Below are 112,542 nucleotides of genomic sequence, written 5' to 3'. Positions count from 1 at the left end.
CCAGTACGGGCCGATCAAGGTTCCCGAGGGCCCGCCGGACGACCGCTTCGTCTACCTCTCCGACGTGCTGCCCACCGCCTGGCAGGCCGTCGCCTACGCGGACATCCCCGAGGGCGGCAGCGTCGCCGTGCTCGGCCTCGGCCCCATCGGTGACATGGCCTGCCGGGTCGCGCAGGTACGCGGCGCCGGGCGGGTCTTCGGCGTGGACCTGGTGACCGAACGGCTGCGGCGGGCACGCTTGCGGGGCGTTGAGACGTACGACCTCAGGAGCTTCGACAGCGAGAAGGAACTGGTCCAGGCGATCCGCGACGAGACCGACGGACGCGGCCCGGACGCCGTCATCGACGCCGTCGGCACCGAAGCCCACGGCAGCGCGGCCGCCCGGCTCGCCCAGAACGCCTCGGCCCTGCTGCCCAGGAAGCTCAGCGGACCGTTCGCCGAGCGCTTCAGCATCGACCGGCTCGCCGCCCTGCACACCGCCATCGAACTGGTGCGCCGCGGCGGCACACTCTCCCTGACCGGCGTCTACGGCGGCATGGCCGACCCGCTGCCCATGCTCACGATGTTCGACAAGCAGATCCAGATCCGGATGGGCCAGGCCAACGTGCGGCGCTGGAGCGACGAGATCATCCCGTATCTGACGGACGAGGACCCGCTCGGCGTCGACGACTTCGCGACCCATCATGTGCCGCTGTCGGACGCCCCGCACGCGTACGAGATGTTCCAGAAGAAGCAGGAGGGCGCGGTCAAGGTGCTGATGCGGCCCTGACCTGGCGCGTCAACCTCCCAGGATCTCGTCCAGGTCGTACCGCACCGGCTCCTCCAGCTGCTCGTACGTGCAGCTCTCGGCCGTCCGGTCGGGCCGCCAGCGGCGGAAGCGGGCGGTGTGGCGGAACCGTACGCCGTTCTCCATGTGGTCGTACGCCACCTCCGCCACCCGCTCCGGCCGGAGCGGCACCCAGGACAGGTCCTTCTTGCCCGACCAGCGGCTCGGCGCCCCGGGCAGCCGGGCGCTCTCGTGGGCGGCCTCCTCGGCCCAGGCCGCCCAGGGGTGCCCGGAGGCGTCCTCCATCCGCAGCGGCTCCAGTTCCTCGATCAGCTCGGCGCGCCGCTTCATGGGGAAGGCCGCGGACACGCCGACGTGCTGGAGGGCGCCCCGGTCGTCGTGGAGCCCCAGCAGCAGGGAGCCCACGACAGGGCCGCTCTTGTGCAGCCGGTAGCCCGCCACCACCACGTCCGCCGTGCGCTCGTGCTTGATCTTGAACATGGCCCGCTCGTCCTGGAGATAGCGCAGGGTGAGCGGCTTGGCGATGACACCGTCCAGGCCCGCGCCCTCGTACTGCTCGAACCAATGGCGGGCCACGTCGATGTCCGTGGTCGCCGGTGCCACGTGCACCGGGGCCGTGACGCCGGACAGAGCCGTCGTGAGCAACTCCCTGCGGTCGGTCAGCGGGACGTTCAGCAGTGATTCGTCCTGGAGGGCCAGCAGGTCGAAGGCGACGAAGGAGGCCGGCGTCCGCTCGGCGAGCGTCCGCACCCGCGAGGCCGCCGGATGGATGCGCTCGGTCAGTGCGTCGAAGTCAAGCCGGCCCTCCCGCGCGATCACGATCTCGCCGTCCATCACGCACCGCTCGGGCAGCCGCGCCGCGAGTGCCTCCACCAGCTCGGGAAAGTACCTGGTCAGCGGCTTGCCGGTACGGCTGCCCAGCTCGACCTCGGCCCCGTCCTTGAAGACGATGGCGCGGAACCCGTCCCACTTCGCCTCGTAGTGCATGTCCGGCGGGATCTTCGCCACGGACTTGGCGAGCATGGGCTTCACTGGGGGCATCACCGGCAGATCCATGGTCCGATTCTGCACGCGCACGCCCCGAAATGCCTGATATGCCGGGCTCGCTTACCGTGGCACGCATGGGTGACGCGGTGGAACTGGAGGCGGGCGGCCGGACCGTACGGCTGTCCAGCCCGGACAAGATCTTCTTCCCGGAGCGCGGCTTCACCAAGCTGGACCTCGCCCGCTACTACCAGGCCGTCGCCCCCGGCATCCTGCGCGCCCTGCGCGACCGCCCCACCACCCTGGAGCGCTACCCGGACGGTGTGACCGGCGAGAACTTCTTCCAGAAGCGGGCGCCCAAGAACATGCCCGACTGGATCCCGACCGCCCACATCACCTTCCCCAGCGGCCGCAGCGCCGACGAGATGTGCCCGACCGAGGAGGCCGCCGTCCTGTGGGCCGCCCAGTACGGCACCCTGACCTTCCACCCCTGGCCGGTCCGCCGGGACGACGTCGACCGCCCTGACGAACTGCGCATCGACCTCGACCCGCAGCCCGGCACGGACTACGACGACGCCGTGCGCGCGGCGCATGAACTGCGGTCGGTGCTCGAGGAGTTCGGCGGTCTGCGCGGTTGGCCCAAGACCTCCGGCGGACGCGGCCTGCATGTCTTCGTGCCGATCGAACCGCGCTGGACCTTCACCCAGGTGCGGCGGGCCGCGATCGCGGTCGGGCGCGAGATGGAACGCCGGATGCCGGAGCACGTCACCATCAAGTGGTGGAAGGAGGAGCGGGGGAAGCGCATCTTCATCGACTACAACCAGACGGCCCGCGACCGCACGATCGCCTCCGCCTACTCGGTACGGCCCCGCCCGCACGCCCCCGTCTCCGCACCCCTGCGCTGGGAGGAGGTCGGCCAGGCGCACCCCATGGACTTCGACATCGCGACCATGCCCGCGCGCTTCGCCGAACTCGGCGATGTGCACGCGGACATGGACGATCACGCCTTCTCGCTGGACGCCCTCCTGGACCTGGCCCGCCGTGACGAGCACGACCACGGGCTCGGTGATCTGCCGTACCCGCCCGAGTATCCGAAGATGCCGGGGGAGCCCAAGCGGGTACAGCCGAGCCGGGACACGTCGAGAAAGGCGCCTCCTACAGCTCCTTGATCCTGATGTCCCGGTACGAGACAACGTCCGTCGTGCTGTGCACCTGGAGCCCGATGTAGCCGGAGTCGAACCGCCGCCCGTCCGTGCCCGGGTCGTCCGAGCGGGCCGGGTAGAAGTCCTGACCGCCGATGTTGTCGAACTCGTTGATCAGCACGCCGTTGCGGTAGACCGAGTAGTGCTGGTCGACCACCCGGATCTCGTAGTCGTTCCAGGTGCCCTTCTGGGTGACGCCGGCACCGGCCAGCCCCACCCGGTCGAAGCCGTAGATGGAACCGGTCTTGTACATGTCGCCGTCCGGCCGGTCGAGCACCTGCACCTCATGGCCGTACTTGATGGCGGCCCACTCCGGCCGCGGCTCCTCCGGATTGTCGTGGACCCACGGGAACCGCACGAACACACCGGAGTTGGCGTTCCCGGTGCCCGGGGCGTCGTCCCGCCACTGGAGCTTGAGCGAGAAGTCGCCGTACTTGCGCTCCGGGAACCAGAGCATGCCGAGGCCGTCCTTCGTGGTGCCGGACGTGATCGACCCGTCGCCGTTGGGTGCGAACGAACCGCCGCCCACCTGCTGCCACTTGGCGAAGGACGCCGCGCTGCCGTCGAGGATCGTGCGGTAGCCCTCGGTCTGCCCCGGCTTGCCGATGCCGGACTCACGGGCCGCCGCGTCGATGGCGTCGTACTCGCGCTCGTCGACGACCCCGTCCCTGAAGAGCTTGTCCAGGACGGTCTTCACGTGCTTGAGGAACAGCGCGTGGGACGTCCACTCCTTCTCGTCCTCGATCAACTCGTTGATGCGGCACCGGCTGTTGGTGATGCGGTTCGGTACCCCGCTGTCGACCGTGCCGACGATCACCGTCAACCGCTCGTCGAGCTCCGCGCAGTTGGGCGCCGGGACCTGACTGGAGACCACCGTGAAGGTCACCGTGCGTGCGGCCGAGGTGTTGCCCGCCTTGTCCGTCGCCCGGTACGCCAGGGTGTGGGTGCCCGCCCGGTCGACGACCACGGGAGCGGTGTACGCCAGGTACGGTCCCGCGTCGATCGAGTACTCGACGCCCCCGACACCCGAACCGCCCTCGTCCGTGGCGCTCACGGTCACCTTGGCGTTGCCCACGTACGCCCCGTCGGAGTTCCGCGTGCCGTCCACGGTCACACCGGTCACCGGCGGGGTGGTGTCCTGCGGGGGCGTCGCGACCACCGTGAACCGGACGCTCTTCTCGGCGGCCACGTTGCCCGCCTTGTCGGTCGCCCGGTAGCGCACGGTGTGGGAGCCGACCTGGTGCACCATCACAGGCATGGTGTACGGCTGCCAACTCCCGTCGTTCACCGCGTACTCGATGGTGTTGACCCCGGATCCGGTGTCGGAGGCCGACACGGTCACGGTCGCCATGTCGAGGTAGGTGCCGTCGGGGTTCTGCTCGCCGCTCACCGTTGCCGAGGTGTCCGGCGGGGCGGTGTCGTCGGAGGGCGGGGCGACGACCGTGAAGCCGACGCTCTTCTCCGCGGAGACGTTGCCCGCCTTGTCGACGGCCCGGTACCGCACTGTGTGGTCGCCGACCTGGTCGAAGACGACCGGGGCGGTGTACGGCTGCCAGGCACCCGCGTCCCCGGTCGCGTACTCGATCCGGTCGACGCCGGAGCCGCCGGCCTCGTCGGTCGCCGTGAGGGCCACGCTCGCCGAACCGACGTACTGGCCCTGCGCGTTCTGCGTGCCGGTCACCTGGGCCTGGGGTGTCGGGGCGGTGGTGTCCGAGCCGCTGCCCTCGGTCACCACGAGGATGCCCTGCATCTGCCCGTGGCCCGGGATCGTGCAGTGGTAGAAGTAGCGGCCCGGGGTGAGCGTGACCTCGGCGGTGTGGCGGCCGCCCATGTCGTCGTTCGGGTTGGCGAGGATGTTGAGTTCGACGTCGTTGTTGAACTCGGGGTCGCTGGTCACGAAGGTCAACGTGTGCGGCATACCGGTGGTGTTGCCGGTCGCCGTGCTGTTCTCGAAGACGATCGTGGCCGAGCCCGCGACGGCCGTCGTCGGGACGGAGGTGTACTTGGTGATGTCGTCGCCGGCGGTCCAGGTGAGTGTCTGGGCCGCCGCCGGGACCGTGTCGGGCCGTGCCTGGGACGTCGACTGGAGGCCGAGCACCATCAACAGGGCGGCCAGCAGGACGGTCAGTGCTCTTCGGGGGCGCATCACTGCCCTCCTCTCGCCAGCTGTCCGGCAGCCGGAGTCGGTCCGCCGCCCGTGTAAGTGACGCGCCACAGTGCCGACTTGGCGTCCGAGGTGAAGAAGCCGCGCCCGTAGTCGAGGACGTACAGCGCGCCGTCCGGACCGAACTTCCAGTCCATGAGGTTCTTGATGCCGTCGTTGCCGATCGGCACGATCTTCTTGAGCGACTCCGAGTGGACGGGCAGTCCGCCGTCCCCGTGGTTCTTCGGATCGGTGATGACGGCGTTGCGCGGCTGGTCGGCGTCGTAGAAGTCGCCGACGAACCACTTGCCGTCCCAGTAGGCGGGCCACTTGACGGTGCTGGTGGCCGAGGCGGTGTCGTAGCGGTAGACCGGCCCGTTCATCGCGGCCTGGCCGCCGCCCTTCAGCCACGGCAGCAGGTACTTGGCGTCCTCCTGCTTGTAGGAGGGGATGCCGTTCGCGTCGCGCGGGTAGTCCGGGGCGCCGCCCTGGGGCGAGTACCAGATGTTGTTGCCGGTGACGGGCGGGAGGTTGACCAGACCGTCGTTGTTGGGCGACTCGTTCTTCGGGTGGTCGCAGTCGTACCAGCCCAGCGGCTGGTTGGGGTCCGGCAGGTTGCGGTCCCGGTAGGGCTGCTTGTTGCCCATACAGTACGGCCAGCCCCGGTTGCTCGCCTTGGTGATGACGGCGAAGGTGTCGTACTTGGCCGGGCCCCAGGTCGTCGAGGGCTCGCCCGCGTCCGGGCCGACCCATCCCGCGTACAGGATGTCGGTCTTCTTGTCGACGAAGATGCGGGCCGGGTTCCTGACGCCCATGACGTAGATCTCGCCGCGGGTCTTGCCGCCGCCCTCGTCGGTCTCCTTGCCCGTGAAGAGGTTCCCCTCGGGCAGTGTGTACGTCCCGTCGGGCTCCGGGTGGATGCGCAGGATCTTGCCGTTGAGGTTGTTGGTGTTGCCGGCGGTGCGGCGCGCGTCCGCGAAGGAGACGCCCTTGTAGTTCGGCTGTGGGTTGTTGCCGGAGTAACCGCCGCTGAAGCCACTGGAGTTGTTGTCGCCGGTCGCGATGTACAGGTTGCCCTTGGAGTCCCAGGACATCCCGCCGCCCGCGTGGCAGCAACTGTGCACCTGGACCGGCCACTTGAGCAGGACCTTCTCGCTGCTCAGGTCCAGCTTGTTCGTGGCGAGGTCGAGCGTGAAGCGGGAGACCCGACGCTCGGCGATCCGGGTGTCGCGGTTGAGCTGTGCGTGCGGGGTGTAGTGCAGATACACCCAGCCGTTCTGCTCGAAGCGCGGGTCGAGCTCTATCCCGAGCAGCCCTTCCTCGACCTTCACCAGCTCGTCGCCGCCGCCCTTGTTGCCGAAGACGGTCAACTCGCCCGCCAGGGTGACCTTCTTGGTCGCCGGGTCGTAGACGTGGATCTGGCCCTTGCCCTTGCCGACGTCCGGGTTGTTCCAGTCGGTGATCACCGGCTGGGAGGAGTCGGCGCCGCCGCGGCCGATGTACAGGACGCGCCCGTCGGGGGCGGTGACGAGGCCGTGCGGCTCGCCGATCTGGTCGTTCTGCCCCGCCTGGTTGGGCTGGGTGAGGCGTTCGGCCTTGTAGTTGCCGTTGATGGTCGCCTTGCAGTCGGCCTGCACGAGCCGCGAGGTCCACAGCAGCGCACCGCGCAGATGGGCCCGGAAGTCGGTCTCGTCGTAAGACGCCACCGTGCCTCCCATGCCGGTGTAGAACGACCGGCCGCCGTCGTAGTCGCGGCACCAACTCACCGGATGGTCCCAGCCGTTGGCGCTCGCGCCGGGCTGGTAGGTCGACTCGCGCACCCGGGCCACGGTGTGCACGTCACCGGACGGGTTCTTGGTCCAGTTGAACCACTGGTCGGGACGCTTCCACTGCACCGGCAGATCCTTCGTCGCCGGATGCTGCCGGTCGCCGACCTCAACGGTGGCTCGCTGCACGGCCGTTGGGCTGGACGCGGCCGGACGGGCGCCCACGAGACCCGTGAACCAGTCGGAGTACGGCTCGGCGCGGGCCGCGTCATGGACGCCGACGAAACCGCCGCCCGCCTCCATGTAGGCCTCCAGGCCGGCCTCCTGCTCGGGATCGAGGACGTCCCCGCCGCCGGTCAGGAAGACGATCGCGTTGTAACTCCCCAGCGCCTTCTCGTCGGTGAAGACCCTGGCGTCGTCCGTGGCCTCGGTCTCGAACCGCTGGTTCACGGGACCGGACAGCCCGATCTTCTCGACGGCGGCGATCCCGGCGTTGACGACCGGTGACTCGTCCCCGGCGGCCGCGGACCCGTAGAAGACCAGCACCCGTACATCGGCGCCGCCCGGTGGCGACTTGACGGACATCGTTGTCGCGGATGGATCGGGAGCCGGCAGCGCCCCCGCCGCCGGTCCGGACATCAGCCCGGCGGCGACGACCCCCGCGGTCACGGTGGCCGTCCAGACCCGTCTTCTCGTGCTTCCTCCGCTTCTCGCGCTCAACCCTCGTAAGTGCATGGGCACCTCCTCGGTCACAGCAACAGCGCCATGGAAGCTAGACCCCTTTGCGTCACTCGCCAATACCTATGACCGGGATCGCACGAACTTTGTCCTGAGTGTGGATAAACGGCTCGGCGGCCGGTACCGTCTCACAGGTTCATCACAGGTACGTCTCCGCAAAATCCGTATCACGGTGGGGAGTTCTGCGTGGGTGCACTGGACAGACGTGGCTTCAACCGGCGGGTGCTGCTCGGCGGTGCGGCCGTCGCGACATCGTTGTCCCTGGCGCCGGAGGCCCGGGGCGACACCGGTCCGGCGACGGCCGCCCCGGGCGGCGGCGAGGTCAAGCGCATCAAGCTGTACGCCGAGAAGCTCGCCGACGGGCAGATGGGCTACGGCCTCGAGAAAGGCAAGGCGACCATCCCCGGTCCGCTCATCGAGCTCAACGAGGGCGACACCCTGCACATCGAGTTCGAGAACACCATGGACGTCAGGGCGAGCCTGCACGTCCACGGCCTGGACTACGAGATCTCCAGCGACGGCACCAAGTTGAACAACAGCGACGTCGAGCCGGGCGGCACCCGCACCTACACCTGGCGCACCCATCTGCCGGGCCGCCGGAGCGACGGCACCTGGCGGGCGGGCAGCGCGGGCTACTGGCACTACCACGACCACGTGGTCGGCACGGAACACGGAACCGGCGGTATCCGCAAGGGGCTCTACGGACCCGTGATCGTCCGCCGCAAGGGCGATGTCCTCCCGGACGCGACCCACACGATCGTCTTCAACGACATGCTCATCAACAACAAGCCGGCGCACTCCGGGCCCAACTTCGAGGCCACGGTGGGCGATCGGGTCGAGTTCGTGATGATCACGCACGGCGAGTACTACCACACCTTCCACCTGCACGGTCACCGCTGGGCGGACAACCGCACGGGCATGCTTACCGGCCCCGACGACCCGAGCCAGGTCATCGACAACAAGATCGTGGGCCCGGCGGACTCCTTCGGCTTCCAGGTGATCGCGGGGGAGGGGGTCGGGGCGGGCGCGTGGATGTACCACTGCCATGTGCAGAGCCACTCCGACATGGGCATGGTGGGCCTGTTCCTGGTGAAGAAGACGGACGGCACGATCCCCGGGTACGAGCCCCACGAGCACACGGAGCAGCAGGCCGGGCACGCGCACTGACGGATCATGGACGGGTGACTCTTCTTCTCACACGCGGTGATCTGGAGGCGGTGCTGGATCCGGAGGCTTGCATCGACGCCCTGCGGGAGGGCTTCCGGCAGGGGGTGCCGATCGCGGGACAACGGGTGCGCACGGACCTCCCGTTCCCCGGCACGGCCACCGCGCTGATCCCCGGCCTGCTCCCCGGCGTTCCGGCCTACACGGTGAAGGTCAACGCCAAGTTCCCCGCCGCCCGGCCCGCCCTGCGCGGGGTGATCTGCCTGCACAGCGGCGCCGACGGCGAGTTGCTGGCGCTGCTGGACTCGGCGACGGTCACGGCCTGGCGCACCGGCCTCGCGGCCGCCCTGGGAACCCATGTGCTCGCCGGCCGGGGAGATGTCGTCGGAGTGATCGGGGCGGGCGCGCAGGCCGAGTTGATGGTGCGGGGCCTTGCGGTGCTACGACCTCGCAGCGCCCTCGTCGTCCAGGACACGTCCGCCGACCGCGCCGCGGAGTTCGCCGCGCGGCACGGTGGGCGTGTGGTGTCCTCCGCCACGGAGCTCGCCGCGGCCGCCGACATCGTCCTGTCGGCGACCTGGTCGAGGGAACCACTGCTGCACCTGCGGGACACCAGGCCGGGCCAGCACTTCACGAGCCTGGGTGCGGACGAGCCCGGCAAGGCGGAACTGGCCGCCGATCTGCTGGAGGCGGCACTCCTGGTGGTCGACGATCGTGCACTCACGGCCCGCGTGGGAATGCTGAGGGCCGCCGACGCGACCCTCGGCGAGGTCACGCGGTCCGAGCACCCCGGCCGGACGACCGACACGGACCTCACCGTCTACGCCCCCGTGGGCATGCCCTGGCAGGACCTCGCCCTGGCCTGGACGGCGTACGGGCGAGCCGAGCGGGAGGGGATCGGGCAGCGGGTGGACCTGCTGGCCTGAGTCCCGTCGCGAGATGGCCGGCACCGACCAGTCCAGGGAACCCCGTTGCACAAGCCTCTTCACCCATCCCGAGAGCGCTCTCACCCGTGTCCTCCTCCGGGGCTATCCTGATCCGCACCCGCCGACGAGGAGCCCCGAAGTGACCGACACAGTGCCGCGCCCCACACTGGAGGCTGTGGCGGCCCGGGCCGGGGTGTCGCGGGCCACCGTGTCCCGGGTGGTGAACGGCGGGGACGGGGTCAGGGAGCCGCTCGTCGAGCGGGTGCGCAGGGCCGTCGAGGAGCTCGGTTACGTCCCCAACCAGGCCGCCCGGAGTCTCGTCACCCGGCGCCACGACGCCGTCGCCGTGGTCGTGGCAGAACCGGAGACCAGGGTCTTCGCGGACCCCTTCTTCGCGCTGCAACTCCGGGGCATCAGCAAGGAGTTGACCGCCCACGACAATCAACTCGTCCTGCTGCTCACCGAGGGCCGCGACGACCACGCCCGCGTCGGACGCTACCTCGCCGGAGGCCACGTCGACGGCGCGCTCGTCTTCTCGCTGCACCTCGACGACCCGCTGCCGGAACTGATCCAACGGGCCGGTGTCCCCACGGTCTTCGGCGGCCGGCCCGGGTGGAGCGACGGGACGACGGATGCCGTGTACGTCGACAGCGACAACCGAGGCGGTGCCCGCGAGGCCGTGCGGCACCTCGTCGGACTCGGGCGCACCCGTGTCGCCCACATCACCGGCGCCCTCGACCAGACCTCCGCCGCGGACCGGCTCGACGGCTACAAGGACGTCATGGGCGACGCCGACCCGGAGCTTGTCGTGCGGGGCGACTTCACCCCGGCCGGCGGGGAGCGGGCGATGCGCGAACTCCTCGACCGGTGCCCGGACGTGGACGCCGTGTTCGCCGCCAACGACCTCACCGCGTCCGGCGCCCTGCGCGTGCTGCGCGAGCGAGGGCGCCGCGTGCCCGAGGACGTGGCGGTGATCGGCTTCGACGACATGCTGCCGGTCGCCGAACAGACCGATCCACCGCTGACGACGGTCCGTCAGGACATAGAGAAGATGGGTCGGTTGATGGCCCGCCTGCTGCTGCGAGACCTCGACCGCAGGAGCGGGGGAGCCACACCGGCCGGTGTCGTCCTGCCGACCACGCTGATCCGCCGCGCCTCGGCGTGACCCCCCGCCCCGGTCACGTCTGCTGCGGGGCGGACTTGATGACCGCGAAGCGGGCGCCGTACGGGTCGGCCAGCTTGGCGACCCGGCCCACACCCGGCACGTCCGTGGCGGGCAGCCGGATGCTGCCGCCCAGCTCCTGTGCCTTCGCCACCGTCTCGTCCGTGTCCGTGACCTCGAAGTACGGCATCCAGTACCCCCCGGCCTGCGCCTCCAGCGGATCGTCGGCGAACGGGACGATGCCGCCGAACATGGCGTCCTCGTCCTGCCCGTCCGGCAGCACCGTCGTGTACGTGCCGCCGGGGAAGTCGACCCCGTAGGTCTCCAGGCCGAGAGCCGCGCGGTAGAAGTAGGCGGCCATCGGCAGGTCGGCCGTGTACAGCTCGACCCAGCACAGCGAGCCCGGCTCCTGGGTGACCTGGAGCCCCTTGTTCTGTTTGGGCTGCCAGACGCCGAACCGCACGCCCGCCTTGTCGGCGAGGATCGCCATGCCGCCCTGGCCCATCACGTCCATGGGCTGCATCAGCACCGAGCCGTGCGCCTGCTCGGCCGCCTTCGCGGTGGCGTCCGCGTCGGGGGTCTGGAAGTACACGGTCCAGGAGGGCGGGCCCTGCTCCGGTGTGGTCTGCATGCCGCCCGCGGCGGTTTTGCCGGCGAGCTGGAAGAAGCCGTAACCGCCGGCTTCGGGCGGGCCCGGCTGGAACTCCCAGCCGAACAGGCCGCCGTAGAAGGTGGTGGCGCCGTCGATGTCCGGGGTGCCGAGGTCGAGCCAGTTCGGAGCGCCGGTGACATAACGGGTCGTGAGCATCTCTGCCCTCCTCTGAGGGGTCCCGTTGCCTGCACTGCCGAGTCTTGCACCGTCCACTGACAATCGCCGCCGGTACGCCGACGCGGACCGTGGATGAACCGTTTCCGCGCGCCGCCGTGCACCCCCGTACCGGGCGGAGGACCATCAAGGCGACCGGAGGTCATGAACGGGGCCGTTGATCGCGCGTTGATCGAACGTTTTTCGCTGCCCGGCACGATCTCGGCCATGCACATCGACACCATCACCCCGACCGACCCCGCCTGGCAGGCGCAGGCGTTGTGCGCGCAGACCGGGGCGGACTTCTTCTTTCCCGAGCCGGGCAGCTCGGTACGAGAGGCGAAGCGCATCTGCGGCATGTGCGAGATGCGCTCGGCGTGTCTCGAGTACGCGCTGGCCAACGACGAACGCTTCGGCGTCTGGGGCGGCCTCTCCGAGAAGGAACGGCTGGCGATCAGACGAGTGGACAACCGATGAGCCGACGGGCCCGGGAGTGCGGCTGGGATCCCGGAGCGCACCCGGGCGTAGCGCAGAGGCCGGCGTTACGCCGTTGACCGGGGCTTTCTCTCCTCAGGTAGGTGCTCTGTCCGGCCACGAGACGGAGTGTGGGGCGCTGCCCCGACCCGCGTCCGACACCGCTTCCGGAGCGGCCGGTTTGCGGAGCAGGAGCAGTGCCGCGTCGTCGTGCAGCCGGCCGCCCACATGCGCCAGCAGTTCGTCATGGAGCGCGGTGAGGGTGCCGGCCGGCTCGTCGGACACGTGGCGGGCCAGCCCCTCGGCGAGCGGGTAGAACTCCCGGCCGTGGTTGCGGGCCTCGGTGACCCCATCGGTGTAGAGCAGCAGTTGATCACCGTCGTCGAAAGGCAGCACCTGGAGGCTGGGAGTCTCGTCCGTGAGGGCGCGCAGCCCGAGGGGCGGGGCCGGATGGGCGGGCTCCACCGGCACGACGGTGCCGGATTCGCGCACCAGCAGCGGAGGTGCGTGGCCACAGTTGACCACCTCCAGATGGCCTGCCTGCGGGTACCCGGCGACCACGGCGGTGACGAAGTCGTCAGCACCGAGGTTGCGCGCCAGGCTCCGCTCGATCCTGCCGACGACAGCGAGGAGATCGGGCTCGTCGTAGGCGGCCTCACGGAAGACACCGACGACGAGTGCGGCGGTCCCCACGGCCGGCAGCCCCTTGCCGCGCACATCGCCGACGATCAGCCTGACCCCGTACGGCGTGGGCACCAGCGCGTAGAGATCCCCGCCGATACGGGCCTCCGCCGCCGCGGCGCTGTAGCGGACGGCCACCTGGAACGGGCCCACAGTCGCCGGTACGGGCTTGAGGAGCGCATGCTGGGCGGCCTCCGCGACCGAGCGGACGGCCGCGAGCACCCGTTCACGACGCCCGCGCAACGCGCTGGCGTGGCCACTCGCCAGCGTGACGGCCGCCAGGGCGGACAGTACGGCCGTCAGCTCATGTCCCGGAACGCCGTCCCGGGTTCCGAGCGTCGCGCCCAGCACCGCGGCGAGAAGGCCGACACAGAGGACTCCGCGCGGCCCGCCGGTGGTGGCGGCCAGCGCGGGCCCGGCCGCGAGCAGTGGCAGCCAGAGGGTTCCTGCTCCGCACGCGACGTCGACGAGCACGACGACGGAGACGATCAGCACGGGCAGTGCGGGAGTAACGGCGGCCACCAACTGTGCGACGGCACGTTTCCGGTCTCGAACCTGACTCATGCTTCGTCCGTAGTCCTCACCTTGTGCGGGGTCGCTGGAATGTCTCTTTCATCCAGGAAAGGGGTATGGCTCGGGCGTCACAAGGTGGGGAGTTTCAGATAGTGAGCGAGAGACCCCTGGTCACACGACTCGCGGCCGGGATCAGCCGCGCCAGGATCTCCTCGAGTCGGGAGAGCCGGTCCGCCCGCAGGGAGACGCCGAGCGAGCCGAGGGTGTCCCCGTTGTAGACGGGCACGGCGACACAGACGGTACCGAGGGCGTACTCCTCCAGGTCCGTGACGGCCGGGGCCACGGGCGAGGAGTCGAGTCGCCGGAGCAGTTCCGGAGGGCTGGTGATGGTGCGTGGTGTGAGGTCGGCGAGGGGGTGCCGGGAGAGGTAGTCCTTGCGGGAGGCGTCATCCAGTTCTCGCAGCACGGACTTGCCCAGCGCGGTGGCGTGCCCCGCGTCCTCGAATCCCACCCAGAGGTCGACACGGGGCGCCCGGGGGCCGTCGACGATCTCGGCGACTCGGATCTCGCCGTCCTCGTAGAAGGTGAGGTAGGCGGCGGTCGCGAGATCGTCCCGCAGAGCGGCGAGCGTGGGACGGATGCGGCTGAGCGACACCTGCCCGCGGCCCGTGGTGTGCAGCGTCTGCAGCTTGTCGCCCAGGACGAACCCGCCGTCGTCCAGCTTCCGTACATATCCGTCGTGGACCAGCGTCCGCAGCAGGTGATAAGCGGTGGCCAGGGGCAGTCCCGTCTCACGTGCCAGCTTCTTCGCCGGCGCACCGTTCTCGTGCGCGCTCACCGCCTCCAGCAGTCGGAGGGCCCGCTGCACGGAAGTGATGAGCGTAGGGCCGCCGTCGTGAGCACCCATACGACCAGCGTGCGCCGAGCGCACCACGCAGGCAAGGCGCGCGTCCTTTCTCGGCTTGCCGCCGCATCGACTTCAGGGCGGCGTATGCGGCCCGGCGTTCGTTCGCGCGCGTGGGCGGCGCGCGAATCCGCCGCCGTACCCGCGCGGCGGCGTCGGCGTCGATCAGGCCCGGCAGGAAGCCGACGGCCCGCACCGGATATGCGGCGGGGCGGCCGGCCCGGCGTCATGCCCCCGCGCGAGCCGCCATCCGCGCCTTGCGCGCCGCCAGCTTCTCGTCGAACTTCGACGCCTCCGCGTCCAGGCCGCTCATGTACAGGCCGAGTTCCTCCTGGGCCTTGAGGCCCTCGGGGCCGAGGCCGTCGATCTCGAGGACCTTGAGGAAGCGCAGGACGGGCTGGATGACGTCGTCGTGGTGGATGCGCATGTTGTAGATCTCGCCGATCGCCATCTGCGCGGCGGCCCGCTCGAAGCCGGGCATGCCGTGGCCGGGCATCCGGAAGTTCACGATGACGTCGCGCACCGCCATCATCGTGAGGTCGGGCGCCAGCTCGAAGGCCGCCTTCAGCAGGTTCCGGTAGAACACCATGTGCAGGTTCTCGTCGGTGGCGATGCGCGCCAGCATGCGGTCGCAGACCGGGTCCCCGGACTGGTGGCCGGTGTTGCGGTGCGAGACGCGGGTCGCGAGCTCCTGGAAGGAGACGTAGGCCACCGAGTGCAGCATAGAGTGGCGGTTGTCCGACTCGAAGCCCTCGCTCATGTGGGCCATCCGGAACTGCTCCAGCTGGTCCGGGTCCACCGCGCGCGAGGCGAGCAGGTAGTCGCGCATCACGATGCCGTGCCGGCCCTCCTCGGCGGTCCAGCGGTGCACCCAGGTGCCCCAGGCGCCGTCGCGGCCGAAGAGCGAGGCGATCTCGTGGTGGTAGCTGGGGAGGTTGTCCTCCGTGAGGAGGTTCACGACGAGGGCGATCCGGCCGATCTCGGTGACCTTGGACTGGCCCTTCTGCCAGGCCTCGCCGTCCTCGAAGAAACCGGGGAAGTTGCGGGCGTCGCTCCACGGGACGTACTCATGCGGCATCCAGTCCTTGGTGACCTTCAGATGCCGGTTGAGTTCCGTCTCGACCACTTCCTCCAGCGCGTACAGCAGTCGCGCGTCGGTCCAGGCGGAGGACGGGCTGCCGAGGTGAGGGGAAGTGATCGTCACAGGTACTCCAGGGGGACGCGGCGAACAATTGAGGGGGATCGGCGAGCGGCGCCGGGAACCTACGGAATCGTAGGCTACGAAACCGTAGGTTACGAGACCGTAGGTTAAGCGCGCCGTAAAGACCCCTGATCAGCGGTGTTCCCCGGGCATGACAAGCGGCCCCGGGAACCGCAGGTCCGGGGCCGTTGGAATGTCGCGCACGCTCGATCAGGCATACAGGTCCCGCAGTCGAACTGAGAGACAGGTCACACAGCCTTCGAGCTTCTCGAACTCGCTGATGTCCACCACCACCGGTTCGAAACCGAGGTCGGTGAGCAGCTCCGCCGTCTTCGGCGCGCTGGCCGCCATGAGCAGCATGGGGCCGCCGAGCAGGACGACATGGGCGCCGGCCTCCTCGGGCACGGACAGGAAGCGCGGAAAGAGCGCGGGCCGGTCCACCTTGGGGATGTGCCCGATGACGGTTCCGTCGGGCAGCGCGGTGACCGCCGACTTCAGGTGCAGCACCTTGTTCACCGGTACGGCGACGACCTGGGCCCCGAGCGGCTCGAAGGCGGCCCGCAGCTGCTGGACGCCGGCCGCGTTGGTACGCCCGCCCCGGCCGACGTAGATCGTGTCGCCGACCTTCAGCACATCACCGCCGTCCAGGGTGCCCGGCTCCCAGATCCAGTTCACCGAGCAGCCCAGGCGCGCCACGGCCTCCTCGACGCCGATGGTCTCCTCGCGCCGGGACTCCGCGCCGGAGCGGGCGATCAGCGCGACGTTCTTGTACATGACCACGGTGTCCTCGACGAACACCGAGTCCGGGCAGTCGTCCTCCGGGTCCACCTCCACGGTCTCCCAGCCGTGCGCGCGCAGGGCCTCGACATACGTCTCCCACTGTTCGAGCGCGAGGTCGACGTCGACCTTCTCCCGCTCGACGTGCGTCACCAGACCTTCGGCGAGGCGCGGGCTGGGGCGGCGGACGAGGGCCTTCTTGCTGGGCACGAGGGAACTCCGTATCGGCGGGACAGGGGCGGCATCCGTGACGGGCGCCGGTCAGCCATCATGCAGCGCCGGTCCGTGTCGACAAAACCCCCGTAGTCAGGCTGTGGCCCTCCTGAGACGCTCCACGGCCCACCAGCGCCGCCGCGCCGCACACGCGCGTGCCGCCTCGCGGGCCTCACACAGGAGTCGTACGACGGTGCCGGTCGTCCGCTCGCCGGGATGCACGAGGCAGATCCAGCCGAGGGGCCCGTGGACCGGGTGCGGCAGCACCACGTCGGCCGCCGCGAGGTCGTACCGCCCCGAGGAGTGCTGGAAGCGCCGTCCGGCCGACATGGACGTCGACCCGCCGGCGGCCCGGGGGGTCGAGGTCGGACGCGCTGTCATCGGGGTGGTTCTTGGTGACGATCGTGCCGTAGGGCGGTGTGGCCGGGGCATCCGGCCGCCCTGCGCGCGGGCGGTGACGGCATCCCGGCCGTGCGCGAGGTCATGGGCTCCCCGGAGGGCGTCGACGGACTGGCGGACGCCCGGCGCATCCTGCGGGGACGGCTCGACCAGCTCACCCGCCCGGAGCGTGGCGCTGCTCCGGGCGGGCGCGGATCCGGCGGCCGTCGTCACCGCCGTGGACGCTACGCGGGGAACTCCAGGGCCTCCGGAGTGACCTCCCGCAGCTCACCGTCCAGCATCAGCCAGCGCGTGATGCCGATCGACTCCAGGAACGGCAGGTCGTGACTTGCCACGACCAGCGCGCCCTCGTACGACTCCAGGGCTGACGTCAGTTGTCGCACGCTCGCCATGTCGAGGTTGTTCGTCGGCTCGTCGAGCATGAGCAGCTGGGGTGCGGGCTCCGCCAGCATCAGCGCGGCCAGGGCCGCCCGGAAGCGTTCGCCACCGGACAGCGTCGACGCCTGCTGGTCGGCCCGGGCGCCCCGGAACAGGAAGCGGGCGAGACGGGCCCGCACCCGGTTGTTGGTGGCGCCCGGCGCGAACCGGGCCACGTTCTCGGCGACCGACAGCTCGCCGTCGAGGACGTCCAGGCGCTGGGGCAGGAAGCGGAGCGGGACATGGGCCGTCGCCTCGCCCGACACCGGCTCCAGTTCCCCGGCGATCGTGCGCAGCAGCGTCGTCTTGCCCGCGCCGTTGCGTCCGATCAGCGCGACCCGCTCGGGACCCCGCAGGTCCAGGCCGCCCTTCACCCGTGCGCCGTAGGCGAGTTCCAGGTCCAGGAGGGTCAGCACCGTGCGGCCCGGTGGCACGGCGGTGTACGGCAGGTCGACGCGGATCTCGTCGTCGTCCCGTACGGCCTCCACCGCCTCGTCGAGCCGGTCCTTCGCCTCGGCGAGTTTCTCCTCGTGCATGATGCGGTGCTTGCCCGCGGACTCCTGTGCCGACCGCTTGCGCGCCCCCATGACGATCTTCGGCTCGCGCTTCTGCTCGAACATCTTCTGGCCGTACCGCTTGCGGCGGGCCAACTTCACCTGGGCGTCGACCAGTTCGCGTTTCTGCTTGCGGAAGTCGGACTCGGCGACCCGCACCATCCGCTCCGCCGCGTCCTGTTCGACGGCCAGGGCCTCCTCGTAGGCGGAGAAGTTGCCGCCGTACCAGGTCACCTCCCCGGAGCGCAGATCGGCGATCTGGTCGACCAGGTCGAGGAGTTCCCGGTCGTGGCTGACCACGACCATGACCCCGGGCCAGGAGGCGACGGCCGTGTACAGACGCCTGCGGGCGTACAGGTCGAGGTTGTTGGTGGGCTCGTCGAGAAGCAGGACGTCCGGGCGGCGCAGCAGCAGTGCCGCCAGTCGCAGCAGCACCGACTCGCCGCCCGAGACCTCGCCGATCCCGCGGTCCAACTCGATGTGGCCCAGCCCGAGTTCGCCGAGGGTGGCCAGGGCCCGCTCCTCCACGTCCCAGTCGTCGCCGACCGTCTCGAAGTGCTCCTCGGCCACGTCACCCGCCTCGATGGCGTGCAGGGCGGCGCGCTGCCCGTCGATGCCGAGCGCCTCGTCGACCCTCAGGCCGGTGTCGAGCGTGACGTTCTGCGGGAGGTAACCGACCTCGCCCGCGACGCGCACGGCGCCGTCGGCCGGGGTGAGTTCACCGGCGATGAGCTTCAACAGGGTTGATTTTCCTGACCCGTTGACGCCGACGAGACCGGTCCGGCCGGGTCCGAAGGCGATGTCGAGGCCCTCGAAGACCGGGGTGCCGTCGGGCCAGGAGAAAGCGAGCGAGGTGCAGGTGATGGAAGTAGACATACGAGTCTCCGCGGTTGCTCGAAGCGAGAAGGGGCAAACGCGTATCGAGACACCCGCGGCGACGGGGGACGAGAGGAAACCGGAGGGCACGGACAGGGCCCGGCTCGTCGGAACGGCTCGTGTGCCGAGGTCGCACGCAGCGCACACACCTCAGGTGTGTGACACGGTGTCTCAGGACCTCAGACGAGCAACGTCCTTCTCCGATCGACGACAACAGAACCGTTCTACAACGTACGAGGCGGCCGCAGGGCTGTCAACGAGTTAATGCTCCCTAGGAGGCCCCGTGCCCGTCGGCCCGCTCTCTCTGCCGGCCCACCTCTACCTGCTGGCCTGGGACACCTCGAAGTCCGAGACCCCCGGTGGCACCCAGATCCCCCAGCTGGTCCGGGCCGGTGCGCTCACCGAGCTGGCCCAGCGCGGGCTGCTCCTCGACGACGACGGCATCGCGACCCCGGTCGACATGGACGCGTCCACCGGTGACGCCGTCCTGGACGGGTTTCTCGAACTGGTTCGCGAATCCCGGCCGCACCGGTGGCGGTCCTGGGTGACGCTGCACACCCGGATCACGCTGGACGCCGTACGGGAACAACTCGCCGCCGGGGGATGGCTGCGGGCGCGGAAGAGGCGGGCCCTCGGACTTTTCCCCACGGTCGAGTACGACCTGGCGCGCCCGGCCGCGGTGGAGGCGCTCCAGGAGGAGGCACGGCAGATCCTGCGTGGGCCGGTCCCGGCCGTGGACACCTCCGACCGGGACGCGGCCGTCGTCGCGCTCGCGGCCGCCGCCGGGCTGCGGACCCTGCTGCCCCGCAAGGAGGCCCACGACACCCGGGTCGAGGAGCTGATCGAACGCAGCGGACAGGCGGCCCCGGCGCTGCGGAAGGTCGTCCATGAGCTGCGCGGGGCGGTGGCGGCGGCCTCGGCCGGAGCCTGAACGCCGGCGTGGCGGCGCCGCCGTGGCCACCACGATCGCCGGGCTCTCCTTGGCCGGGAGCGGGCCCTGGGTGCCGTGAGACGGATCGCCGCCGTGGTCGGTGTGCCGTCACCGTGGACATCGAGAGCGGCTGCGCGCGGGACCCGGCGGGCGACGCCGACCCGCGCGGGCCGTGCTCGCGGCGGGCGCGGTCGGGGTGAGGATCGAGGACGCCTTGTACGGGGGCGAGCCGCTACGGGTGATCGGCGAGCAGGCCGAGCGTGTCGCCGCAGCCCGCGAGGCCGCCGACGCCGTGGGCGTGCCGTTGTTCGTGAACGCCCGGATCGACATGTTCCTGCGCCGCGCGGCGCTGGGAGGGGAGCGGTCCGCCGCCCACCTCGCCGTGAGTGCCGAGAGGATCTCGGTCCCCGGGGCCGTCGACCCGGGGACCGTCAGACTCCTCGTCGACCAGGCGTGGACGGACTGCTCACCGTCATGGCCGGATCCGGCGCCCTCCCGCCGCCGAGCCGGCCGCACACGCCCTGGTCCGCCGCGCCGCGCGGGAGCTGCTGGACGCGGGGACGTACGACGCGTCGGTCGACGGGCTCGACCACCGCGAGCTCATCGCCCACTCGGGTGGCTCGCGTCAGTGGGCGTCCCGCATCAGCTCCGCCAGGTCGTGGTCGAGGTCGAGCTGGAGGTGCTCCAGGCCGGTCGGCACCAGGTCGTTCGTCGCCTCCAGGAACCGGCGCAGCTCACCCGTGCGCACATGCACGACGGCGGTGCCCTCGGGGGCGTGGAACTCGAGAACGGTGCGGTCGTAGCCGTACGGCCGCACCCGGACGTCGCCGTGGCCGTCGGGCTCGTGCAGGCCGGTGCTGAGCAGGTCGCGGCTGAAGGTCCAGCAGACCTCGACCCCCTCCAGGGTGGCCGGGGCGGGGAAGGTCATACGGACCGCGAACGGATCGCAGCGGTCGTAGTGCAGTGTGGCGGGAATGCTCGGCATCCGCGGTGCCGCGGCGACGAGACGGGCCTCGACGGGCTGCTCGATGACGGTGGACAACGCCTTGCTCCCTTGTGACGGCGGGTGGGGCTTCGGAGTGAGGACGGGCACTGGAAGAGACGACGGAATGAGCCAATCCGTGTACACGAAAGTCGAGTGACCTCTGTCACCGTCTTCATGCACAGGTGTGATTCAGTCCTCTTCCCGTGCCGCGAGGGGCACTTGTGGCGACCCCCGCACCACCGGGCGGACGGCCGAGGGCATCTGGACGGCGCCGGGAGCGTGGACTAGCTTCGCCCGCCATGAGGCGCTTGGGGAACACGCGAGGCAAGAGACGTACGGGTCTGACGGGCCGGACCATCGCCGTGGGGGTGGCGTGTGCGGCGGCGCTGGCCGTCCTGACCGCCGTACCGGCCGAGGCGCACGATCCCGACGGCCGCACTCCGCACTGGGAGCTCAAGGACAGCGGCACCCCCGAGGTGCGGTTCCGCGGGCTGTCGGCCGTCAGCCGGGACACCGCCTGGCTGGCCGGTACCCAGGGCACCGTGCTGCGCACCACGGACGGCGGGGCGAGCTGGCGAAACGTCTCGCCGCCCGGCGCCGCCGAACTCCAGTTCCGCGACATCGAGTCCTTCGACGCGCGCCGGGCCGTGGTCCTGGCCATCGGAGAGGGCGAGGCGTCCCGCGTGTACCGCACCGACGACGGCGGCGCGACCTGGACCGAGTCCTTCCGCAACACCGACGCCAAGGCCTTCTACGACTGCCTCACCTTCTTCGACCACCGCCACGGTCTCGCCATGAGCGACCCGGTGGACGGGAAGTTCCGCATCCTGTCGACCTCCGACGGCGGCCGCTCCTGGAAGGTGCTGCCGAACACCGGGATGCCGGCCGCGCTCGACGGCGAGGCCGGCTTCGCGGCGAGCGGTCAGTGCCTGGTCAGTTCGGGGCCGCGGGACGTCTGGCTGGCCACCGGCGGGGCGGCACGCGCGCGTGTACTGCACTCCGCCGACCGGGGGCTGACCTGGACGGCCTCCGACACGCCGATCCCGGCGGGCGACCCGGCCAAGGGCGTCTTCGCGCTCGCCTTCCGCGACCGCGCGCACGGACTCGCGGTCGGCGGCGACTACCGCCCCGACCAGAGCTCGCCGCAGGCCGCCGCGCGGACCGGCGACGGGGGCGCCGCCTGGCGGCCCGCCGCGGCCCCGGTGAACGGCTACCGCTCCGGAGTGGCCTGGCTCCCGCACAGCCGCACCGCCGCCCTCGCGGTCGGCCCCACCGGCACCGACCTCACCCGGGACGCCGGCCGGACCTGGCGGACCGTCGACACCGGCTCGTACGACACCGTGGACTGCACGGTCGACGGCGGCTGCTGGGCCGCCGGGGAGAAGGGGCGGGTGGCACGGCTGGAGGGCTGAGTGGCGGAATGTGGGTACCCGGTCGCCGACGGCGAAAGGAGTGATCCCACATGCCAGCCGGTTCGAGCTCCAAGCGCGAGCGTCAGTACGAGCACATCAAGGAGAGCGCCCAGGACCGGGGCGAGAGCACCGGACGGGCCAAGGAGATCGCGGCGCGGACGGTCAACAAGGAACGCGCCCGGTCCGGCGAGTCCAAGACCGCCAGCCGTACCTCGACCCAGGACATGTCCTCGGGCAAGCGGGGCGGCCAGCGGTCCGGCAAGGGCTCCCAGGGCCCGACCTACGACCAGCTCTACGAGGAAGCCAAACGGAAGGGCGTCAAGGGCCGTTCGGACATGAACAAGAGCGAGCTCCAGCGTGCCCTGGGCGGCAAGAGCTGACCGTCAGTCCAGGGTCTCGCGGTACTCCTCCAGCGCGGGGGCCGTCTTCGTCGCGGCGAACTCGGTGACGCGGTACGCGCACACCCCGGCCGCGACGAAGGGGTCACCCGCGACGGTCTCCTCGATCCGCGCGCGGTCCTCCGCGACGGCGATGATCACTCCGCCGTCGCGGGGGTTCTTGCGCCCGGACGCCAGGAACACACCTCGCTCGTACTGCTCGTCCAGCCAGGCGACATGCGCCGGCAGCACGGCGTCCACGGCATCGAGCGGGGCGGTGTAGGTCAGCTCCAGTACGAACATGATCGCGAGGGTACGCCGTCTCGCCGTACCCTCGTCCCCACCATGAGAGCCGTAGACATTCCCGCGGGCTGGCCCGCGACCGAGGAGCAGGCCCGCGCGCTCCAGGACGAGTTGAGGACGAGGACCGTCCTCGACGAGGCCGGCCCGCCGCCCGGCACCGGTCACGTCACCGGGGTCGACGTGGCCTACGACGACGCACGGGACGTCGTCGCGGCGGCGGCCGTGGTGCTGGACGCGGCGACCCTGGACGTCGTCGCCGAGGCCACGGCCGTCGGGCGGATCTCCTTCCCGTACGTCCCCGGCCTGCTCGCCTTCCGCGAGATCCCCACGGTCCTCGCCGCCCTCGGCGCCCTGCCGTCTCCGCCCGGCCTGGTCGTCTGCGACGGCTACGGCCTCGCCCATCCCCGCCGCTTCGGCCTCGCGAGCCACCTGGGCGTGCTCACCGGTCTGCCCACGATCGGCGTCGCCAAGAACCCGTTCGCCTTCACCTACGGCGATCCCGGCGCCCGGCGTGGCGCGTGGGCACCGCTGCTGGCGGACGCGCAGGAGGTGGGCCGGGCCCTGCGGACCCGCGAGGCCGTGAAGCCGGTCTTCGTCTCGGTCGGCCACCGCGTGAGCCTCGACAACGCCTGCGCCCACACCCTCGCCCTCACACCGGCGTACCGGCTCCCGGAGACGACCCGCAGGGCGGACGCGCTGTGCCGCAAGGCGCTGCGGGAGGCGACCGCCTGACCGCGTTCCAGGAGGCGGAGTGAGGCGGGGGACTGAGTACGTCGTCTGAGTATCTGTACGGATGTGCGCACCCGCGTGTGATCGGCAGGCTGTCCCGCATGACGACGCACCGCATGACCCACCGTTCCCCCAAGCCCCTCGCCGACCCGAACCGGCCCGTCGAGCGCGCGGTGACCGCCGCGCTGGTCCTCGGTGTGCTCGCGGGGCTCGGCTGGATAGCGGGGATGATCTACACGGTGGCGGGCTGGTCCTTCTGACGCGGGGGCTCACCGGCTCGACGCCACCCGGAACGTGATTCCGGCCCGTTGCAGCCGTTCGATCAGCGCGTCCCCCATCGCCACCGCCGTCGTGACCTGACCGGCGGTCTCCGGCAGGTCGTCGAAGGCCAGGGACAGCGCCGACTCGGCGAACATCTTCGCCGTCTCGTCGTATCCCGGGTCGCCGCCCGCGACCTCCGTGAACACCCGGCGCCCACCGCCCTCGCCGACGAAGCGCACGGTGAACCAGCTCTTGGCCCGTTTCTCCGGACCCGGCCCGTCACCCGGCTTGACCCGGTCGGACAACCAGCGCCGGGCGGGTGGCAGTTGCGCCGCCGCGAACAGCGCGCCCACGGCCGCGACCCCGCCCACCGCCATGGGCAGCCGCCGTACCGCCGCGTAGTGGCGGTAGCGGAAGTCGGGACCGTAGCGCTCCAGGGCCTTCGCGGAGCGGCGCACGATCTGCGCGTCGATGGTCGGCAGGGGCAGGGCCCAGGCGCCGATCTCCTGGGCGTACCGCGGGGTTCCGGTCGGCGCGGTGGCCCGTCGGCCCACCAGGCGCGGCTCGTGCCGTCCGCGGTCCCGGGCAGCGGCGATCATCTGTCGGCCCCGCGCGAACTGGTTCAACGCCGAGGCGAACGTTCCTCCGGAGAAGGTGGCGTCGGCGGTCACGAACCCGTCGACGGTCAGTGGTACGCCCTCCGGCAGCTGCCGGACCGTGAAGTACGCCCCCAAGTCGTGCGGGATCGAGTCGAACCCGCACGCGTGCACCAGCCGTGCACCCGTCTCACGCGCGCGTGCGTCGTGCCGGACGTACATCAGGTCAACGAACTCCGGCTCGCCCGAGAGGTCGAGATAGTCCGTACCCGCGTCCGCGCAGGCGGCGACGAGCCCCTCGCCGTACGTCAGATAGGGCCCGACCGTCGTGGCGACCACGCGCGCGTGCCCGGCGAGGGCGCGCAGCGACTCCGGGTCCGAGACGTCGGCCGTCAGCACCTCGACGTCCGTGCCCCCCGGCAGCTTCTCGCGCAGCGCCCGGAGCTTGTCCTCGCTGCGGCCGGCGATCGCCCAGCGCAGACCGTCCGGTCCGTGCGCGGCGAGGTACTCCGCGGTGAGCGCTCCCGCGAAGCTGGTCGCTCCGAAGAGCACGATGTCGTAGGGACGGTCCGCCTTTTTCAGCCTGCTCATGACACTCCTGGGTCCCGCCGCGCGCCGTTGTCGGTGGCCGAGGCTAGCGTGAAGCGTGTGGAGCCCGACGACGAGGCCGGAGGTGGGACGGTGGCCGTGCCCAGGAATCCCCTGAAGCCCAGGAAGACGAAGACCTTCTCGTTGAAGGCCGGCTGGGTGCGCGTCCCGCTCGCGGAGCAGGGCTCCCCGGCGGCGGACCTGCTGTGCGACCGGGTCGAGGAGAGCTGTCGCGCGATCGCGCCGAAACGGCTGATAGCAGAGCTCGACGCCCGGTGACCGGGCCCATAATTGGCTAAGCGCTTGCTCGCTCAGGTCTTGTGTCCACGGGAACGCGTTCATAGCATCACTGGTGTTACATCAGTTGTGTCACGCCGATGGGGGCTGGATGACAACGGCAAAGACGCCCGGGCCCGGCCCGCTCGCCGGTGTGCGCGTGGTCGAGCTGGCCGGTATCGGGCCCGGCCCGTTCGCCGCCATGCTCCTCGCCGACCTCGGGGCCGACGTCGTCCACGTGTCCCGCCCGGGCGGCGTCTCCCTGTCGATCAACCCCGCCTACGACCTCACCAACCGCAACAAGCGCTCGGTGGTCGTCGACCTCAAGGCCCCCGACGGCCCCGCGCGCGTGCTCGACCTCGCCGCCCGCGCCGACATCCTGATCGAGGGCAACCGCCCCGGAGTCGCCGAGCGCCTCGGGGTCGGCCCCGAGGACTGCCACGCGCGCAACCCCGCCCTGGTCTACGGCCGGATGACCGGCTGGGGCCAGGAAGGACCGCTCGCCCAGCGCGCCGGGCACGACATCGCGTACATCGCGCTCACCGGCACCCTCGGCATGATCGGCGAACCGGGCCGGCCCCCCGCCGTCCCCGCCAACCTCCTCGGCGACTACGCGGGCGGCTCCCTGTACCTCGTCGTCGGCGTCCTCGCCGCCCTGCACCACGCGCGCGCGACCGGCACCGGCCAGGTCGTCGACGCCGCCATCGTCGACGGGACCTCCCACCTCGCCGCGATGATCCACGCCATGACCGCCGCCGGCGGCTGGCAGGACCGGCGCGGCGCCAACCTCCTGGACGGCGGCTGCCCGTACTACGGCACCTACGAGACCGCCGACGGCAGGTACATGGCGGTGGGCGCGCTGGAGCCGCAGTTCTACGACCTGTTCCTGGACCTGCTCGGCCTGCCGGACTTCGAGGACGCCCGCAAGGACTGGACCCGCTGGGGCGAACTGCGCGAGGCGGTCACCGCCCGCTTCAAGTCCCGTACGCGAGACGAGTGGACGGCCGTCTTCGAGGGCACCGACGCGTGCGTGGCGCCCGTCCTGTCGCTGCGCGAGGCCCCGCACCACCCGCACCTCGCCGCCCGCGGCACCTTCACCGACCACGGCGGCATCACCCAGCCCGCCCCCGCGCCCCGCTTCTCGGCGACCCCCACGGCCGTCCGCACGGGGCCCGCCACGGCCGGCGCCGACATCGCGGACGTGGCACGCGACTGGGACGTACCGGATCTTTTGAAAGGCGCACTTGAAAGGCGCGATGAAAGGCCCCGAATGAAAGGCCCCGAATGAAGCGGCAGCTCTTCGCCCCCGAGCACGACGCGTTCCGCGAGACCGTGCGCGCCTTCCTGGCCAGGGAGGTGCTGCCGCACTACGAGCAGTGGGAGAAGGACGGCATCGTCTCGCGCGAGGCCTGGCGGGCGGCCGGCAAGCAGGGCCTGCTCGGGCTCGCCGTGCCCGAGGAGTTCGGGGGCGGCGGCACGACCGACTTCCGCTACGCGACCGTCCTGGCCGAGGAGTTCACGCGCGCGGGTACTCCCGGACTCGCCCTGGGACTGCACAACGACGTCATCGGCCCGTACCTCACCGGCCTCGCCACCGAGGAGCAGAAGCGCCGCTGGCTGCCCGGCTTCTGTGACGGCTCGCTCGTCACCGCCATCGCCATGACCGAGCCCGGCGCGGGCTCCGACCTCCAGGGCATCCGCACCCACGCGGAGGACCGGGGCGACCACTGGCTGCTGAACGGCTCCAAGACGTTCATCTCCAACGGGATCATCGCCGACCTGGTGATCGTGGTCGCCAGGACGACGCCCGAGGGCGGTGCCCGCGGACTGTCGTTGCTGGTCGTCGAGCGCGGCATGGAGGGGTTCGAGCGCGGCCGCAACCTCGACAAGATCGGCCAGAAGGCCCAGGACACGGCCGAGCTGTTCTTCCACGAGGTGCGCGTGCCCAAGGAGAACCTCCTCGGCGACCGTGACGGCGCCTTCGGGCACCTGATGACCAACCTCGCGCAGGAGCGCCTGAGCATCGCCGTCTCCGCGATCGCCGCCGCCGAACACCTCCTGGAGATCACCACCGAGTACGTCAAGGAGCGCGAGGCCTTCGGCCGGCCGCTCGCCACCAAGCAGCACATCCGGTTCGAGATAGCCGAGATGGCCACGGAGTGCGCGGTCACGCGGACGTTCGTCGACCGCTGCGTCGAGGACCACTCCGACGGGGCACTGGACGCCGTCCACGCCTCCATGGCCAAGTGGTGGGCGACCGAGCTCCAGAAGCGGGTCGCCGACCGCTGTCTCCAACTGCACGGCGGCTACGGCTACATGAGCGAGTACCCGGTCGCCAAGGCCTTCACCGACGGCCGTATCCAGACCATCTACGGCGGCACGACCGAGATCATGAAAGAGATCATCGGCCGTTCCCTGCTGGGCTAACCCTCATTGAAAGGCTTCCTCGTGAGCACCGAAGCGTACGTGTACGACGCGATCCGCACCCCGCGCGGCCGCGGCAAGGCGAACGGCGCCCTGCACGGCACCAAGCCCATCGACCTGGTCGTCGGACTCATCCACGAGATCCGCGCCCGCTTCCCGGACCTGGACCCGGCCGCGGTCGACGACATCGTGCTCGGCGTCGTCGGCCCGGTCGGCGACCAGGGCTCCGACATCGCCCGGATCGCCGCCGTCGCCGCCGGACTGCCGGACACGGTCGCGGGCGTCCAGGAGAACCGCTTCTGTGCCTCGGGCCTGGAGGCCGTCAACATGGCGGCCGCCAAGGTGCGTTCGGGCTGGGAGGACCTGGTCCTCGCGGGCGGTGTCGAGTCGATGTCCCGGGTGCCGATGGCCTCCGACGGCGGCGCCTGGTTCAACGACCCGATGACCAACCTGGCCGTCAACTTCGTGCCGCAGGGCATCGGCGCCGACCTGATCGCCACGATCGAGGGTTTCTCCCGCCGTGACGTCGACGAGTACGCGGCCCTCTCGCAGGAGCGCGCGGCCACGGCCTGGAAAGAGGGCCGCTTCGACCGGTCCGTCGTCCCGGTGAAGGACCGCGCGGGTCTGACCGTCCTCGACCACGACGAGCACCTGCGACCGGGCACGACCGCCGACTCCCTCGCGGGGCTCAAGCCGTCCTTCGCGGACATCGGCGACCTCGGCGGCTTCGACGCGGTGGCCCTGCAGAAGTACCACTGGGTCGAGAAGATCGACCACGTCCACCACGCGGGCAACTCCTCCGGCATCGTGGACGGCGCCTCGCTGGTCGCGATCGGCTCGAAGGAGGTCGGCGAGCGCTACGGCCTCACCCCGCGCGCGCGGATCGTGTCCGCGGCCGTCTCCGGTTCCGAACCCACCATCATGCTCACCGGCCCCGCGCCCGCCACCCGCAAGGCACTCGCCAAGGCCGGGCTGACCATCGACGACATCGACCTCGTCGAGATCAACGAGGCCTTCGCGGCGGTCGTCCTGCGCTTCGTGCGGGACATGGGCCTGTCCCTGGACAAGGTCAACGTCAACGGCGGCGCGATCGCGCTCGGCCACCCCCTCGGTGCCACCGGCGCCATGATCCTGGGCAGCCTGATCGACGAACTCGAACGCCAGGACAAGCGGTACGGCCTCGCGACGCTCTGTGTGGGCGGCGGCATGGGCATCGCCACCATCGTCGAGCGCATCTGACCCCCTCCCACGGACACGACGGATCACACGGAGCACTTCCCCATGAGCACTCAGTCCACGACCATCCGCTGGGAACAGGACCGCACCGGCGTCGTCACCCTCGTACTCGACGACCCCGACCAGTCCGCGAACACGATGAACCAGGCGTTCCGCGACTCCCTCGCGGTGATCACCGACCGCCTGGAGGCAGAGAAGGACACCATCCGCGGTGTCATCATCACCTCCGCCAAGAAGACCTTCTTCGCCGGCGGCGACCTGCGCGACCTGATCCGGGTCACCCCCGAGACCGCGCAGGAACTCTTCGACGGCGGCCTCGCGATCAAGCGCGACCTGCGCCGCATCGAGACCCTGGGCAAGCCGGTCGTCGCCGCGATCAACGGGGCGGCGCTGGGCGGCGGTTACGAGATCGCCCTCGCCTGCCACCACCGCATCGCCCTCGACGCACCCGGCTCCAAGATCGGCTGCCCCGAGGTCACCCTCGGCCTGCTCCCCGGAGGCGGCGGAGTCGTCCGTACGGTCCGTCTCCTGGGCATCGCCGACGCCCTCCTGAAGGTCCTGCTCCAGGGCACCCAGTACGCCCCGCAGCGCGCCCTGCAGAACGGCCTGGTCGACGACGTGGCCACCACCCAGGATGAGCTCCTGGCCAAGGCCCGCGCCTTCATCGACGCCAACCCCGAGTCCCAGCAGCCCTGGGACAAGCCGGGCTACCGCATCCCCGGCGGCACACCCGCCAATCCGAAGTTCGCGGCGAACCTCCCCGCCTTCCCGGCGACCCTCCGCAAGCAGACCAACGGCGCGCCCTACCCGGCCCCGCGCAACATCCTCGCGGCAGCGGTGGAAGGCGCCCAGGTCGACTTCGAGACGGCACAGGTCATCGAGGCGCGCTACTTCGTCGAGCTGGCCGCAGGCCAGACCTCGAAGAACATGATCCAGGCGTTCTTCTTCGACCTCCAGGCGGTGAACTCCGGCGCGAACCGCCCCAAGGGCGTGGCTCCCCGCCAGGTCCGCAAGGTGGCCGTGCTCGGCGCCGGGATGATGGGCGCGGGCATCGCGTACTCGTGCGCCCGCGCGGGCATCGACGTGGTCCTGAAGGACGTGTCCCCGCAGGCGGCGGCCAAGGGCAAGGCCTACTCGGAGAAGCTCTGCGCGAAGGCGGTCTCCCGCGGCCGGACGACTCAGGAGAAGGCGGACGCGCTCCTGGCCCGCATCACACCGACGGCGGACCCCCAGGACCTGGCCGGCTGCGACGCGGTCATCGAGGCCGTCTTCGAGGACTCGGCGCTGAAGCACAAGGTCTTCCAGGAGATCCAGCACATCGTCGAGCCGGACGCGCTGCTCTGCTCCAACACCTCGACCCTGCCGATCACCGCGCTGGCCGAGGGGGTGGAGCGCCAGACGGACTTCATCGGCCTGCACTTCTTCTCCCCGGTCGACAAGATGCCGCTGGTCGAGATCATCAAGGGGGAGAGGACGGGCGAGGAGGCGCTGGCTCGTGCCTTCGACCTGGTCCGGCAGATCAAGAAGACGCCGATCGTCGTGAACGACTCCCGCGGCTTCTTCACCTCCCGCGTCATCGGCCACTTCCTCAACGAGGGGGTGGCCATGGTCGGCGAGGGCATCGAGCCCGCGTCGATCGAGCAGGCGGCCGCGCAGGCGGGCTACCCGGCGAAGGTCCTGTCGCTGATGGACGAGCTGACGCTCACGCTCCCGCGCAAGATCCGCAAGGAGACGAAGCAGGCGGTGGAGGAGTCGGGCGGCACCTGGACACCCCACCCCGCCGACGCGGTCATCGACCGTATGGTCGACGAGTTCGGCCGCACCGGCCGCAGCGGGGGCGGCGGCTTCTACGACTACGGCGACGACGGCAGGCGCACGTCCCTGTGGCCGGGCCTGCGCGAACACTTCACGCGCGCGGGTTCGCAGACCCCCTCCGAGACGGTGCCTTTCAAGGACATGCAGGAACGCATGCTCTTCTCCGAGGCCCTGGACACGGTCAAACTCCTGGAGGAGGGAGTGCTGACCTCGGTCGCCGACGCCAACATCGGCTCCATCTTCGGCATCGGCTTCCCCGGCTGGACGGGCGGAGTCCTGCAGTACATCAACGGCTACGAGGGCGGCCTCCCGGGCTTCGTGGCCCGCGCACGCGAACTGGCGGAGCGGTACGGAGAGCGGTTCACGCCGCCGGCGTTGCTGGTGGAGAAGGCGGCGAACGGGGAGCGCTTCGGGGACCAGTGACGCGGATGCCATGAACGCCGGGCGGGCGAGCGCGGCTCGCCCGGCGTCAGGGAGCAGGCAACTCAGGTCCTTCGGGCCGACGGGAGCCGTACGGCTGGCCGATCCGCCCCCTTGCCGCGCACCCCCGGGCTCCCCGACGCTGGCTTGCGAGCCGGTCGCACCTCAACTCCCGCCACGAGGAGCCCCCATGGGTCACCGCCCCGCCCTCGCCGTCCTGGACATCCTCCGCGACGAGGGCGTGGACCGCGTCTTCGGCAACCCGGGCACCACCGAACTCCCCTTCCTGGCCGCACTCGCACAGACAGAGGACGCCCCCGAGTACGTCCTCGGCGTCCACGAGGGCTCGGTCGTGGCGATGGCGGACGGCTATGCCAGAGCCACCGGCCGCCCCGCCTTCGTGAGCCTCCACATCGCGGCCGGCCTCGCCAACGGTCTCATCGGCCTGCTCAACGCCCGCCGCTCCCGCACCCCCCTAGTCGTCACAGCGGGCCAACAGGACCGCCGCCACCTCCAGCAGGACCCCATGCTCTCCGGCGACCTGATCGGCCTCGCGACCCCCGCCGTGAAGGCGACGTACGACATCCAGCACGCCCGGGACCTCCCCCTGGCCCTGCGCCGGGCCTTCGCCCTCGCCCAACGGCCGCCCGCGGGACCGGTGTTCCTCTCCGTCCCCATGGACCTCCTCCAGGAGGACGTGGAACTGGAGATCCCGCCTCGCACCCCCACACCCCCGCTCGGCCCGGCCCCCGGCATCGAACGAGCCGCGGTGCTCCTGGGATCGGCCGCCCGCCCGGCGATCGTCGCCGGCGACGCGGTGGCCCGCGAGGACGCCCTCGGCGCACTCGTCCGCACGGCGGAGGCCTGCGGAGCCGTGGTCCATCACCAGCCCATGGCGGACGCCCTCGACTTCCCCACCACCCACCCCCTGTACGCGGGCATGCTCCCGCCCCGCCACGACGCGGTCCGCGCGGCCCTCGCCCCCTACGACACCGTCCTGATCGCCGGCGCCCACGCCTTCACCCCCCACCACTACACGCCGGGCCCCGCCCTGCCCCCCGGCGTCACCGTCCTCCAACTCGACTCCGACCCGGACGAGATCGGCCGCAACTTCCCCGCCGACACAGGCCTCGTCGGCGCCCTCGCCCCCTCCCTGCACCGCCTGGCGGACCTGCTCCGCGACCGGGTACCCGAACACACCGCGAAGGCCCGCATCCTCCGCGCCGGCGAGCACCACGCCACCGAACGCGACCGCGCCGAGTCCGCGGCCCGCGCCGCCTACTCCCCGGCCCCGCTGGCTCCCTGGGCCGCGGCCCACGCCGTGGCGAGCGGTCTGCCGGCGGACGCCGTGGTCGTCGAGGAGGCCATCACCGTCGGCCTCCTGCTCCGCAGGCACGTACGTCTGGAAAGCCCCGGCAGCTACACCCACACCGTCGGTGGCGGCCTCGGCTGGGGCATCGGCGCCGCCGTGGGCCGCTCCCTCGCCGAACCGAACCGTCCCGTCGTCGCCGTCCTGGGCGACGGCGGCACCCTCTTCGGCCTCCAGGGCCTGTGGAGCGCGGCCCGCCAGAACACGCCCGTCCTGTTCGTCGTCATGAACAACGGCGTCTACCGCACGCTCCAGGACACCTACAAGGCGATGGGAGTCGAAGGCACCTGCCCCGGCACCGAACTGGGCCCCCTGGACTTCACCCAGGCCGCCCGCTTCTTCGGCGTCGACGCGGTCCGGGCCGACAGCGCCGACCACGTGAAAGAGCTGGTGGCCGGAGCGGGCGACCTCACCGGGCCGCTGCTCGTCGACGTACCACTGCGGCCGTAGCCGAAGTCCGTGCGACCGCGATGTTTCAGGAGGTTCCGCCCACCTCCGACGTCCACTCCCGCAGCTCCTCCTTGAGGGACCGCTGAAAGGTCGTCAACAGGGCCTGCACGACCAGGGGTTCCATGTGCGCGGACAGCGACTTCACGTCCTGCGCGGCGCGTTGGGCCACCTCGCCCCGGAACAGCTGCGACAACTCGTGGGCGGCGGCCCGGGAGTGCTCGATGAGCACCTTGCGCGAGGCCAGGATCGCCTCCAGCGACAGCGGGACGTCGAGCAGTCCGACACCGAGCCGGAGCAGGCCGAGGTCGACGCGGTAGCCGTCGCCGTCCGGCCGTACGACGTCCATCGCGGCGAGCCGTTCCAGGTCGTCGTCGCTCAGCGCCCGTCCCGCCCGCCGCTGGAGCTCCTCGCGCGTCACCGGCTCCACGACGTCCGGGGCCCAGGAGGCCACCACGGCCCGGTGGATCGCCAGATCATGGGGGCTCAGATCGGACGGCAGCTGCTGCAGGTAGCGTTCGATCGCCGCCAGGGTCATGCCCTGGTGCTGGAGCTCCTCGATCAGCGCGAGGCGGGCGAGGTGCTCGCGGCCGTAGTGACCGACCCGGCGCGGACCGATCACCGGCGGCGGCAGCAGCCCTCGCGTGCCGTAGAAACGGACCGTGCGGACCGTGAGCCCCGCCCGCGCGGCCAGCTCGTCGACGGTAAAGGTCGGCTCCCCGGTCGGCTCCTCGGCGTCGGTTGAGGTGTCGGTCGTCATGTGGAGCAGTATCGCTGTCTCACCATTGCTGTGACACCTCTTGCTGTGACACCTGCCCCCGCAACCTTCGAGACGTCTGCCTCTGTGACGTCCGCCACCGTGTGTGGGGCGCCTTCCCGGGAAGGCGAGCCCTCGGCCTGTGCCCTTGACCTAAGGGGCACGGGCCGACGCATGTCCGGAGACCCGAGCGTGACCCGCCGGGGCGCACCAGAGAGTGGAACCACCTGTGAGCAAGGACGCCCTGCACTCGGCACAGGCCGCCGCCCGCACCGACGTGGCCCGGGTGCCCGCCGACGCGGGCGACGCCGGCTACAGCAAGGACCTCAAGGCCCGACACGTCAACATGATCGCCATCGGCGGCGCGATCGGCACCGGCCTCTTCCTGGGCGCCGGAGGACGCCTCCACACCGCGGGCCCGGCGCTGGCGCTGGCCTACCTGGTCTGCGGCGTCTTCGCCTTCTTCGTCGTCCGCGCCCTGGGCGAGCTGGTCCTCTACCGGCCCTCCTCGGGCTCCTTCGTGTCGTACGCGCGGGAGTTCCTCGGCGAGAAGGGGGCCTACGTCGCGGGCTGGATGTACTTCCTGAACTGGTCGACGACCGGCATCGCCGACATCACGGCGATCGCGCTCTACACGCACTACTGGAGCCTGTTCACCGACATCCCCCAGTGGACGCTGGCCCTGATCGCGCTGGCCGTGGTCCTCGCCGTGAACCTGATCTCGGTGAAGATCTTCGGCGAGATGGAGTTCTGGTTCGCGATCATCAAGGTCGCCACGCTCGTCGGCTTCATGCTGATCGGCATCTTCCTGCTGGCCACCCGGCACGAGGTGGACGGCGGGACACCTGGCCCGAGTGTGATCACCGACAACGGCGGCGTCCTCCCGCACGGCGCGATGCCGGTCGTCCTCGTCATGCAGGGCGTGATCTTCGCGTACGCCGCACTCGAGCTGGTCGGGGTCGCGGCGGGGGAGACGGCGGAACCGGAGAAGGTCGTCCCGCGCGCGGTGAACTCGATCATGTGGCGGGTAGGCCTGTTCTACGTCGGCTCGGTCGTCCTCCTGGCCCTGCTCCTGCCGGGTTCGGTCTACTCGGCCGACGAGAGCCCCTTCGTCACGGTCCTGTCGAAGATCGGACTCCCGGCGGCCGGTGACGTGATGAACCTGGTGGTCCTGACCGCGGCGATGTCCTCGCTGAACTCGGGCCTGTACTCCACCGGCCGCATCCTGCGCTCCATGGCGACGGCGGGCTCGGCCCCGAAGTTCACGGCCCGCATGAACCGCAGCCAAGTCCCCTACGGCGGCATCCTGCTCACCTGCGCGGTCTGCGTCCTCGGCGTCGGCCTGAACTACCTCATGCCGAGCCAGGCCTTCGAGATCGTGCTGAACGTCGCCTCCCTCGGCGTCATCAGCACCTGGGTGATCATCATGATCTGCCACCTGGTCTTCGTCCGCCGCGCCCGGTCGGGCCTGGTCCTCCGCCCCTCCTTCCGCCTGCCCTTCAGCCCCGCCACGGAGATCACCACGATCGCCTTCCTCCTGGCCTGCCTGGGCATGATGTGGAACGACCCCGAGGTGGGCCGCAGGACGCTCCTGCTGATCCCGGTGATCGCGGCACTCCTGGTGGGCGGCTGGTTCGGCATCCGCCACAGGGTCGAACGCACGACAGACCACGAACTGACCGACCTCACGGACTGACGCGTCCCCCTTGTGGGCGACGCACCGTGTCGTGCCCCGAAGGGGCGCGGGGAACTGCGCGCCCAGCCACAACTGGCCCGCAGCCGCCCCCTGCCCGGGCGGCACCGTGCTGTCGACGGAGACGGACGCGATCACCAGGGACGCACTCCTCGCCCGCGTGGCCGGTTTCTTGAATCAGGAGGAATCGGGTACCCGGACCGCGTGAGAAGAGCGCTCCGGATCGGCACGCTGATACTCCTGGTCCTGTTCGGACCGGCCCTCGCGGGCTGCGGAAGCGTCGGAGAACGCCGTTCGGACGCCGAGAGCGCGGCCGCCGGTTTCGAGCGGTTCCTGCGCGCCGACGACCCGAGCGGCCTCTGCACGGCTCTCGCACCGGAAACCCGCAGCGAACTGGAGGAGTCCGAGAAAGGGAACTGCGAGAAGGCGATCGCCTCCCAGGAGATACCCCCCGGAGGCACGACCCACCGGGTGGATGTCTACGGCAGACAGGCCCGCGTCGTCCTGGACGCGGACACCCTCTTCCTCTCCCTCTTCCCCGACGGCTGGAAAGTCGTCGCCGCAGGCTGCACACCCCGCCCGGGCCGGCCGTACCAGTGCACGCTCCAGGGAGGCTGACGGCGTATGCGGACCATGTTCACGCTCTGTCTGGTCGTCGTCCTCAGCGGCCTCGTCTACTTCACCGCCATGGGGCTGATGCACCGATGACCACACGCACCCGCGGCTTCCTGCGCGACAACGGCCTCGGCCTGGCCTTCGGCATCGGATTCCTGCTGGCCCTCGCCGGACAGGCGATCGCGGGCTACGCGGAGTTCAACAACCAGCTCACCACAGAAGGACTCGCCCAGGTCGGCTTCGGTGAATACCTCATGTCCTCCGACTTCGCCGTCGACGTGACGGAGAACTGGCAGTCGGAGTATCTCCAGTTCTTCCTCTACATCACCGCGACCGTCTGGCTTCTTCAAAGGGGCTCACCCGAGTCGAAGGAGATGCACAAAGCGGGAAAGGAGTCGGACCAGGATCAGCACGTCGGACAGTTCGCCCACCGGAACTCCCCCGGATGGGCCGGTGCCGGCGGACTGCGCCAGGCGCTCTACTCCCGCTCCCTCGGACTGGTCATGGGCACCATCTTCGTCCTGTCCTGGCTGGCCCAGTCGGTCAGCGGCGTCGCCGCCTACAACGAGGAACAGCTCCGCCAACTCCAGGCCCCCATGAGCTGGGGCAGCTACATAGGGTCCGCGGACTTCTGGAGCCGCACCCTGCAGAACTGGCAGTCCGAGCTCCTCGCGGTGGCCTCCATGGCCATCCTGTCCGTCTACCTCAGACAACGCGGCTCGCCGGAGTCCAAGCCGGTCGGGGCGGCCCACACCTCGACGGGCGTCGAGGGATAGGCCGCCCTCAAAACCCCTAGTCGGCGTGCACGTCGTTCGTCGCCGCGATCTTCTTCCACGACTTCGGCTGTACGGAGGCGCCCGCGGCCTCCCCGGCCTTGGCGATCGACGCGCCCCGCGCCGCCGGCGCCCCCGGCTTCGACGGCTGGAACAGCCACGTGTCGAACAGTGCCGCCAGCGGCCGCCCGGACACCTCCTCGGCGTACCGCTGGAAGTCGTCGACGGACGCGTTGCCGTACGCGAACTTCTGCGGCCAGCCCTTCAGTACGGCGAAGAAGGCCTCGTCGCCGATCTCGTTCCGCAGCGCCTGCAGGGCCAGCGCACCCCGGTCGTAGACGGCGATGTCGAACTGGTTCTCCGGCCCGGGATCACCCGGCTTCACCGTCCAGAACGCGTCGTCGGCCGGATGCGAGGCGTACACGTAGTCGGCGAGTTCCTGCGCCGTTCCCTCGCCCTCGTGCTCGGACCACAGCCACTGCGCGTACCGCGCGAAGCCCTCGTTGACCCAGATGTCCTTCCAGCCGCGCACGGACACGAGGTCGCCGTACCACTGGTGGGCCAGCTCGTGCACGACGACGGAGGTGTTGGACCCGTTCGCGAACTGCCGCGGGCTGTAGAACGGCCGGGTCTGCGTCTCCAGCGCGTACCCGGTGGTGGTGTTCGGCACATAGCCGCCGAGCGCGTCGAAGGGATACGGCCCGAAGTATTCGCTCAGCCAGTCGGCGATCTCCCCGGTCCGCTCGACACTGGCCCGGGCCGCGCCGTAGTTGGCCCCGAGGTCCTTGCTGTAGGCGTTGACGACCGGAATCCCGCCGTCGGTCGTCCCGGTCGTGATGTCGAACTTCCCGACGGCCAGAGTCGCGAGATACGTGGCCTGCGGCTTGTCGGAGCGCCAGTTCCAGCGGGTCCAGCCGAGGCGTGAACTCGTCGACTGGAGTGTCCCGTTGGAGATGGCCTGGCTGCCGTCCGGCACCTGGACCGACACGTCGTAGGTGGCCTTGTCGAGCGGGTGGTCGTTGCTCGGGAACCACCACCAGGCCGCCTCGGGCTCGTTCGCCCCGACCCCGCCGTCGGGAGTGCGGTGCCAGCTGGTGAAGCCGTACGCCTGCTTCGACGACGGCACCCCGCGGTAACGGACCACTACGGTCACGGAAGTGCCCTTGGCCAGGGGCGACTTGGGCGTGATCTCCAGCTCGTGCTCGCCGGAGGTCGTGAACGACGCCTTGGAGCCGTTGATCCGCACCTCGCTCACGTCGAGCAGAAAGTCCAGATCGAAGCGGGACAGATCCTGCGTGGTGCGCGCGAGAAGAGTCGCCGTACCCTCCAACTCGTCCGTCTGCGGCTGGTACTTCAGCCGCAGGTCGTAGTGGGAGACGTCGTATCCGCCGTTGCCGTAGGCCGGGTAGTAGGGGTCGCCGATACCCGGTGCGCCGGGGGAGAAGCCCGCTGCCGAGGCCGGGATCGCCAGCATCAGGGAGGCCGTCGCGAGTGCGCCCGGTGCGATGAGTCTGCGGTGCACGAAAGCTCCAAGTCGTGGGGGACCAAGACTGTTCGCAGCCTATTCATCACCTGTGAGCTGGATGTGTCCATGGCCACCCGTGTCACACGATCGCCATTCGGCCGTCATGGTCTCAAGGGGCCCTCTTTTGCACGGCAGTTGACCGCTGTACCGTCCGCGCATGTCGATACGCACGCGCTTCATGATCTGGAGACCGCTCGCGACAGCCGCCGCGGCCACCGCCGCCCTGCTGGCGACCTTCCTCGCGCCCGCGACCGCACAGGCGCAGGAGCGGACGGCCCCGCGAGAGAGCCAACCGGTCTACTCGTACGGCAACGCCGTCCGCGAGGCCGTCTGGGTGGACACCCGGCTCGACGGCGACGGTGACGGAAAGACCGACCGCGTCGCCGTCGACATCGTCCGGCCCCGCGAACCCGCCCAGCAGGGCCGCAAAGTCCCGGTCATCATGGACGCCAGCCCCTATTACTCCTGCTGCGGACGCGGCAACGAGAGCCAGCTGAAGACGTACGACGCCCAGGGCAACGTCGTGCAGATGCCGCTGTTCTACGACAACTACTTCGTGCCCCGCGGCTACGCCGTCGTCGGTGTCGACCTCGCCGGCACCAACCGCTCCGACGGCTGTGTGGACGTCGGCGGCCGCTCCGACGTCCAGTCCGCCAAGGCGGTGGTCGACTGGCTCAACGGCCGCGCCACCGCCTACACCAGCCGCACCGGCACAGCGAAGGCCAAGGCCACCTGGACCAACGGCAGGACCGGCATGATCGGCAAGAGCTGGGACGGCACCATCGCCAACGGCGTGGCCGCCACCGGGGTCGAGGGGCTGAAGACCATCGTCCCGATCAGCGCCATCTCCACCTGGTACGACTACTACTTCTCCCAGGGCGCCCCGCTCTACGACTCCGGCCCCGACTGGCTCTCCGACTACGTCGACAGCCCCGACGCCCGCGCCAAGTGCGCCGCCGTCCAGCAGAAACTCGTCGACCAGGCGCCCCGCACCGGCGACTGGACCCCGCTGTGGACGGAGCGCGACTATGTGAAGGACGCCCGCAAGGTCAAGGCCAGTGTCTTCGCGATCCACGGCATGCAGGACCTCAACGTCCGCCTCCAGCACCTCGGTCCGTGGTGGGACGCCCTCGCGAAGAACGGCGTCGAGCGCAAGATCTGGCTCTCCCAGACCGGCCACGTCGACCCCTTCGACTTCCGTCGCGCGCAATGGGTCGACACCCTGCACCGCTGGTTCGACCACGAACTCCTCGGCTACGACAACGGCATCGACCGCGAACCCATGGCCGACATCGAACGCCACCCCGACCAGTGGGTCACCTCGAAGACCTGGCCCCCGAGCGGCACTTCGGCCGCCACTCTGCGCCCCGCCCACGGCGCTCAGCCAGGCGTCGGCACCCTCGGCCTGACCAAGGCCAAGGGCACCGAGACCTTCACCGACGACCCCGCGCTGAGCGAGACCGACTGGGCCGCCCGGATCGACACGTCGACCCCCGACAAGGCGGGCTTCACCACCGGAACCCTCACCAGGGACCTCCGCCTGTCCGGCTCCTCCAAGGTCACCGTGACGGCGAGCCCGACCACCACCACGGCCCACCTCTCCGCCGTACTGGTGGACCTCGGCCCCGACACCATCCGCGACTACGCGGCCGGCGGCGAGGGCATCACCACTCTCACCGACCGCACCTGCTGGGGTGCGAGCACGACCGGGGACAGCGCCTGCTTCAAGCAGACGCAGGCGAAGACGACCGCCGTCGACTACACGGTCGTCAGCCGCGGCTGGGCCGACCTGGGCAACTACGCCGACCCCGGAAAGGGCGTCCCGCTCACCCCGGGCAGGGCGTACACCATCACCCTGGACCTCGGCGCCACGGACCACGTCGTCCCGGCGGGCCATCGCCTCGCCCTGATCGTCGCGGGCACCGACAAGGACCTCATCGACCCGCCGTCCACCAGGCCCATCCTCACGATCGACCTGTCCCGCACCACGGCCCGCGTCCCGCTGGTCGGCGGCGCCGCCGCCTTCGCCCATGCCACGAAGGGCGCCGAGACCGCCGTACCGGAGGCGTCAGGAGCCCTTGACGGAGTCCGGGCCCCGCGCACCGCCCACCGCGTCCCGGAGGGACGATGACGATCCGAACCGTCACCGTGAGCACCGCGGCCCTGGTGGCCTCCCTGGTCGCGATTCCGGCCGAAGCCACCGAAGCCCCGCCCCGCACCGGCTTCGAACAGTCGAACGGCGCCCGCTGGACGACCGAGTCCGAGGAGCGGGACTTCCTCACCCAGGTCGACCGAGCGAGCAGCCGGGTCTCGCTCAGCCGCATCGGTACGACGAGACAGGGCCGCCCCCTCCACCTCGTCCAGGTCGGCGCCCGCCACGCCGCGAACAAGGTCCTCCTCGTGTGCAGCCAGCACGGCGACGAGCCCTCCGGGCGCGAGGGCTGTCTCACCACGGTCCGTGACCTGGCGTACGCGAAGGACGCCGGCACCCGGCGCTTCCTCGACCGCACCACCGTGCTGGTCGTGCCCACCGCCAACCCGGACGGCCGGGCCGCCGACACCCGTGGCAACAGCGACGGCGTCGACATCAACCGCGACCACCTCGCCCTCGCCACCGCCGAGGCCCGCGCCATGGCGAAGGTCGTCCGCGACCGGCAACCGGACGTGATCTACGACCTGCACGAGTACTCCGCCACACCCCGGTACTACGACAAGGACCTCTTCGACCTCTGGCCCCGCAACCTCAACACCGACCAGGCCGTCCACGACGAGGCCGAGACCCTGTCCCAGGCGTACGTACGCCCCGCCGCCCAGCGCGCCGGCTACACGACCGGCACGTACGGCATCTGGACCGACCCGGTCACCGGCGACCCGGTCAAGCAGGTCGCCGGTGACGGCCAGGAGCGCATCCTGCGCAACATGTCGGGTGTCAAGCACGCGATCGGCCTGCTGATCGAGAGCAGAGTCGAACCACTGGGGGGCACGGACGAGGCGGGCAACAACCGACGCCGGGTGAACTCCCAACTGTCCGCTCTGAAAGGCCTGTTCGGCTTCGCCGACGATCGTCGCGGCCAGGTCGAGAAGGCCACCGCCAAGGCCCGCAACAAGCCCTCCACCGGCCCCGTCTACCTCGGCGGTGCCGACAACGACCCACCCGAACCGGCCGAGGTGATCCAGGACCCGCCCTGCGGCTACCGGCTCACCGACGCCCAGTACCTGGAGTGGAAGGACGAACTCGCCCTGCACGGAGTGCGGACGAAGGGCACCTACGTCCCGCTCCGCCAACCCCTGCGCGCCCTCGTCCCGCTGCTCCTCGACGAACGCGCCCCGTATCACCTCACGGCCGGGGAGCCCGACACCGGCTGCTGAACCGGTCGAGATCTGCGGCACCTGTGGTAGGTCCTGGGGAACTGTGTGAAAACCGGCGTATCCACCGCTCCAGGGGAAGGTGCCGCAGATGACTGAAGACCTGAAGAAGAGAGGGGGCCGGGAAGACCCCGCGGGGACTCTCGGCCACCAGACCGACCGGGTGGTGTTCGGAGTCACCGCCGCCATCACCCTGGCCTTCGTGATCTGGGGCTGGGCGGCGACGGACTCCCTGGAGGACGTCTCCACCTCCATGCTCAACGGGCTGATCCACAACGGCGGCTGGGCCTTCATGCTGGCCGCCTCGTGTTTCGTGGTGTTCGCCCTGTGGCTCGCGATGAGCCGCTACGGCCGTATCCACCTGGGCGCCGAGGGCGAGGAGCCCGAGTTCAAGACGGTGTCCTGGGTCGCGATGATGTTCAGCGCCGGCATGGGCATCGGCCTGATGTTCTACGGCGTCAGCGAGCCGCTCTCGCACTACACGACCCCGCCGCCCGGCACGAATCCCGCCAACTCCGGTGAACGCATGGAGACGGCGATGGCCACCACCCTCTTCCACTGGACCCTGCACCCCTGGGCGATCTACGCGGTGGTCGGCCTCGGCATCGCCTACAGCACCTTCCGCAAGCGCAGGCGCCAGACCATCAGCGCCGTCTTCACCCCGCTCATCGGGGAGCGGCACGCCAACGGCGGCGCGGGTCGGGTGATCGACATCCTCGCGATCATCGCCACCGTCTTCGGCTCCGCGGCCTCGCTCGGTCTCGGCGCCCTCCAGATCGGCTCCGGCTTCCAGGAGCTGGACTGGATGGACGACGTCAGCACCGGTCTGCTCGTCACGATCATCGCCGTGCTGACCCTGGCCTTCGTGCTCTCGGCCGTCTCCGGCATCGAGCGGGGCATCCAGTGGCTGTCCAACACCAACATGGTGCTCGCCCTGATCCTCGCCGTGTTCGTGTTCATCGCCGGCCCCACGATCATCGTGCTCGACCTGCTCCCCACCTCGGTCTTCTCCTACCTCGGCGACCTGCCCCAGCTCGCCGGACGTACCGAGGCCAGTGGCGGCAAGGGCGTCGCGGACTGGCTCGGCAGCTGGACCGTCTTCTACTGGGCCTGGTGGATCTCCTGGACGCCCTTCGTCGGCATGTTCATCGCCCGCATCAGCCGCGGCCGCACCATCCGGCAGTTCGTCGGCGGTGTCATCCTCGTGCCCAGCACGGTCAGCCTGGTCTGGTTCGCGGTCTTCGGCGGAACGGCCATGAAGCTGAAGGAGGGCGGCGCGCTCGGCGGCGAGTCGACTCCGGAGGGCCAACTCTTCGGCGTGCTCCAGGAGTTCCCCATCGCCACCGCCACCAGCCTGCTGGTGATGATTCTGGTGGGCATCTTCTTCGTCTCGGGAGCCGACGCCGCGTCCATCGTGATGGGCACGCTCTCCCAGCGGGGCGCCCTCGAACCCGGCCGATTCGTCGTCGTGTTCTGGGGTGTGGTCACCGGAGCGGTCGCCGCCATCATGCTGCTCGTCGGCAGCGGTCAGGGCGACGCGCTCACCGGCCTGCAGAACCTCACGATCCTCGCCGCCGCGCCCTTCGTGCTCGTGATGATCGGCATGTGCGTCGCCCTCATGCGCGACCTGCGCCGGGACCCGTTGATCGTGCGCGGCGAGATGGGCTCCGAGGCCGTCGAACTCGCCGTGATCGAGGGCCACAGGAAGTACGACGGCGACTTCGGGATCCAGATCGGCCCGGGCCCCGGCACCGGGACGGAGGGCGACCCGCTGGGCCACGACCACAGCTGAGTACGGCGCACGTCGGGAGGAGGCGAGCCAGGCCACCGCCTCCTCCGCGCCGCCCGGCGTGAGCGGAATGACACATGCCGTGCTCGGACCGGCCCAAATCCGGGAATACTCACACCATGTCTGCCGCATACGCGACCTTCGGCCTGGCACCGGCGATGCGTGCCGGTGGAGTCCTCGCCAACGGTGACTTCCAGATACACCGGGACTTCGTGGACTTCATCGTCGACGGGCGCCCACTCCTCTTCCAGCTCTCCGACCTCGACGCCGTCTCCCCCCTCGCCTCCGACGTCCCACCCGCGATCTTCACCGCCCAGGTCCGCAGCTTCCTGGGCGAGACGGACGCCCCGCTTCCGAGCGGTCGTCACGTCATCTACGGCTGCCCCGAGTGCGAGGACCTCGCCTGCGGAGCCGTCACCGCGGTCATCGAGCGGGACGGCGACGACTTCATCTGGCGGGACTTCGCCTGGCAGACCGAGGAGGCCGTGGACCTCCAGCTCAACGGCTACCACGGCATCGGGCCGTTCCGCTTCCAGGGCGCCGAGTACCGTGCGGCCCTCGACTCCCTGCTCCACGGCACCGACCCGGAGGGCGCCCGCCGCCGCGTCCTGCTCGTCGGTGCCCGCGTCGCCGTCCTCGCCAAGCTGGCCGCCGCCCTGCGCACCATCGGCATCGGCGCCGACATCACCCGTGACGTGGGCGCCGTCCACGCCGACGAACTGCGCGGCTACGGCGCGGTCGCCTTCGGCCGCGCGGTCACCGAGGAGGAACGTGCCGCCGTACGCCACTCCTTCGAACGTGCGGGCGTCGACGTGACCTACGTCGACGGCCTCGCCCCGATCATTCCGCTGCTCGTGGCCCAGATCGAGCACGCCCTGGACCGCAGCCCCGCCGAACGGCGCCGGCTGACCCGGCTGGTCGCCGCCGACGGCGAGGCGGCCGTCGAGGTCACCTCACCGTGCCGGGTGCGCCTGACGGCGTACCGCCTCGACCGGCTGTACCGCACCCACGCCCACGAGGTCTTCGACGGCGTCCTGGAAGCGGGCCGGCACCGTATCGCCCTGGACGCCAAGGCGGTGAAGGGAGAATCGTTCGTGGTGGCGCGGACGTCGGGAAGTGTCCTGGTGGAGGCGATGGCCCGCTGAGAACCGGGGCACCGGGCAACGGCCACCGCCGTTAGGATCGACGGTCTGATGACTGCCACTCTCGTCGCCAAGAACCTCGCCGCCGGCCACGGCGACCGTTCCCTGTTCAGCGGGCTCGACCTCGTCGTCGCGCCCGGAGATGTGATCGGCCTGGTCGGGGCCAACGGCGCGGGCAAGTCCACGCTGCTCAGGATGCTCGCGGGCCTGGTCACGCCGGAGGAGGGGGAGCTCAGGCTCTCCCCGCCGACTGCGTCCGTGGGGCACCTCCCGCAGGAGCCGGAGCGGCGCCCGGGCGAGACCGTGCGGGAGTTCCTCGCCCGCCGTACCGGAGTCGCCGAGGCCCAGCGGGTGATGGACGAGGCCACCCAGGCCCTGGTCGACGGGGCGCCGGGAGCGGACGACGCGTACGCCACCAGCCTGGAGCGCTGGCTGGACCTCGGTGGCGCCGACCTCGACGAACGCGCCGAGGAGGTCGCCGACTCCCTGGGACTCGCGGTCGACCTGGACCTGCCGATGACCTCCCTGTCGGGCGGCCAGGCGGCCCGCGCGGGCCTCGCCTCCCTCCTGCTCTCCCGCTACGACGTCTTCCTCCTCGACGAGCCGACCAACGACCTCGACCTGGACGGCCTGGAGCGCCTCGAGCGGTTCGTGAAGGGCCTGCGCGCCGGCACGGTGGTGGTCAGCCACGACCGCGAGTTCCTCACCCGCACCGTCACCAAGGTCCTCGAACTCGACCTGGCCCAGCAGCGGATCACCCTCTACGGCGGCGGCTACGAGGCCTACCTGGAGGAGCGTGAGGTGGCCCGCCGGCACGCCCGGGACGACTACGAGGAGTACGCCGACAAGCGGACCGCCCTCCAGGACCGGGCGCAGATGCAGCGCTCGTGGATGGACAAGGGCGTGAAGAACGCCCGCCGCAAGGCGAACAACGACAACGACAAGATCGGCCGCAAGTTCCGCAGCGAGGCCAGCGAGAAGCAGGCCGCGAAGGCCCGCCAGACGCAGCGGATGATCGAACGCCTCGACGTCGTCGACGAGCCCCGCAAGGAATGGGACCTGCGGATGGAGATCGCGTCGGCCCCGCGCTCGGGCGCGGTCGTCGCGACGCTACGGGACGCCGAGGTCCGCCACGGCGACTTCGTCCTCGGCCCGGTGTCCCTCCAGATCGACTGGGCGGACCGGGTGGCGGTCACCGGCGCGAACGGCGCCGGCAAGTCGACGCTGCTCGGCGCCCTGCTGGGCCGGGTGCCGCTGACCGCCGGCCAGTCCTCCCTGGGCTCCGGCGTCCTGATCGGCGAGGTCGACCAGGCCCGCGAGCTCTTCCACGGCGAGGAGTCCCTGCTGGACGCATTCTGCGCGGCGGTCCCGGACACGGAACCGGCGGAGGTCCGCACCCTCCTGGCCAAGTTCGGCCTGAAGTCGGACCACGTCCTGCGCTCGGCGGCGACGCTGTCGCCCGGCGAACGCACGAGGGCGGCCCTGGCGTTGCTCCAGGGCAGGGGCGTCAACCTCCTGGTCCTGGACGAGCCGACGAACCACCTGGACCTGCCGGCCATCGAACAGCTGGAGTCGGCGCTGGACGCCTACGAGGGCACCCTGCTCCTGGTCACCCACGACCGCAGAATGCTGGACGCGGTGAGGGTGACCCGCCGCCTGGAGCTCTCATCAGGCAAGGTGACTGAAGCGCCCTGAAGGGGCGCGGGGAACTGCGCGACCAGCCCCCACCGGCCCGCAGTTCCCCACAACCGTTACCGCCCCTTTTTCTTGGATTCGAGCAGCCCCGCCTTGCGCAAGGCGTCAGCCATCGCACTGTTGCCAGGAGCAGGCGCCTGCTGACGCGGTTGCTGCCGCTGCTGAGGCGGCCGCCCACCCCGCTGCTGCTGTCGCCGCTCCCCACCGGAGGGCTTCGCCGCGGCCTCGTCATCCAGCCGCAGCGTCAACGAGATCCGCTTCCGCGGAATATCAACCTCCAGCACCTTCACCTTGACGATGTCACCGGGCTTGACCACATCCCGAGGATCCTTGACGAACGTCTTCGACAGCGCGGAGACATGCGCCAGACCGTCCTGGTGGACACCGACGTCGATGAACGCCCCGAACGCCGCCACGTTCGTCACGACCCCCTCCAGCACCATCCCGGAGGACAGGTCGGAGATCTTCTCGACGCCCTCCTTGAAGGTCGCCGTCTTGAAGGCGGGCCGAGGGTCGCGCCCCGGCTTCTCCAGCTCCTTGAGGATGTCGGTCACGGTGGGCAGACCGAACGTCTCGTCCACGAAGTCCTGCGGCCTCAATGACCGCAGCACACCCGTGTTGCCGACGAGGGAAGCGACGTCCTGCCCAACGGTCTTCACCATGCGCCGCACGACCGGGTACGCCTCGGGGTGCACGCTGGAGGAGTCCAGCGGGTCGTCGCCGCCTCGGATCCGCAGGAAGCCCGCGCACTGCTCGTACGCCTTGGGACCCAGCCGGGCCACCTTCTTCAGCTCGGTGCGCGCCTTGAAGGGACCGTTGGCGTCCCGGTGCGACACGATGTTCTCGGCGAGCCCGGAGGTGATCCCGGAGACCCGGGCGAGCAGCGGGGCGGACGCGGTGTTCACGTCGACCCCCACGCCGTTCACACAGTCCTCCACCACCGCGTCCAGCGAACGCGACAGCTTCACCTCGGACAGGTCGTGCTGGTACTGGCCGACGCCGATCGACTTCGGGTCGATCTTCACCAGCTCGGCCAGCGGGTCCTGGAGCCGGCGCGCGATGGAGACCGCGCCGCGCAGCGACACGTCCATGTCCGGCAGCTCCTGCGAGGCGAACGCGGACGCCGAGTACACGGAGGCGCCCGCCTCGGACACCATCACCTTGGTGAGCTTCAGCTCCGGATGCCTGGTGATCAGTTCACCGGCGAGCTTGTCGGTCTCGCGGGACGCCGTGCCGTTGCCGATCGCGATCAGCTCGACCGCGTGCTCCTTGGCCAGCCGGGCCAGCTTGGCGATCGCCTCGTCCCACCGGTTGGCCGGGACGTGCGGGTGGATGACGTCGGTGGCGACCACCTTGCCGGTCGCGTCGACCACGGCGACCTTCACACCCGTACGGAATCCGGGGTCCAGGCCCAGCGTCGCGCGCGTGCCGGCCGGGGCGGCGAGCAGCAGGTCGCGGAGGTTGGCCGCGAACACGTTGACCGCCTCGTCCTCGGCGGCCGTACGCAGCCGCAGCCTGAGGTCGATGCCGAGGTGCACGAGGATGCGGGTCCGCCAGGCCCAGCGGACCGTGTCCGTCAGCCACTTGTCGCCGGGACGGCCGCGGTCGGCGATCCCGAACCTGTGGGCCACCATGCCCTCGTAGGACGAAGGCCCCTCCGTGGCCTCCTCCGGCTCCAGGACGAGGTCGAGGACCTCCTCCTTCTCGCCGCGCAGCATCGCCAGGATCCGGTGCGAGGGCAGCTCGGTGAAGGGCTGGGCGAAATCGAAGTAGTCGGCGAACTTGGCGCCCGCCTCCTCCTTGCCCTCGCGCACCTTGGCCGCCAGACGGCCACGCACCCACATGCGCTCGCGGAGCTCGCCGATCAGGTCGGCGTCCTCCGAGAAACGCTCGGTCAGGATCGCCCGGGCGCCGTCGAGCGCGGCCTGCGCGTCGGGCACGCCCTTGTCGGCGTCCACGAACGCGGCGGCCGCGGCGAGCGGTGCGACACCCGGGTCCCCGAGCAGGCCCTCGGCGAGCGGCTCGAGGCCGGCCTCGCGGGCGATCTGCGCCTTGGTGCGGCGCTTCGGCTTGAACGGCAGATAGATGTCCTCGAGGCGCGCCTTGGTCTCCGCGCCCCGGATCCGCGCCTCCAGCTCCTCGGTGAGCTTGCCCTGCTCGCGCACCGAGTCGAGGATCGCCGTCCGCCGCTCCTCCAGCTCCCGCAGATACCGCAACCGCTCCTCGAGCGTGCGCAGCTGCGCGTCGTCGAGCATCTCGGTCGCTTCCTTGCGGTAGCGGGCGATGAAGGGAACCGTGGAACCGCCGTCGAGCAGTTCCACGGCAGCCTTGACCTGCCGCTCCCGTACGCCGAGTTCCTCGGCGATCCTGCTTTCGATCGACCCTGCGTTGGTGGACCCGCTGGACCCGGGTGTCGTCACGATCCCGTACCGCCTTCTCACTGAGGTTGCGCGGCAATTGTGGCAGGCGGCACCGACAGTCGGGGATCAGGGCGCGGTCATCCGGCCGTGGTCATCAGGCCCTGCGGCTCCTCGTGGAGCTGGACGCACCGCCGAAGAGCCGGGCGAGCGCCCGGAACGGCAGCGTCACCACGGTGGCGATGGCGCCACCGATCTGGCGCAGGACGTCTGCGATCGCGCGGAACATGTGCATCCCCTTTCCTCTCCCGGCCACCACGACCGGGAGAAGAACGGGTACCTCCGTGACGGCCCGGCAATCTTCGGGACCCGGAAGTTCAGCGCTTGCCGATCAGGTCCGCGGGATAGGCCCCCGCGGCCGCCGCGGTACGCGCGAACCCGGTCGCGAGCTCCGTCAGCCGCCGCACATCCTCGGCCCCGAGGTGCTCGTACGGGGCCCGGTCCAGGCGGTCGGTCTCCGCCTCGATCCCGTCCCGCAGGGCGGTACCCCGCTCGGTCAGCTCACCGTCGGCGTCCAGCACCCCGCGCTCCCGGAGCCGTCCGACGGCCGCGTCCCACTCCTGCCGGGTCCATCCGCGCGTGGTGAACACCCAGGACGGCGTCATGCCGCGGCCCGTCGCGGTGTGGGTCACCAGGGCTTCCAGGCCGTCGAGCTCCGCGGACATCAGGGCGGCGAGATGCCCGTCGCCCCGGTGCTCGCGCAGCAGTGTCGCGGCGTGCCAGAACGCCAGGTGGGGCTCCTGGGGCACCGGCAGGTCGGCGTGCGCGGAGTACAGCGGGCGCGCGGCACGCGAGCAGGCCTCGGTGGCGCGGAGGGCGAGCCGCGCGGCCTCCGCCATCTCCTCCGATGCCACGGTCTCGTCGCCGAGCAGGCGGCGCAGGGTCGCGTCGACGGCACGCACGCGTGCCGCCAGAACCTGCTCGGGCGTGGCGGTCCGCCACACCGCGGGCACGTGCTCGGCCACCAGCTCGTGCTTGTAGTTGTAGAACGCGGCCGTCACCGCCCCCGGTCCGACCGGCCCCAGCGCGGCGGACCGCACCGCGAAGTTGACGGCCCTCGGGTGCGTGACGCCGATCGCGGCCAGCTCCCTGCCCAGGTCCGGAGAGAAGTAGTGCGCGGCGTGCAGGGAGTTGAGCGGGTTGTGACAGCGGCGGCCGGCGCGCGGTTCCAGGACGGCAGTAGTCATGGCGTGCAGGTTACCGACCGCTTGGTATCCCCTCTACAGGGGAGCTCCTCATGGCAGGAAAGGTGGGGAACTCGTCATTGCGGCCATCGCCGGCGCCCCCAAGAATCGAGGACATGGCCCAGCGAACCGTTCTCTTCGTCCTCTTCGACGGCGTGCAGAGCCTCGACGTCACCGGCCCCCTGGAGGTCTTCGCCGGGGCCGAGCAGCACACCCCGGGCACCTACCGCATCCGTACGGCCTCGCTGGACGGCGCTCCCGTACGCACCTCCAGCGGCCTGACCGTCGTACCGGACGAAACCCTCGCGCGGACCGATGCCCCGCACACCCTCCTTGTGCCCGGCGGCCAGGGCACCCGGCGCCCCGACGCCCGCCTCACCGACTGGCTGCGCGAGCACGGACCGCGGGCCGAGCGTCTGGTCTCGGTGTGCACCGGAGCCATCCGGCTCGCCGAGGCAGGGCTCCTGGACGGGCGCCGGGTCACGACGCACTGGGCGTACAGCGACAAGCTCGCCCGCGACCACCCGGCCGTGGAGGTGGACCCCGACCCGATCTACGTACGCGACGGACAGGTGTCGACGTCCGCCGGCGTCACCTCGGGCATCGACCTCGCGCTCGCCCTGGTCGAGGAGGACCTGGGCCGGGACGCCGCCCTCACCATCGCCCGCCACCTCGTCGTCTTCCTGCGGAGGCCCGGGAACCAGGCCCAATTCAGCGCCCAGCTCGCCGCCCAGACCGCCCGGCGCGAACCGCTGCGCGAAGTCCAGCTGTGGATCACCGAGCATCCCGCCGACGACCTGAGCGTCGAGACCCTCGCCGCCCGGGCCCGGCTCTCGCCCCGCCACTTCGCCCGCGCCTTCCAGACCGAGACCGGCATGACGCCGGGCCGGTACGTCGACCGGGTCCGCCTGGAACACGCCCGCCGCCTCCTGGAGGACACCTCGGACGGCATCGAGGAGACATCCCGCGCCAGCGGCTACGGCACGCCCGAGGGGATGCGCCGCGCCTTCGTCAAAGCCCTCGGCACGGCCCCGTCCGAATACCGCCGCCGCTTCCACCCGACCCCGGCCCACTGAAAGGGACTCCCGTGCAGATCGCCATCGTCCTCTACGACCGGTTCACCGCTCTGGACGCCGTAGGGCCGTACGAGACCCTCGGTCGTCTCCCCGACTCCGAGGTCGTCTTCGTCGCCGAGGAGACCGGCCCCGTCCGCGCCGACAGCGGCAACCTCGCGCTGATCGCCGACAGGACCCTGGCCGAGGTACCGAACCCCGATGTGGTGGTCGTCCCGGGCGGCCCGGGCCAGACCCCGCAGATGACGAACGAGACCCTCCTCGACTGGATCCGCGTCGCCGACACCACCAGCACCTGGACGACGTCCGTGTGCACCGGCTCCCTGCTGCTCGCCGCCGCGGGCCGCCTCGAAGGGCGCCGCGCCACCTCGCACTGGCTGGCGCTCGACGAACTTGGGAAGTTCGGGGTAGAGGCGACGGGGGAGCGGGTCGTCACGGACGGCAAGTACGTCACCGCGGCCGGGGTCTCCTCCGGCATCGACATGGGGCTGGCGCTGATCGGCCGCATCGCGGGCGAGTTCGTCGCCCAGGCCGTACAACTGGGCATCGAGTACGACCCGCAACCGCCCTACGACGCCGGAGCCCCGCACAAGGCGCCCGCGGACGTCGTCGAGCTGATCCGGTCGAGGAGCCGGTTCATCCTCGGCCAGGAACCGACCAGGTGAACCGCGGCTGACGGCGCTCCAGGAACGCGGCGACCCCCTCCGCGGTGTCGCCGCTGCCCCGCGCCTGCCCGGCCCAGTACGCGTCCCGGTCCGTGCGCCCGTTCGCGAACTCCTTCGCCGCGGCCTGCGTCAGCTGCGAGCGGGACACCAGGACCCGGGTGAACTCCCCGACCCGCTTGGCGAGTTCACCCTCGGGCAGCACCTCGTCGACCAGGCCCGTGCGCAGCGCACGCTCCGCGTCGATCAACTCGCCGGAGAACAGCAGGTACTTGGCGGCGGCCGGACCGACCAGCGACACCAACCGCCGGGTCGAGGACGCCGGATACACGATCCCGAGCTTCGCCGGGGTCACCCCGAACAGCGAGCCCTCCTCGGCGAACCGCAGATCGCAGGCCGCCGCGAGCTGCGACCCGCCGCCCACACAGTGCCCCCGGATCGCCGCCAGCGTCGGCTTCGGGAACGCCGCGAGGGCCTCCTCGGCGCGCACCGCGAGCCCCTGCGCCTCCTCGGGCGACCGGCGCAGCGTGGAGATGTCGGCGCCCGCGCAGAACGTCCCGCCCTCCCCGGTCAGCACGAGCGCCCGTACGCCCGGATCGGCGGCCAGCGTGTCGAGCAGCGGCGGCAGCGCCCGCCACATCGCGGCCGTCATGGCATTGCGCTTGGCCGGATGGTGGACTACGACGGTAGCGACCGAGTCGGTGACGGTGTGCAGCAGCTGCGGCTCCGAGAGCTCCATAGCGTCGGATGCTAGTCGTATGCCTCGACCGTACGATCAAGAAGGGGGCCGCGGCGCGAGGAGGCCCGCATGGCGGTGAACAGGGCGGAGAACCCCGAGACGGCCAGGCTGAGCCGCGATTTCGGCTGGCTCGCGGCGCTCGGTGTGATCCTGGTGCTCGCCGGACTCGTCGGGCTGATCTACACCGGTGTGGCCACCCTCACGTCGATGATCCTGTTCGGCTGGCTGCTGCTAATCGGAGGCGTCGTCGGACTGCTGCACGCGGTCCAGGCCCGGGGCTCCAACTTCTTCTGGCTCGGTGTCGTGGTCGCCGCCCTGAACATCGCGGCCGGCGTCGTCGTCATCGTGCGCCCGGAGGCGGCGGCCGCGGCCCTGACCATGTTCGCCGCGCTGCTCTTCCTGACCGGCGGGGTGTTCCGGCTGGCCGGCAGCCTGGTGGTGCGCGGACCGCAGTTCGGCTGGACCCTCGTGCAGGGCGCCTTCGGTCTGCTGCTCGGCATCCTGGTACTGGCCTCCTGGCCGAGCAGCAGCAAGTACGTGATCGGCTGCTTCTTCTCGCTGGGCCTGCTCTTCGACGGCTTGGGACTCATGGCCACCGGCTTCGGTGGCCGCAAGATCGTCGGAATGGTCACCGAGCAGCACGAAGCCGCCGTCAAACCGACAGACCCCGAATAGTTCCGCGCGGAATCGGTCAGGGGCACTCGATATCCGCTGACTTCTGTTCAGACATCCGGGGTGGAGTGACGCGCTGCCAACACTCGACATGTGGTGACAATCGAGCGCAAGGGTGGCGACCGAAGAATGGACGACCATGGGCGCGGGTCCGGCCCTCGCCCACCGGACAGCGGAGAAGACCCCCTCGACCCGGGCACACCGGATCCGCTGCCGTACGAGGGTGTGTGGCGGTTCACCGCGCCCGCTGTCGACGCGTCGGTGCCGCAGGCGCGACACGCCGTGCGGGACCTGCTGTACCGCCAGGGAGTGCCCGTCTCGGACGACCTCGTCCACGGCCTCCTGCTGATCGTGTCCGAGCTCGTCACGAACGCCGTCCGGCACGCGGCCCTGCTCTCGCCGTTGCTCGCCGTGGAGGTGGCCGTGGGCGCGGAGTGGGTGCGGGTGTCCGTGGAGGACAACCACCCCTACCGGCCGACCGCTCTGGAGGCCGCCCACAGCGAGACCGGGGGCCGGGGGCTGCTGCTGGTCCGTGAGGTCACCCGGGAGGCGGGCGGGGTCTGCGACGTCGAGCACACGTCCAGCGGCGGCAAGGTGATCTGGGCCGCCCTGCCGCTCAAGTCCGTGCGCGTGTCCTGAGGGTGGTCACCAGCCGGCGGAGGCGCCCGTCAGCTCCCTGACCGCGGGGCGGGCCGCGTCCAGCACCGTCATGAACCAGGACGAGAAGGCGTCCTTCGCGTGCCGCTCCGCCAGCTCGTCCGGCGTCACGAACGCCGTCGCGCCGACCTCCTCCGGGTCCGGGGCGAGCGGCGACTGCACCATGCCGACGAAGAGGTGGTTGTACTCCTGCTCGACCAGACCCGAGTCGGGGTCCGGGTGGTTGTAGCGGACCGTGCCCGCCTCGGCGAGCAGCGACGGGGAGACGCCCAGCTCCTCGTACGTCCGCCGGGCCGCCGCCGCGAAGGGCGCCTCGCCCGGGTAGGGGTGGCCGCAGCAGGTGTTGGACCACACGCCGGGGGAGTGGTACTTGCCCAGGGCGCGCTGCTGGAGGAGCAGCCGGCCCCGCTCGTCGAAGAGGAACACCGAGAAGGCGCGGTGCAGCTGCCCCGGCGGCTGGTGGGCGGCGAGCTTCTCCGCGGTGCCGATCGTCACACCGTGCTCGTCGACCAGTTCCAGCAGGATCGCGTTCGCGGCGCCGTTCGACGGAGTGTGCGTCGTGGTGGCAGGTGTGGTCGGCATACCCATCCTTCACATCGGTCTTCGCGCCCCAAGTGTGCCGCACTGATCCGGCACCCCCGGCAGTTGATCGTGCCCGGCGCGGCGGGCGGGGAACCGCTCGGGGCGGTGCTGTGGGGTGGAGGACGCAAAGGTGCGCCGGATCGGTGCATTCCGTCAGAACGGGCGTTTCATGCACCGTACACGCGTGTCAGTGGCACAGCCGTGCCTCGTGCGCCGCGTGCCCGCTCGGCTCCAGCTGGAAGGTGCAGTGCTCCACGTCGAAGTGGTCGCCGAGGCAGTTCTGGAGTTCGTGCAGCATCTTCTCGTGGCCGATCGCGCTGAGGACGTCGGAGCGCACGACGACGTGCGCGGACAGCACCGGCATGCCCGAGGTGATCGTCCAGGCGTGCAGGTCGTGGACGTCCTCCACGCCGTCCAGGGCCAGGACGTGCGTCCGCACCTCCGTCATGTCGACGTCCTTCGGTGCCGACTCCAGCAGGACGTCGAGGGTTTCGCGCAGCAGCTTGACGGTGCGCGGCACGATCATCACGCCGATGACGAGGGACGCGATCGGGTCGGCGGCCTGCCAGCCCGTGGTGAGGATCACCACGGCCGAGATCAGCACCGCGACCGAGCCGAGCGCGTCCGCCGCGACCTCCAGGAACGCCCCCCGGACGTTCAGGCTCTCCTTCTGGCCGCGCATCAGCAGGGTCAGGGAGATCATGTTCGCGACCAGACCGATGGCGCCGAACACGATGGTCAGCCCGCCCTCGGTGCCGGCCGGCGTGACGAACCGCTGGATCGCCTCGTACAGGACGTAGCCGCCGACGCCGAGCAGCAGCAGACAGTTCGCGAGGGCGGCGAGGATCTCGGCGCGGGCGTACCCGAAGGTGCGGTTGCCGGTCGCCGGGCGGTTCGCGAAGTGGATCGCGAGGAGGGCCATGCCGAGGCCCAGCGCGTCCGTCGCCATGTGCGCCGCGTCGGCGACCAGGGCGAGGGAGTCCGCGAGGATGCCGCCGACGATCTCGACGACCATGACGGTGAGCGTGATCGACAGCGCCACCCGCAGCGTGCCGGCGTACGCCGCGGTCGCCGTACCGCCGGCCGGCGCATGCGAGTGCCCGTGATCGTGCCCTGCCCCCATGGAACCCGCCTCCTGCGCGTGTGTCCCGGAACGGCCCGTCCGGGATCACAGTGAACTACGGGCAGGGGGTATCGGGCAACGCGGCACTGAACACCGTTGTCGTATGCCCTGACCTGCGGAAACGAAGCGCAGGTCAGGGCACCCTCAGTGGTGGTGAAGGAGCCAGCCCCGCCAGGCGGAGTCGATCATCTCGCGCACCCCTCGCCGCGCGCTCCAGCCGAGCGTGTCGGCGGCCCGGGCGGCCGAGGCCACCGACACGGGCGCGTCTCCCGGACGCCGGGGCTCCACGACGGCCGGCCGTCGGTCTCCGGTCACTTCACCGATCACCGTGACCATCTCGCGTACGGACACGCCCTCGCCGCGACCGATGTTGACCGTCAGGTCACCGCGCTGTCCGCTCAGGTGCCTGGCCGCCGCGAGATGGGCCTCGGCCAGGTCGGACACATGGATGTAGTCACGGACGCAGGTGCCGTCCGGCGTCGGGTAGTCGTCACCGAAGATGCGCGGGGCCTCGCCGCGGGTGAGCCGGTCGAAGACCATGGGCACGATGTTGAAGACCCCGGTGTCCGCGAGTTCCGGCGTCGCGGCGCCGGCGACGTTGAAGTAGCGCAGACAGACGGTGGAGATCCCGTGTGCCTGCCCGGCCGCCCGCACCAGCCACTCCCCGGCGAGCTTCGTCTCGCCGTACGGGTTCACGGGGGCGCACGGCGTCTCCTCCGTGATCAGTTCCACATCGGGGTTGCCGTAGACGGCCGCCGACGAGGAGAACAGGAAGCGCTCGACACCGGCTTCGGCGACCGCCTCCAGGAGGGTCGCGAGGCCGCCGAGGTTCTCCTGGTAGTAGCGGGTCGGCTGTGCCACCGACTCCGCGACCTGCTTGCGCGCCGCGAGATGCACCACACCCGTCACCGCGTGGTCGGCCAGCACCCGCTTGAGCAGGCCGCCGTCGAGGGAGGAGCCCCGCACCAGCGGCACGTCGGCGGGGAGCCGCGTGGGCACGCCCGCGGAGAGGTCGTCCAGGACGAGCACCCGCTCCCCGGCCCCCGTCATGGCCCGCGCCACATGCGCCCCTATGTACCCGGCACCGCCGGTGATCAGCCACGTCATGGTCGCCCACCCTATGCCGCCGCTCCGGGCTCCCAGCGATGTCCCGGATGTCCGCTCTGTGGGGCGCGGTTTGTGAGCGGGGGCCCGCATCACCGATGATGATCGCGGCAAAGGCCGGGGGAGGCGGCGTTGATCGGCCCGTTAACGGGCGGTGAACGCAGTCTTCTTGGCATCCGATAGCCTCTGCCGACATGCCGCCCGCCTGGTGCAGCCAAGGGGCGCCCCCATCGTGCACATGACCGGCGCCCGCGCGTCGGCACCCAGGGAGTGAGTTCGGTTGTCGACCGCCATCCTCACCGGTCAGCCGGTCCCCGGATCGTCGATCGAGGGTGATCTGCGGTCCCTCGGCTTCGACGTGCGGGTCGCCGCGGACGCCGCCGACGCCGAACGGCTGGTCGCCGAGGCGCCCGGCGACCAGCGCGTCGCCCTCGTCGACGCCCGCTTCGTCGGTCATGTACACGCGCTGCGCCTGGGCCTCACCGACCCCCGCTTCCCGCTCGCCGCCGTGCCCGGTGCCGTCACCGCACAGCCCGAAGGGCGCGTGACGCTCACCCGGGCGCTGGCCCGCGAGAACTCCGCGGGCGGCGGCACGGCGGTCGCAGTGGACAGCCTCCCCGACCGCATCGTCACCGCGCTGGCCGACGACGGCGCCGAGGTGTACCGCCCCGAGCTCGGCAGCCTGGTCGCCGCCGTCCCCGCCGACCCGCAGGCCCGCAACGAGGCACGGCAGGCCGTCGCGGACGTCGACGACGAGGCCGTACGCCTGAAGTCGGCCGTGAAGTCCCGGGACGGCTTCTTCACCACCCACTTCATCAGCCCCTACTCCCGCTACCTCGCGCGCTGGTGCGCCCGCCGCGGCCTGACCCCGAACCAGGTCACCACCGCCTCCCTGATCACCGCGCTCATAGCGGCGGCCTGCGCGGCCACCGGTACCCGCGGCGGATTCATCGCCGCGGGCGTCCTGCTCATCGCGTCCTTCGTCCTGGACTGCACCGACGGCCAGCTCGCCCGCTACTCCCTCCAGTACTCCACGCTCGGCGCCTGGCTCGACGCCACCTTCGACCGGGCCAAGGAGTACGCCTACTACGCGGGCCTCGCCCTCGGAGCGGCCCGCGGTGGCGATGACGTCTGGGCGCTGGCGCTGGGCGCGATGATCCTGCAGACCTGCCGGCACGTCGTCGACTTCTCGTTCAACGAGGCCAACCACGACGCCACGGCCAACACCAGCCCCACGGCAGCCCTTTCGGACAAACTCGACAGCGTCGGCTGGACGGTGTGGGTCCGGCGGATGATCGTCCTGCCGATCGGTGAGCGCTGGGCGATGATCGCGGTCCTGACGGCGGCCACCACGCCTCGTGTCACCTTCTACGCCCTTCTCGTCGGGTGCGCCTTCGCGGCGACCTACACGACGGCGGGCCGGGTGCTGCGGTCGCTGACCCGCAAGGCGCAGCGCACGGACCGGGCGGCGCAGGCGCTGGCGGACCTCGCTGACAACGGGCCGTTGGCCGGCCTGTTGGCGCGTGTCTCGCGGGCCCCTCTCCCAGGCCCCCTGGCAGTGGCGCTGGCCGGCACGGTGATCCTGACCGTCACCCTCCTCTCCGGGGACACCTGGGCGCCCGTCGGCGGTGCCTTGGTCTATGCGATCGCCGCCGGTCAGGCCCTGTACCGCCCCCTCAAGGGCGCCCTCGACTGGCTCGTCCCCCCGCTCTTCCGGGCCGCCGAATACGGGACCGTCCTGGTCCTCGCGGCGAAAGCGGACGTGAACGGAGCCCTTCCCGCGGCTTTCGGCCTGGTGGCCGCCGTCGCCTACCATCACTACGACACGGTGTACCGCATTCGCGGCAACGCCGGAGCGCCCCCGGCCTGGCTGGTGCGCGCCATCGGGGGGCACGAGGGACGGACGCTGCTCGTCACCGTCCTGGCCGCGCTGCTCACCGCTTCGCAGTTCACGGTCGCGCTCACGGTCCTGGCCGTGGCGGTGGCCCTGCTGGTGCTCGTCGAGAGCATCCGCTTCTGGGTGTCCGCAGGGGCGCCCGCCGTACACGATGAAGGAGAACCCGCATGATCGGCCTTGTGCTGGCGGCCGGCGCCGGACGCCGTCTGCGCCCCTACACCGACAGCCTTCCCAAGGCTCTGGTGCCGGTGGGCCCCGCGGGCATAGAGGGCGAACCCACGGTCTTGGACCTCACCCTCGGCAACTTCGCCGAGATCGGTCTGACCGAGGTCGCGGTCATCGTCGGCTACCGCAAGGAGGCCGTGTACGAGCGCAAGGCGGCGCTGGAGGCGAAGTACGGCCTCCAGCTCACCCTCATCGACAACGACAAGGCCGAGGAGTGGAACAACGCCTACTCCCTGTGGTGCGGCCGTGACGCCCTCAAGGACGGCGTGATCCTCGCCAACGGCGACACCGTGCACCCGGTCTCCGTCGAGAAGACGCTGCTCGCCGCCCGCGGCGAGGGCAAGCGGATCATCCTCGCCCTGGACACCGTGAAGTCCCTCGCCGACGAGGAGATGAAGGTCGTCGTCGACGCCGAGAAGGGCATGACGAAGATCACCAAGCTGATGGACCCGGCCGAGGCCACCGGCGAGTACATCGGCGTCACCCTCATCGAGGGCGCCGCCGCCCCGGAACTGGCCGACGCCCTGAAGACGGTGTGGGAGACCGACCCGCAGCAGTTCTACGAGCACGGCTACCAGGAGCTCGTGAACCGCGGCTTCCGCATCGACGTCGCGCCGATCGGTGACGTCCCGTGGGTGGAGATCGACAACCACGACGACCTCGCCCGTGGACGGGAGATCGCGTGCCGCTACTGACAAGGCTGATTCCCTCGCCGGTCGTCGTGGACATCCGCCCCGGTGCCCTCGACGACCTGGCCGGTGTGCTCGCCGACGAGCGGATCTCGCACTCCGGCAAGCTGGCCGTCGCCGTCAGCAACGGCTCCGGGACCAAGCTGAAGGAGCGGATCGCTCCCGCCCTGCCCGGCGCCACCTGGTACGAGGTCGGCGGCGGCACCCTCGACGACGCGATCCGGCTGGCCGGCGAGATGAAGGCCGGCCACTACGACGCGGTCGTCGGACTCGGCGGCGGTAAGATCATCGACTGCGCCAAGTTCGCCGCGGCGCGCATCGGCCTGCCCCTGGTCGCCGTACCGACCAATCTCGCGCACGACGGCCTGTGCTCTCCCGTCGCGACCCTCGACAACGACGCGGGCCGCGGCTCCTACGGCGTGCCCAACCCGATAGCGGCCGTCATCGACCTCGACGTCATCCGCGAGGCCCCGGTGCGCTTCGTGCGCGCGGGCATCGGCGACGCGGTCTCCAACATCAACGCGATCGCCGACTGGGAGCTGGCGAACCGCGTCAAGGGCGAGAAGATCGACGGACTCGCGGCCGCCATGGCCCGCCAGGCAGGCGAGGCCGTGCTCCGGCACCCGGGAGGGGTCGGAGACAACGACTTCCTCCAGGTGCTCGCCGAGGCCCTCGTCCTCACCGGGGTCGCGATGTCGATCTCGGGCGACTCACGGCCCGCGTCCGGCTCGTGCCACGAGATCAACCACGCGTTCGACCTGCTCTACCCCAAGCGCGCCGCCGCCCACGGCGAGCAGTGCGGCCTGGGCGCGGCCTTCGCGATGTACCTGCGCGGAGCCCACGAGGAATCGGCGTACATGGCCGAGGTGCTGCGCCGGCACGGACTGCCGGTCCTGCCGGAGGAGATCGGCTTCACGCCCGCGGAGTTCGTCCGCGCCGTGGAGTTCGCCCCGCAGACCCGCCCCGGCCGCTACACCATCCTCGAACACCTCGACCTCAAGACCGACCAGATCAAGGACATCTACACCGACTATGTCAAGGCCATCGGTAGCTGAACTCCGTCCGGTCGTCCACCCCGCAGGGGTCAAGGACCGGCGCAGCGGTGAGCACTGGATGGGACGCCTCTACATGCGTGAGGTGTCCCTGCGGGTGGACCGCTACCTGGTGAACACCAGGGTCACGCCCAACCAGCTCACGTACCTGATGACCGTCTTCGGCGTCCTCGCGGCCCCGGCCCTCCTGGTGCCGGGCATCCCGGGAGCCGTGCTCGGCGTGGTGTGCGTCCAGATGTACCTGCTGCTCGACTGCGTCGACGGCGAGATCGCGCGCTGGAAGAAGCAGTACTCGCTCAACGGCGTCTACCTCGACCGGGTCGGCGCCTACCTCACCGACGCCGCCGTGCTCGTCGGATTCGGACTGCGCGCCGCCGACGTGTTCGGCAGCGGCCGTATCGACTGGCTGTGGGCCTTCCTCGGCACCCTGGCCGCCCTCGGCGCCATCCTGATCAAGGCCGAGACCGACCTGGTCGGCGTCGCCCGCCACCAGACCGGGAAGCCGCCGGTCCAGGAGGCCGCCGCCGAGATGCGCACCTCCGGCATGGCGCTGGCCCGCCGGGCCGCCGCCGCGTTCAAGTTCCACCGGCTGATCCTCGGCATCGAGGCCTCCCTGCTGATCCTGGTCCTCGCGATAGTGGACCAGCTGCGCGACGACCTGTTCTTCTCGCGGCTCGGCGTCGCGGTGCTCGCCGGTATCGCCCTGCTCCAGACCCTGCTGCACCTCGTGTCGATCCTCGCCTCCAGCAGGCTGAAGTGAGCACCGGCATGAAGGTCGGCGCGGTCGTCATCACCATGGGCAACCGCCCCGAGGAGCTGCGCGCCCTGCTCGACTCGGTCGCCAAGCAGGACGGCGACCCGGTCCAGGTGGTCGTCGTCGGCAACGGCTCGCCCGTCCCGGACGTCCCCGACGGCGTCCGGACCATCGAGCTGCCCGAGAACCTCGGCATCCCCGGCGGCCGCAACGTCGGCATCGAGGCCTTCGGTCCCAGCGGCCGCGACGTCGACATATTGCTTTTCCTGGACGACGACGGTCTCCTCCCGCATCACGACACCGCCGAACTGTGCCGCCAGGCGTTCACCGAAGACCCCCGGCTCGGCATCGTCAGCTTCCGCATCGCCGACCCCGACACCGGGGTCACCCAGCGCCGGCACGTGCCCCGGCTGCGGGCCGCCGACCCGATGCGCTCCTCCCGGGTCACCACCTTCCTCGGCGGCGCCAACGCCGTACGCACCCAGGTCTTCGCCGAAGTCGGCGGCCTCCCGGACGAGTTCTTCTACGCCCACGAGGAAACCGACCTCGCCTGGCGGGCCCTCGACGCGGGCTGGATGATCGACTACCGGTCCGACATGGTGCTGTACCACCCGACGACCGCGCCCTCGCGGCACGCGGTCTACCACCGCATGGTGGCCCGCAACCGCGTCTGGCTCGCCCGCCGCAACCTGCCCGCGCCGCTGGTGCCGGTCTATCTCGGCGTCTGGCTGCTCCTCACCCTGCTGCGCCGCCCCTCGCGGCCCGCCCTGAAGGCCTGGTTCGGCGGCTTCCGGGAGGGCTGGAGCACATCGTGCGGACCGCGCAAACCGATGAAATGGCGTACGGTCTGGCGCCTGACCCGACTGGGCCGGCCCCCGGTCATCTGACAAGCTCGTTCCTGAGAGCAACCGGGCCGCACCGCGGCCCCACGCTCATGCCCTGCCCCCCACAGGCCGCGCATCCCGAAGAGGAAAGCTATCCATCAGTGAGTGAGACAACGCATGACGGCACGGTCGCGGTGAGCGCGCCCGTGTCGCCCGACGAAGGCCTGACGGCGGCACAGCTCGCCGGCCGGTACGGCCTGACCGTGAGCGGCGCCAGGCCCTCACTCGTCGAGTACGTCCGCCAGCTCTGGGACCGGCGCCACTTCATCCTGGCGTTCTCGCGGGCGAAGCTGACCGCCCAGTACAGCCAGGCCAAGCTCGGCCAGCTGTGGCAGGTGGCGACGCCGCTGCTGAACGCGGGCGTGTACTTCTTCATCTTCGGCATCATCCTGAACGCCAGCCGGGGCATGTCGAAGGACGTGTACATCCCGTTCCTGGTCACGGGTGTCTTCGTGTTCACCTTCACGCAGAGCTCCGTCATGGCGGGCGTCCGCGCCATCTCCGGCAACCTCGGCCTGGTCCGCGCGCTGCACTTCCCGCGTGCCTCCCTGCCGATCTCCTTCGCGCTGCAGCAGCTCCAGCAGCTGCTGTTCTCGATGGTCGTGCTGTTCGCCGTGGCGGTCGGCTTCGGCCACTACCCGGACCTGTCCTGGGCGCTGATCGTCCCGGTGCTGCTCCTTCAGTTCCTCTTCAACACCGGCCTGGCGCTGATCATGGCCCGCGCCGGTGCCAAGACCCCCGACCTGGCGCAGCTCATGCCGTTCGTGATGCGTACCTGGATGTACGCGTCCGGCGTGATGTTCTCGATCCCGATCATGCTGGCCGACAAGCCGCAGTGGGTCGCCACGGTGCTCCAGTGGAACCCTGCGGCCATCTACATGGACCTGATGCGCTTCGCCCTGATCGACGAGTACGGCGCCGAGAACCTGCCCGACCACGTCTGGGCGGCCGCGGGCGGCTGGGCCGCACTCTTCGCGCTCGGCGGTTTCGTGTACTTCTGGAAGGCTGAGGAAAGGTACGGCCGTGGCTGAGGACATCAGGGACGAGCCCACCCCCACTGCCACCGCGGACGAGTACACCCCCACCGTCATCGCGGACGAGCTGCACATCGTCTACCGCGTCAACGGAGCCAAGACCGGGAAGGGCAGCGCGACCGCCGCGCTCAGCCGCATCCTCAAGCGAGGCTCCGACGAGGCGGCGCGGGGCGTGCGCAGGGTGCACGCCGTCAAGGGCGTCTCCTTCGTCGCCTACAAGGGCGAGGCGATCGGCCTGATCGGCTCCAACGGCTCCGGCAAGTCGACCCTCCTGCGCGCCATCGCGGGTCTGCTGCCCGCCGAGAGCGGCCGCGTCTACACCCACGGCCAGCCCTCCCTGCTCGGCGTCAACGCGGCCCTGATGAACGACCTCACCGGCGAGCGCAACGTCATCCTGGGCGGGCTCGCCATGGGCATGACCCGGGAGCAGATCAGGGAGCGCTACCAGGAGATCGTCGACTTCTCCGGGATCAACGAGAAGGGTGACTTCATCACCCTTCCGATGCGCACGTACTCCTCCGGCATGGCGGCCCGCCTGCGCTTCTCCATCGCCGCCGCCAAGGACCACGACGTACTCATGATCGACGAGGCCCTGGCCACCGGCGACCGCTCCTTCCAGAAGCGCTCCGAGGCCCGCATCCGCGAGCTGCGCGAGACCGCGGGCACGGTGTTTCTCGTCAGTCACAACAACAAGTCGATCCGTGACACCTGCAACCGCGTCCTGTGGCTGGAACGCGGCGAGCTGCGCATGGACGGCCCGACCGACGAGGTCATCAAGGAGTACGAGAAGTTCACGGGCAAGTAGTCCACCCCGCCGCGGACAAAGAGGACCGCTCCGCTTGACCGGGCCCCGCCGGAACTGTTCCGGCGGGGCCCCGCGTCTGCAAAGGAAACGTCAACTTCGGGCCCCCTTAGGAATCTTGGGGCCAATCGGTGTGTTGTTGTGATGTGCAGGACACCCCGACGATCCTTGCCGCGTTGTACAACGTAAGCTGTACGGGTGCCTAATCGCGGCAAGTGGGGCGATAATGCGCGACACCCGATCACTGGGGCGCTGCGCGGACGGCCGGGCGGCGTGTCCGAAATAGTCTGTATTGGGTCTGCGGTGTAGAACGGGAGATGTGACGGCAATGGCGACCGAAGATCCCCAGCTCCGCCCAGCCCGTGCCGTCCCTGCCCTGGGCAGCGAGCGGTGACGGCAGCCGGTACGGCGCGCGCCGGCGATCCGGAGCGCGGCACGCTCGCCAAGGCCGCGGGGGAGAACTTCCCCGTGGCTCCGTTCTTCCTGCCCAAGGACTGGCGCACCGATCTCGTCGCGGTCTACGGTTTCGCCCGGCTCGTCGACGACATCGGCGACGGTGACCTGGCCCCCGGCGGAGCCGACGCCAGGCTGCTCGGCGTGTCGCCCGCGGAGGCCGAGGACCGGTTGCTCCTCCTGGACGCCTTCGAGGCCGACCTTGACCGGGTCTTCGACGGAACCCCGGGCCACCCCCTGCTGCGCCGCCTCCAGATCACGGTCCGCCGCCGCTCGCTCACCCCCGAGCCCTTCCTCGGCCTGATCGCCGCCAATCGCCAGGACCAGCTCGTCACCCGCTACGAGACCTACGACGACCTGCTCGCCTACTGCGAGCTGTCCGCCAACCCCGTCGGCCGTCTCGTCCTCGCCGTCACCGGCACCTCGACCCCCGAGCGGATCCGTCTCTCGGACGCGATCTGCACGGCCCTCCAGATCGTCGAACACCTCCAGGACGTCGCCGAGGACCTCGGCCGCGACCGGATCTATCTGCCCGCCGAGGACATGAAGCGCTTTCACGTCCAGGAAGCGGATCTCGCCGCGAAAACCGCGGGCGCATCGGTGCGCGCTCTGGTTGCATACGAAGCACAACGCGCCCGCGAACTCCTGAATGAAGGCGCCCCCCTGGTGGGTAGCGTCCACGGCAGACTGAAGCTGCTGCTCGCAGGGTTCGTGGCGGGGGGAAGGGCGGCGCTCCGCGCGATCGCCGCCGCAGAACACGACGTACTTCCCGGCCCGCCCAAGCCCGGCAAGCTCCACTTGCTGCGCGAGGTGGGCGTCACTCTGCGAGGAGAGGGGTGATCCGGACCGTGGAGCCACCACCGCATGTGTCCGCACCGGTACTCGCCGCCTACAGCTACTGCGAGACCGTGACCGGACAGCAGGCGCGCAACTTCGCCTACGGCATCAGGCTGCTGCCCACGTCCAAGCGGCGTGCGATGTCGGCGCTCTACGCGTTCTCACGGCGCGTCGACGACATCGGCGACGGCGCGCTGGCGGACGACGTCAAGGCCGCGAGACTCGAGGACACCCGGGCGATGCTGGCCCGGGTGCGGGAGGGCTCGGTCGACGAGGACGACACCGATCCGGTGGCCGTCGCCCTCGCCCATGCCGCGGAGACCTTCCCGATCCCGCTGGGCGGCCTGGACGAGCTGATCGACGGCGTCCTGATGGACGTACGCGGCGAGAGCTACGAGACCTGGGACGACCTGAAGGTGTACTGCCGCTGTGTGGCGGGCGCCATCGGACGGCTCTCGCTCGGTGTGTTCGGCACCGAACCCGGGGCGCGCGCCGCCGAACGCGCGCCGGAGTATGCCGACACGCTCGGTCTCGCGCTCCAGCTCACCAACATCCTGAGAGACGTCCGCGAGGACGCCGAGGGCGGACGCATCTATCTGCCCGCCGACGACCTCGCGAAGTTCGGCTGCTCGGTCGGCTTCAAGGGACCGAAACCACCGGAGGGCGCCGACTTCGCGGGCCTCGTGCACTTCGAAGTGCGACGGGCCCGCGCCCTTTTCGCCGAGGGCTACCGGCTGCTCCCCATGCTCGACCGGCGCAGCGGTGCCTGTGTCGCCGCCATGGCGGGCATCTACCGCCGCCTGCTCGACCGCATCGAGCGCGACCCCGAGGCGGTGCTGCGCGGCCGGGTCTCGCTGCCCGGGCGTGAGAAGGCATATGTCGCCGTCCGCGGCCTGTCCGGCCTGGACGCACGGCATGTGACGCGGCAGACCGTCAGGAGGCGCGCCTGATGGACAATTCGGTCCAAGGTGATGCCACCGGAGAAAAGTGGCACGCAACCCTTCGCTCGAGGACGGCGTCCCTGACTGCAACGGCCGGCCGTGCATCGTTCAAGCACCACGGCGTCCGCGCAGGGGAGGGTGTGCGATGAGCGACGGGCAGCAGTCCGGGCGGGACGCCGTCGTGATCGGCGGTGGGCTCGCCGGTATCACCACCGCGCTCGCGCTCGCCGACGCCGGGGTGCGTGTCACCCTGCTCGAAGGCAGACCACGCCTGGGCGGACTCGCCTTCTCCTTCCAGCGCGGCGAACTGACCGTCGACAACGGACAGCACGTCTACCTGCGCTGCTGCACCGCCTACCGCTGGTTCCTCGACCGCATCGAGGGAGCGGCGCTGGCGCCGCTGCAGAATCGGCTCGACGTGCCCGTACTCGACGTGGCCCGGCCCGAGGGCCGACGGCTCGGCAGACTGCGGCGCGACGCGCTGCCGGTGCCCCTGCATCTGGGGCGCAGCCTCGCGACCTATCCGCATCTCTCGCTCGCCGAGCGGGCCAGGGTGGGGCGCGCCGCGCTCGCGCTCAAGGGGCTCGACCTCGCCGATCCGAGCCTGGACGCACAGGACTTCGGCAGCTGGCTGACCGCGCACGGTCAGTCGGCGCGTGCCGTCGAGGCCCTGTGGGACCTGGTCGGGGTCGCCACCCTCAACGCGGTCGCGGGCGACGCCTCGCTGGGGCTCGCCGCGATGGTGTTCAAGACCGGTCTGCTGTCCGACCCGGGTGCGGCCGACATCGGCTGGGCGCACGTCCCGCTCGGTGAACTGCATGACCGGCTCGCCCGCAAGGCGCTCGACTCCGCGGGCGTGCGTACCGAGGTCCGTACACGCGTCACCTCCCTCTCTACTGACGAGAACGGCACGTGGAGCGTTCAGGTTCCCGGGGAGACGCTCAGGGCCGACGCGGTGGTCCTCGCCGTCGCCCAGAACGAGGCGTGTGACCTGCTGCCGGAGGGTGCGCTGGACGCCCCGGAAAATCTTCGGGGGATCGGCACCGCGCCGATCCTCAACGTCCATGTCGTCTACGACCGCAAGGTGCTCGACAAGCCGTTCTTCGCGGCCCTCGGCACCCCGGTGCAGTGGGTCTTCGACCGCACCGACGCCTCCGGGCTGCGCGAGGGCCAGTACCTCGCCCTGTCCCAGTCGGCCGCCCACGACGAGATCGACGAGCCGGTGGCCGCGCTGCGCGAGCGCTATCTGCCCGAGCTGGAGCGGCTGCTTCCGCTTGCGCGCGGCGCCGAGGTGAAGGACTTCTTCGTGACCCGGGAGCGCACAGCGACGTTCGCTCCGGCCCCCGGCGTCGGACGGCTGCGGCCCGGCACCCGTACGAAAGCCCCCGGCCTCTACCTGGCCGGCGCGTGGACCGCCACAGGGTGGCCCGCGACCATGGAGAGTGCGGTCCGCAGCGGTGTGAACGCGGCGGACGCCGCCCTCGCCGCCCTGGGCCGGCCCCGCCCCGCCCGCCTCTTCGAGTTCGAGGAGGCCGCGTGATGCTCGATCAGCACGGCGCGTCAGGCCCCAGCACCTCCGGTACCGCAACAAGAGGAGAGACTGTGCCCACTGTGCCCCCGGCAGAGACAGCCGCTGCGAGGACCGCGGTGGACGTGACCGCGCTCCTCGAGCGCGGCCGGACCCTGGCGACACCGGAGCTGAAGGCGGCCGTCGACCGCCTGGCACCTCCGATGGACACCGTTTCCGCCTACCACTTCGGCTGGATCGATGCCCAGGGCAACCCCGCGGACGGGGACGGCGGCAAGGCCGTGCGCCCCGCCCTCGCGGTGCTCTCCGCCGAGGTCACCGGCGCCCCGCCGGAGACCGGCATCCCCGGCGCCGTCGCCGTCGAACTGGTCCACAACTTCTCCCTGCTGCACGACGACCTGATGGACGGCGACGAGCAGCGCCGCCACCGCGACACCGTGTGGAAGGTGCACGGCCCCGCCCAGGCCATCCTGGTCGGCGACGCCCTGTTCGCCCTGGCCAACGAGGTGCTGCTCGAGCTGGGCACGGTCGAGGCCGGCCGCGCCACCCGCCGTCTGACCACCGCCACCCGCGCCCTGATCGACGGCCAGGCCCAGGACATCTCCTACGAGCACCGCGACCGCGTCAGCGTCGAGGAGTGCCTGGAGATGGAGGGCAACAAGACCGGCGCCCTGCTCGCCTGCGCCTCCTCCATCGGCGCGGTGCTCGGCGGCGCGGACGACCGCACCGCCGACACCCTGGAGAAGTACGGCTACCACCTGGGCCTCGCCTTCCAGGCCGTCGACGACCTCCTCGGCATCTGGGGCGACCCGGTCGCCACCGGCAAGCAGACCTGGAGCGACCTGCGCCAGCGCAAGAAGTCACTGCCGGTCGTGGCCGCGCTCGCGGCGGGCGGTGCCGCCTCCGAGCGGCTCGGCGAGATCCTCGCCGCCGACGCCAAGAGCAGCGACTTCGAGAACTTCTCGGAGGAGGAGTTCGCGGCCCGCGCCGCCCTCATCGAGGAGGCCGGAGGCCGCGAGTGGACGGCGGCGGAGGCCCGCCGTCAGCACATCGTCGCCATCGAGGCCCTGGACGCCATCGACATGCCGGACCGGGTGCGGGACCGGTTCACGGCGCTCGCCGACTTCGTCGTCGTACGAAAGAGATGATCACTATCGGTCGAACAACCCTCGCGTAGTCGCCGGCCGGTGCTGCGAGGAAAGGAAAGGCACCGGCCGACGGCGGACCCACAGCAGAGCACCACATTGCACACTGCACGAAGGGGAAGCCATGACAGCGACGACCGACGGAAGCACCGGGGCCCTGCCGCCCCGCGCTGCCGCGGCCAGCGAAACCCACCTCGACACCCGCGTGGCGGCCGGGATACAAGAAGCCGCCGTACGTGCCGTTCAGCGCGCCACCGAGCACCTGCTCGCCCGGCAGGACGCCGAGGGCTGGTGGAAGGGTGACCTCGAGACCAACGTCACGATGGACGCCGAGGATCTGCTGCTCCGGCAGTTCCTGGGTATCCGCGACGAGTCGACCACCCGTGCCGCCGCCAAGTTCATCCGCGGCGAGCAGCGCGAGGACGGCACCTGGGCGAGCTTCTACGGCGGACCCGGCGAACTCTCCACCACCATCGAGGCGTACGTCGCCCTCCGCCTGGACGGCGACGCGCCCGACGCCCCGCACATGGCGAAGGCCTCCGCCTGGATCCGCGCTCAGGGCGGTATCGCCGCCGCCCGGGTGTTCACCCGGATCTGGCTCGCCCTGTTCGGCTGGTGGAAGTGGGAGGACCTGCCCGAACTCCCGCCGGAACTCATCTACTTCCCCCAGTGGATGCCGCTCAACATCTACGACTTCGGCTGCTGGGCCCGCCAGACCATCGTCCCGCTGACGATCGTCTCCGCGAAGCGCCCGGTCCGGCCCGCGCCCTTCCCGCTCGACGAGCTGCACATCGACCCGGCCGACCCGAACCCGGCCAAGCCGCTTGCCCCGGTGGCGAGTTGGGACGGTGCCTTCCAGCGTCTCGACAAGGCGCTGCACCAGCTGCGCAAGGTCGCCCCGCGCCGACTGCGCAGAGCCGCGATGAACAGCGCCGCTCGCTGGATCATCGAGCGGCAGGAGAACGACGGTTGCTGGGGCGGCATCCAGCCCCCGGCCGTCTATTCGGTGATCGCGCTGCACCTGCTCGGCTACGACCTCGAACACCCGGTCCTGCGGGCCGGGTTGGAGTCCCTGGACCGCTTCGCCATCTGGCGCGAGGACGGGTCCCGGATGATCGAGGCCTGCCAGTCGCCGGTCTGGGACACCTGCCTCGCCACCATCGCGCTCGCCGACGCGGGGGTGCCCGCCGACCATCCGCAGCTCGTCAAGGCCGCCGACTGGATGCTCGGCGAGGAGATCGTCCGGCCCGGCGACTGGTCCGTCAAGCGACCCCAACTCCCGCCGGGGGGCTGGGCGTTCGAGTTCCACAACGATAACTACCCCGACATCGACGACACCGCCGAGGTGGTCCTCGCCCTGCGCCGGGTCAGGCACCACGACCCCGAGCGGGTGGAGAAGGCCATCGGGCGCGGGGTGCGCTGGAACCTCGGGATGCAGTCGAAGAACGGGGCCTGGGGCGCCTTCGACGTCGACAACACCAGCCCGTTCCCCAACCGGCTGCCGTTCTGCGACTTCGGCGAGGTCATCGACCCGCCGTCCGCCGACGTCACCGCGCACGTGGTGGAGATGCTCGCGATCGAGGGGCTCTCCCACGACCCGCGCACCCGGCGCGGCATCGAGTGGCTGCTCGCCGAACAGGAGCCGGACGGCTCGTGGTTCGGGCGCTGGGGCGTCAACTACGTCTACGGCACCGGGTCGGTGGTGCCCGCGCTGACCGCCGCCGGTCTGCCCGCCTCGCACCCGGCGATCCGGCGGGCGGTGGCCTGGCTGGAGAAGGTGCAGAACGACGACGGCGGCTGGGGCGAGGACCTGCGCTCCTACAAGTACACCAAGGAGTGGAGCGGCCGCGGTGCCTCCACGGCCTCGCAGACGGCCTGGGCGCTGATGGCGCTGCTGGCCGCGGGGGAGAAGGACTCCAAGGCCGTCGAGCGCGGCGTCGAGTGGCTCGCGAGCACCCAGCGCGAGGACGGCTCCTGGGACGAGCCCTACTTCACCGGCACCGGTTTCCCCTGGGACTTCTCCATCAACTACCACCTCTACCGGCAGGTCTTCCCGCTCACCGCCCTGGGCCGTTACGTCCACGGAGAACCGTTCTCCCGGACCGAGGCCCTCTGATGAGCACCCAGCCCGCCACCGCCCCGCTGCTGATCGCCTGCGCTCTCGGCATCGAGCACCTCGCCCTGCGCACCGGCGACCGCGGCGGGGCCGGCGGGCCGGTCACCCTGCTCAGGACGGGCATGGGCCCCAGGGCGGCGGAACGGTCCGTCACCCGGCGCCTGGCCGACCCCGCGCTCGCCGGGGCCGCCGTCCTGGCCACCGGCTTCTGCGCGGGGCTCGCCCCTGGCATGCACCCCGGCGATCTGGTGGTCGCCGAGGAGACCCGGGATCCGGACGGAACCGTTCCCTGCGTGGAGACCGACCTCCTGGTCAAGGAGCTCGTACGGGCCGTACCGGGACGTACCGTGCACACCGGACCGCTGACCGGCTCCGACCACGTCGTCCGCGGCCATGAACGGTCGGATCTGCTCGCGACCGGCGCGATCGCGGTCGACATGGAGTCCGCGGCCTCGCTCCTGAGCGCCGTGCGCGCGGGCGAGCACCCTGTTGCGGCCGTCCGGGTGGTCGTGGATGCTCCAGAACATGAACTCGTCCGGATCGGCACGGTACGCGGTGGAATATCAGCCTTCCGCGTCCTTCGTTCCGTTCTTCCAGCTTTCCATGAATGGCACCGTTCCTTGCTGCTCCCCAGGAGGTGAGCCAGATGGCCATGCCGCTGCGCCAGTCCATCAAGGTCGCTACATACTTGGCCGAACAAAAGCTCCGCAAGCGGGACAAGTTCCCGCTGATCGTGGAGCTGGAGCCTCTCTTCGCGTGCAATCTGAAATGCGAGGGCTGCGGCAAGATCCAGCATCCTGCGGGTGTCCTCAAGCAGCGCATGCCGGTGGCGCAGGCCGTCGGGGCGGTGTTGGAGTCGGGTGCGCCGATGGTGTCCATCGCCGGTGGTGAGCCGCTGATGCACCCTCAGATCGATGAGATCGTGCGGCAGTTGGTGGCGAAGAAGAAGTACGTCTTCCTCTGCACCAACGCCATGCTGCTGCGCAAGAAGATGGACAAGTTCAAGCCTTCCCCGTACTTCGCCTTCGCGGTGCACATCGACGGGCTGCGTGAGCGGCACGACGAGTCCGTGGCGAAGGAGGGCGTGTTCGACGAGGCGGTGGAGGCGATCAAGGAGGCCAAGAAGCGCGGCTTCCGGGTCACCACCAACTCGACCTTCTTCAACACCGACACCCCGCAGACCATCATCGAGGTGCTCAACTTCCTCAACGACGACCTCAAGGTCGACGAGATGATGATCTCGCCCGCCTACGCCTACGAGAAGGCGCCCGACCAGGAGCACTTCCTGGGCGTGGAGCAGACCCGCGAGCTGTTCAAGAAGGCCTTCGCGGGCGGCAACCGCAAGAAGTGGCGGCTCAACCACTCCCCGCTCTTCCTGGACTTCCTCGAGGGCAAGGTCGACTTCCCGTGCACGGCCTGGGCGATCCCGAACTACTCCCTGTTCGGCTGGCAGCGGCCCTGCTACCTGATGAGCGACGGATACGTGCCGACGTACCGCGAACTCATCGAGGAGACCGACTGGGACAAGTACGGCCGCGGCAAGGACCCGCGCTGCGCCAACTGCATGGCGCACTGCGGCTACGAGCCGACCGCCGTCCTCGCCACCATGGGCTCGCTCAAGGAGTCGCTGCGCGCCATGCGCGAGACGGTCTCCGGAAACCGCGAGTAGCGCCATGACCGCCATTTCCTTGGGCGTCCCCGAGGTACCGGTCCGGCCGATCGCCGAGCGACGCCTGTCGCGGCAGATCCACGTCGGACCGGTGGCGGTCGGGGGCGGGGCCCCGGTGTCGGTGCAGTCGATGACGACGACCCGTACGTCCGACATCGGCGCCACGCTCCAGCAGATCGCCGAACTCACCGCGTCCGGCTGCCAGATCGTCCGCGTCGCCTGTCCCACGCAGGACGACGCGGACGCCCTGGCGACCATCGCGCGCAAGTCGCAGATCCCGGTGATCGCGGACATCCACTTCCAGCCCAAGTACGTCTTCGCGGCGATCGAGGCCGGCTGCGCGGCCGTACGCGTCAATCCCGGCAACATCAAGCAGTTCGACGACAAGGTCAAGGAGATCGCGCGGGCCGCGAAGGACCACGGCACCCCGATCCGGATCGGGGTCAACGCCGGGTCGCTGGACCGCCGGCTGCTCCAGAAGTACGGGAAGGCGACACCGGAGGCGCTGGTCGAATCGGCGTTGTGGGAAGCGTCGTTGTTCGAGGAACACGGCTTCCTGGACATCAAGATCTCCGTCAAGCACAACGATCCCGTGGTGATGGTCAGCGCCTACACGCTGCTCGCCGAGCAGTGCGACTACCCGCTGCACCTGGGGGTCACGGAGGCCGGGCCCGCCTTCCAGGGCACGATCAAGTCGGCGGTGGCCTTCGGGGCGCTGCTCAGCAGGGGGATCGGCGACACCATCCGGGTGTCCCTGTCCGCGCCGCCGGTCGAGGAGGTCAAGGTCGGCATCCAGATCCTGGAGGCGCTGAACCTGCGGCAACGGCGGCTCGAGATCGTCTCGTGTCCGTCCTGCGGGCGCGCGCAGGTCGACGTCTACAAGCTGGCCGACGAGGTCACGGCGGGTCTCGAGGGCATGGAAGTGCCCCTGCGGGTCGCGGTGATGGGATGTGTGGTCAACGGTCCCGGCGAGGCACGGGAGGCGGACCTCGGGGTCGCCTCCGGCAACGGCAAGGGGCAGATCTTCGTGAAGGGCGAGGTCATCAAGACCGTCCCGGAATCGAAGATCGTGGAGACCCTCATCGAGGAGGCGATGAAGATCGCCGAACAGATGGAGCAGGACGGCGTCGCGTCGGGGGAGCCGGCCGTCACCGTGAGTTGAACAGCACGGACCGAAGGGGGCCCGAGCGTGACCATTCTGGAGAACATCCGGGGACCACGCGACCTGAAGGCGCTGTCCGAATCGGATCTCGGTGAACTGTCCGAGGAAATCAGGGAGTTCCTGGTGCACGCGGTCGCCAGGACCGGCGGACACCTCGGGCCCAATCTGGGGGTGGTGGAACTCTCCATCGCGCTCCACCGGGTCTTCGAGTCGCCGGTCGACCGCATCGTGTGGGACACCGGCCATCAGAGCTATGTGCACAAGATCCTGACAGGGCGTCAGGACTTCTCCAAGCTGCGCTCCAAGGGTGGGCTGTCCGGCTACCCCTCGCGCGCCGAGTCCGAGCACGACATCGTCGAGAACAGCCACGCCTCCACCGCGCTCGGCTGGGCCGACGGACTCGCCAAGGCCCGTCAGGTGCAGGGGGAGAAGGGACATGTCGTCGCGGTCATCGGCGACGGCGCGCTCACCGGCGGTATGGCCTGGGAGGCGCTGAACAACATCGCGGCCGCCAAGGACCGGCCGCTGATCATCGTCGTCAACGACAACGAGCGGTCGTACTCGCCGACCATCGGCGGGCTCGCCAACCATCTGGCCACCCTGCGCACCACCGACGGCTACGAGAAGGTGCTGGCCTGGGGGAAGGACGTACTCCTCAGGACCCCCCTGGTCGGCAACACCGTCTACGAGTCCCTGCACGGCGCGAAGAAGGGCTTCAAGGACGCCTTCGCACCGCAGGGCATGTTCGAGGACCTCGGGCTGAAGTACGTCGGCCCGATCGACGGACACGACATCGGGGCGGTGGAGTCGGCTCTGAGGCGCGCGAAGCGCTTCCACGGGCCGGTGCTCGTCCACTGCCTGACGGAGAAGGGGCGCGGTTACGAGCCCGCCCTGGCCCATGAGGAGGACCACTTCCACACCGTCGGTGTGATGGACCCCCTCACCTGTGAGCCGCTCGCGCCGTCCAACGGGCCCTCCTGGACCTCGGTGTTCGGCGACGAGATCGTCGCGATCGGCCAGGAGCGGGAGGACATCGTGGCGATCACGGCGGCCATGCTCCACCCGGTGGGCCTGGGCAAGTTCGCGGCGCGTTTCCCGGACCGGGTGTGGGACGTCGGTATCGCCGAGCAGCACGCGGCGGTCTCCGCCGCGGGTCTCGCCACGGGTGGGCTGCACCCGGTCGTCGCCGTGTACGCGACCTTCCTGAACCGGGCCTTCGACCAGCTCCTGATGGACGTCGCCCTGCACCGCTGCGGGGTCACGTTCGTCCTGGACCGGGCCGGGGTCACGGGCGTCGACGGGGCCTCCCACAACGGCATGTGGGACATGTCGATCCTCCAGGTCGTCCCCGGACTGAGGATCGCAGCTCCCCGGGACGCCGACCAGCTGCGGGCGCAGCTGCGGGAGGCGGTCGCCGTGGACGACGCGCCGACGCTGGTGCGGTTCCCGAAGGAGTCGGTGGGGCCTTCGTTGCCGGCGATCGACCGGGTCGGTGGCCTGGACGTGCTGCATCGCGGGGAGCGGCCCGAGGTGCTGCTGGTGGCCGTCGGTGTGATGGCCCCGGTGTGCCTCCAGGCCGCCGAGCTGCTGGAGGCGCGGGGCATCAACTGCACGGTCGTGGACCCGCGTTGGGTCAAGCCCGTCGACCCCTCGCTGCCGGGCCTCGCCGCGGAACACCGGCTGGTCGCCGTCGTCGAGGACAACAGCCGGGCCGCCGGAGTGGGCGCCGCCGTCGCGTTGGCGCTCGGTGACGCCGAAGTCGACGTACCCGTACGGCGGTTCGGGATCCCGGAGCAGTTCCTCGCGCACGCCAAGCGGGGCGAGGTGCTCGCCGACATCGGTCTGACGCCGGTCGAGGTGGCGGGGCGGATCAGCGCGAGTCTGGCCGTGAAGGCACAGACCGAAGTCAGGGAGAAGGCTGAATGACCACGGAGTTCGACCTCGGCAGACTCCTGGCCGAGCGCGGAGCCGAGCGCTACGAGCTGCACGGAAAGTACCTGAACCACCAGCTCCCGCGCATGCTGCACACCATCGGCTTCGACAAGGTCTACGAGCGCGGCGAGGGTGCCTACTTCTGGGACGCGGACGGCAACGACTACCTGGACATGCTCGCCGGGTTCGGCGTCATGGGCCTGGGGCGCCACCACCCCGTCGTCCGCAAGGCACTGCACGACGTCCTCGACGCCCAGCTCGCCGACCTCACCCGCTTCGACTGCCAGCCGCTGCCCGGGCTGCTGGCCGAGAAGCTCCTCGCCCACAGTCCACACCTGGACCGCGTGTTCTTCGGCAACAGCGGCACCGAGGCGGTGGAGACCGCGCTGAAGTTCGCCCGGTACGCCACCGGGAAGCCCAGGGTCCTGTACTGCGACCACGCCTTCCACGGACTGACCACCGGGTCGCTGTCGGTCAACGGCGAGTCGGGCTTCCGGGACGGATTCGCGCCCCTGCTGCCCGACACCGCCGTACCTCTCGGCGATCTCGACGGCCTGGCAAGGGAGTTGAAGAAGGGCGACGTAGCCGCCCTGGTCGTGGAGCCGATCCAGGGCAAGGGGGTGCACGAGGCTCCGCCCGGCTATCTGCGGGCCGCGCAGGAGCTGCTGCGCAAACACAAGGCGCTGCTCATCGCCGACGAGGTGCAGACCGGGCTCGGCCGTACCGGGGACTTCTACGCCTACCAGCACGAGGACGGGGTCGAGCCCGACCTGGTGTGCGTGGCCAAGGCGCTCTCCGGCGGCTATGTGCCGGTCGGCGCCACCCTCGGCAAGGACTGGATCTTCAAGAAGGTCTACTCGTCGATGGACCGGGTGCTGGTGCACTCGGCGAGCTTCGGATCCAACGCCCAGGCGATGGCGGCCGGGCTCGCGGTGCTGTCGGTCATGGAGAACGAGCAGATCGTCGCGAATGCCCGCGTCACGGGCGACCTGCTGAGGTCCCGGCTCACCGCACTGATCGACAAGTACGAGCTGCTCGCCGACGTCCGCGGCCGTGGCCTGATGATCGGCATCGAGTTCGGCAGGCCGAAGTCGCTGAAGCTGCGCGGCCGCTGGACCATGCTCCAGGCCGCGCGCAAGGGCCTGTTCGCGCAGATGGTGGTCGTCCCCCTCCTGCAGCGGCACAGGATCCTGACCCAGGTCTCCGGGGACCATCTGGAGGTCATCAAGCTGATCCCGCCGCTCGTCGTCGGGGAGAAGGAGGTGGACCGCTTCGTCGACGCCTTCACCGACGTCATGGACGACGCGCACAGCGGCAGCGGGCTGATGTGGGACTTCAGCAAGACGCTGGTGAAGCAGGCGGTGGCGAACCGGTAGCGGCACCTCCTTTGCTTTTTGCCTCTGAGGCAAGGAATTTGCCGCAGAGGCAAGGCTCCGGCTCAATGGAGGTATGAGCTCTTCGGAAGCCTTCACGGAGCTGCCCTCGGTGGCTCCTCAGCTTCGCGCCCTGCGCCGCCACGCCTCCCTCACCCTGGAGGCCGCGGCCGGTGCCGCGGGGCTGTCGCCCGCCCATCTCTCCCGGCTGGAGACCGGTCAGCGCCAGCCCTCGCTGCCGATGCTGCTCGCGCTGGCCCGCATCTACGGTACGACGGTCTCGGAACTGCTCGGTGAGACGGTCACCGACCGGGACGCCGTGGTGCGCGCCGCCGATATGGAACCCACCGAGGCGGGCGGCTGGACGTACTTCCAGGCCGGCGCGCCCGGCCGCGGGATGCAGGCCCTGCGGGTGCAGGTGCCGCACGGCTCGCAGGGCGACATCGTACGGGTGCATCCCGGCGAGGAATGGCTCTACGTCCTCAAGGGGCGGCTCAGACTGCGCCTCGGTGACACCACCCATCGGCTCGGCCCGGGCGACAGCGCGCACTTCGACTCGCTGACCCCGCACCGCATCGCCGCCCAGGACCCCGCCGGAGTCGAGCTCCTGTTCGTCCACACCCTGTTGCAGAGCCCCACGGCCACGCTGTGCCTGGGGCCCACCCCTGGAGAGACGCCATGAGTGACATGGAAGAGAAGTTCCCCCGCGCCCTGTGGGTGCGCCTCATCATCTATCTCGCGGTCGGCCACGTCTTCGCGGCCTTCCTCTTCCTGCTCTTCGAGGTGGGAGCCGGGCAGTAGCGGCCGTACGGCTCAGTCGAGCATCCGCTCCCGCAGCCGCTCGCGGATCTCGGGAGTCAGGCCGAGGCCCTCCTCCAGATACACCTCGACGCTGCCCCATGTCTCGTCGATGGTCTCGAAGGCCGCCGACAGATACTCGGCGCGTGCCTCGAACAGGGGACTGAGCAGCTCCATGACCTCGGGGGAGTAGGCGTCGGCGGAGGTGCTGGTGCGGCGCACCTTGTAGCGGCGGTGCTTGGCGTTCGACTCCAGGTAGTCGGCGAGGATCGCCTCGCGCTCCACGCCCAGGGCGAGCAGGGTCACGGCTATGGACAGACCCGCGCGGTCCTTGCCGGCCGCACAGTGCATGAGGGCTGGCACGCTGTCCTCGGCGAGGGAGCGCAGCACCTCGGAGTGCTCCGCGGTGCGCTCCTTGATCATTGTGCGGTAGGAGTTGGTCATCCGCTGCGCGGCCTTGCCGTCGCCGAGGAGCTCGCGCAACTGCTCTATGTCCCCGTCGCGGACCATCTTCCAGAACCAGGTGCCCTCCGCCGGGTCGCTCAGCGGCAGGTTCACATTGGCGACGCCCGGCAGCTCGACGTCCGGGCCCTCCAGCTTCTGGTCCGCCGCGTTGCGGAAGTCGAAGATCGTGTGCAGGCCCAGGGAGGCCAGGAACGTCGCGTCGTCCTCCGTCGCATGCGCGAGGTGACCGCTGCGGAACAGCACGCCGTACCGCACCCGCCGTCCGTCCGTCGTCGGCAGCCCGCCCACGTCACGGAAATTGCGGACACCTGCCAGCTCCGGTTCGGTCGACGGGATCTGCTGCGTCACGGGGGCTCCTCCCAGCCGGGCTCCACCGACGCTGCTCGTCGACGGGCACGCTCTCGACCATACGACATGGGTTCCTGGGGCAATGAGTTGTCCACAGGGCCGGCAATGACTTGTCCACAGCCGTTGCAGCCGGGGCGGGTGGCCATTGATGATGTTGCTGCCTGAGCACCCCTGTTGGCACCTGTTCGAATCTGTGAGGAAGCACGATGCTGGAGATCGCCGAGAACGGCCGTACATGGATTCTGTCCGGGCCGGCCAGCAGTTACGCCCTGCACCTCACCGCCGAGGACGAGCTGCTGCACCTGCACTGGGGCCCGCGGATCGCCCTCGCCGACGCCGAAGCCCTCGCCGTGAGCCCGCTGCCCGACTACCGGCCCTTCGAGGCCCCGCTCGACGGACGCGAGGAGTACCCCGTCGAGGGCGGCCCCCGCTTCACCCGCCCGGCCCTGTCCGTGCGCACCGACGAGCGGCGCGGCACCGAGTGGAGCTTCGAGGCGTACGACACCGCGGGCGACGAGCTGCGGCTGCGGTTCCGCGACCGCGGGCTGACCGTCACGCTGCACTACCGGATGCGCCACGACGTCCTGGAGCGCTGGGTGACCCTGGCCAACCAGGACCCGGCACCCGTCGAGCTGCTGCGCGCCGACTCCGCCACCTGGACCCTGCCCGACCGTGCGGACGGCTGGCGGCTGTCCCAGCTGCACGGCCGCTGGGCCGCCGAGTCCCTGCTCACGCAGACCCCCCTCACCTACGGCGAGAAGGTCATCGGCAGCCGCCGCGGTCACACCGGGCACCAGCACCTGCCCTGGGTCGCCCTCGACACCGACGCCACCGAGGAGCGCGGCGAGGTCTACGGTGTCGCCCTCGGCTGGTCGGGGTCCTGGCGGATCGCCGTCGCGCAACTCCCCGACGCGCGGGTTCAGATCACCGGGGGCGCCGGGTACGACGACTCGGGTCTGCTCCGGCTGGCGGCCGGGGAGTCGTTCACGACACCTGTCTTCGCCGGTCTCTGGAGCGACAGCGGGTTCGGCGGGGCGAGCCGTGCCTGGCACGCCTACCAGCGGGCGTACGTCATCCCGGGCGCGGACGAGGACCGTCCCGTGCTGTTCAACTCCTGGGAGGCCACGAACTTCGACATCTCCGAGGAACAGCAGGAAACCCTCGCCCGGCGGGCCGCGGCGATGGGCGTCGAGCTGTTCGTGGTCGACGACGGCTGGTTCGGTGCCCGCACCAGTGACCGGGCCGGGCTCGGCGACTGGGCGCCCAACCCCGACCGCTTCCCGAACGGCCTCAAGCCGCTCGGTGAGTACGTGCACGGGCTCGGCATGCAGTTCGGCATCTGGGTCGAGCCGGAGATGATCAACCCGGACAGCGAGCTGTACCGTGCCCACCCGGACTGGGTGCAGTACCAAGCGGGGCGAAAGCGGACGGAGTTCCGCAATCAGCTCGTGCTGAATCTGGCCCGCGAGGACGTCCAGGAGTACCTGTGGGGGCAGCTCGACACCCTGCTCTCCTCGGCTCCGATCGACTATGTGAAGTGGGACTTCAACCGCTGCTTCACGGATGCGGGCTGGCCCGGCGACCCCTATCCGCAGCGTCTGTGGGTCGACCATGTCCGCGGCTTCTATGCCCTTTTGGACCGCTTGCGCCAAGCTCACCCGGGCGTCGCCTTCGAGTCCTGCTCGGGTGGCGGCGGCCGGATCGACCTCGGGGTGCTCAGCCGCACCGACCAGGTGTGGACCTCGGACAACACCGACCCGCTCGACCGTCTCGCGATTCAGTACGGCTTCAGTCAGATCCACCCCGCGCGCGTGATGGCCGCCTGGGTCACCGACAGCCCCAACACCCAGCTCAACGACCGGGTGAGCTCGCTGCGGTTCCGGTTCGTGAGCGCGATGGCCGGGGTGCTCGGGGTCGGCGGGGACCTCGCGGAGTGGACCGAGGAGGAGCTCGCCGAGGCCGGGCGGTGGGTGGCTCTCTACAAGGAGATCCGGCCCTTGGCGCAGCGCGGTGACCTCTACCGGCTGCGGCCTCCACGGGGCGGGCTGAGCGCGGTGCAGTACGTCCTCGGGGACGAGACCGTCGTCCTCGCCTGGCTCCAGGCGCAGCAGTACGGCGAGCCCGTCCCGGCGCTGCGGCTGCGCGGACTCGACCCGACAGCGTCGTACGAATGCCCTGAAACGGGCGAAGTGCACCGAGGGGCCGTATTGCTGCATCACGGACTTCGTACCGGTTTGCGTGGCGACCTCGATGCGACGGTTATCCGACTGCGCCGCATCTAGGGCTTCTGTCCGAATTAATAGCTTCCTTCCAACTCCTTCCGGAATCAGGGTTCCTGTGAATTCGTGACGTGAGGAGCGTCATATCCGTGACGGTGCGTCGCGCGTCATGTTCACGTAATTCGCAGGTTTTACAAGGGGATTCGGGCTGGGTAACGGGCGTCCGATTTACGCAGGGTGACCGGTAATTTTCTCAAGCGATCAACAGGAACGCACGCACAGGGAACCTCTCACTTGTCCCTTTGCGTCTTGTTCGCTTACGTTCGCCACCGATCCGGTCGGACGCCCAATCCTGCCGCCGAACGGATTCCGCTCACTCACTCACCCGTGCACGGCAGGAGCGGGGGACCCACAGGTAGTTCCGCCTGTTCCGGTCTCCGGAACGGCTTGGGGTTAAGTCGCGTCTCGACGCGGCCGGGCATCTCCAGCCCGCACCCGACAGCTCACCTCGCAGGCGCCGGAGAGGAATTCACCATGCCCGCGAAGGGTAAGCACCGCCGTCCGAAGTCCCAGCGCTTCGCCCGCTCGATAGCCGTCGCCGGAACTGGAGGCGCCGCTCTCGCCCTCCCGCTCATGGGGGCCACCGGCGCTCACGCCGCCACCTCCCAGTCCGTTTCGGAAAAGGCCGTTCAGTCGCTTCCGGTCACGCAGAAGTCCGCCGAAAAGGCGGCCGCGAAGAAGGATGCCGCGAAGGCCTCGACGGTGCGCACCTATTCGGTGCGCGCCGGCGACTATCTCTCGAAGATCGCCGATGAGCAGAACGTCAGGGGCGGCTGGAAGAAGCTGTACGCCGACAACCGTTCGGCCATCGGGGACGACCCGTCGCTGATCCACCCAGGTCTGAAGCTCTCGATCGGCAAGAAGGCCAGGACGAGCACGACGAAGACCGAGTCCTCCGCTTCCTCGTCTTCCTCGAAGGCGAAGAAGACGGAGAAGGCGGAGTCGAAGTCGTCCTCGAACTCGACGGCCGCCACCCAGAGCTCGGCCACCATCAGCTCCAGCGGTTACACCCTGCCGGTCACCGGCGCCACGATCGGCACTGGTTACCGCGTGGCGGGCAGCATGTGGTCCAGCGGCTACCACACCGGCGTCGACTTCGTCGTCCCGACCGGCACCTCCCTCAAGGCCGTGGCCGCGGGCACGGTCGTCTCCGCGGGCTGGGGCGGCGCCTACGGCAACCAGGTCGTCATCAAGCTCAACGACGGCTACTACGCGCAGTACGCCCACCTGTCCCAGCTCTCCGTCTCGGCCGGCCAGACCGTGACCGAGGGTCAGCAGGTCGGCCTCTCCGGCGCGACCGGCAATGTCACCGGCCCGCACCTGCACTTCGAGATCCGCACCACGCCGGACTACGGCTCCGACGTGGACCCGGTCGCCTACCTCCGCTCGAAGGGCGTCGCCGTCGGCTGACCCACGCCCCCTGTGCCACCGAAGGCCGGACCCCGATCCCCGGGTCCGGCCTTCGGTGTTGCCCGCCTCTGATCGGCTCTGCGCCTTAATGATCACTTCATTGCGTTCTTGTGGCGGGCGCGCTCAGGGTGTCGACAGGCGGGGGAGGGTGGGGACAGAGTGAACTCCGTAGTGGGGCAAGCGCTTTCTAGGGCTTTCGGAGGTCACTGTGTCCAGCGTCGAGGGAGTGCCCGCCGACAGCACCACCGAGTCACCTGGACCGTGCGTGGCCCTCTGCGCCCCACTCTCAGCCGTCCCCGGAAGGAGCCGTCTCCCATGACGACCACGCGTAGAGCCTTCGGAGCCCTCGCCGCCGGCGCCGCCCTGGCCGCCTTCGCCCCCGCGGCGACCGCGAGCGCCTCGCCCCGCCATCGTCGCCTCATCGCCCACGACGACTTCCGCCACGGCCTCGGCCGCTGGGCCGTCGAACTGGAGCAGGGGGGCGCAGTCACCGCGCAGCGCGGGGTGTTGGAGGTCGACGTGCCCGGCGGCGCGACGATCTGGTTCAGGCAGCCGCTCGAAGGACCGTACGTCCTGGAGTACACCGCCACGCCCGTCTCCGAGGGCGGGGCCAACGACCGGGTGTCCGACCTGAACAACTTCTGGAACGCGGTCGACGTCCGGTCTCCCGACGACCTCTTCGCCACCCGGCGGGGCGGGGCGCTCGCGGAGTACGACTACCTGAAGACGTACTACTCGGGCTACGGCGCCAACTACAACACCACGACACGGCTGCGCCGATACGTCGGGGAGTCCGGTGTGCGACCGCTGATCTACGACTACACCGAGCCGCTGCTCGTCGCGAACGAGCCGAACCGGGTGCGGATCGTCTCCGACGGCTCCAAGGTGCACTGGTGGAACAACGGGCGGCTCGTCTTCGACTACACCGACCCGGAGCCTTACACGAGGGGGCACTTCGCGTTCCGGACCACCTGGAGCCACTTCCGGATCACCGACTTCAGGGTGTGGCGGTCGCAGCGTCAACATTCCTGAGGGAAGACCTATTCCTCGTTTGGCGAACACTTTAAGCGTGGCTTATGTCACCGCCCGTCAAGTCCTTCCTACGGTCGCGTAGGTCACATTCGAAGGTGAATCATGAACGGTTGTGGCAGACGATTCGAAGAATGACAGCAGCTCAGTGATCGGGTCGTACGTGGCGGTGGGGGACAGCTTCACCGAGGGCGTCGGCGACCCCGGCCCCGACGGGGCGTTCGTCGGATGGGCCGACCGGTTCGCGGTACTTCTCGCGGACCGGCGGCCCGAGGGCGACTTCAGGTACAGCAATCTCGCCGTACGCGGGAAGCTGCTCGACCAGATCGTCGAGGACCAGCTTCCGCAGGCCGTCGAACTGGCACCGGACCTGGTGTCGTTCTGCGCCGGCGGCAACGACATCATCCGCCCCGGTACCGACCCCGACGAGGTCGCCGAGCGCTTCGAGCGGGCGATCGCCCGGCTCACCGAGGCGTGCGGCACGGTCATGGTGACGACCGGCTTCGACACGCGTGGCGTTCCCGTGCTCAAGCACCTGCGCGGCAAGATCGCCACCTACAACGGACATGTGCGGGCCGTCGCCGACCGGTACGGATGCCCGGTGCTCGACCTGTGGTCCCTGAAGACCATTCAGGACCGGCGGGCCTGGGACGGTGACCGGCTGCACCTCTCCCCGGAGGGGCACACGCGTGTGGCGCTCCGCGCCGGCCAGGTCCTCGGCCTCGAGGTCCCGGCCGACCCGGACCAGCCGTGGCCGCCGCTTCCGCCGCGCGGTCCGCTGGACGTGCGACGGGACGACGTCCACTGGGCTCGGGAGTACCTGGTGCCGTGGATCGGGCGTCGGCTGCGGGGGGAGTCCTCCGGGGACCATGTGACGGCCAAGGGTGTGCTGTCACCGGACGACATCAAGACGCGGATCGCTTCGGTGGCTTGAGCAGTGCGCGGTGCCGGTGTCGGTGCTGGGCGGGATGCGCCTCTCCGCCGTTATGCGGACCCCGCGCCGTCCAGCCCGAGTTCGCGGGCCAGGGCCTCGTCCACCCACGCCTGGGCCCGGGACCTGGGCACCGCGCCCGCGTAGGACGTCAGTTGGACGGCCAGGCCGTCCAGGAGGGCGGTGAGGCGCAGGGCAGTGGCGTGCGGGTCCGGGCAGTGGAACTCGCCCGCGGTCACGCCCTCGGCGATCACTTCCGCGAGTGCCGCCTTCCAGCGCCTGTCGAGGTCGCGGGTGACCTCCTGGAGCACCGGCTCGCGCAGGGCCACCGCCCAGCCCTCGATCCACAGCCGCCAGCCCTTGGCCTGGCCCGTCGGCGCGTACCAGCGAACGGCCGCCCGCAGCCGACTGAGGGCGCTTGTACGGCGGCCGAGGAGCTTGCGCAGATGGGCCAGATCGTCCTCGGCGGCGTAGGCGAACGCGGCGGCGACCAGCTTCTCCTTCGTGGAGAAGTGGTAGAGAACCAGGGCGTTGCTGACACCGAGCACCGAGGCCACGTCGGCGATCCTGACGGCCGCCACGCCCCGCGCCTCGATCTGCTCGATGGCGGCCCGCAGCAGCTCCTCGCGCCGCTCGCCCACTGTCAACCGCACTCTCGCCACGGGATCACCCTAAGCCGTCGCTCGGTGGGGTGCCGCCTCGAGGGGCCAGGTCAGCGGTACCAGCCGAACCGGTCCGCGATCACCGGCAGCCGGTCCGCGACCAGCGCGTGGGCGGCGGCCCGCGGCGAGATCCCGTCCGCCTCCGCGCGGGTCAGCAACTGCTCGACGAGGGCACGCATGGAACGCCGTATGTGCGCGAAGGCCTCGTCCGCGTCCGCGCCGATGTCGCCGAACAGGGTCCACCACCACCAGGCGTTCGTCCCGGAGTTGACGACGACGTCCGGCAGTACGGAGACCCCCCGCGCGGCCAGCAGCGCCTCCGCCGCGGGCAGGACCGGCATGTTGGCCGCCTCGACGATCCAACGGGCCCTGATCCGCTCCTGGTTGCCGGTGTCGATCGTGTACGACACCGCCGCGGGCACGAGTACCTCCGCGTCGAGCGACAGCCAGGCATCGCCGGGCAGTTCGCGGTCGGCGGGGCGCAGGGCGGAGCGCTCCACGGTGCCGTAGGCGTCCCTGGCGGCGAGGAGCGCCTCGACGTCGAGCCCTGCGGGGTTGAAGACCGTGCCCTTGATGTCGGCGACGGCCACCACGGTGAGCCCCGCGCGCGTGAGGAAGCGGGCCGTGGCCCCGCCCATGGTGCCAAGGCCCTGCACCGCCACGCGCGTGCCCGCGTACGGAACTCCGGCCAGGTCCAGGGCCGCGAGGACCGACTCGGCGACCCCGCAGCCGCCCGCCAGTTCATCGAGTCCGATGCCGTCGACCTCGACGGCGAACGCGTCCGCGAGCCGCCGCCGGGCCGTGGCCTCGTCGTCGAGCAGCGGATAGACCGCCTGGATCGAGGAGACCAGGCCGGCCTCCGCGGCCGCTCGGTCCACCAGGTCCTGGCTGAGACCGAGGTCCTCGCCGGTCGTCCAGCAGCTCTCGACGTACGGCCGCATGGCGCGCAGGTAGCGCACGAGGAGGCCGTACGCCGCCGGGTCCCGGGGGTCGCAGTCGATGCCGCCCTTGGCGCCACCCAGCGGGATGTACCGCGCCTCGGGGTCGTAGTGCAGGGCCTCTTTCATGGTCATGCCGCGGGCGAGCCCTGTGACCTCGTCCAGGGTGCAGCCGGGGCGCATCCGCAGGCCGCCGCTGGCGACACCCCGTACCAGCCGGTCGACGACCAGGAAGCCCCGGTGGCCGGTGACGTGGTCGGTCCAGGTGAGCGACAGCAAGGGGGTGGTCACACGGGCTCCGGTGCGGGCGGACGGCTACTGAACGGGGGGTCAGTATTTGCATACGGCTGTGCCCTGTCAACGTGATCCGCTCCGGCGGCGTCCTTACCCGTGTGACCGGACAGACGCCGGCACTGTCGGAGGGGCGGACCATAATGGGTGCCTCAGCAACTCCACCTGGAGGTACCGTGACCGGCTTCCGTCCCCTGAGCTCCGGGCTCCGTGCGCTGCAGCCCGCGGCCTTCGGTGCGGACCCGAGCGGTGAGCGCATGGCGCGTATCCGCAGATCCCCCCACTTCAAAGACGGTGTCTTCCAGAACCCCGGCGGAACCGCCAGGATCCGGCCCGACGGGTCGGCGGCGATGGACCTCGCCAAGGGCTACTTCGACAGTGACGCCCGGCAGCAGCGGGCACCGCAGGGCCGGATCCCGGTCCATGCCACGACGCTCGCCGACCTCTCCAAGCCGCCCGCCACCGGACTGCGGCTGACCTGGATGGGGCACTCCAGCGTGCTCGCCGAGATCGACGGACGGCGGGTGCTGTTCGACCCCGTATGGGGCGAGCGGTGCTCACCGTTCCCCTTCGCCGGGCCCAAGCGGCTGCACCCCGTGCCGCTGCCGCTCGCCGCGCTCGGTCCGGTCGACGTGATCGTCATCTCCCACGATCACTACGACCACCTGGACATGCCCACGATCAAGCAACTGGCCGGAACGGACACCGTCTTCGCCGTGCCGCTCGGTGTGGGAGCCCATCTCGAGCACTGGGGCGTGTCCGCGGACCGGCTGCGCGAGCTGGACTGGCACGAGTCGACCCAGGTCGCCGGGCTGACGCTGACGGCCACCCCGGCTCGGCACTTCTGCGGGCGGGGGCTGCGGAACACCCAGCACACGCTGTGGGCGTCCTGGGTCGTCTCCAGTGGCGAACACCGGGTCTACCACAGCGGCGACACCGGGTACTTCGAGGGGTTCAAGGACATCGGCGCCTCGTTCGGGCCCTTCGACGCGACGATGATCCAGCTCGGGGCCTACTCGGAGTTCTGGCCGGAGATCCACATGACGCCTGAAGAGGCTGTGCAGTCTCATCTGGATCTGCAGGGCGGGGATGCGGCGGAGGGGGTGCTGCTGCCGATCCACTGGGGCACGTTCAATCTCGCGCAGCATCCTTGGGCGGAGCCCGCGGACCGGACGATGCTGCTGGCCCACAAGGCCGGCATCGCGATGGCCACGCCTCGGCCGGGGGAGCCGTTCGAGCCGGGGGCCGTCCCGGTGGTCGATCCTTGGTGGCGGGGGGTGGCGAAGGCGCCGGCCGGGGGATGGGTGGCGTTGCCGACGGTGGCGGAGGAGCCCGTACCTGTGGCCGAGGAGCCGGTACCTGTGTCCGAGGCCTGAGCCAGGGTCGCGGCTCTGCCTCAGCGTGCTGTGGGGTGGCTGCGGGTGCGGGGTGGGCGCGCGGTGTTCCCTTTCGCTGGGTGGGTGTTCCCTGGGTGGTGCGGCCCAGGGGCGCCGGGGAGGTGGGGGCTCGGCTGGCCTGTGGCCGGGGCACGTCACTGCGGTGGACGCAGGGGCTTCGATTGCGCCGCGCTGTGGGGGGCTCGGCGCCGTGCGCCGTATGTGGTGGTTCTCCATGTGTGTGGCTGCGGGTGGTGTGACGAGGGGGGTGTGGAAACGGGGCGTGTGGCGTGGGCGCGGGCCGTGTGGTCGGGGGCCGACCGGTGCGGGCAGGGCAGGGGCAGGGCGACGTTGGTGACCGTCCGGGCCAAGGGGTCCGTCGCCGCTATGTGACCGCGGGCCCTTTGGGACGGGACCGGTCGCGGCCGTGGAGCCACGCCGGCGTTGACGGACGCCGGATTGCGTGTGAGCGGGTGAGCGGGTGCACGCTGTGCTCCAGCCGTGTGCGATACGTCGGATTCGTCGTCGGCGAGCGGCAGTTGCCGGTCCTGACCGCGTTCCCGGACGAGGGCACCCTGCACGGTTTCGGACTCTTCCTGCAGTGGCCGGCGACTGAGGCGGACCGACACGGTCAGTGACAATCGGGAAGGCTCGGGCCAATGGTCCGGAGGGGTGTCGTTGGGTCCGTCGTACTCGGGGAAACGGCTGACGCGACGACCGATGCGCGCCTACGCCCTGGACCCTCGTCGGGACGCACATGACCGCTTCTGACCAGGACTGATCGGTATTCACTCGTTCGGGGAATCCTGGCCGGTCTGCTTGTCGGTCTGTCGTGCGAAACCTCATACCAGAGCGGGACGCTGCGCGGGGGACTTTGTCAACTGCCGCTCCCGCCTGATGCCTTGGCGACTACTGTGAGTGTCCGCCGGGCGACGAGGGGTTGAAGTCTTCGGTTCTCTCGACCGGCACGCCATGACGCATGCCCACGGCGAACGGCCGCGGTGCGGGGAGGAGGGAGGCGACGCGCCGGTGACCGACGACCATGCCGCCGCGCGCCCCGCTCGGCACTCCGCCCGGCAGCCCGCAGGGGCACACGCCGGAGCCCGCCGAACCGGGCCGGCCGGCCCGGGACCCTCCGGCCAACAGGACCGACGGACCAGTACAAGGACACCGATGTCTCACCTCCGTGCCCCGGCCGCACGCGCAGACCGCCGTGAGGGCGGGCGGCACGGGCGGCCGGTCGCCCGCCCCGCCCCCTCGCTGCCGGAGACGCACATACGGCCGCAACTGCTGCGGCTGGCCGTGCTCCCACCGATCGCGGTCGCCCTCAGCGGCTGTGCGGCCGTCCTGTTCACCGTCCGCTCCACCGCGGCACAACCCAGCCTCATTCTGTGGGGAGTCCTGGCCGGGGCGGTCTCGGTGACCCTCGCGGCCATCTTCATCGCGGCCGTGGCGGCCGACCGCGCCGCCAAGACGGTGAGCAACCGCGTCGGCGCGTTGCGCCGCAGCAGCGCGCGCCGCGAGGCCGACCTGCGGGTCCTGGTCGAGGGGCTGCGTCGCGGGGAGGTTCCGCCGGGGCCTGGTCCGGGCAGCGGTCCGCCCGACGGCGCCGACGACTTCGACCTGCTCGCCGCCGACCTGGCTCGCGCTCACGACGGGGCCGTCACCGCGGTCGTCCAGGCCGCCCAGCTCTCCAGCCAGGCCGGCAGTGAACAGAAGCTGGAGGTCTTCGTCAACCTGGCGAGGCGGCTGCAGTCGCTGGTGCACCGTGAGATCTCCATCCTCGACGAGCTGGAGAACGAGATCGAGGACCCCGACCTGCTCAAGGGCCTCTTCCACGTCGACCACCTCGCCACCCGGATCCGTCGGCACGCCGAGAACCTCGCCGTCCTCGGCGGTGCCGTCTCGCGTCGGCAGTGGAGCAACCCCGTCTCCATGACGGAGGTGCTGCGCTCCGCCATCGCCGAGGTCGAGCAGTACTCACGGGTCAAACTCGTGCCGCCGATCGACGGCACGCTGCGTGGGCACGCCGTTGCCGACGTCATCCATCTGCTGGCCGAACTCGTCGAGAACGCCACGGTGTTCTCGGCGCCGCACACGCAAGTGCTGCTGCGCGCCAACCTCGTCACCTCCGGGCTCGCCGTCGAGGTGGAGGACCGCGGGCTCGGCATGCCCGTCGCCGAACAGCACCGGATGAACGCCCTGTTGGCGGATCCCGACCAGGTCAACGTCGCGAGCCTGTTGGCCGACGGACGCATCGGGCTGTTCGTGGTGTCCCAGCTCGCGAAACGGCACGGGATCCATGTCCGGCTCCAGACCAACATCTACGGCGGCGTCCAGGCCGTCCTCGTGGTGCCGCAGGCGCTGCTGGGTTCGGCGCCCGGGGCGATCGGTGCGCGGTCGCCGGAAGCCGCGGGGTCGGGTGGGGTCGCGGGTACGGCCGTATCAGCGCATGGCCCGGCCCATCCGCGACCCGGGCATGAGGCACGGCACCGGGCCGCGCCCGCCGAGCCGCTTCCCGGTGCCGACCCGCGCCGGGGGGAGTCCCATGGCCTGGAGCCGGGACTCGACGGCAGTGCGGCGCCGACGACGAAGAGCGGCGGACCGGTCCCGCAGGGCGCCCGGGTCGTCCGAAACGCCGGCGGGCCCGTACGGAACGGCAGTGGTCCCGCGCCGAGCGACGGTGACCGCGCGTCGCGTGGCGGCGGATCCGTGGCCGACGGTGCCGGGTTGCTGCCGCATGGCGGCGGAGGCCTACCGGCCGACGACGGGGCTGCGCCGGATGGTGGCGGGGCCGCGTCGAGCGGTGGGAGGCGTGGGCCTGGTGGCAGCGACTTCCCGTCGAGTGGTGGTGGGTCCTTCCTGGGCGGTGGCTCGGAGGGATCGAGTGGTGGCGGGAGTGGTCCGGGTGGGGGCGAGGCCTGGTCCGGCGGGAGCGGGTCCTTGGCCGGTGGCGTGACCCATCGGAAGCCCGGTGGGGGAACCGGGTCGAACGGCGGTGGAGCGCACTCGGGGCGACCTGCGCCGCTGCCGGTGCGCGGGGCCCGTGGGGAGCGGCCGACCCCCGCCGAGGCCGTGCCCGGGATCCGGCCCGACGACCGGCGGCTGGTCGTGGAGCATGTGAACGCGCCGCCCACCCCGCGCGCCGGGACCGTGCGCGGCACCATGGGCAAGCCCCAACTGCCCCGGCGCCGCGCCCAGGAGCACATCGCACCCCAGCTGCGCGGCGGACCGACGCCACGGCAGGACCCCGAGTACCCGGCCGGCCATGACCCGGGACTGATGGCGGCCTTCCAGCGCGGTATCAGCCTCGCCGAGGCCCAGCAGCACCTGGAGCCGGCCGTCGGCGAATCGACCACGACGCTGCCGTCGCAGCGTATGGAGGCCGACCCCATGGACCGGGCACACACCGTGTCCCGCCCCACTGACCCCGCCCGCATCGATGCGGCACCCACGGTGTCCGCACACATGGACCCCACCTCCATGGACCCCACCTCCATGGGTCCCACCCCCATGAGTCCCACGCCCATGCGCCGCACCCCTATGGACGCCGTGCACACGGACCCTGCCCACATGGGGTCGGACCACCCAGACACGGCGGCAACGGGCCGCACACATACGGACACCCCCTACAAAGATCCGGCTCACTCGGACACCGGTTTCGCGGCATCCGCCCCGCTGGAGCCCCGCCCCGCCCCGTCCCCCAACCCGTCCGCCTCCTTCGACTTCGGCTTCGACCTCGACACGAACCACACGGACGCCACCTCCATGACCGACGCGGCCGCCCTTGACGTAACTCCCATGGAGCGGCCCCACATATCCGAGGCGCACGGTCTCGATCTCGACCGCACCACCCCCCGGCACGACGGGAGCGCACCCGCCGGATGACCACCCCCGCGTACACCCCACCCCCCAGCGCTCCCGCAGACCTTCGTACCTCAAGGAGTCGATCCACCATGGCGAGCGAAGCGCCGACCGGCCATGTATCCGATCTCGACTGGCTGATGAGCGGCCTCGTGCAGCGCGTACCGCACACCAGCAGCGCGGTCCTGCTGTCCTGCGACGGGCTCGTGAAGTCGGTCCACGGCCTCGACGGGGACAGCGCCGACCACATGGCGGCCCTGGCCTCCGGTCTCTACTCCCTCGGCCGCAGCGCGGGCGTCCGCTTCGGCGACGGCGGAGACGTCCGCCAGGTCGTTGTCGAACTCGACTCGACGCTGCTGTTCGTGGCCACCGCGGGCTCCGGCACCTGTCTCGCCGTGCTCGCCGGCCGCGAGGCCGACGCGGCGGTGCTCGGCTACGAGATGGCGATGCTCGTCAAGAGCGTGCGTCCCTACCTGGTGACCGCGCCCCGGCAGCACACCGTCGATTCCCCGGCGATGAGGCCTTGAGCGTGGCGGCGGCCGGCGACGGGCCCTGGCTCGACGACGCGGCCGGACGGCTGGTGCGGCCCTTCACGGTCAGCAACGGCCGCACCCGGCCGTCCATCGCGTTCGACCTGCTGTCGCACGTGAGGGCCACCGGGGTCACCCCCATCGGCTACCTCGGCCCCGAGCACGCGCAGGCCCTCGACCTGTGCCGCGCGCCGGTCTCGGTCGCCGAGGTCGCCGCCCATCTCAAGCTGCCGGCGGTGGTCACCAAGGTGCTGCTGTCCGACCTCGTCGACTGCGGGGCGCTGACCACCAAGCCCCCCGAGTTCACCCACAACCCGACTGACCGGGCTCTTCTGGAGGCAGTGCTCGATGGACTACGACGACAGCTCTGACCCCTTCCCCACCGCACTGAAGATCCTGGTGGCGGGAGGGTTCGGGGTAGGCAAGACGACCTTCGTGGGCGCGGTCAGCGAGATCGCTCCCCTCAGCACGGAGGAACTGCTCACCACGGTCAGCGCCGCGACCGACAGTCTCGACGGCATTGAGAACAAGGTCGAGACGACGGTGGCCATGGACTTCGGCAGGATCACCCTCGATCCGGAACACGTCCTGTACCTGTTCGGCACGCCCGGGCAGGAGCGGTTCTGGTTCATGTGGGACGAACTCTCCGAGGGCGCGCTCGGCGCGGTGATCCTCGCCGACACCCGCAGACTGGAGGACTGCTTCGCCGCCGTGGACTTCTTCGAGCAGCGCGGCCTCGGATTCATCGTCGCGATCAACGAGTTCGACGGGGGGTACCGCTACGACCCCGAGGAGGTCCGAGCCGCCATCGACCTCCCGCCGGAGATCCCGATCGTGCGCTGTGACGCACGGATCTCCAGTTCCGGTGTGCAGACCTTGCTCACCCTCGTACGGCATCTCATCGCCCACAGCCCGGCGCCCGCGCCGAGCCATGGCGCCCACATGTGACCCCCGCACACACCGCCACGGAGCCGCATATGACCGACGTCCACAGCGACGGAACCCGCCCATGAGCTACGACCCACCACGCCCGGCCGGTCGTCTGCTGCTCACCCCGGAGGACAAGGAGGCCCCGGACCGGGCGCGACGGCTGCGCCTGCTGGACCTCGGTGAGCGCCCGGAGCCCGCTCTGGACGCCTTCGCCGAGCGGCTCGCCGAGCGCACGGGGGCGCCGTACGCCATGGTCAACTTCATCGGCGAGAACCGGCAGTTCTTCGCCGGTCTCAGGATTCCCGCGGCCCGGCCCCCGGCGGACGGCGAGGAGGCCAAGCCGGAAGTGGGCCGCTATATGGCGCGCGACCATGGGTTCTGCCCCCATGTGATCGCCCGCCGCAAGGCGCTGGTCCTGGAGGACGTCCGTGACTACCCACGGTTCGCGGGCAACCCGGTCGTCGACGAGTTCGGTATCCGTTCCTATCTGGGCGCGCCGCTCATCGACTCCGCGGGGATGGTCCTGGGCACGGTGTGCGCGGCGGACGTGCAGCCCCGGGCCTGGGGGAAGTCCGGCCTGGAGACCATCAAGTCGTCGGCGGCGGAACTGGTCGCGCGTCTGCAGCGACGGGAGGCCGACGGGCTCCCGGTGCTGTGACGGGCGAGACGGCCACATCACCAGCCGACCGGTCTAGTACCCCCGTAGACTCGCTGTGTGGGACGTACCAGTGACGCCAGGCAGAAGATCCTCGGTGCCGCGCGCTCGCTCATCGAGGGGCGCGGCTACTCGGCGCTGGGCGTGGCCGAGATCTGCAAGGCGGCCGGGGTGCCGAAGGGCAGCTTCTACTACTTCTTCGAGTCCAAGGAGGCCCTCGCGCTCGCCGTCGTCGACGAGCACTGGGCGGCCCAACGGCGGGAGTGGCAAACCGTGTTGGGCACGGACGCGGACCCCCTGCGGCGGCTGCGCGGGCTCTTCGAGCAGACCGAGGCCGGCCAGCGAGCCGTCCAGGAGGGCTGCGGCACGGTCTCGGGCTGTCTGTTCGGGAACCTCGCTCTGGAGCTGAGCAACCACGTCGAGCCTGTGCGCGGACGACTGCAGGAGATCTTCGACGCGCAGGTCGACATGGTCGAGGCGGTCGTCGCCGAGGCCCAGGACCGCGGCGACGCCACCGTGTCCGACCCACGGGAGGCGGCCCGGGCGGTGGTGGCCCAACTGGAGGGCCAGGTGATGTTCGCCAAGCTCTACAACAGCCCCCAGCGCCTGAGCCCCCTGTGGGACAACTGCCGAGCGCTGCTCGGCGTCGCCGTCTCCTAGGGCCCGATCCGCCGGGCAGGCCTTAGTAACCGCGCCAGACGTTGTCGAACGCGGCGTCCTCGATGACCTTCCGCTGCCGTACGGCCTCCAGTTCCATCACCGCGTCCCCGACCGCGGCCAGCACGGTGGCCGCGTCGTCGGCGAGTTCCCCGGCCGGTTCGTCACCGATGCCGGCGGCGGACACCAGAGCGGCGAGGACGGGTTCGCCCGCTGCCCGGCGCTCCTCGGCCTGTCGCCTCGCCGGCGAGTCCACCAGTTCCGTCCGTCCGGTCCGCAGGGGGATCCGGCGGCCCCGTGAGCGGGCCGTCAGACCGACCCGCTCGAGGTCGTCGACGTAGGCCGCGGACAGCCCGCGGCCCCGGCGCCACAGCCAGTCCTCGACCGACTCGTACGGCTCCTGCCGTACGAGCGCCTCGGTGGCCTCGTCCAACAGACGGTCGCCCGTCGGGGATGGGGCGCTGGGCAGGATGCGGTCGCCGTCCAGGACGAGGGCGTGGGCGTCGAGGAGGTCGAGCACCTCGGCTGCCGCGAGAACGAGCGACAGATCGCCCTGCTCCACCGGCTTGTCGGCGGCCACATCGAGGACGACGATCGCGAGGTCCCGTGCGGTGGTCATCAGCGGCTCCATGTCAGTTGGCCGGTGCGGCGGTGAGTGTTCAGGGACCGGCCGCGGCGGGCCGGGCGTCCTCGGTCGATTCTCGCTGCTGCACGGGCACTGTGTGTCCCCTTACGACCATGTGGTGCGGAAAACCGATCCGCAGCACGGTGGCCGCAGCGGCCGCGACCAGGACCACGAGGGCGGCCAGCAGGAGGGCCCGGTGGTAGCCGTGGTGCAGCAGCGGGGCGACGATCAGCGGACCCACGATCTGTCCGACCGAGTACCCGGCGGTCAGCAGGGCGACCGAGCGGGGGAACCGCAGGTGCGCCCCGGTGGCCAGGGCGAGCGAGCTGACGCCGATGAACGTGCCGCCGAACAGCACCGCCGAGCCGAGGGCCGCGGCCGTACCGCCGACCAGGGCGGGCAGCGCGATGCCGGCCGCCTGGATCACGAGTGCCGTGAGCAGCAGTCCGGGGCGTGACCACCGGCGACCCAGCCGGGCCCACAGCGCCGCGGACGGCACGGCGGCCAGGCCCACGAGCACCCAGGCGCCGCTGCCGACCCAGCCCGGGGACTCCTGTCCGATGGCGGCGACCAGGAAGGTCCCGGCGACGATGTAGCCGACGCCCTCCAAGGTGTAGCTGACGAACAGCGCACCGAACCAGCGGTGTGTGCGGGGTCTCGCGCCGCTCCCGCGCGTGGCGGCGACGGGCGCCTCCTGCGGTCGTAGATTCCACGAGGCGGCCGCGAGCAGCGTGGCCAGTACGGCGGCGGCCCACCAGGCGGTGCGCCAGTCGGCGGCGGACCGCAGCACCAGGACCAGCAGGCCGGACAGCGCGATGCCGCCGCCCACCCCGCCGAACGCCCAGCCGGCCAGATGCGGCGGGTGGTCCCGCAGGTGGTGCAGGAGGGATCCGGCCGCTACGACGAACACCAGGGCGCTCGCCACGCCGGCCAGCAGCCGCAGCAGGCTCCAGACGGTGGTGCTGTGGGTGAGGGGCATCGCGGCGAGCGTGCCGGTCAGCAGGATCAGGGAGGCACGCAGTACGGCGCGCGACCGGACCAGGACAGGGGCCAGGATGCCGACGAGGGCGCCGACGAGATAGCCGGCGTAGTTGGCGGTGGCCAGGTTCGCCCCGGCGTCCGTGGAGAGGCCCGCCTGCGTGTGCATCAGGGGCAGGATCGGGGTGTAGACGAAGCGGCCGACTCCCATGCCGGCCGCGAGCGCCGCCGCGGCCCGGGCGGCATGACTCCAGGGGGACGAGGCGCTCACTTCGTGCCGGGGTCGTTGGGGTGCGACTCCAGCGGCGTGACGGTGAGGGTCATCCACGGGCGCAGCGGCAGGGTGCCGAGCACCTTCTCGTGGAGCTCCTCCTCGTCGGCGGCCCGCCACACCCCGATGCTGCGCAACTCGCCCACGGGGCGCCACAGTCGGGCGAGACGGCCGGTGGCGGCCAGTTCCTTCGCGCGGACGGCCTCGGCGGCCCGCCGCCGGTCGACCTCCTCCTGTCCGGTGCCCTCGGGAACGGTGGTGGTGATCTCGACCAGGAACTCTCGCATGACGCGCTCCGCTCGTCGTTGGTGAGCCCATCGTGCGCGCGTCACCTGCACCGATGCCACGACCGGCTTCCTCGCTGCTGATAGGCGCAGGCTCCCAGCGCGCGTACGATGGCGCCCGTGGAACTGCGCCAGCTGCGGTACTTCGTCGCCGTCGCCGAGGAGCTGAACTTCGGCCGGGCCGCCGAGCGACTGCTCATCGCGGGCCCCTCGCTCTCCCAGCAGATCAAGGCACTCGAACGGGACCTGGGCGTCCGGTTGTTCGACCGCGACCGCCGCAAGGTCTCCCTCACCCAGGCCGGTGCCGCCCTCCTCCCGCACACCCGCGCCCTGCTCGACCGCGCCGACGACCTCAAACGCCGGGCCGGCAGCCTGACCGGCTCGCAGTCGGTACGGCTCGGATACGTCAACTGGCTTCCCCCGGACCTGATGTCGCGTACGGCAGCGGTGGCGCAGGTGCACCTCGACGCCTGGGTCGCCCCCTCCCACACCCAGGCCGCGCGCGTCGCCGACGGCAGCCTGGACCTCGCCGTCTGCTGGGTGCGCACCGAGGACCTTCGCAGGCAAGGGCTGCGGGCCCGGCTGATCGGCGCCGACCGGCTCTACGCCGTCTCCAGGGGCGGCGACAGCAGCGACGTACCCAACGTGGCGGCCCGGGACGTCCACGTGCTCATCGACGACGATCTCACCGCCTGGGCCGCCTGGAACGTGTACGCCGAAGAGCTCGCGCAGGCGACCGACGCCCGTCCCGTCCGCATCTCCGACGGCGCGATCACCGGCCCCGCGTTCTTCGACCACGTGCGCCGCTGCACCCGTCCCGTCCTCAACTCGCCCAAGGGACAGACCAGTCCGCTCCCGCCCGACCTCGTCCGCCGCGAGATCGTCGGACCGAAGGTCTACTGGACCTGGTCCCTGGTGTGGCGCGAGAAGGAGGAGCGCGCCGGTGTCCTGGCCGTCGTCGACGCGCTGTGCGAGGGCGTCGGTGACCTCGGTATCCACGCCCCGGACGCCTGGCTGCCCGCCGACGATCCGTACGCGATCCCCGGCTGACCTGCGCTGGAAGGCAGTACCTCCCAGGCCGTAGGAAGCCGATCCTTCCGTCACCCCGTGGACGGGCCTACCTTCCAAATAGTCGACCGGTCGGCTAGTACCGGTCACCGACTCGAAGAAGGTCACCATGAGCACGCAGAACCAGAAGGTCGCGATCATCACCGGCGCCTCGCAGGGCATCGGGGCCGCCCTCGTCGAGGGCTACCGCAAGCTCGGCTACGCCGTCGTCGCCACCTCGCGCACCATCGCACCCGTGGACGACGCGGACGTCCTCACCGTCCAGGGCGACATCGCCGACCCGGCCACCGCGGGGCGCGTCGTGGAGGCCGCCGTGGAGCGGTTCGGCCGCATCGACACCGTGGTCAACAACGCGGGCGTCTTCGTCGCCAAGCCGTTCACCGAGTACACCGCCGAGGACTACGCCACCGTGACGGGCATCAACCTCGCCGGCGTCTTCCATCTCACCCAGCGGGCCGTCCCGCACCTGCTCGCCCAGGGCGGCGGCCACATCGTCAACGTCACCACCAGCCTGGTCGACAACGCGGACTCCAGGGTCCCGTCCGTGCTGGCCTCGCTGACCAAGGGCGGTGTGCAGTCCGCCACCAAGTCCCTCGCCATCGAGTACGCCACCCGCGGCATCCGCGTCAACGCCGTGTCGCCCGGCACCATCAAGACCCCCATGCACACGGAGGAGACCCACGAGTTCCTCGCCGCCCTGCACCCGGTCGGACACATGGGCGAGGTGAGCGACATCGTGGACGCCGTGCTGTTCCTGGAGACGGCGCCGTTCGTCACCGGCGAGATCCTGCACGTCGACGGCGGTATGAGCGCCGGGCACTGACGAACCGTCAACTCATCCACCAAGGAGCGGACATGACCAGCTCGACGGACGACAAGGCCATCCTGAACGACGTCCTCGACCGGTGGAAGGCCGGTGTCGACGCCCACCAACCGGAGCGCGTGGCGGCCCTCTTCACCGAGGACGCGGTGTTCCAGGGACTGCACCCCTACAGCGTCGGACGGCAGGGCGTCGCCGAGTACTACGCCTCCCAGCCGCCCGGCCTGAAGGCGGAGTACCGCATCCTCGAGACGCGGCGCCCCGCCGACGGCCTCGTCATGGGCTACCTGGACGTCGACTTCACGTTCACCGACCGGCCCGCACTCGCGGTCAAGCTCGCGGTTCTCGTGACCCGGGCGGACGACGACTGGTACATCAGCCACTATCAGGTCTCCCGCCTCGACCAGGACCCGCAACGGGCGTGAAGCGGAGCTGTGGCACCGCTTAAGAAATCCTCGATGGACCAGGACGGCGTCGTACGGCAGATTGCTGGGCGTTTCCACCCCTCGCACCCACAGGAGCCATGCCGTGAAGGCGCTGGTCAAGGAGAAGGCGGAGCCCGGACTGTGGCTCGCGGACGTCCCGGAGCCGGCCGTCGGCCCCGGGGACGTCCTGATCAAGGTGCTGCGCACCGGCATCTGCGGCACCGATCTGCACATCCGCTCCTGGGACGGCTGGGCACGGCAGGCGATCCGCACGCCCCTCGTCCTGGGACACGAGTTCGTCGGCGAGGTCGTGGAGACCGGGCGCGATGTCCCGGAGATCCGGATCGGGGACCGGGTGAGCGGCGAGGGGCACCTCGTCTGCGGCAGGTGCCGCAACTGCCTCGCCGGGCGGCGGCACCTGTGCCGGGCCACGGTCGGACTCGGGGTCGGCCGGGACGGGGCCTTCGCCGAGTACGTCGCCCTGCCCGCCGCCAATGTATGGGTGCACCGCGTCCCCGTCGAACTCGACGTGGCCGCGATCTTCGATCCGTTCGGCAACGCCGTGCACACCGCGCTGTCCTTCCCGCTGGTCGGCGAGGACGTGCTGATCACCGGCGCCGGGCCGATCGGACTGATGGCGGCGGCGGTCGCCCGGCACGCGGGCGCTCGCAACGTCGTCGTCACCGACGTCAGCGAGGAGCGCCTGGAACTGGCCCGCAAGATCGGGGTGAGTCTCGCACTGAATGTGTCGGAGTCGCAGATAGCCGACGGGCAGCGGGAGTTGGGGCTGCGCGAGGGCTTCGACATCGGCCTGGAGATGTCCGGCCGGCCAGAGGCCCTGCGCGACATGATCGCCAACATGACGCACGGCGGCCGGATCGCGATGCTCGGACTGCCGGCCGCGGAGTTCCCGGTCGACTGGGCCCGGATCGTCACCTCCATGATCACCATCAAGGGCATCTACGGCCGTGAGATGTTCGAGACCTGGTACGCGATGTCGGTCCTCCTGGAGGGCGGCCTCGACCTCGCCCCCGTGATCACCGGCCGGTACGGCTACCGCGACTTCGAGGCCGCCTTCGCCGACGCGGCGAGCGGCCGCGGCGGCAAGGTCATCCTCGACTGGACCAACTGACTCGACCGGACCAACTGACCTAGGGACTGACGATGTTCGACTCCGTGCGCGACGACCTGCGCGCCACCCTCGACGAGATCCGCGCCGCCGGCCTGCACAAGCCGGAGCGCGTGATCGACACCCCGCAGTCCGCGACGGTGAACGTCTCCGCGGGCGGCCGCCCTGGTGAGGTGCTCAACTTCTGCGCCAACAACTACCTCGGCCTCGCCGACCACCCCGAGGTCGTCGCCGCCGCCCACGCCGCCCTGGACCGCTGGGGCTACGGCATGGCCTCGGTCCGCTTCATCTGCGGCACGCAGGAGGTCCACAAGGAGCTGGAGGCGCGGCTGTCGGCGTTCCTCGGCCAGGAGGACACGATCCTGTACTCCTCCTGCTTCGACGCCAACGGCGGTGTCTTCGAGACGCTCCTTGGCCCCGAGGACGCGGTGATCTCCGACGCCCTGAACCACGCGTCGATCATCGACGGCATCCGGCTGTCCAAGGCCCGCCGGTTCCGGTACGCCAACCGTGATCTGGCGGATCTGGAACGGCAGTTGAAGGAGGCCTCGGGGGCCCGACGCAAGCTGGTCGTCACCGACGGCGTCTTCTCCATGGACGGTTATGTGGCGCCGTTGAAGGACATCTGCGACCTCGCCGACCGCTACGACGCCATGGTCATGGTCGACGACTCGCACGCCGTCGGCTTCGTCGGCCCCGGCGGCCGCGGCACGCCCGAGCTGCACGGCGTCATGGACCGCGTCGACATCATCACGGGCACCCTCGGCAAGGCGCTCGGCGGCGCCTCCGGCGGTTACGTCGCCGCCCGTGCCGAGATCGTCGCGCTCCTGCGTCAGCGCTCACGGCCGTACCTCTTCTCGAACACGCTCGCCCCGGTGATCGCCGCGGCCTCTCTGAAGGTCCTCGACCTGCTGGAGTCGGCGGACGACCTGCGGGTGCGGCTGCGGGAGAACACCGCGCTGTTCCGTCGCCGTATGGCCGAGGAGGGCTTCGACGTCCTGCCCGGTGATCACGCCATCGCGCCCGTGATGATCGGAGACGCCTCCGAGGCGGGCCGGCTGGCTGAGCTGCTGCTGGAGCGCGGGGTGTATGTCATCGGTTTCTCGTATCCGGTCGTGCCGCAGGGGCAGGCGCGCATCAGGGTGCAGCTCTCGGCGGCCCACTCCACCGAGGACGTGAACCGCGCGGTCGACGCCTTCGTCGCGGCCAGGACGGAGCTGGCGGTCTGAGCCGGCGACCTGATCCGGACGTATTGCGATAATCGATCCCATGATCGAAGCGCGGCGGCTCCACATCCTCCGTGCGGTGGCCGACCACCGCACGGTGACGGCGGCTGCCGCCGCGCTGTATCTCACCCCCTCCGCGGTCTCGCAGCAGCTCACGGCCCTGGAGCAGGAGACCGGCCACCGGCTCGTCGAGCGCGGTGCGAAGGGCGTACGGCTGACTCCTGCCGGCGAGATCCTGCTCAGCCACACCAACGCGGTCCTCGCCCAGCTGGAGCGGGCGGAGGCCGAGCTGGCCGCCTACAGCTCGGGCGCGGCCGGCACGGTCACGGTCGCCTCCTTCGCGACCGGGATCGCGCTGGTCGTGGCACCCGCGGTGGCCCGCCTCGCCTCGACGGCCCCGGGCATCCACCTCCGCGTCCAGGACGCCGAGGGCGACGCCAGCCTGCCGATGGTCCTCGACCGGCAGGTGGATGTGGCGGTCGCCGTGGAGTACCGCGGGGCCCCGCCCGCCGACGACCCGCGCCTCGCCCACGTGCCCCTGTACGCCGAGCCCTTCGACGCGGTCGTCCCGGTGAGTCACCGGCTGGCCGACGCGGGCGAGGTGCCGCTGGCCGAGCTCGCCAAGGACCCGTGGATCGGCCCCTACCCGGGCAACCCCTGCCACGACGTGGTGGTCCTGGCCTGCGAGAACGCCGGTTTCCAGCCCCGCCTGGAGCACTCCTCGGACGACTTCCGCGCGGTGGTCGCACTGGCGTCGGCGGACGCGGGGGTGGCGTTGGTGCCGCGTTCGGCGCTGATCGGGATGGACCTCGCCGGGGTGGTCGTACGACCGGTGGACGGGGTCGCCCCGACGCGCCGGGTCTTCGCGGCCGTGCGGCGGGGAGCGGAGGAGCATCCCCTGATCCGTCCGGTGCTGGACGCGCTCGGAGCCGTTGCCGGGGGATAGGGACTGGCGCGGTTTCTCGTATGTGGGATAGCGTCCCGAATGTGAGACGCGATGAACCCGGACCCGACCCCGTCGACACCCGCCTCGGCGTCCGACTCGCCGCGCTGCGGGCCGAACGGGGCTGGTCGCTGGGCGAGTTGGCCGAGCGCAGCGGCGTCAGCAAGTCCACCCTCTCCCGCGCCGAGCGGGCCGAGATCAGCCCCACCGCCTCCATGCTGAACCGGCTGTGCGGGGTGTACGGGCGGACCATGTCCCAGCTGCTCAGCGAGGTCGAGGTCGAGCCCGCGCCACTGATCAGGGGCGTCGACCAGCCGGTGTGGGAGGACCGGTCCTCCGGGTTCGTACGGCGGTCCGTGTCCCCGCCGCACCCCGGGCTGCGCGGCGAACTCGTCGAGGGACGGCTCGCCGCCGGTGCCGATCTCGCCTATGACAGGCCGCCCGTGCCGGGCCTGGAGCAGCACATCTGGGTTCTGGAGGGTGCGCTCGACGTCACCGCCCAGGACGTCGAGCACCACCTCGGCACCGGGGACTGTCTGCGGCTGCGGGTGTGGGGACCGACGCGGTTCCGGTGCGCGGGTCCCGACCCGGTGCGGTATGTGCTGGCGGTGGTCCTGCCGTGATCGTCACCTGCCTGGACGAGGCCCAACTGCTGGACCGCGTGGAGGACTTGGCCGACCTGCTGGTCGACACCGTGGACGGCGGCGCCTCCATCGGGTTCCTCGCACCGATGGACCGGGCGGCGGCCGTCGCCTGGTGGAAGGAGCGGGCGGCCGCGGTGGCCGCGGGACACCTGGCGGTGTGGGCGGCGTACGACGGTCACCGCGCGGTCGGCACCGTCAGCCTGGCCTTCCCCGACAAGCCCAACTCCCGTCACCGCGCGGAGCTGGTCAAGCTGATGGTGCACCGGGACGCGCGCGAGCGCGGCCTCGGGCGCCGGCTCCTCGGCATCGCGGAGCAGGCCGCCCGCGCGGCCGGAATCACTCTGCTCCACCTTGACACCGAGACCGACAGCCCCGCCGAGCGCCTCTACGGCGGCGCCGGCTGGACCCGCGCCGGAGTCATCCCCGACTACGCGGCCGATCCCGTCGGTGTGCTGCGGCCGACCACCCTGTACTACAAGCGGCTCGGAGCGACCGCTCCGACCAGGTGATTGTCAGTGCCAGCCGCTACGGTGCCTGTCATGCCGGACGCCGAAGACGTACGCCGTATCGCCCTGTCCCTGCCGGACACGACGGAGAAGATCGCCTGGAGCATGCCCACGTTCCGGGTCGCGGGGAAGATGTTCGCCACGCTGCCCGAGGACGAGACCTCCCTCGCCGTGCGCTGTCCGAAGGAGGAGCGCGACGAGCTGGTGCTGGCCGAGCCGGGGAAGTTCTGGATCGCCGATCACGAGGCGCAGTTCGCGTGGGTCCGCGCCCGCCTCGCCGCGATCGAGGACGAGGACGAACTGCGGGACATCCTCGCCGACTCCTGGCGGCAGGCGGCGCCGACCGGGCTGCTCGACGCGTATCCGGAGCTGGGGCTGCCCGATCCGCCCAGGGGGTGAGGAGGGCGAAAGGGGTGCGCGACCACCGACCCGAGTGCGGTATGGTTTTCCTGCACGTTCGGCCAGGGGAAACCCCAGGTCAGACGGGCATCGGGACGTGGCGCAGCTTGGTAGCGCACTTGACTGGGGGTCAAGGGGTCGCAGGTTCAAATCCTGTCGTCCCGACCAGCTTCACGCAGGTCGGAGGCCGTTTTCTCAGGGACGAGAAAACGGCCTTTTCCGTATTCCGTGGGACGTCCGTCAGGAGACATTCCGTGAGGCGCCCGTCAGGCGACCCGCGGCCCGCCGTACTCGCTCATCGCGTCGATGAGCCAGCGGGCCAGGTAGTCGGCGAACGAGGACCGCGGAAGCAGGCGGTACGTCGGAGAGTCGTCCACCTGCCAGAGCAGCACCGCGATGGGGCCCACCGTGGTCGACACCGCGCGGCCGGGGCCGAAGGCGCGGGGGTGCAGGTCCAGCGGGCAGCCCTTCTCCAGCACCTCCCGGGCGGCCGGTCCGCTCAGCTCCAGTGTGGTGCGGTTCGCGGAGACGTTCACGACCGAGCCGGGAGCGCCGTCGAGAGCCTGCCGTACCTGGGCGGTCACGGTGCCCGGGTCGGCCCGGGACAGCACGAGCCACTCGTCGGGGCCGAGCCACATGATCGTATGGAGGGCCGAGGCGGCGGTGTCGCCGCATCGGCGGGGGAGCGGCGCCCCCAGGGTCCGGCCGATCCGGTCGGCCGCCTCGGACGCGGGGTCGACCCGCACGTTCACCATCGTGAGGAACGGCACCTCGGTCAGGCTGACGCCCCGGGCGCCACGGATGGCGGCTGCGTCCATCCGCTCTTGGAGGTGGGACAGGGGGCTCATGCGCAGGGCCACCGGTCCCTCCGTGATCGGTTCAGCCATCTCGCCGGGTCCCTTCGGGGTCGTAGAGCACGAAGTCGGTCACCTCGACCGGCACCAGGGCCTCGCCCACCGGGGCCAGCAGGGTCTGGCCCTTCCTCGCCTGTCCGTCGGCGACGAGGGCGAGGGCGAAGGGGCGGCCGAGCGCCGGGCTGTGGTAGCTGGAGGTGACATGGCCGAGCATCGGCACGGGCACCGTCGCCAAGTCCACGTCCGGTGCGACGAGTTGGGTGCCCTCGGGGAGCCGGGTCGTGCGGTCGGCCGGGAGCAGGCCGACCAGTTGCTTGCGGTCGGTGCGGGCGGTGTCGGCCCGGGCGAAGGACCGCTTGCCGATGAAGTCCTTCTGCTTCGACACCACCCAGCTCATGCCCGCGTCCTGGGGGGTGACCGTGCCGTCGGTGTCCTGGCCGACGATGATGTAGCCCTTCTCGGCCCGCAGGACGTGCATCGTCTCGGTGCCGTACGGGGTGATGCCGTACGGCCGGCCGACCGCGTCCACCTCCTCCCAGACCGCCAGGCCGTACCACGCGGAGACGTTGATCTCGTAGGCGAGTTCGCCGGAGAAGGAGATCCGGCAGATCCGGGCCGGGACGCCGGAGGCCAGGGTCGTCTCGCGGAAGGCCATGAAGGGGAACGCCTCGGCGGACAGATCGACGTCAGGGGCCAGACTCGCGACCACCTCACGCGACTGCGGGCCGACGACGGCGATCGTCGCCCACTGCTCGGTCACCGAGGTGCAGTGCACGTCGAGCTCGGGCCACTCGGTCTGCAGCCACTCCTCCAGCCAGTCCAGGACACCCGCAGCGCCGCCGGTCGTGGTCGTCATGAAGTAGCGGTTGTCGTCGAGACGCAGGGTCACACCGTCGTCGAAGATCATGCCGTCGGGCTTGCACATGACGCCGTAGCGGGCCGTGCCGGGCTTGAGCTTCTTGAAGGCGTTCGTGTAGATCCGGTTGAGGAACTCGCCCGCGTCCGCGCCCCAGATCTCGATCTTGCCGAGGGTGGAGGCGTCCATGAACGCCACCCCCTCCCGGGCCGCCCGGCACTCGCGCGCCACGGCCGCGTCCATGTCCTCACCGTTCTGCGGGTAGTACCGGGGGCGCTTCCACTGCCCGACGTCCTCGAACTCCGCGCCGTGCGCCACATGCCAGCTGTGGATCGACGTGGTCCGCTCCGGATCGAACAGCTCGCCGCGCTCACGCCCGGCCAGGGCGGCGAAGGCGATCGGCGTGTACGGCGCCCGGTAGGCGGTGGTGCCGATCTCTCCGAGCGAACCGCCGAGGGCCTCGGCGATCACCCCGATCGCGTTGACGCCGGACGTCTTGCCCTGGTCGTTCGCCGTGCCGAGCGAGGTGTACCGCTTGACGTGTTCGACCCCGCGCATGCCGGCACCGGTGGAGCGCCAGACGTCGGCGACGGTGACATCACGCTGGAGGTCGACGAAGTGGCCGTCCCAGGTGCCGGGTTCGCCTTCGGGGGCGGGCACGAGCCACAGGGCGCGTGTCGGACCGGGTGCGCGCCGCGCGACCTCGGCCGGCACGGACACCGGGAACCCTGTCGATGTCGCCGCCAGCGCTCCGGCCCGTGCCCCCTCGGCCAGACAGCCCTCCAGGTCGTACGTCCCCCGGGCCGCCCCCACGACCTGCTGATCCCGTACGGCCCCCTCCGGCACGAACGCGGCGAGCCCGGAGTCCCAGCGCAGCCGCCCCTGACGCTGGCTGTGCAGATGCACCACCGGGCTCCAGCCGCCCGACACGGCGAGCAGATCACAGGCGAACGACTCGGGCTCACCGACGAGTTGACCCTCGCCGTCAAGGGCCCGCACGGTGACGCCGGTGATCCTGTGCTCGCCCGCCGCACCGACCACCGCGCTGCCCGTCAGCACCCGCACCCCGGTCGCCGCGGCCACCTCCGCTGCCCGCTCGGACAGCTCGGGGCGCGCGTCCACGACGACGGCGACGGGGATCCCGGCCGCACACAGGTCGGCGACCGTGTCGTAGGCGCTGTCGTTGGTCGTGCTCACCACGGCCCGCGAGCCCGGTGCCACCGCGTACCGGTTGAGATAGGTGCGCACGGCTCCGGCGAGCATCACGCCGGGCCGGTCGTTGCCGGCGAAGACCAGCGGACGCTCGTGCGCACCCGTGGCCAGGACGACCTGCCCGGACCGGATGTGCCACAGCCGCTGCCGCGAGACGCCTTCGGGGGCGTCCGCGCCGAGGTGATCGGTGCGGCGCTCAAGCGCCAGTACGTAGTTGTCGTCGTACGACCCGAAGGCCGTGGTCCGATGCAGTACGACGGCCTCGGGGGCCGCGTCGAGCGTCGCGCGCAGCTCGTCGGCCCACCCCCCGACACCGGACTCGGGCTGCTCGTCGACGAGGATCACGCGGGCGCCCGAGGCGGCGGCAGCGGCAGCCGCCGCGAGACCCGCCGGCCCGGCGCCGACGACCAGGACGTCGGTGTGGACGTACTTCTTGTCGTAGACGGCGGGATCCGGAGTGGGGTCGAGGCGGCCCATCCCGGAGAGCGTGGTCGCGGACAGGCCGTCGTAGAGCTCGACGGTCGTGGCCGGGAGCATGCCCTCCGAGCACGAACCGCCCAGCTGGACCAGGGCGTTGGGCTCCTCGACGCCCGCGGTGACGATGCCGCGCGGGCGGTTGCGGTAGAGCGAGGGGGCGACCTCGACGAGGCCGTTCGCCAGCATCGCCGAGGCGAGGGTGTCGCCGGGGTGGCCGGTCAACTCCCGCCCGTCGACGGTGAATCGCAGCAGGGTGCCGCGGTCGACACGGCCGCCTCGCGGCAGCCGGAAGCGCTGGTCGGTCATCGGTGCCCTCCCGGGCGTGGCTCGTCGGGCCGGTACGAGGTCAGCACCTCGTGGGTGGCGGTGTCGCGCAGGACGTTGAACCAGCGGCGGCAGCCGATGCTGTGCATCCATCGTTCCGCGAACGGGCCCTTGGGGTTGTCGCGGTAGAAGACGTACTCGGCCCACTGCTCGTCGGTGAGGTCGGCGGGGGATTCGGGGTGCGGGACATGGGCCTGACCGCCGTAGTGGTACTCGGTCTCGTTCCGCGGTCCGCACCATGGGCAGGTGATCAGCAGCACGGCGTTCTCCTCACTGCCTCAGTGGGCCACGGCTGCTGCGCCGTGTTCGTCGATCAACGCGCCGGTCGTGAAGCGGTCGAGGGCGAAGGGAGCGTTCAGCGGATGCGGTTCGCCCGTGGCGATGGTGTGCGCGAAGGTCCAGCCGGCCGCCGGAGTGGCCTTGAAACCGCCGGTGCCCCAGCCGCAGTTGACGTAGAGGTTCTCGACCGGTGTGCTGCCGATGATCGGTGAGGCGTCCGGAGTGACGTCGACGATGCCGCCCCAGGTACGCAGCACATGCGCCCGCGCGAAGATCGGGAACAGCTCGACGGCGGCGGCCATCTGCTGCTCGATCACATGGAACGAGCCGCGCTGGCCATAGCCGTTGTACGAGTCGACGCCCGCGCCCATCACCAGCTCGCCCTTGTGGGCCTGGGAGACGTAGACGTGCACGTGGTTCGACATGACGACGGTCGGATGCACCGGCTCGTGCAGCTCGGAGACCAGGGCCTGCAGGGGGTGGGACTGCACCGGCAGCCGTACGCCCGCCCGCTCCGCCAGCACGCTGCTGTGACCGGCGGCCGCGAGACCGACCCGGCCGGCGTGGATGCGGCCGCGGTTGGTGTCGACGCCCACGACCCGGTCGCCGTCCCTGAGGAAGCCGGTGACCTCGCAGCCCTGGATCAGGTCCACGCCCAGCTCGTCGGCGCGGCGGGCCAGCGCCCAGGCGACGTGGTCGTGCTTGGCGATGCCGGCCCGCGGCTGGAAGGTGGCGCCGAGCACCGGATACCGGGTGCGGGACGAGACGTTGAGGATGGGGCAGACCTTGGCGACCTCGTCCGGCTCCAGCCACTCGGCGTCGACCCCGTTGAGGCGGTTGGCGTTGACGCGGCGCACGCCCTCGCGGACGTCCTGCAAGGTGTGTGCGAGGTTGAGGACACCGCGCTGGCTGAACAGGAAGTCGTAGTCCAGCTCCTCCGGGAGTTGCTCCCACAGCTTCAGCGCGTGCTCGTAGATCGCCGCGCTCTCGTCCCACAGGTAGTTGGAGCGGATGATCGTGGTGTTGCGGGCCATGTTGCCGCCCGCGAGCCAGCCCTTCTCCAGGACGGCCACGTTGGTGATGCCGTGGTTCTTGGCGAGGTAGTAGGCGGTGGCCAGACCGTGCCCGCCCGCGCCGACGATGACGACGTCGTAGGAGGAGCGCGGCTCGGGGTTGCGCCAGAGGAAGTCCGGGTGTTCCGGCAGCGGTTCGGCGGTCATGCCGGGCCTCCGTCGAGGTGGGGATAGAGCGGGAAGGCGGCGGTGAGCTTCTCGACCCGGGCGCTCAGTTCGTCGCCCGGCCGTTCGCCCTTCAGGGCCTCGGCGATGATGTCGGCGACCTCGCGGAACTCCGTCTCGCCGAAGCCGCGGGTGGCCAGGGCGGGCGTACCGATCCGCAGGCCCGACGAGACCATCGGCGGGCGCGGGTCGAAGGGCACGGCGTTGCGGTTGACTGTGATGCCGATGAGGTGGAGTCGGTCCTCGGCCTGCTTCCCGTTGAGCTCGGAGTTCCTCAGGTCCACCAGGACCAGGTGGACTTCGGTGCCGCCGGTCAGCACGGTGATCCCGGCCTCGGCGACGTCGTCGGCCAGCAGCCGTCCGGCGAGGATCTTCGCTCCCCGCAGCGTGCGTTGCTGGCGCTCCTTGAACTCCTCGCCCGCCGCCACCTTGAAGGCCACCGCTTTCGCTGCGATCACGTGTTCCAGCGGGCCGCCCTGCTGGCCCGGGAAGACCGCCGAGTTGATCTTCTTGGCCAGGCCGGCGCGGCTGAGGATGACACCGCCGCGCGGGCCGCCGAGGGTCTTGTGGGTGGTGGTCGTGACGATGTCGGCGTACGGCACCGGGCTCGGGTGGAGTCCCGCGGCCACCAGACCGGCGAAGTGGGCCATGTCCACCAGCAGATACGCGCCCACCTCGTCGGCGATCCGGCGGAACTCGGCGAAGTCCAGCTGCCGGGGGTAGGCCGACCAGCCCGCGACGATCATCTTGGGCCGGTGGGCGAGGGCGAGCTGTTCGACCTCGTCCATGTCGACGCGCAGGTCGGACTCGCGCACGTGGTACGGGACGACGTTGTACAGCTTGCCCGAGTAGTTGAGGCGCATGCCGTGGGTCAGGTGCCCGCCGTGCGCCAGGTCGAGGCCGAGGATGGTGTCGCCGGGCTTGAGCAGGGCGAACATCGCGGCCGCGTTGGCCTGGGCGCCCGAGTGCGGCTGGACGTTCGCGGCCTCGGCGCCGAAGAGCTCCTTCACCCGGTCGATGGCCAACTGCTCGACGACATCGACGTGTTCGCAGCCGCCGTAGTAGCGGCGGCCCGGGTAGCCCTCGGCGTACTTGTTGGTCAGGACCGAGCCCTGGGCCTCCATCACGGCGGCCGGCGCGAAGTTCTCCGAGGCGATCATCTCGAGGGTCGACTGCTGGCGGTGCAGCTCGGCGGCGACGGCGGCGGCGACGTCCGGGTCGAGTTCGCTGAGGGGGAGGGAGAGCGGCGAGGTGGGCGACGTACTCGTTGCCATCTGTGCACCATCCTGAGAGCCAACTAATGAGCAACTGATATACCAGCCTGTGCGGTAAGGTATGGGAGCTCGCCGCACAGGTCAAGGGGGCAACCATGCAGCAGGTCGCGACCGAGATCGAGGAGCTGTCGCTCGCCGAGCGCGCGTACCGCGCCATCCGGGACCGGCTCGTCATGCTCGAGATCCGTCCCGGCGCGCCGATCAACGAGGAGCAGCTGGGGCAGTCCCTCGGCGTCGGACGCACGCCCGTGCGCGAGGCACTCAAGCGACTCCAGTACGAGCGCCTGATCACGACCTACCCCCGCCGCGGCACCTTCGCCACCGAGGTCAACATCACCGACCTGGCCCACATCTCCGAGGTGCGCCAGGAGCTGGAACCCCTGGCCGCGGCGCAGGCCGCGCGCCGCGCCACGGCCACCGACCGGGCGAACCTGACGGCCCTGCGGCGGGAACTCGACACCGCCGGCACCCCCGGGCGGGACTCCGGTGAGCTCATGCACCTGGACCTCCAGGTCCACCGCGCCATCTACACCGCCACGCACAACCCCTACCTGGAGGACACCCTCGTCCGCCACGACAACCTGGCCACCCGCATCTGGTGTCTGTTCGTTGACCGGCTCGCCGACATGGCCGGCCATGTCGAGGAGCACGGAGCGCTGATCGAGGCGATCGTCGCCGGTGACGCCGACACGGCGGCGCGGCTCGCCCGCAGCCACGTCGTGGGCTTCGAACAGGCGATCCGCGAGGCGATCTGAGACCGGCGGGTCTCTGCAGGGAGCCCTCCGGGGGTGCGCGGTCGACTCCGGGTGCGGGCACGTCAGGTGGGGGGCGTACGTTGTCATCCGGCGTGTGTGCGGGGGCAGTTGAGAGGACGACGGAAGTGACGGGAAGTCTGTCTCGTAGGGCGGTGCTGGGCGGTATGGCCGGTGGTGCCGCCCTGTTGGCGGCGGGAGCCGGGTCGGCCGCGGCCGCCGGACGGGTCCGGGAGCCGTATGTCCCGTTGACCGTGGGCGGTGGCGGCGGTCCGGTGGGGACGGACCGCGTCCATGTGCTGAAGGTCGGCCCCGACACGGCCCGCACGGTCCTGGTGATGGTCCCGGGCATGTTCGGGGCGGCGAACGACTTCCGGTGGGCGGCCCGGGACCTCGTCGCGGCCGTGCCGGGAGTGCAGGTGTGGGCGTTCGACCGGCGGGAGGAGAACCTGGCCGACCGTTCGGGCTTCCGCACCGCCGACCCGGCCGCCTACTACCTCGACGGCCACTACCGTACGCAGGACCCCGCGGCCTCCGCCTTCGCCGCCGGGTGGGGCCTGACCCGCACCCTGGAGGATCTGCGCGCGGTCGTACGGGCCGCCGCCCGGGGCGGGCGGCGGGTGGTGCTCGGAGGCCATTCATGGGGAGCGACCACCGCCATGGCCTACGCCGCCTGGGACTTCGACGGCTGTCCCGGCTACCGGGACGTGGCTGCCCTGGTGCTGGTCGACGGCGGAGTGCGCGGCGCGTTCGACGGGACGGGGGAGCCGGTCGCCGACTCGCCGGAGCAGGTGAAGGAGCGGCTGGCGGCGATCGAGGGCGGCGCGGTCTTCGACATGACCCTGAGCGCCGTGGGGCTGGGTGACCGGGCGGAGAGCACCCAGATCTGGTACCAGCTCGCGGGCTGGTACGCCCAGCGCGACCCGGACGGCCCCTCGGTACTGCAGCCCCGCATGCCCGACACCCTGCGGCCGCCGGTCCCGGTCACCAACGCGGGCCTCCTGGGCACCCTGGTGGACGCCGGCATCGGCTGGCCCAACGACATCAGCGTGCACTCGGGACATCTGGCCGACAGCGGTGAACCGCGCGGCTGGGTCGACGACGGCATCACCCCCATCGGCCGGGTCGCCACCGCGTACGCGGGCGGCCCCGAACCGGCCGTGTGGGAGTGGTACTGGCCGGCCCGGCTGTCGGTCGACCTCGACGTCACCGACGCCTACGCCGACACCGACACGGCCCGCTCGCTGGGCCTGCGGCTGCAGCACGCCGCAGGCCTGGACGTCCCGCTGTACGCCTTCCAGACGAGCTATGCCAAGGGAACGATCGTCTCGGCGGCCCGTGAGGTCGTGGCCGGCTCGCGCATCCCGTACGCGAGGTACGAGACGGACAACGGGATGAACCACCTCGACCCGCTGTTCGCCGCCCCGCAGCACAACACGTTCACCCGCACCCTCGCACCGTTCCTCTCCGGACTACTCACCTGAGGGCGCGGTCAGTGTGACCCCGAGCGCCACCGGGGTGCCGAAGTTCGGAGTGCCGTCGGCGTTCCAGGTGAACTTCTGCGCCCTGGTGGTGCGGTTCATGTCGCAGCCGCCATTCACGGAGTTGTTGGCGTGGTAGACGATCCAGTCCTCCGTGCCGTCGGGCGACTTGAAGAAACCGTTGTGGCCGGGGCCGTACACGCCGTTGGCGTTGGACCGCTGGAAGACCGGGTTCGGCGACTTGACCCATGACGAGGAACTGAGCGGATCACCGCCGTTGTAGGTGAGCATCCCCAGCTTGTAGTCGGGCGTGGAGCAGTGGCCGGCCGAGTAGACGATGAACGTCCTGCCGCCCCGCTGGAGCACCTCGGCACCTTCGTTGACCGCGCCGCCCACCG

General features: G+C 70.7%; 104 protein-coding genes, 1 tRNA gene, 3 pseudogenes and 1 riboswitch (2 of these 109 cut by a window edge). Of the genes and pseudogenes, 74 read left to right on the top strand and 34 right to left on the bottom strand.

Features of this window, described 5'->3' with window-relative positions; genetic code table 11:
- On the top strand, window positions 1-769 hold the 3' portion of the coding sequence (locus ACIBJB_RS15590; protein ID WP_398930627.1) for a zinc-dependent alcohol dehydrogenase. 422 nt of this gene lie to the left of the window's left edge; 769 of the gene's 1,191 nt are visible here — the last part of the coding sequence; its start codon lies beyond the left edge, outside the window; its stop codon occupies window positions 767-769.
- A gap of 9 nt (window positions 770-778) precedes the next feature.
- On the opposite strand, the gene ACIBJB_RS15585 is transcribed toward ACIBJB_RS15590, so the two are convergent.
- Window positions 779-1,843 carry an ATP-dependent DNA ligase gene (locus ACIBJB_RS15585; protein ID WP_398930625.1) on the bottom strand — a complete coding sequence of 355 codons (1,065 nt, stop codon included), beginning with the start codon at window positions 1,841-1,843 and terminating at the stop codon, window positions 779-781.
- Between the two features lie 65 nt (window positions 1,844-1,908).
- Between ACIBJB_RS15585 and ligD the strand changes: the two genes are divergently transcribed.
- Window positions 1,909-2,940, top strand: coding sequence for a non-homologous end-joining DNA ligase (gene ligD / locus ACIBJB_RS15580; protein ID WP_398930623.1), 1,032 nt, complete (start codon window positions 1,909-1,911; stop codon window positions 2,938-2,940).
- Here the strand turns inward: ligD and ACIBJB_RS15575 are convergent.
- Window positions 2,927-5,119: an OmpL47-type beta-barrel domain-containing protein gene (locus tag ACIBJB_RS15575; protein ID WP_398930621.1), complete on the bottom strand. Its 2,193-nt coding sequence runs from the start codon at window positions 5,117-5,119 to the stop codon at window positions 2,927-2,929. The genes ligD and ACIBJB_RS15575 overlap by 14 nt on opposite strands.
- Window positions 5,119-7,617, bottom strand: coding sequence for a ThuA domain-containing protein (locus ACIBJB_RS15570; protein WP_398930619.1), 2,499 nt, complete (start codon window positions 7,615-7,617; stop codon window positions 5,119-5,121). The genes ACIBJB_RS15575 and ACIBJB_RS15570 overlap by 1 nt, the downstream gene beginning before the upstream one ends.
- A gap of 198 nt (window positions 7,618-7,815) precedes the next feature.
- On the opposite strand from ACIBJB_RS15570, the gene ACIBJB_RS15565 reads away from it, so the two are divergent.
- The 3 genes from ACIBJB_RS15565 to ACIBJB_RS15555 all read left to right on the top strand — a co-directional run bounded on the left by ACIBJB_RS15565 (window position 7,816) and on the right by ACIBJB_RS15555 (window position 10,875).
- The gene (locus ACIBJB_RS15565; RefSeq protein ID WP_398931013.1) at window positions 7,816-8,787 is read left to right on the top strand and encodes a multicopper oxidase domain-containing protein; all 972 of its coding nucleotides are present in this window, start codon (window positions 7,816-7,818) and stop codon (window positions 8,785-8,787) included.
- Window positions 8,788-8,801: 14 nt separating this feature from the next.
- A complete protein-coding gene (locus ACIBJB_RS15560) occupies window positions 8,802-9,710 on the top strand; it encodes an ornithine cyclodeaminase family protein (protein ID WP_398930617.1) in 909 nt (302 codons plus the stop codon).
- Between the two features lie 139 nt (window positions 9,711-9,849).
- Entirely contained in the window at window positions 9,850-10,875 is a 1,026-nt protein-coding gene (locus tag ACIBJB_RS15555) for a LacI family DNA-binding transcriptional regulator (RefSeq protein ID WP_398930614.1), read from the top strand.
- A 13-nt stretch (window positions 10,876-10,888) separates the two neighbouring features.
- On the opposite strand, the gene ACIBJB_RS15550 is transcribed toward ACIBJB_RS15555, so the two are convergent.
- Window positions 10,889-11,680 carry a VOC family protein gene (locus ACIBJB_RS15550; RefSeq protein ID WP_398930612.1) on the bottom strand — a complete coding sequence of 264 codons (792 nt, stop codon included), beginning with the start codon at window positions 11,678-11,680 and terminating at the stop codon, window positions 10,889-10,891.
- Between the two features lie 225 nt (window positions 11,681-11,905).
- On the opposite strand from ACIBJB_RS15550, the gene ACIBJB_RS15545 reads away from it, so the two are divergent.
- Complete coding sequence (locus ACIBJB_RS15545) at window positions 11,906-12,154, top strand: WhiB family transcriptional regulator (protein ID WP_398931011.1); 249 nt, start codon at window positions 11,906-11,908, stop codon at window positions 12,152-12,154.
- Window positions 12,155-12,247: 93 nt separating this feature from the next.
- On the opposite strand, the gene ACIBJB_RS15540 is transcribed toward ACIBJB_RS15545, so the two are convergent.
- From ACIBJB_RS15540 to ACIBJB_RS15515, 6 genes and pseudogenes are all read right to left on the bottom strand, one after another.
- Window positions 12,248-13,396, bottom strand: coding sequence for a PP2C family protein-serine/threonine phosphatase (locus tag ACIBJB_RS15540; protein WP_398930610.1), 1,149 nt, complete (start codon window positions 13,394-13,396; stop codon window positions 12,248-12,250).
- Window positions 13,397-13,490: 94 nt separating this feature from the next.
- Window positions 13,491-14,252, bottom strand: coding sequence for an IclR family transcriptional regulator (locus ACIBJB_RS15535; protein WP_398930608.1), 762 nt, complete (start codon window positions 14,250-14,252; stop codon window positions 13,491-13,493).
- Between the two features lie 223 nt (window positions 14,253-14,475).
- Window positions 14,476-15,453 carry an acyl-ACP desaturase gene (locus tag ACIBJB_RS15530; RefSeq protein WP_398930606.1) on the bottom strand — a complete coding sequence of 326 codons (978 nt, stop codon included), beginning with the start codon at window positions 15,451-15,453 and terminating at the stop codon, window positions 14,476-14,478.
- A 207-nt stretch (window positions 15,454-15,660) separates the two neighbouring features.
- Window positions 15,661-16,437, bottom strand: coding sequence for a dimethylargininase (gene ddaH / locus ACIBJB_RS15525; protein WP_398930604.1), 777 nt, complete (start codon window positions 16,435-16,437; stop codon window positions 15,661-15,663).
- A 96-nt stretch (window positions 16,438-16,533) separates the two neighbouring features.
- Window positions 16,534-16,843: pseudogene (locus tag ACIBJB_RS15520) on the bottom strand (DUF6194 family protein).
- A gap of 220 nt (window positions 16,844-17,063) precedes the next feature.
- On the bottom strand, window positions 17,064-18,686 hold the full coding sequence (locus tag ACIBJB_RS15515; protein WP_398930601.1) for an ABC-F family ATP-binding cassette domain-containing protein: 1,623 nt from the start codon (window positions 18,684-18,686) through the stop codon (window positions 17,064-17,066).
- 283 nt (window positions 18,687-18,969) lie between these two features.
- Here ACIBJB_RS15515 and ACIBJB_RS15510 point away from each other — a divergent pair, with 283 nt between their 5' ends.
- A complete protein-coding gene (locus ACIBJB_RS15510; protein ID WP_398930599.1) occupies window positions 18,970-19,617 on the top strand; it encodes a GPP34 family phosphoprotein in 648 nt (215 codons plus the stop codon).
- Between the two features lie 100 nt (window positions 19,618-19,717).
- Window positions 19,718-20,008, top strand: a pseudogene (locus tag ACIBJB_RS15505) (isocitrate lyase/phosphoenolpyruvate mutase family protein); the annotation flags it as partial.
- Between the two features lie 234 nt (window positions 20,009-20,242).
- Here the strand turns inward: ACIBJB_RS15505 and ACIBJB_RS15500 are convergent.
- Complete coding sequence (locus ACIBJB_RS15500) at window positions 20,243-20,659, bottom strand: SsgA family sporulation/cell division regulator (protein WP_398930597.1); 417 nt, start codon at window positions 20,657-20,659, stop codon at window positions 20,243-20,245.
- Between the two features lie 242 nt (window positions 20,660-20,901).
- Between ACIBJB_RS15500 and ACIBJB_RS15495 the strand changes: the two genes are divergently transcribed.
- Window positions 20,902-22,014 carry a WD40/YVTN/BNR-like repeat-containing protein gene (locus ACIBJB_RS15495; RefSeq protein WP_398930596.1) on the top strand — a complete coding sequence of 371 codons (1,113 nt, stop codon included), beginning with the start codon at window positions 20,902-20,904 and terminating at the stop codon, window positions 22,012-22,014.
- Between the two features lie 50 nt (window positions 22,015-22,064).
- Window positions 22,065-22,394, top strand: coding sequence for a plasmid stabilization protein (locus ACIBJB_RS15490; RefSeq protein ID WP_266510444.1), 330 nt, complete (start codon window positions 22,065-22,067; stop codon window positions 22,392-22,394).
- 3 nt (window positions 22,395-22,397) lie between these two features.
- On the opposite strand, the gene ACIBJB_RS15485 is transcribed toward ACIBJB_RS15490, so the two are convergent.
- The gene (locus ACIBJB_RS15485; protein ID WP_398930593.1) at window positions 22,398-22,694 is read right to left on the bottom strand and encodes a YciI family protein; all 297 of its coding nucleotides are present in this window, start codon (window positions 22,692-22,694) and stop codon (window positions 22,398-22,400) included.
- Between the two features lie 42 nt (window positions 22,695-22,736).
- On the opposite strand from ACIBJB_RS15485, the gene ACIBJB_RS15480 reads away from it, so the two are divergent.
- Together ACIBJB_RS15480 and mmpA are read left to right on the top strand one after the other, a co-directional pair.
- Complete coding sequence (locus ACIBJB_RS15480; RefSeq protein ID WP_398930591.1) at window positions 22,737-23,426, top strand: endonuclease V; 690 nt, start codon at window positions 22,737-22,739, stop codon at window positions 23,424-23,426.
- Window positions 23,427-23,524: 98 nt separating this feature from the next.
- Complete coding sequence (gene mmpA / locus ACIBJB_RS15475) at window positions 23,525-23,683, top strand: morphogenic membrane protein MmpA (RefSeq protein WP_086723806.1); 159 nt, start codon at window positions 23,525-23,527, stop codon at window positions 23,681-23,683.
- Between the two features lie 9 nt (window positions 23,684-23,692).
- Here the strand turns inward: mmpA and ACIBJB_RS15470 are convergent, their stop codons facing one another.
- Window positions 23,693-24,871: a saccharopine dehydrogenase family protein gene (locus ACIBJB_RS15470; RefSeq protein WP_398930589.1), complete on the bottom strand. Its 1,179-nt coding sequence runs from the start codon at window positions 24,869-24,871 to the stop codon at window positions 23,693-23,695.
- 144 nt (window positions 24,872-25,015) lie between these two features.
- On the opposite strand from ACIBJB_RS15470, the pseudogene ACIBJB_RS15465 reads away from it, so the two are divergent.
- From ACIBJB_RS15465 to ACIBJB_RS15440, 6 genes and pseudogenes are all read left to right on the top strand, one after another.
- A pseudogene (locus ACIBJB_RS15465) lies at window positions 25,016-25,147 on the top strand (MmcQ/YjbR family DNA-binding protein); the annotation flags it as partial.
- A 109-nt stretch (window positions 25,148-25,256) separates the two neighbouring features.
- Complete coding sequence (locus ACIBJB_RS15460; protein WP_398930587.1) at window positions 25,257-26,432, top strand: CaiB/BaiF CoA transferase family protein; 1,176 nt, start codon at window positions 25,257-25,259, stop codon at window positions 26,430-26,432.
- Window positions 26,429-27,571, top strand: coding sequence for an acyl-CoA dehydrogenase family protein (locus ACIBJB_RS15455; RefSeq protein ID WP_398930585.1), 1,143 nt, complete (start codon window positions 26,429-26,431; stop codon window positions 27,569-27,571). Before ACIBJB_RS15460 ends, ACIBJB_RS15455 begins: the two co-directional genes overlap by 4 nt.
- Before the next feature lie 21 nt (window positions 27,572-27,592).
- Window positions 27,593-28,807: an acetyl-CoA C-acetyltransferase gene (locus tag ACIBJB_RS15450; protein WP_398930583.1), complete on the top strand. Its 1,215-nt coding sequence runs from the start codon at window positions 27,593-27,595 to the stop codon at window positions 28,805-28,807.
- Between the two features lie 42 nt (window positions 28,808-28,849).
- Entirely contained in the window at window positions 28,850-31,042 is a 2,193-nt protein-coding gene (locus ACIBJB_RS15445; RefSeq protein ID WP_398930581.1) for a 3-hydroxyacyl-CoA dehydrogenase NAD-binding domain-containing protein, read from the top strand.
- Between the two features lie 187 nt (window positions 31,043-31,229).
- Window positions 31,230-32,858 carry a thiamine pyrophosphate-binding protein gene (locus ACIBJB_RS15440; protein WP_398930579.1) on the top strand — a complete coding sequence of 543 codons (1,629 nt, stop codon included), beginning with the start codon at window positions 31,230-31,232 and terminating at the stop codon, window positions 32,856-32,858.
- A gap of 25 nt (window positions 32,859-32,883) precedes the next feature.
- On the opposite strand, the gene ACIBJB_RS15435 is transcribed toward ACIBJB_RS15440, so the two are convergent.
- Window positions 32,884-33,615 carry a MerR family transcriptional regulator gene (locus ACIBJB_RS15435; RefSeq protein WP_398930576.1) on the bottom strand — a complete coding sequence of 244 codons (732 nt, stop codon included), beginning with the start codon at window positions 33,613-33,615 and terminating at the stop codon, window positions 32,884-32,886.
- 226 nt (window positions 33,616-33,841) lie between these two features.
- Here ACIBJB_RS15435 and ACIBJB_RS15430 point away from each other — a divergent pair, with 226 nt between their 5' ends.
- The 3 genes from ACIBJB_RS15430 to ACIBJB_RS15420 all read left to right on the top strand — a co-directional run bounded on the left by ACIBJB_RS15430 (window position 33,842) and on the right by ACIBJB_RS15420 (window position 36,696).
- Entirely contained in the window at window positions 33,842-35,308 is a 1,467-nt protein-coding gene (locus ACIBJB_RS15430; protein WP_398930574.1) for an amino acid permease, read from the top strand.
- Window positions 35,309-35,509: 201 nt separating this feature from the next.
- On the top strand, window positions 35,510-35,923 hold the full coding sequence (locus ACIBJB_RS15425; RefSeq protein WP_398930572.1) for a hypothetical protein: 414 nt from the start codon (window positions 35,510-35,512) through the stop codon (window positions 35,921-35,923).
- An 86-nt stretch (window positions 35,924-36,009) separates the two neighbouring features.
- Window positions 36,010-36,696, top strand: a complete 687-nt coding sequence (locus ACIBJB_RS15420) for a DUF6766 family protein (protein ID WP_398930570.1) — start codon at window positions 36,010-36,012, stop codon at window positions 36,694-36,696.
- Window positions 36,697-36,712: 16 nt separating this feature from the next.
- Here ACIBJB_RS15420 and ACIBJB_RS15415 read toward each other — a convergent pair whose 3' ends face one another.
- A complete protein-coding gene (locus ACIBJB_RS15415; protein ID WP_398930568.1) occupies window positions 36,713-38,215 on the bottom strand; it encodes a M1 family metallopeptidase in 1,503 nt (500 codons plus the stop codon).
- A gap of 160 nt (window positions 38,216-38,375) precedes the next feature.
- On the opposite strand from ACIBJB_RS15415, the gene ACIBJB_RS15410 reads away from it, so the two are divergent.
- The 5 genes from ACIBJB_RS15410 (at window position 38,376) to ACIBJB_RS15390 (ending at window position 46,210) form a co-directional block, all read left to right on the top strand.
- The gene (locus tag ACIBJB_RS15410) at window positions 38,376-40,349 is read left to right on the top strand and encodes a Xaa-Pro dipeptidyl-peptidase (RefSeq protein ID WP_398930566.1); all 1,974 of its coding nucleotides are present in this window, start codon (window positions 38,376-38,378) and stop codon (window positions 40,347-40,349) included.
- Entirely contained in the window at window positions 40,346-41,587 is a 1,242-nt protein-coding gene (locus ACIBJB_RS15405) for a M14 family metallocarboxypeptidase (protein ID WP_398930564.1), read from the top strand. Before ACIBJB_RS15410 ends, ACIBJB_RS15405 begins: the two co-directional genes overlap by 4 nt.
- Window positions 41,588-41,675: 88 nt before the next feature.
- Complete coding sequence (locus tag ACIBJB_RS15400; protein WP_398930562.1) at window positions 41,676-43,376, top strand: BCCT family transporter; 1,701 nt, start codon at window positions 41,676-41,678, stop codon at window positions 43,374-43,376.
- A 116-nt stretch (window positions 43,377-43,492) separates the two neighbouring features.
- Window positions 43,493-44,518 carry an oxidoreductase gene (locus ACIBJB_RS15395; protein ID WP_398930560.1) on the top strand — a complete coding sequence of 342 codons (1,026 nt, stop codon included), beginning with the start codon at window positions 43,493-43,495 and terminating at the stop codon, window positions 44,516-44,518.
- Between the two features lie 48 nt (window positions 44,519-44,566).
- Complete coding sequence (locus ACIBJB_RS15390; protein WP_398930558.1) at window positions 44,567-46,210, top strand: ABC-F family ATP-binding cassette domain-containing protein; 1,644 nt, start codon at window positions 44,567-44,569, stop codon at window positions 46,208-46,210.
- 56 nt (window positions 46,211-46,266) lie between these two features.
- On the opposite strand, the gene ACIBJB_RS15385 is transcribed toward ACIBJB_RS15390, so the two are convergent.
- The 3 genes from ACIBJB_RS15385 to ACIBJB_RS15375 form a co-directional block, all read right to left on the bottom strand.
- Window positions 46,267-48,630, bottom strand: a complete 2,364-nt coding sequence (locus ACIBJB_RS15385) for a Tex family protein (RefSeq protein ID WP_398930556.1) — start codon at window positions 48,628-48,630, stop codon at window positions 46,267-46,269.
- Window positions 48,631-48,724: 94 nt separating this feature from the next.
- Window positions 48,725-48,856 (bottom strand): LPFR motif small protein, encoded by a 132-nt coding sequence (locus ACIBJB_RS15380; protein ID WP_252100478.1) that lies wholly within the window; start codon window positions 48,854-48,856, stop codon window positions 48,725-48,727.
- Window positions 48,857-48,944: 88 nt separating this feature from the next.
- The gene (locus tag ACIBJB_RS15375) at window positions 48,945-49,814 is read right to left on the bottom strand and encodes a hypothetical protein (protein WP_398930554.1); all 870 of its coding nucleotides are present in this window, start codon (window positions 49,812-49,814) and stop codon (window positions 48,945-48,947) included.
- Window positions 49,815-49,927: 113 nt separating this feature from the next.
- Here ACIBJB_RS15375 and ACIBJB_RS15370 point away from each other — a divergent pair, with 113 nt between their 5' ends.
- Together ACIBJB_RS15370 and ACIBJB_RS15365 are read left to right on the top strand one after the other, a co-directional pair.
- On the top strand, window positions 49,928-50,887 hold the full coding sequence (locus ACIBJB_RS15370; protein WP_398930552.1) for a GlxA family transcriptional regulator: 960 nt from the start codon (window positions 49,928-49,930) through the stop codon (window positions 50,885-50,887).
- Window positions 50,888-50,898: 11 nt separating this feature from the next.
- Window positions 50,899-51,549, top strand: coding sequence for a DJ-1/PfpI family protein (locus ACIBJB_RS15365; RefSeq protein WP_398930550.1), 651 nt, complete (start codon window positions 50,899-50,901; stop codon window positions 51,547-51,549).
- Here the strand turns inward: ACIBJB_RS15365 and ACIBJB_RS15360 are convergent.
- Window positions 51,521-52,285: an enoyl-CoA hydratase/isomerase family protein gene (locus ACIBJB_RS15360; RefSeq protein ID WP_398930548.1), complete on the bottom strand. Its 765-nt coding sequence runs from the start codon at window positions 52,283-52,285 to the stop codon at window positions 51,521-51,523. The two genes, ACIBJB_RS15365 and ACIBJB_RS15360, sit on opposite strands and share 29 nt — an antisense overlap.
- A gap of 69 nt (window positions 52,286-52,354) precedes the next feature.
- Here ACIBJB_RS15360 and ACIBJB_RS15355 point away from each other — a divergent pair, with 69 nt between their 5' ends.
- Together ACIBJB_RS15355 and ACIBJB_RS15350 are read left to right on the top strand one after the other, a co-directional pair.
- The gene (locus ACIBJB_RS15355) at window positions 52,355-52,960 is read left to right on the top strand and encodes an HdeD family acid-resistance protein (protein WP_398930546.1); all 606 of its coding nucleotides are present in this window, start codon (window positions 52,355-52,357) and stop codon (window positions 52,958-52,960) included.
- A gap of 126 nt (window positions 52,961-53,086) precedes the next feature.
- On the top strand, window positions 53,087-53,596 hold the full coding sequence (locus ACIBJB_RS15350; protein ID WP_398931009.1) for an ATP-binding protein: 510 nt from the start codon (window positions 53,087-53,089) through the stop codon (window positions 53,594-53,596).
- A 6-nt stretch (window positions 53,597-53,602) separates the two neighbouring features.
- Here the strand turns inward: ACIBJB_RS15350 and idi are convergent, their stop codons facing one another.
- The 3 genes from idi to galE form a co-directional block, all read right to left on the bottom strand.
- Window positions 53,603-54,196, bottom strand: coding sequence for an isopentenyl-diphosphate Delta-isomerase (gene idi / locus ACIBJB_RS15345; protein ID WP_398930544.1), 594 nt, complete (start codon window positions 54,194-54,196; stop codon window positions 53,603-53,605).
- Window positions 54,197-54,383: 187 nt separating this feature from the next.
- Window positions 54,384-55,319, bottom strand: coding sequence for a cation diffusion facilitator family transporter (locus ACIBJB_RS15340; RefSeq protein WP_398930542.1), 936 nt, complete (start codon window positions 55,317-55,319; stop codon window positions 54,384-54,386).
- Between the two features lie 144 nt (window positions 55,320-55,463).
- Window positions 55,464-56,426 carry a UDP-glucose 4-epimerase GalE gene (gene galE / locus ACIBJB_RS15335; RefSeq protein ID WP_398930540.1) on the bottom strand — a complete coding sequence of 321 codons (963 nt, stop codon included), beginning with the start codon at window positions 56,424-56,426 and terminating at the stop codon, window positions 55,464-55,466.
- A gap of 277 nt (window positions 56,427-56,703) precedes the next feature.
- On the opposite strand from galE, the gene ACIBJB_RS15330 reads away from it, so the two are divergent.
- The 20 genes from ACIBJB_RS15330 (at window position 56,704) to ACIBJB_RS15235 (ending at window position 77,717) form a co-directional block, all read left to right on the top strand.
- Complete coding sequence (locus tag ACIBJB_RS15330; RefSeq protein WP_398930538.1) at window positions 56,704-58,491, top strand: DUF5941 domain-containing protein; 1,788 nt, start codon at window positions 56,704-56,706, stop codon at window positions 58,489-58,491.
- Entirely contained in the window at window positions 58,488-59,240 is a 753-nt protein-coding gene (locus ACIBJB_RS15325; protein WP_398930536.1) for a sugar phosphate nucleotidyltransferase, read from the top strand. Before ACIBJB_RS15330 ends, ACIBJB_RS15325 begins: the two co-directional genes overlap by 4 nt.
- On the top strand, window positions 59,228-60,289 hold the full coding sequence (locus tag ACIBJB_RS15320) for an iron-containing alcohol dehydrogenase family protein (RefSeq protein ID WP_398930534.1): 1,062 nt from the start codon (window positions 59,228-59,230) through the stop codon (window positions 60,287-60,289). The genes ACIBJB_RS15325 and ACIBJB_RS15320 overlap by 13 nt, the downstream gene beginning before the upstream one ends.
- Window positions 60,267-61,046, top strand: coding sequence for a CDP-alcohol phosphatidyltransferase family protein (locus ACIBJB_RS15315; protein WP_398930532.1), 780 nt, complete (start codon window positions 60,267-60,269; stop codon window positions 61,044-61,046). The genes ACIBJB_RS15320 and ACIBJB_RS15315 overlap by 23 nt, the downstream gene beginning before the upstream one ends.
- Before the next feature lie 8 nt (window positions 61,047-61,054).
- On the top strand, window positions 61,055-61,927 hold the full coding sequence (locus tag ACIBJB_RS15310; RefSeq protein ID WP_398931007.1) for a glycosyltransferase family 2 protein: 873 nt from the start codon (window positions 61,055-61,057) through the stop codon (window positions 61,925-61,927).
- A 98-nt stretch (window positions 61,928-62,025) separates the two neighbouring features.
- Window positions 62,026-62,955 (top strand): ABC transporter permease, encoded by a 930-nt coding sequence (locus ACIBJB_RS15305; RefSeq protein WP_398930530.1) that lies wholly within the window; start codon window positions 62,026-62,028, stop codon window positions 62,953-62,955.
- Window positions 62,948-63,763 carry an ABC transporter ATP-binding protein gene (locus tag ACIBJB_RS15300; RefSeq protein WP_398930528.1) on the top strand — a complete coding sequence of 272 codons (816 nt, stop codon included), beginning with the start codon at window positions 62,948-62,950 and terminating at the stop codon, window positions 63,761-63,763. The genes ACIBJB_RS15305 and ACIBJB_RS15300 overlap by 8 nt, the downstream gene beginning before the upstream one ends.
- Window positions 63,764-64,150: 387 nt before the next feature.
- Window positions 64,151-65,053, top strand: coding sequence for a squalene synthase HpnC (hpnC, locus tag ACIBJB_RS15295; RefSeq protein WP_398930526.1), 903 nt, complete (start codon window positions 64,151-64,153; stop codon window positions 65,051-65,053).
- On the top strand, window positions 65,050-66,000 hold the full coding sequence (hpnD, locus tag ACIBJB_RS15290; protein WP_398930524.1) for a presqualene diphosphate synthase HpnD: 951 nt from the start codon (window positions 65,050-65,052) through the stop codon (window positions 65,998-66,000). Before hpnC ends, hpnD begins: the two co-directional genes overlap by 4 nt.
- Window positions 66,000-66,140 (top strand): DUF6380 family protein, encoded by a 141-nt coding sequence (locus ACIBJB_RS15285; protein ID WP_256122764.1) that lies wholly within the window; start codon window positions 66,000-66,002, stop codon window positions 66,138-66,140. Before hpnD ends, ACIBJB_RS15285 begins: the two co-directional genes overlap by 1 nt.
- Complete coding sequence (gene hpnE, locus ACIBJB_RS15280; protein ID WP_398930521.1) at window positions 66,137-67,531, top strand: hydroxysqualene dehydroxylase HpnE; 1,395 nt, start codon at window positions 66,137-66,139, stop codon at window positions 67,529-67,531. Before ACIBJB_RS15285 ends, hpnE begins: the two co-directional genes overlap by 4 nt.
- A gap of 71 nt (window positions 67,532-67,602) precedes the next feature.
- Window positions 67,603-68,667, top strand: a complete 1,065-nt coding sequence (locus tag ACIBJB_RS15275) for a polyprenyl synthetase family protein (protein ID WP_398931004.1) — start codon at window positions 67,603-67,605, stop codon at window positions 68,665-68,667.
- A gap of 121 nt (window positions 68,668-68,788) precedes the next feature.
- A complete protein-coding gene (gene shc, locus ACIBJB_RS15270; protein ID WP_398930519.1) occupies window positions 68,789-70,780 on the top strand; it encodes a squalene--hopene cyclase in 1,992 nt (663 codons plus the stop codon).
- Window positions 70,780-71,421 carry a 1-hydroxy-2-methyl-2-butenyl 4-diphosphate reductase gene (locus tag ACIBJB_RS15265; protein WP_398930517.1) on the top strand — a complete coding sequence of 214 codons (642 nt, stop codon included), beginning with the start codon at window positions 70,780-70,782 and terminating at the stop codon, window positions 71,419-71,421. The genes shc and ACIBJB_RS15265 overlap by 1 nt, the downstream gene beginning before the upstream one ends.
- Window positions 71,422-71,426: 5 nt before the next feature.
- Window positions 71,427-72,449 (top strand): adenosyl-hopene transferase HpnH, encoded by a 1,023-nt coding sequence (hpnH, locus tag ACIBJB_RS15260; RefSeq protein WP_037716058.1) that lies wholly within the window; start codon window positions 71,427-71,429, stop codon window positions 72,447-72,449.
- 4 nt (window positions 72,450-72,453) lie between these two features.
- A complete protein-coding gene (gene ispG / locus ACIBJB_RS15255) occupies window positions 72,454-73,611 on the top strand; it encodes a flavodoxin-dependent (E)-4-hydroxy-3-methylbut-2-enyl-diphosphate synthase (RefSeq protein ID WP_398930515.1) in 1,158 nt (385 codons plus the stop codon).
- A gap of 27 nt (window positions 73,612-73,638) precedes the next feature.
- Window positions 73,639-75,537: a 1-deoxy-D-xylulose-5-phosphate synthase gene (gene dxs / locus ACIBJB_RS15250; protein WP_398930513.1), complete on the top strand. Its 1,899-nt coding sequence runs from the start codon at window positions 73,639-73,641 to the stop codon at window positions 75,535-75,537.
- Window positions 75,534-76,919 carry an aspartate aminotransferase family protein gene (locus ACIBJB_RS15245; protein ID WP_398930511.1) on the top strand — a complete coding sequence of 462 codons (1,386 nt, stop codon included), beginning with the start codon at window positions 75,534-75,536 and terminating at the stop codon, window positions 76,917-76,919. The genes dxs and ACIBJB_RS15245 overlap by 4 nt, the downstream gene beginning before the upstream one ends.
- 73 nt (window positions 76,920-76,992) lie before the next feature.
- On the top strand, window positions 76,993-77,598 hold the full coding sequence (locus ACIBJB_RS15240; RefSeq protein WP_398930509.1) for a helix-turn-helix domain-containing protein: 606 nt from the start codon (window positions 76,993-76,995) through the stop codon (window positions 77,596-77,598).
- Window positions 77,595-77,717: a DUF6126 family protein gene (locus ACIBJB_RS15235; protein WP_398930507.1), complete on the top strand. Its 123-nt coding sequence runs from the start codon at window positions 77,595-77,597 to the stop codon at window positions 77,715-77,717. The genes ACIBJB_RS15240 and ACIBJB_RS15235 overlap by 4 nt, the downstream gene beginning before the upstream one ends.
- A 12-nt stretch (window positions 77,718-77,729) precedes the next feature.
- On the opposite strand, the gene ACIBJB_RS15230 is transcribed toward ACIBJB_RS15235, so the two are convergent.
- A complete protein-coding gene (locus ACIBJB_RS15230) occupies window positions 77,730-78,527 on the bottom strand; it encodes a tyrosine-protein phosphatase (RefSeq protein WP_398930504.1) in 798 nt (265 codons plus the stop codon).
- A 206-nt stretch (window positions 78,528-78,733) separates the two neighbouring features.
- Here ACIBJB_RS15230 and ACIBJB_RS15225 point away from each other — a divergent pair, with 206 nt between their 5' ends.
- From ACIBJB_RS15225 to ACIBJB_RS15210, 4 genes are all read left to right on the top strand, one after another.
- Window positions 78,734-80,809 (top strand): alpha-galactosidase, encoded by a 2,076-nt coding sequence (locus ACIBJB_RS15225; protein ID WP_398930502.1) that lies wholly within the window; start codon window positions 78,734-78,736, stop codon window positions 80,807-80,809.
- Between the two features lie 297 nt (window positions 80,810-81,106).
- Window positions 81,107-81,276: riboswitch (cyclic di-AMP (ydaO/yuaA leader) on the top strand.
- 4 nt (window positions 81,277-81,280) lie between these two features.
- Window positions 81,281-82,216, top strand: a complete 936-nt coding sequence (locus tag ACIBJB_RS15220; RefSeq protein ID WP_398930500.1) for a peptidoglycan DD-metalloendopeptidase family protein — start codon at window positions 81,281-81,283, stop codon at window positions 82,214-82,216.
- A gap of 315 nt (window positions 82,217-82,531) precedes the next feature.
- Window positions 82,532-83,248, top strand: coding sequence for a DUF6250 domain-containing protein (locus ACIBJB_RS15215; protein ID WP_398930498.1), 717 nt, complete (start codon window positions 82,532-82,534; stop codon window positions 83,246-83,248).
- A 145-nt stretch (window positions 83,249-83,393) separates the two neighbouring features.
- Complete coding sequence (locus ACIBJB_RS15210; RefSeq protein ID WP_306986462.1) at window positions 83,394-84,179, top strand: SGNH/GDSL hydrolase family protein; 786 nt, start codon at window positions 83,394-83,396, stop codon at window positions 84,177-84,179.
- A 50-nt stretch (window positions 84,180-84,229) separates the two neighbouring features.
- Here the strand turns inward: ACIBJB_RS15210 and ACIBJB_RS15205 are convergent, their stop codons facing one another.
- Together ACIBJB_RS15205 and ACIBJB_RS15200 are read right to left on the bottom strand one after the other, a co-directional pair.
- Window positions 84,230-84,838, bottom strand: coding sequence for a TetR/AcrR family transcriptional regulator (locus ACIBJB_RS15205; RefSeq protein WP_398930496.1), 609 nt, complete (start codon window positions 84,836-84,838; stop codon window positions 84,230-84,232).
- A gap of 50 nt (window positions 84,839-84,888) precedes the next feature.
- Window positions 84,889-86,067 (bottom strand): Glu/Leu/Phe/Val dehydrogenase dimerization domain-containing protein, encoded by a 1,179-nt coding sequence (locus tag ACIBJB_RS15200; RefSeq protein ID WP_398930494.1) that lies wholly within the window; start codon window positions 86,065-86,067, stop codon window positions 84,889-84,891.
- Window positions 86,068-86,243: 176 nt separating this feature from the next.
- Between ACIBJB_RS15200 and ACIBJB_RS15195 the strand changes: the two genes are divergently transcribed.
- From ACIBJB_RS15195 to ACIBJB_RS15160, 8 genes are all read left to right on the top strand, one after another.
- Window positions 86,244-87,443 (top strand): MBL fold metallo-hydrolase, encoded by a 1,200-nt coding sequence (locus tag ACIBJB_RS15195; protein ID WP_398930492.1) that lies wholly within the window; start codon window positions 86,244-86,246, stop codon window positions 87,441-87,443.
- 503 nt (window positions 87,444-87,946) lie between these two features.
- Entirely contained in the window at window positions 87,947-88,081 is a 135-nt protein-coding gene (locus tag ACIBJB_RS15190) for a hypothetical protein (RefSeq protein WP_398930490.1), read from the top strand.
- A gap of 535 nt (window positions 88,082-88,616) precedes the next feature.
- On the top strand, window positions 88,617-91,331 hold the full coding sequence (locus ACIBJB_RS15185; protein ID WP_398930488.1) for an ATP-binding protein: 2,715 nt from the start codon (window positions 88,617-88,619) through the stop codon (window positions 91,329-91,331).
- A gap of 68 nt (window positions 91,332-91,399) precedes the next feature.
- Complete coding sequence (locus ACIBJB_RS15180) at window positions 91,400-91,834, top strand: roadblock/LC7 domain-containing protein (protein WP_398930486.1); 435 nt, start codon at window positions 91,400-91,402, stop codon at window positions 91,832-91,834.
- Window positions 91,835-91,836: 2 nt separating this feature from the next.
- Window positions 91,837-92,208: a DUF742 domain-containing protein gene (locus ACIBJB_RS15175; RefSeq protein WP_398930484.1), complete on the top strand. Its 372-nt coding sequence runs from the start codon at window positions 91,837-91,839 to the stop codon at window positions 92,206-92,208.
- Window positions 92,186-92,785: an ATP/GTP-binding protein gene (locus ACIBJB_RS15170; protein ID WP_007386183.1), complete on the top strand. Its 600-nt coding sequence runs from the start codon at window positions 92,186-92,188 to the stop codon at window positions 92,783-92,785. The genes ACIBJB_RS15175 and ACIBJB_RS15170 overlap by 23 nt, the downstream gene beginning before the upstream one ends.
- Window positions 92,786-92,846: 61 nt before the next feature.
- On the top strand, window positions 92,847-93,425 hold the full coding sequence (locus tag ACIBJB_RS15165; RefSeq protein ID WP_398930482.1) for a GAF domain-containing protein: 579 nt from the start codon (window positions 92,847-92,849) through the stop codon (window positions 93,423-93,425).
- A 57-nt stretch (window positions 93,426-93,482) separates the two neighbouring features.
- Window positions 93,483-94,082: a TetR/AcrR family transcriptional regulator gene (locus ACIBJB_RS15160; protein WP_398930480.1), complete on the top strand. Its 600-nt coding sequence runs from the start codon at window positions 93,483-93,485 to the stop codon at window positions 94,080-94,082.
- A 22-nt stretch (window positions 94,083-94,104) separates the two neighbouring features.
- On the opposite strand, the gene ACIBJB_RS15155 is transcribed toward ACIBJB_RS15160, so the two are convergent.
- The 3 genes from ACIBJB_RS15155 to ACIBJB_RS15145 are packed head-to-tail and all read right to left on the bottom strand — an operon-like array spanning window position 94,105 to window position 96,240.
- On the bottom strand, window positions 94,105-94,698 hold the full coding sequence (locus ACIBJB_RS15155) for a GPP34 family phosphoprotein (RefSeq protein ID WP_398930477.1): 594 nt from the start codon (window positions 94,696-94,698) through the stop codon (window positions 94,105-94,107).
- Between the two features lie 40 nt (window positions 94,699-94,738).
- Entirely contained in the window at window positions 94,739-95,893 is a 1,155-nt protein-coding gene (locus ACIBJB_RS15150) for a YbfB/YjiJ family MFS transporter (RefSeq protein WP_398931002.1), read from the bottom strand.
- Window positions 95,894-95,949: 56 nt separating this feature from the next.
- Window positions 95,950-96,240 carry a muconolactone Delta-isomerase family protein gene (locus tag ACIBJB_RS15145; RefSeq protein ID WP_398930475.1) on the bottom strand — a complete coding sequence of 97 codons (291 nt, stop codon included), beginning with the start codon at window positions 96,238-96,240 and terminating at the stop codon, window positions 95,950-95,952.
- 108 nt (window positions 96,241-96,348) lie between these two features.
- Between ACIBJB_RS15145 and ACIBJB_RS15140 the strand changes: the two genes are divergently transcribed.
- The 10 genes from ACIBJB_RS15140 (at window position 96,349) to ACIBJB_RS15095 (ending at window position 103,565) form a co-directional block, all read left to right on the top strand.
- Window positions 96,349-97,287 carry a LysR family transcriptional regulator gene (locus ACIBJB_RS15140; RefSeq protein WP_398930473.1) on the top strand — a complete coding sequence of 313 codons (939 nt, stop codon included), beginning with the start codon at window positions 96,349-96,351 and terminating at the stop codon, window positions 97,285-97,287.
- Window positions 97,288-97,414: 127 nt separating this feature from the next.
- Complete coding sequence (locus ACIBJB_RS15135; RefSeq protein ID WP_398930471.1) at window positions 97,415-98,128, top strand: SDR family NAD(P)-dependent oxidoreductase; 714 nt, start codon at window positions 97,415-97,417, stop codon at window positions 98,126-98,128.
- 32 nt (window positions 98,129-98,160) lie between these two features.
- Window positions 98,161-98,550, top strand: a complete 390-nt coding sequence (locus tag ACIBJB_RS15130; RefSeq protein WP_398930469.1) for a YybH family protein — start codon at window positions 98,161-98,163, stop codon at window positions 98,548-98,550.
- 103 nt (window positions 98,551-98,653) lie between these two features.
- A complete protein-coding gene (tdh, locus tag ACIBJB_RS15125; RefSeq protein ID WP_398930467.1) occupies window positions 98,654-99,682 on the top strand; it encodes an L-threonine 3-dehydrogenase in 1,029 nt (342 codons plus the stop codon).
- 32 nt (window positions 99,683-99,714) lie between these two features.
- Window positions 99,715-100,908 carry a glycine C-acetyltransferase gene (locus ACIBJB_RS15120; protein ID WP_398930465.1) on the top strand — a complete coding sequence of 398 codons (1,194 nt, stop codon included), beginning with the start codon at window positions 99,715-99,717 and terminating at the stop codon, window positions 100,906-100,908.
- A gap of 40 nt (window positions 100,909-100,948) precedes the next feature.
- Entirely contained in the window at window positions 100,949-101,851 is a 903-nt protein-coding gene (locus tag ACIBJB_RS15115) for a LysR family transcriptional regulator (protein WP_398930463.1), read from the top strand.
- A gap of 20 nt (window positions 101,852-101,871) precedes the next feature.
- On the top strand, window positions 101,872-102,471 hold the full coding sequence (locus ACIBJB_RS15110) for a helix-turn-helix domain-containing protein (RefSeq protein WP_398930460.1): 600 nt from the start codon (window positions 101,872-101,874) through the stop codon (window positions 102,469-102,471).
- Complete coding sequence (locus ACIBJB_RS15105; protein WP_398930458.1) at window positions 102,468-103,001, top strand: GNAT family N-acetyltransferase; 534 nt, start codon at window positions 102,468-102,470, stop codon at window positions 102,999-103,001. The genes ACIBJB_RS15110 and ACIBJB_RS15105 overlap by 4 nt, the downstream gene beginning before the upstream one ends.
- A gap of 30 nt (window positions 103,002-103,031) precedes the next feature.
- A complete protein-coding gene (locus tag ACIBJB_RS15100) occupies window positions 103,032-103,397 on the top strand; it encodes an MmcQ/YjbR family DNA-binding protein (RefSeq protein WP_398930456.1) in 366 nt (121 codons plus the stop codon).
- A 91-nt stretch (window positions 103,398-103,488) separates the two neighbouring features.
- A tRNA-Pro gene (locus ACIBJB_RS15095) sits at window positions 103,489-103,565 on the top strand.
- A gap of 98 nt (window positions 103,566-103,663) precedes the next feature.
- Here ACIBJB_RS15095 and ACIBJB_RS15090 read toward each other — a convergent pair.
- From ACIBJB_RS15090 to glyA, 5 genes are read right to left on the bottom strand one after another with little or no spacing between them, the layout of a single operon-like run.
- On the bottom strand, window positions 103,664-104,284 hold the full coding sequence (locus ACIBJB_RS15090; protein ID WP_398930454.1) for a sarcosine oxidase subunit gamma: 621 nt from the start codon (window positions 104,282-104,284) through the stop codon (window positions 103,664-103,666).
- Window positions 104,277-107,102 carry a sarcosine oxidase subunit alpha family protein gene (locus ACIBJB_RS15085; RefSeq protein ID WP_398930452.1) on the bottom strand — a complete coding sequence of 942 codons (2,826 nt, stop codon included), beginning with the start codon at window positions 107,100-107,102 and terminating at the stop codon, window positions 104,277-104,279. Before ACIBJB_RS15085 ends, ACIBJB_RS15090 begins: the two co-directional genes overlap by 8 nt.
- On the bottom strand, window positions 107,099-107,380 hold the full coding sequence (locus ACIBJB_RS15080) for a sarcosine oxidase subunit delta (protein WP_398930450.1): 282 nt from the start codon (window positions 107,378-107,380) through the stop codon (window positions 107,099-107,101). Before ACIBJB_RS15080 ends, ACIBJB_RS15085 begins: the two co-directional genes overlap by 4 nt.
- A gap of 18 nt (window positions 107,381-107,398) precedes the next feature.
- Window positions 107,399-108,619 (bottom strand): sarcosine oxidase subunit beta family protein, encoded by a 1,221-nt coding sequence (locus tag ACIBJB_RS15075; protein ID WP_398930448.1) that lies wholly within the window; start codon window positions 108,617-108,619, stop codon window positions 107,399-107,401.
- A complete protein-coding gene (glyA, locus tag ACIBJB_RS15070) occupies window positions 108,616-109,911 on the bottom strand; it encodes a serine hydroxymethyltransferase (protein WP_398930446.1) in 1,296 nt (431 codons plus the stop codon). The genes ACIBJB_RS15075 and glyA overlap by 4 nt, the downstream gene beginning before the upstream one ends.
- A gap of 95 nt (window positions 109,912-110,006) precedes the next feature.
- On the opposite strand from glyA, the gene ACIBJB_RS15065 reads away from it, so the two are divergent.
- Window positions 110,007-110,666: a GntR family transcriptional regulator gene (locus tag ACIBJB_RS15065; RefSeq protein WP_398930444.1), complete on the top strand. Its 660-nt coding sequence runs from the start codon at window positions 110,007-110,009 to the stop codon at window positions 110,664-110,666.
- A gap of 125 nt (window positions 110,667-110,791) precedes the next feature.
- The gene (locus ACIBJB_RS15060) at window positions 110,792-112,147 is read left to right on the top strand and encodes an alpha/beta hydrolase (RefSeq protein ID WP_398930442.1); all 1,356 of its coding nucleotides are present in this window, start codon (window positions 110,792-110,794) and stop codon (window positions 112,145-112,147) included.
- Here ACIBJB_RS15060 and ACIBJB_RS15055 read toward each other — a convergent pair.
- On the bottom strand, window positions 112,136-112,542 hold the 3' portion of the coding sequence (locus tag ACIBJB_RS15055) for a family 43 glycosylhydrolase (RefSeq protein WP_398930440.1). It continues 1,078 nt past the right edge of the window; 407 of the gene's 1,485 nt are visible here — the last part of the coding sequence; its start codon lies beyond the right edge, outside the window; it ends in the stop codon at window positions 112,136-112,138. The genes ACIBJB_RS15060 and ACIBJB_RS15055 overlap by 12 nt on opposite strands.

Source organism: Streptomyces sp. NPDC050759 (assembly GCF_044456945.1).
Classification (GTDB): Bacteria; Actinomycetota; Actinomycetes; order Streptomycetales; family Streptomycetaceae; genus Streptomyces.
This window is presented reverse-complemented; position numbering and strand designations above follow the sequence as displayed.

What these genes read in the sequence shown, in the direction of transcription:
- ACIBJB_RS15545 (WP_398931011.1), top strand. Translation starts at nt 11,906, where the DNA reads ATGCACATCGACACCATCACCCCGACCGACCCCGCCTGGCAGGCGCAG.
- ACIBJB_RS15100 (WP_398930456.1), top strand. Translation starts at nt 103,032, where the DNA reads ATGCCGGACGCCGAAGACGTACGCCGTATCGCCCTGTCCCTGCCGGAC.
- ACIBJB_RS15455 (WP_398930585.1), top strand. Translation starts at nt 26,429, where the DNA reads ATGAAGCGGCAGCTCTTCGCCCCCGAGCACGACGCGTTCCGCGAGACC.
- ACIBJB_RS15485 (WP_398930593.1), bottom strand. Translation starts at nt 22,694, where the DNA reads ATGTTCGTACTGGAGCTGACCTACACCGCCCCGCTCGATGCCGTGGAC.
- ACIBJB_RS15140 (WP_398930473.1), top strand. Translation starts at nt 96,349, where the DNA reads ATGGCGCCCGTGGAACTGCGCCAGCTGCGGTACTTCGTCGCCGTCGCC.
- ACIBJB_RS15400 (WP_398930562.1), top strand. Translation starts at nt 41,676, where the DNA reads ATGACTGAAGACCTGAAGAAGAGAGGGGGCCGGGAAGACCCCGCGGGG.
- ACIBJB_RS15435 (WP_398930576.1), bottom strand. Translation starts at nt 33,615, where the DNA reads ATGACGACCGACACCTCAACCGACGCCGAGGAGCCGACCGGGGAGCCG.
- ACIBJB_RS15550 (WP_398930612.1), bottom strand. Translation starts at nt 11,680, where the DNA reads ATGCTCACGACCCGTTATGTCACCGGCGCTCCGAACTGGCTCGACCTC.
- ACIBJB_RS15135 (WP_398930471.1), top strand. Translation starts at nt 97,415, where the DNA reads ATGAGCACGCAGAACCAGAAGGTCGCGATCATCACCGGCGCCTCGCAG.
- ACIBJB_RS15185 (WP_398930488.1), top strand. Translation starts at nt 88,617, where the DNA reads ATGTCTCACCTCCGTGCCCCGGCCGCACGCGCAGACCGCCGTGAGGGC.
- ligD (WP_398930623.1), top strand. Translation starts at nt 1,909, where the DNA reads ATGGGTGACGCGGTGGAACTGGAGGCGGGCGGCCGGACCGTACGGCTG.
- ACIBJB_RS15350 (WP_398931009.1), top strand. Translation starts at nt 53,087, where the DNA reads ATGGACGACCATGGGCGCGGGTCCGGCCCTCGCCCACCGGACAGCGGA.
- hpnE (WP_398930521.1), top strand. Translation starts at nt 66,137, where the DNA reads ATGAGCGACGGGCAGCAGTCCGGGCGGGACGCCGTCGTGATCGGCGGT.
- ACIBJB_RS15285 (WP_256122764.1), top strand. Translation starts at nt 66,000, where the DNA reads ATGGACAATTCGGTCCAAGGTGATGCCACCGGAGAAAAGTGGCACGCA.
- ACIBJB_RS15225 (WP_398930502.1), top strand. Translation starts at nt 78,734, where the DNA reads ATGCTGGAGATCGCCGAGAACGGCCGTACATGGATTCTGTCCGGGCCG.
- ACIBJB_RS15265 (WP_398930517.1), top strand. Translation starts at nt 70,780, where the DNA reads ATGAGCACCCAGCCCGCCACCGCCCCGCTGCTGATCGCCTGCGCTCTC.
- ACIBJB_RS15420 (WP_398930570.1), top strand. Translation starts at nt 36,010, where the DNA reads ATGACCACACGCACCCGCGGCTTCCTGCGCGACAACGGCCTCGGCCTG.
- ACIBJB_RS15150 (WP_398931002.1), bottom strand. Translation starts at nt 95,893, where the DNA reads ATGGGAGTCGGCCGCTTCGTCTACACCCCGATCCTGCCCCTGATGCAC.
- ACIBJB_RS15585 (WP_398930625.1), bottom strand. Translation starts at nt 1,843, where the DNA reads ATGGATCTGCCGGTGATGCCCCCAGTGAAGCCCATGCTCGCCAAGTCC.
- glyA (WP_398930446.1), bottom strand. Translation starts at nt 109,911, where the DNA reads ATGGCAACGAGTACGTCGCCCACCTCGCCGCTCTCCCTCCCCCTCAGC.
- ACIBJB_RS15090 (WP_398930454.1), bottom strand. Translation starts at nt 104,284, where the DNA reads ATGGCTGAACCGATCACGGAGGGACCGGTGGCCCTGCGCATGAGCCCC.
- ACIBJB_RS15495 (WP_398930596.1), top strand. Translation starts at nt 20,902, where the DNA reads ATGAGGCGCTTGGGGAACACGCGAGGCAAGAGACGTACGGGTCTGACG.
- ACIBJB_RS15460 (WP_398930587.1), top strand. Translation starts at nt 25,257, where the DNA reads ATGACAACGGCAAAGACGCCCGGGCCCGGCCCGCTCGCCGGTGTGCGC.
- ACIBJB_RS15370 (WP_398930552.1), top strand. Translation starts at nt 49,928, where the DNA reads ATGGCCCAGCGAACCGTTCTCTTCGTCCTCTTCGACGGCGTGCAGAGC.
- ACIBJB_RS15165 (WP_398930482.1), top strand. Translation starts at nt 92,847, where the DNA reads ATGAGCTACGACCCACCACGCCCGGCCGGTCGTCTGCTGCTCACCCCG.
- ACIBJB_RS15235 (WP_398930507.1), top strand. Translation starts at nt 77,595, where the DNA reads ATGAGTGACATGGAAGAGAAGTTCCCCCGCGCCCTGTGGGTGCGCCTC.
- ACIBJB_RS15315 (WP_398930532.1), top strand. Translation starts at nt 60,267, where the DNA reads ATGTCAAGGCCATCGGTAGCTGAACTCCGTCCGGTCGTCCACCCCGCA.
- ACIBJB_RS15155 (WP_398930477.1), bottom strand. Translation starts at nt 94,698, where the DNA reads ATGACCACCGCACGGGACCTCGCGATCGTCGTCCTCGATGTGGCCGCC.
- ACIBJB_RS15395 (WP_398930560.1), top strand. Translation starts at nt 43,493, where the DNA reads ATGTCTGCCGCATACGCGACCTTCGGCCTGGCACCGGCGATGCGTGCC.
- ACIBJB_RS15180 (WP_398930486.1), top strand. Translation starts at nt 91,400, where the DNA reads ATGGCGAGCGAAGCGCCGACCGGCCATGTATCCGATCTCGACTGGCTG.
- ACIBJB_RS15075 (WP_398930448.1), bottom strand. Translation starts at nt 108,619, where the DNA reads ATGACCGCCGAACCGCTGCCGGAACACCCGGACTTCCTCTGGCGCAAC.
- ACIBJB_RS15120 (WP_398930465.1), top strand. Translation starts at nt 99,715, where the DNA reads ATGTTCGACTCCGTGCGCGACGACCTGCGCGCCACCCTCGACGAGATC.
- ACIBJB_RS15490 (WP_266510444.1), top strand. Translation starts at nt 22,065, where the DNA reads ATGCCAGCCGGTTCGAGCTCCAAGCGCGAGCGTCAGTACGAGCACATC.
- ACIBJB_RS15325 (WP_398930536.1), top strand. Translation starts at nt 58,488, where the DNA reads ATGATCGGCCTTGTGCTGGCGGCCGGCGCCGGACGCCGTCTGCGCCCC.
- ACIBJB_RS15215 (WP_398930498.1), top strand. Translation starts at nt 82,532, where the DNA reads ATGACGACCACGCGTAGAGCCTTCGGAGCCCTCGCCGCCGGCGCCGCC.
- ACIBJB_RS15110 (WP_398930460.1), top strand. Translation starts at nt 101,872, where the DNA reads ATGTGGGATAGCGTCCCGAATGTGAGACGCGATGAACCCGGACCCGAC.
- ACIBJB_RS15065 (WP_398930444.1), top strand. Translation starts at nt 110,007, where the DNA reads ATGCAGCAGGTCGCGACCGAGATCGAGGAGCTGTCGCTCGCCGAGCGC.
- ACIBJB_RS15220 (WP_398930500.1), top strand. Translation starts at nt 81,281, where the DNA reads ATGCCCGCGAAGGGTAAGCACCGCCGTCCGAAGTCCCAGCGCTTCGCC.
- hpnH (WP_037716058.1), top strand. Translation starts at nt 71,427, where the DNA reads ATGGCCATGCCGCTGCGCCAGTCCATCAAGGTCGCTACATACTTGGCC.
- ispG (WP_398930515.1), top strand. Translation starts at nt 72,454, where the DNA reads ATGACCGCCATTTCCTTGGGCGTCCCCGAGGTACCGGTCCGGCCGATC.
- ACIBJB_RS15145 (WP_398930475.1), bottom strand. Translation starts at nt 96,240, where the DNA reads ATGCGAGAGTTCCTGGTCGAGATCACCACCACCGTTCCCGAGGGCACC.
- ACIBJB_RS15470 (WP_398930589.1), bottom strand. Translation starts at nt 24,871, where the DNA reads ATGAGCAGGCTGAAAAAGGCGGACCGTCCCTACGACATCGTGCTCTTC.
- ACIBJB_RS15445 (WP_398930581.1), top strand. Translation starts at nt 28,850, where the DNA reads ATGAGCACTCAGTCCACGACCATCCGCTGGGAACAGGACCGCACCGGC.
- ACIBJB_RS15405 (WP_398930564.1), top strand. Translation starts at nt 40,346, where the DNA reads ATGACGATCCGAACCGTCACCGTGAGCACCGCGGCCCTGGTGGCCTCC.
- ACIBJB_RS15340 (WP_398930542.1), bottom strand. Translation starts at nt 55,319, where the DNA reads ATGGGGGCAGGGCACGATCACGGGCACTCGCATGCGCCGGCCGGCGGT.
- ACIBJB_RS15115 (WP_398930463.1), top strand. Translation starts at nt 100,949, where the DNA reads ATGATCGAAGCGCGGCGGCTCCACATCCTCCGTGCGGTGGCCGACCAC.
- ACIBJB_RS15480 (WP_398930591.1), top strand. Translation starts at nt 22,737, where the DNA reads ATGAGAGCCGTAGACATTCCCGCGGGCTGGCCCGCGACCGAGGAGCAG.
- ACIBJB_RS15515 (WP_398930601.1), bottom strand. Translation starts at nt 18,686, where the DNA reads ATGTCTACTTCCATCACCTGCACCTCGCTCGCTTTCTCCTGGCCCGAC.
- ACIBJB_RS15535 (WP_398930608.1), bottom strand. Translation starts at nt 14,252, where the DNA reads ATGGGTGCTCACGACGGCGGCCCTACGCTCATCACTTCCGTGCAGCGG.
- galE (WP_398930540.1), bottom strand. Translation starts at nt 56,426, where the DNA reads ATGACGTGGCTGATCACCGGCGGTGCCGGGTACATAGGGGCGCATGTG.
- ACIBJB_RS15570 (WP_398930619.1), bottom strand. Translation starts at nt 7,617, where the DNA reads ATGCACTTACGAGGGTTGAGCGCGAGAAGCGGAGGAAGCACGAGAAGA.
- mmpA (WP_086723806.1), top strand. Translation starts at nt 23,525, where the DNA reads ATGACGACGCACCGCATGACCCACCGTTCCCCCAAGCCCCTCGCCGAC.
- idi (WP_398930544.1), bottom strand. Translation starts at nt 54,196, where the DNA reads ATGCCGACCACACCTGCCACCACGACGCACACTCCGTCGAACGGCGCC.
- shc (WP_398930519.1), top strand. Translation starts at nt 68,789, where the DNA reads ATGACAGCGACGACCGACGGAAGCACCGGGGCCCTGCCGCCCCGCGCT.
- ACIBJB_RS15360 (WP_398930548.1), bottom strand. Translation starts at nt 52,285, where the DNA reads ATGGAGCTCTCGGAGCCGCAGCTGCTGCACACCGTCACCGACTCGGTC.
- ACIBJB_RS15390 (WP_398930558.1), top strand. Translation starts at nt 44,567, where the DNA reads ATGACTGCCACTCTCGTCGCCAAGAACCTCGCCGCCGGCCACGGCGAC.
- ACIBJB_RS15240 (WP_398930509.1), top strand. Translation starts at nt 76,993, where the DNA reads ATGAGCTCTTCGGAAGCCTTCACGGAGCTGCCCTCGGTGGCTCCTCAG.
- ACIBJB_RS15355 (WP_398930546.1), top strand. Translation starts at nt 52,355, where the DNA reads ATGGCGGTGAACAGGGCGGAGAACCCCGAGACGGCCAGGCTGAGCCGC.
- ACIBJB_RS15310 (WP_398931007.1), top strand. Translation starts at nt 61,055, where the DNA reads ATGAAGGTCGGCGCGGTCGTCATCACCATGGGCAACCGCCCCGAGGAG.
- ACIBJB_RS15540 (WP_398930610.1), bottom strand. Translation starts at nt 13,396, where the DNA reads ATGAGTCAGGTTCGAGACCGGAAACGTGCCGTCGCACAGTTGGTGGCC.
- ACIBJB_RS15380 (WP_252100478.1), bottom strand. Translation starts at nt 48,856, where the DNA reads ATGTTCCGCGCGATCGCAGACGTCCTGCGCCAGATCGGTGGCGCCATC.
- ACIBJB_RS15575 (WP_398930621.1), bottom strand. Translation starts at nt 5,119, where the DNA reads ATGCGCCCCCGAAGAGCACTGACCGTCCTGCTGGCCGCCCTGTTGATG.
- ACIBJB_RS15085 (WP_398930452.1), bottom strand. Translation starts at nt 107,102, where the DNA reads ATGACCGACCAGCGCTTCCGGCTGCCGCGAGGCGGCCGTGTCGACCGC.
- ACIBJB_RS15375 (WP_398930554.1), bottom strand. Translation starts at nt 49,814, where the DNA reads ATGACTACTGCCGTCCTGGAACCGCGCGCCGGCCGCCGCTGTCACAAC.
- ACIBJB_RS15245 (WP_398930511.1), top strand. Translation starts at nt 75,534, where the DNA reads ATGACCACGGAGTTCGACCTCGGCAGACTCCTGGCCGAGCGCGGAGCC.
- ACIBJB_RS15410 (WP_398930566.1), top strand. Translation starts at nt 38,376, where the DNA reads ATGTCGATACGCACGCGCTTCATGATCTGGAGACCGCTCGCGACAGCC.
- ACIBJB_RS15130 (WP_398930469.1), top strand. Translation starts at nt 98,161, where the DNA reads ATGACCAGCTCGACGGACGACAAGGCCATCCTGAACGACGTCCTCGAC.
- ACIBJB_RS15170 (WP_007386183.1), top strand. Translation starts at nt 92,186, where the DNA reads ATGGACTACGACGACAGCTCTGACCCCTTCCCCACCGCACTGAAGATC.
- ACIBJB_RS15440 (WP_398930579.1), top strand. Translation starts at nt 31,230, where the DNA reads ATGGGTCACCGCCCCGCCCTCGCCGTCCTGGACATCCTCCGCGACGAG.